This window comes from Inquilinus sp. YAF38 (genome assembly GCF_052113205.1).
In the GTDB taxonomy this organism is placed as follows: domain Bacteria; phylum Pseudomonadota; class Alphaproteobacteria; order DSM-16000; family Inquilinaceae; genus Inquilinus.
In genome coordinates this window covers 1-112,079 of the sequence record NZ_JBFRCU010000006.1, presented here as the reverse complement: position 1 = coordinate 112,079, position 112,079 = coordinate 1, and the positions used below count along the sequence as shown (strand labels likewise).

Here is a 112,079-nt window from a genome sequence, read left to right as displayed (position 1 = left end):
AGGTCGACGCCGGGATCGAGGACCAGCACCTCGGCCTCCGCCTCGACCGGCCGGCTGCCCTGGGTGTCGAGCGTCGCGCCGATGCTGAGGCGCAGCCGGGCGCCGGTGCCGGCGGCGAAGCAGGCCTCCGTGGCCGGGCGGTCGGCGATGCCAGCGATCAGCACGTCCTCCGCATCCCGCGCCAGCATCGCCCGCAGCAGGTCGGCCCGGTCGCCGACGCCGCCGCCGGTCGGGTTGTCGCCGGAATCGGCCAGGATCACCGGCCGGGTCGCCGAGCCGACGGCCCAGCCGACGCAGTCTTCGACGGTACCGGTGCGGCTGCCGAAGACGAAATCGTCGCGCGCCTCCCAATAGGCCTGGGCCAGGCGCGTGCCCTCGCGCTCCATCGCCGCCGGGTCGGTGCCGGTGATGATGATCGCGGCGGTCGACCGCGGCTCGTCGGCCCAGACATAGCCGACCATCATCGAGGCATCGAGGATGCCGTCGACGGCGTCGACCGCGGGCAGCTGCGCATAGAGCGACTTCGCCGGCTCGTCCACCGTGCTGGTGCGCTCGCCCGGCCACAGCACCGGCACCGGCACCCAGAGCAGCAGCGGCGCCACGCCCTCGGTCAGGCGGCGCAGCAGCATGGTGCAGGCCCGGCGCTTGGTCTCCTCCACATCGATATGCGGCGCGGTGCGGTAGGTCGAGAACATGTCGAGCGCGTCGATGATGCGCTGGCTGACATTGCCGTGCAGGTCGTAGCTGGCACTGATCGGGCAGTCCGGCCCGACCGCGGCGCGGGCGGCGGTGATCCAGTCGCCCTCCGCATCCTCCATGCCCTCGACGCTCATGGCGCCATGCATGGCCAGGTACAGGCCGTCGATCGGGCCGAGCGCCTTCAGCCGGTCGAGGAACTCGGCCTTGAATGCCTCATAGGTGGCGCGGGCGACGGGACCGCCGGGAATGGCGCGGGCGTGCAGCGTCGGCAGGAAGACGGCGTCGTAGTCGCGCAACATCGCGAAGGACGGGTCGGCGAGGAGGGCGTCGCCGCGCAGCACCCGGAAATCCGCCTCGGTCGCCAGGACCGGGCTGTAAGTGCTGCATTCGGTGTGGATGCCGCCCACCGCAATGCGAAGGGGGGCTATGCGGGGAGATGCCATGTCTTCAGTCTTCTTCGGCGCGGGTCAGGAAGCGGTGGGCGGCGATGCTGGCGGCGCCGCGGGCCCACAAAGCGCGGGTGGCGTGGTGGAAGCGGATGGTGGTGGAGGCGGCGAGGCGCGGCAGGACATTGGCCTCGATCGCCTGCTGGGTGACGGTGCGGAACAGCGGCCCCATCGCGCCCTCGGCATCGACGACCAGCACGAATTCGGGGTCGTTGACCTGGATCACATGGGCGATCGCCAGGCCCAGCGCGCCGCCGGCCCGGTGCAGAATGCCAATCGCCTCGGCATCACCCTGTGCCGCCAGCGCCTCGACCTCCGCCGTGGTCGTGACGTCGAGGCCCAGGGCCCGCGCCTGGGCCAGGATCGCCTGGCGCGGCGCCACGGTGTCGAGGCAGCCGCGCTTGCCGCAGCGGCAGGGCAGCCCGCCCGGCTCGATCGTGCAATGCGCGATCTCGCCGGCGCCGCCGCCATGGCCGCGGTAGAGCGTGCCGTCGACATAATGGGCGCAGCCGATGCTGTCGCCGAAGGTGACGGTGGCGAAGGTGCGGTAGTCGCGCGCCAGCCCGTACAGCCGTTCGCCGGTGGCGACGGCGTTGGCGTCGTTCTCCAGGAAGGTCGGCACGCCGGTCGCCTGCTCCACCACCGCCGCCACCGGCAGGTCGATCCAGCCGAGATTGGCGGAGTGCAGGCAGCGGTCCTGGTCGTGGTTGACCAGGCCGGACAGGGCGACGCCGATGCCGCGCAGCCGGTCGGCCGGGATGCCGGCCCCGCGCAGGAGATGCGGGATCGAGTCGCGGATGGTGCCCGCGATCGCCTGCGGATCGTTCGACCAGGGGGCCGTGCGCTGGCCCAGCACCGCGCCCTGGAAGTCGGTCAGCACCATCGTCACCGGCTCCTCCACGATCGAGGCGCCGATGAAGTAGCCATGGGCCGGGTTCAGCCGCAGCAGGATCGACGGCCGGCCCTGGCGCGGCGGCGAGGCCACCTCGCTCTCCTCCAGCGCGCCGTCCTGGATCAGCTCGCGGCTCAGCCCCGTGATCGCCGCCTTGCTGAGCCCGGTCCGGAGCGCGAGCTCGGACCGGCTGAGCGGCCCGTGGTCGGACACGGCTTCGAGCAGCAAGCGTTTCGACGGGTTGGCCATTCGCCTCGGCATCCGGTGGGTTGGACTTGACAGTTAGTTCACAGATTGAATTTAATCAAGCCGAAGGCTTCACTGATCGAACAAAATCGCCGGGACATCCGGATCGATTCCACCAATGGGAGACGGACATGACCCTCGTGATCGACCGGCGCGGCGCGCTGGCCCTGGGCGGGTCGCTGGGACTGGCGGCGCTGCTGCGCGGCCGCGTCGCCTTCGCCGCCGATGCCTCGCAGATCGTGATCCTGCAGAGCGAGGCGCCGCGCAGCATGGACCCTGCGGACCAGACCGCGACCTACACCTCGGCGATCCTGGAGCCGATGTATGAGGGCTTGACCGGCTACAACGACAAGATGGAGCTGGTGCCGGTCCTGGCCACCAAATGGGAGGCCGACGCCACCGGCACCAACTGGACCTTCACCCTGCGCCAGGGCGTCAAGTTCCATGACGGCGAGCCGTGCAACGCCGATGCCGTGATCGCCAGCTTCGCCCGGCACATGGACGAGAAGCGCGGCCTGGCCGCCAGCGGCCGCTTCCGCGCCATCCTGGCCGAGGTCAAGGCGGTGGACGCCGACACCCTGCGCTTCACCCTGAAGCGCCCCTACCCCGCCTTCCTCAAGCTGATGGCCGTGGCCTCGGCCTCGATCGTCAGCCCGAAGGCCGACAAGGCCGGCACGCTGGGCCGCGCCGCGGTCGGCACCGGACCCTACAAGCTGGCCGAGTACAAGTCGGGCGAATATGTGCTGTCCGAGGCCAATGCCGATTATTGGGGCGACAAGGCGCCGACCAAGACGCTGAAGTGGATCTGGACCCAGGAAGCGGCGGTCATGAACATGGCGGTGCAGACCGGCGACGCGGATGTCGTCGTGCCGCTGCCGCCGGTGTTCGCCGCGCCGATCAAGGCCAACCCCGAGCTGACCCTGATCCAGGGCAACCCGACCTCGGTGTTCTGGGTGTCGCTGAACGTCAAGCTGGCGCCGCTGGACGACGTCCGGGTCCGCCAGGCGCTGAACCTGGCCACCGACCGGGCCGGGCTGGTCAGCAACCTGCTGTACGGCTTCGGCCTGCCGGCGACCTCGCCGCTGTCGCCCGCCGTGTTCGGCTATGACCCGACGGTCGAGGGCTACGGCCTCGACGTCGCCAAGGCCAAGGCGCTGCTCGCGGAGGCCGGCCATGCCGACGGCATCACCATCAATGTCGCGGTGCAGGAGCCGGAGGCAAACATCGCCGAGATCCTGCAGGGCATGTGGGCCCAGGCCGGGATCACCCTGAACATCCAGCGGATGGAAAGCGGCGTGTGGACCGCCGCCGCCTTCGGCACGCCGGAGGAGAAGGCGGCCCAGGGCGTGCATAGCGTCATCGCCTCCTGGTCGACCGGCACCTTCGACGCCGACCTGCAGCTGAAGCCGCTGTACCACACCGACAGCTGGTCGCCGAAGAGTGCCAATCTCGGCTTCTACAGCAACGCCGAGCTGGACGAGATCCTGAACAAGGCCGGGTCGTCGACCGACGATGCCGAGCGCAAGACGCTCTACGCCAAGGCGCAGCGCATCATCGTCCAGGATGCGGCGCATGTGCTGCTGTACTACCCGAACGACCTCGCTGCGGCGCGGGCCGACGTCAAGAACCTGTGGCTGCAGCCCGGCGGCGAGGTGATCCCGGAACGGGCGACGAAAGCCTGATGATCACGACGGCTGAAATCAGCCCGCCGTTGCCGGCTTCTTATCCTCCCCCTCCCCTTGCGGGAGGGGGTAGGGGGAGGGGTTCGGCGCCGTTGGCCCCCGTGTCGGAAGACCGTCGCAACCGGCGGCGATCCTGGACGGCCCCGCGCCGGCCCTCTTCGATCGACACCCCCTCCCCCTGCCCCCTCCCGCGAGGGGAGGGGGAGAGTGGAAAAGACGAGTCGGAACGAGCGGCGAAGCTTCGAGAAGGTCCCTTCCCGCGGGAGAGGCAACGCGCTGCTTGCGGAGCCGTGCCCGCATGAAAGCCTATCTCACCCGCAAGCTGATCGCGCTGCCGCTGATCCTGCTCGGCGTCTCGTTCCTGATCTTCGGCGCGGTGCGCATGCTGCCCGGCGATCCGGCGCGGATCATGGCCGGGCCGCAGGCGACGCAGGACGCGGTCGACGGCATGCGCGCCCGGCTCGGCCTAGACCAGCCGTTCCTGCTGCAATACGGGCTGTTCCTGAGCCGCGCCGCGCAGGGCGATTTCGGCGAGTCGATCAAGTCGAAGAAGCCGGTGATCGACGAGGTCGGCGAGCGCTTCCCCTACACCCTGTCGCTGGCCGTGGTCAGCTACGCCGCCGCCATCCTGATCGGGGTCGCGGCCGGCATGCTGGCGGCGGTGTACCGCAACGCCTGGCCCGACCAGGCGGTGATGATCGCGGCCATCGGCGGCGCCTCGGTGGCCAATTTCTGGCTGGCGCTGATGATGATGAACCTGTTCGCGGTGCAGCTGCGCTGGCTGCCGCTGCTGGGCGCCGGCGGCTGGCTGAACTACGTCATGCCGGCCGTCGCCCTCGGCCTGCTGCCGGCGGCGCTGATCGCCCGCATGACCCGGTCGAGCATGCTGGAGGTGATCGGCCAGGACTATATCCGCACCGCCCGCGCCAAGGGGCTGGGACCGCGGGTGATCTACCGCAAGCACGCGCTGCGCAACGCGCTGATCCCGATCGTCACCATCGTCGGGCTGAACTTCGGCGGCCTGCTGGGCGGCGCCGTGGTCACCGAATCCGTGTTCAACTGGCCCGGCATCGGCCGCCTGCTGGTCGACGCCGTGCGCTATCGCGACTATCCGATCATCCAGGGCGTGACGCTGCTGACCGTGACATCGGTGGTGGTGGTGAACTTCCTGGCCGACCTGCTGATCGCCGCGATCAACCCCCGCATCCGCTTCGACTAAGGCCATTGCCCGTGACCAGCCTCGCCGACAGCGACGACCTTCCAGCCGCCCCCTCGCGGGCCAAGCGCCTGGGCCGCATCCTGCGCCGGCACCGCAGCCTGACGATCGGCGGCGCCATGGTGCTGCTGCTGGTGCTGGCCGGGCTGCTGGCGCCGCTTCTCGCGACGCACGACCCGACGCAGCAATCGCTGGCCATGGCCTTGCGCCCGCCCTCGGCCGAGCATTTCTTCGGCACCGACCAGTATGGCCGCGACCTGTATTCCCGGATCGTCTACGGCGCCCGGCTGTCGCTGCTGGAGATCGTGCTGGGCGTCGGCATCGCGCTCGTCGTCGGCATCCCGCTGGGCCTGCTGGCCGGCTATTCCGGCGGCCGGGTCGACCAGGCGATCATCTGGGTGATGGACATCCTGTTCGCCTTCCCGGGCATCGTGCTGTCGATCCTGATCGTCAGCATCCTCGGCACCAGCCTGGTCAACCTGATGATCGGCATCGCCATCTTCTCGATCCCGGTCTATGGCCGGCTGTCGCGCAACCTGGCGCTGGGGTTGAAGCAGGTGGAGTACACCGAGGCGGCGCGGGCCTTGGGCGCCGGGCTGTGGCGCATCCTGTTCCAGCACATCCTGCGCAACGCGCTGGGGCCGATCATCGTGCAGGCGACGCTGACGGCGGGCACCGTGGTGCTGACCGCCGCGAGCCTGTCCTTCCTCGGCCTCGGCGCCCAGCCGCCGACGCCGGAATGGGGCGCGATGATGAGCGACGGCCGCAACTTCCTGGGCGTGAACATCTGGCTGTCGCTGTTCCCGGGCCTGGCCATCACCTTCTCGGTGCTGGGCTTCAACCTGTTCGGCGACGGGCTTCGCGACCTGCTGGATCCAAGACGCTAGACGACCGCGAGCGCCGTCACGGCGACCAATGCCGCGGCCATGGCCAGGTTGATGATGCGCGCGGCCACCGGGTCGTGCAGCCAACGCGACAGCGACACGCCGGCCAGCAGCCAGCAGAAGTGGATCAGCACGACCATGCCGCTGAGCACGGTGGTCTTCACCACCGCGTCGAGGCCGGGGTCCGCGGCGAATATGGCGGCGATCGCGACATAGGCCTTGGGATTGGCGATGGCCAGCCCGAGCCCGCCGAGAAAGCCCGGTGCGGTCGCGGACCCGCCCCGGCCGCCGAGCGGCGGGGCCGTGGCGATCTTGACGGCGAGATACAGGATGTAGGCGGCCGACAGCACGCCCAACACCAGGGCGCCATCCGGAATCGACGTCACCAGCGCCACCACCCCGGCCGCCACCGCCAGCAGCACCGCGACCGTGCCGGTGATCAGCCCCCCGGCATAGGGCAGCGACCGGCGGATGCCGAAGGAGGCGCCGACGGCGGTGAGGCTGATCGTCGACGGGCCGGGGCTGCCCATGACGACGGCGGAGGCCAGGAGCAGCGCCGCCAGCGGCCGCCACAGCTCCGGAACGGCAAGAAAGGTGTCCATGCCGCGACGCTAGCGGCCGGCGCGGGGCCGGTCTTGCACGCCGGTGCTGCCGCCCCTCAGCCGTCGAGCCGGACCGCCCGCAGCCGCAGCGCGTTGGCGATCACCGAGACCGAGCTGAGCGCCATGGCCGCGGCCGCGATCTCCGGGCTCAGCAGCAGGCCCAGGAATGGGTACAGCACGCCGGCCGCCACCGGCACGCCGATCGCGTTGTAGACGAAGGCGAAGAACAGGTTCTGGCGGATGTTGCGCATGGTCGCGGCGCTGAGCGACCGGGCCCGGGCGATGGCCGCCAGATCGCCCTTCACCAGCGTCACATGCGCGCTCTGGATCGCCACGTCGGTGCCGGTGCCCATGGCGATGCCGACATCCGCCTCGGCCAAAGCTGGCGCATCATTCACCCCATCGCCGGCCATGGCCACGACGTGGCCCTCGCCCTTCAGCCGGCGGATGACCGCGCCCTTGTCCTCCGGCAGCACCTCGGCCTCGACCTCGTCGATGCCGAGCCGGCCGGCCACCGCCGCGGCGGTGGTGCGGTTGTCGCCGGTCAGCATGACGACGCGCAGCCCGGCCGCGCGCAACGCCGCGATGGCGGCGGGCGTGGTCTCCTTCACCGGGTCCGCCACGGCGATCAGCCCGGCGGCCGCGCCGTCCACGACCAGATGCATGACGGTGGCGCCGTCGCGCCGCAGCGCCTCGGCCTGCTCCGCCAGCGAACCGGCCGCGATACCGAGTTCATCCAGCAGGGCGGCGTTGCCGAGCGCGACCTCCCGCCCCTCGACCCGCGCGGCGACGCCCTTGCCGGTCACCGAGCGGAAATCTTTGGTCGCCGGCACCTCCAGCTTGCGCTCCGCCGCGCCGGCCAGGATCGCGGCGGCCAGCGGATGCTCGCTGCCGCGCTCCAGCCCCGCGGCCAGGCGAAGCAATTCGGCCTCGTCCTGCCCGGGCGCGGCGACGATCCGGACCATCCGCGGCTTGCCTTCGGTCAGGGTGCCGGTCTTGTCGACCACCAGCGTGTCGACCTTCTCCAACCGCTCCAGCGCCTCGGCGTCCTTGATCAGCACGCCCAGCCGGGCGCCGCGGCCGACCCCGACCATGATCGACATCGGCGTGGCCAGGCCGAGGGCACAGGGGCAGGCGATGATCAGCACCGAGACCGCGGCGACCAGCCCATAGGCCAGCGCCGGCGACGGCCCCCAGGCCGCCCAGGCGGCGAAGGCCAGCACCGCGATGGCCACCACCAGCGGCACGAACCAGCCGGAGACGCGGTCCGCCAGGCGCTGGATCGGCGCCCGGCTGCGCTGGGCCTGGCCGACCATCTCGACGATGCGGGCCAGCACCGTCTCGCTGCCGACCCGCTCGGCCCGCAGGACGAAGCCGCCGGTGCCGTTGATGGTGCCGCCGACGACCTTGTCGCCCGGCGCTTTCTCGACCGGGATCGGCTCGCCGGTGATCATGCTTTCGTCGACCGAACTGCGGCCCTCCTCGACCGCGCCGTCGACCGGCACCTTGTCGCCGGGCCGGACGCGCAGCCGGTCGCCGGCATGGACGTGCTCGAGCGGGACCTCCTCGTCCGCCCCGTCGTCGCGCACGCGGCGGGCCAGCTTCGGCGCCAGGTCGAGCAGGGCGCGGATGGCGCCGCCGGTGCGCTCGCGCGCCCGCAGCTCCAGCACCTGGCCCAGCAGCACCAGCACGGTGATCACCGCTGCCGGCTCGAAATACACGGCCACGGTGCCGTCCATGCCGCGGAAGCCGTCCGGGAACAGGCCGGGGACCAGCGCCGCGACCACGCTGTAGAGCCAGGCGGCGCCGGTGCCGAGCGCGATCAGCGTGAACATGTTCAGGCTGCGCCGGACCACCGACTGCCAGCCGCGGACCAGGAACGGCCAGCCGGCCCAGAGCACCACCGGCGTGGCCAGCACCAGCTGGACCCAGACCGCGGTGTGGGCGCCGATGACGTGGGCGAGATCGATGCCGAGCAGATGGCCGCCCATCTCCAGCAGGACGATCGGGATGGTCAGGGCGAGGCTAATCCAGAACCGCCGCCGCATATCGGCCAACTCCGGGTTCGGACCGGCCTCGGCCGTCACCCGCTCCGGCTCCAGCGCCATGCCGCAGATCGGGCAGCTGCCCGGCCCCTCCTGCCGGATCTCCGGATGCATCGGGCAGGTGTAGATGGTGCCGGCCGGGGCTGCGGCGGGCGGCACGATCTCGCTCGGCTCATGGGTGTAGCGGTCCGGCTCGGCCCGGAACTTCGCCAGGCAGCCGGCGCTGCAGAAATGATACTGGCGGCCGCGATGTTCGGCGTGATGCGGCGTCGCGACCGGATCGACCGCCATGCCGCAGACCGGATCCTTCACCGTGGCCCCGTGATGGTGATGCGCCGAATGGTCGTGGTGGGCGTGAGCCATGTCCTGCTTCCTCTGCTCCGTCCCAGCGAGATGGGGATTCCAGCAGATGGAAGGTCAATGGCCCGGGATCGGCATAGGGTTCGACGCCGACAATCACTCGAAATTATGTTATACAAATTCGAATTGACATCGATTGATGTGTATATATGGTCGGTGGCGTTCGCAATGTGAGTGGATTTATCGTAAATCCTCCACGCTGCAACGACAAAATGCAGAACCCGCCGACCCGCACCCGGATCGACCATGGCCCCGACACCCGACATCCTCCCCGTTTCGCCCGTCGCCCGCCTGCCGCAGAAGCCGGCGGAGCAGGACGCCGCGATCCAGGCCGTGCTCGACGGCGCCGCCTTTGCCGGCGCCCGCGGCTGGGTGCCGGCCACCAGCGGCAACTTCTCCGCCCGGATCGACGGCGACGAGATCGCCATCACCGCCACCGGCACCGACAAGGCCCGGCTGACCCGCGACGACATCATCACCGTGTCGTTGGACGACCCGGCGCATCCGCGCGCCTCGGCCGAGGCGCCCCTGCATGTCGATTTGTACCGGGCATTCGCGGAGATCGGCGCGATCTACCACGTGCACAGCCCGGCGGCGACGCTGCTGTCGCTGGTCGATGTCGCCAAGGGCGCGGTGCGGATCCAAGGCTTCGAGCTGCAGAAGGCGCTGGCGGGCGTGAAGACACATGAGGTCGCGCTCGACATCCCGGTCTTCGCCAATTCCCAGGACATGGCGCTGCTGGGCCCGCAGGTGCTGGCGCGGCTGGGCGGCGCCCCCGCCATCCCCGGCTACCTCCTGGCCGGCCACGGGCTTTACGCCTGGGGCCGCACCCCGGCCGAGGCGCGGCGCCATCTCGAGGCGCTGGAGGTCCTGCTGGGATTCGAATTCGAGCGACGGAGGCTGCAGCCATGACCCGGCTCTATGTCTATGACGAGACCAATCCCGCGGCGCTGCTGGTCGACACCGAGGACGGCGCCGCGATCGCGCGAGAGCTGAACGGCATCGGCGTCCGGTTCGAGCGCTGGGAAGCCAGCGCGCCACTGCCGGCCGAGGCCGACCAGGACGCGGTGATCGCGGCCTACAAGCCGGAGATCGACAAGCTGAAGGCCGAATGCGGCTACAGATCGGTCGACGTGGTGCGGATGCAGCCGGACCACCCGCAGCGCGAAGCCTTCCGCGAGAAGTTCCTGGACGAGCACACCCACAGCGAGGACGAGGTCCGGTTCTTCGTCGAGGGCTCCGGCGCCTTCTACCTGCGCAAGGCCGGCCGGGTGTTCAAGGTGGTGTGTACCAAGGACGACCTGATCAGCGTGCCGGCCGGCACCACCCATTGGTTCGACATGGGCCCGGCGCCGCGCTTCACTGCCATCCGCCTGTTCGAGAACAGCGACGGCTGGATCGCCAACTTCACCGGCGACGCCATCGCCCGCCGCTTCCCGCTCTACGCCGGCTGACCAACGACCGGCCGGCCCAGCGCCGGCCCGTCCACCCAGGATCCCTGCCATGACCTCACCGCACGACCGCGGCAGCCTGTCTGCATTCCCGTTCGGCCGCCGCCGTTTCCTGGCCGGGGCCTCCGCCGGTGCGCTCGGGCTCGGCCTCTCCGGCACGCCGCTCGGCCGCGCCTTCGCCCAGGCGAAGCGCTTCGACGGGCAGAGCCTGAACCTGATGATCATCCAGCCGCATGTGGTGGCCGGGCGCTACCTAGCCGAGGCCTGGGAAAAGCTGACCGGCGGCAAGGTCAACGTCACCGCCGTGCCCTATGACCAGCTGCAGGCCAAGGCGACGCTGGACGTGCAGTCCGGCACCAACAATTTCGACGTGATCGACTACTGGTACACCGGGGTCGGCGCGCTGGCGAATGACGGCATCATCGTCGACGTCACCGAGCGGATCGAGCGCGACAAGGCCGAGATCCAGCCGGACGACTATCTGCGCTCGATCTACGACCCCTACACCCTGGCCGACGGCAAGCGCTGGGGCCTGCCTTATGACGGCGACAGCCACCTGCTGTTCTACAACACCGAGATCTTCGGCCGGCACGGGCTGAAGGCGCCGACCACCTGGGACGAGTATCTGGAACGGTCGAAGGCGATCACCGAGGCCGAGAAGGCCAACGGTATCTATGGCGCCGCGGTGCTGGGCGGCAAGGCGCCGATCATCATCGGCGCGTCCTACACCAACCGCCTGGCCGGATTCGGCGGCCGCTACCTGAAGGAGGACGGTTCCTCCGCCCTGGACGAATCCGCGGCGGTCGAGGCGGCCAAGGCGCTGAAGGACGCCGCGCCCTCGGCCCTGCCGACGCCCTTGGAGACCCGGTTCGAGGAAGGCCTGCCGGCCTTCCTGTCGGGCAAGGTGGCGATGATCGAGTTCTGGAGCGACCTCGGCGTCTACGCCCAGGACCCGAAAGGCTCGAAGATCGTCGACAAATGGGACGCGGTGCGGATCCCGGTCGGCGGTTCGAACAAGACCAGCCGGCTGGCGCTCAACTCCGGCTTCGCCTTCGCCATCTCCTCGGGCTCCGAGAAGCAGGACCATGCCTGGGAGTTCATCAAGTTCGCCACCAGCGCCAAGACCGGCCTCGGGCTGTTGCTGACCACGGGCAGCGGCATCGACCCGGACCGGACCTCGACGCTGAACGCGCCGGAGTACAAGGCCTTCGCGCCGAAGGTGCAGACCGCGCTGGCCGGGGCGCTGGAGAACGGCCTGCCCTGGCCGAACGGTCCGGAATCGCCGCAGCTGATGCAGGTGCTGGCCGATGAGCTGGCGCTGATCCTGGCCGACCAGAAGGCGCCGGAGGAGGCGATCGCGGCGGCGCATGAGCAGTGGACCTCGATCATCGGTTCGTGATGGCCCTGACGGAGAGCATCGACACGGCACAAGCGGAAGCGCCGGCGCGGCGCCGGCGGTGGCGGCTGGGCAATGCCTCCCTGGCCGCGCCGCTGGTGGTGACGCTGGTGCTGACGACGCTGTATCCGCTGGTGGCGCTGGTCGCCCTCTCCCTCAGCAAGAGCACGCTGGGCAAGCCGCTGCGCGACTGGGCCGGCATCGCCAATTTCGCCCGGGTGCTGGGCGACCCGGCCTTCCTGGCCTCGCTGTGGCGCAGCGCCGCCTTCGCCCTGCCGATGGCGGCCGTCGAGCTGGTGCTGGGCCTGGCGCTGGCCCTGCTGTTCCACCGGCTGGTCCGCGCCAGCCGGGTGTTCACCAGCCTGATGCTCCTGCCGCTGATGACCCCGCCGGTGATGGTCGGCGTCGCCTGGAAGCTGATCTTCGCCGCCGATGGCGGCCTGCTGAACGGCTGGCTGCGCGCCGCCGGGCTGACCGACGCGCCGATGAGCTTCCTCGGCTCCTCCAGCTGGGCCGCGGCCGCCATCGTCGTCGCCGACGCCTGGCAGTGGACGCCCTTCGTCGCCCTGCTCTGCTTCGCCGCGATCAAGAGCCTGTCGGAGGAGGTGATGGAGGCGGCGCGGCTGGACGGCGCCACGGCCTGGCAGCGCTTCCGCCACATCACCCTGCCGCTGCTGGTGCCGACCCTGGCCGCCGTGTTCCTGCTGCGCCTGGTGATGGCGTTCAAGCTGTTCGACCTGGTCTATGTCCTGACCTTCGGCGGCCCCGGCTTCGACACCACCACCACCGGCTTCCAGATCTGGCGCCTGGCCTTCGAGCAGTTCGATGTCGGCCGCGCCGCCGCGGCGACGCTGGTCTTCGTCGGCTTCGTCAGCCTGGTGATCTGGCCGGCCTCGCGCACGGCCAAGCGGCTGGAGGCGCGGTACACATGACCTTCGTCGCCCATTCCGCGCGGCCGCAGGCGCCGCATCGCTGGTCCTGGATCGACCTGGTCGCCGTGCTGGTCGCCGCCGCCTTCCTGCTGCCGCTGGCCTATCTGCTCTCGGTCTCGTTCAAGTCGCCGGACCAGGTGCTGTCCGGCACCTTCCTGCCGGAGGCGCCGACGCTGGCCAACTGGCCGGCCGCGTTCGGCGCCACGGCGCTGACCCGCTTCATCGTCAATTCGGTGCTGACCGCGGTGCTGGGCGGCCTCGTCACCATCCTGATCGCCCTCCCCGCCGCTTATGCCTGCCTGCGCCTGGACAAGGCGGGGGAGCGGCTGATCTCGATCGCCTTCGGCAGCTTCGTGGCGCCGCCAATCGTGGCCGCGATCCCGTTCTTCTTCCTGCTGAAGGCGGCCGGCCTGCTGAACAGCGTGATCGGGCTGGCCTTGGTCTACGGCCTGACCAACGTGCCGGTGGCGCTGTGGCTGCTGATCCCGTTCCTGCGGCGCATCCCGCGCGAGATCGAGGATGCGGCGGCGATCGACGGCGCCGGGCCGCTGCTGACCCTGATCCGGGTAATCGCGCCGCTGGTCGCCCCGGGCATCGCGGCGACGGCGATCATCGTCATCATCCTCGGCTACAACGAGTTCCTGTTCGCCTCGGTCTTCACCTTCGCCGACGAGACCCGGACGCTGACCGTCGGCATCTCGCTGTTCCAGGGCGACCGGCTGGTGAATTTCGGTCAGATGGCCGCGGCCTCGCTGGCCGGGATCGCGCCGATCTATCTCATCGCCCTCCTGGCCCAGCGCTGGCTGGTGGCGGGGCTGACCGAGGGGAGCGTGAAGTGACCGTCCAGCCGCTCGACGTCCCGGCCGCCCGCGCCTATCTCGCCGCCCATCCGGACCTGGCCGCGATCCTCGGCGGCGATCCGGAGGGCTGGGACCTGCGCGAGGCCAGCGACGGCTTCCTCAACGTGGTGTTCCTGGTCCGCGGCCCGGCCGGCGGCCTGTGCCTGAAGCAGGCGCTGCCCTGGGTGCGCCATGCCGGCGAGAGCTGGCCGCTGCCGGACAACCGCGCCTTCTTCGAGCAATCCTATCTCGCCATCGTCGGCCCGCTGACCGAAGGCGTCTTGCCGAAGCTCCACCACTACGATCCCGGGCGCCAGATCCTGGCGATGGAGCTGCTGACGCCGCATGAGACGCTGCGCTATGCCCTGATCGAGGGCCGGCGCTTCCCCCGCGTCTCGGCCGATATCGGCGCCTTCGTCGCCCGCGCCTGCCACCGCACCTCGCCCTTCCACCAGCCGCTGGAGCGGGTGCGGGAATGGCAGGCCCGCTTCGCCGCCGGGGTCGAGCTGCAGCGCATCACCCTCGACCTGATCTTCCAGGATCCCTATCGCGACAACCCGCGCAGTTCCTGGACCAGCCCGCAGCTGGACGACCTGGCGCGCGGCTTCCGCGAGGACGTCGAGCTCAAGCGCGCGGCCGGCCGCCTGGCCCAGCGCTTCCTGACCACGGGCCAGGCGCTGATCCATTGCGACCTGCACACTGCGGCGATCATGGTGACCGAGACGGACACCATGGTGATCGACCCGGAATTCGCGCTGTACGGCCCGATCGGCTTCGACCTCGGCGCCTATCTCGCCAATATCCTGATCAGCCACCTGGCCCAGCCCGGCCACGCCACGCCGGCGGACGACCGCACCGACATGGCCGAGTGGCTCTTGGATCAGCCGGCGCTGCTGTGGGACAGCTTCAGCCGCACCTTCCGCCAGTTGTGGGAGAGCGAGGGCGGCGGCGACGCCTGGCACGACGACCTGTTCCCGAAGCCCGGTTCGGCCGCCCTGCTGCGCGGCGACTATGAAGCGCTGGAGGCGGAGATCTTCGCCGACATGGTCGGCTTCGCCGCGCTGAAGATGATCCGCCGGGTGTTCAGCTACGCCCATGTCGCCGACTTCCTGCGCATCGTCGACCCCGACCGCCGCGCCGCCTGCGAGCGCCGCGCCGTGCTGCTGGCCCGCCGCATGCTGACGGAGCCCGAGCGTTTCCGCACGCCAGACGATATTGTCGCCGCCACCCGCGCGGCCTGAGAGACCGAGATGACCCTGACCTTCCAGACCCACCCGATCGACCTGATCCTGCTCGACATCGAGGGCACGATCAGCTCGCAGCGCTATGTGCTGGACGTGCTGTACCCCTTCTCGCGGGAGCGGATCCCGGTCTTCGTCGCGAAGCACCCCGACCATCCGGTGGTGCAGCGCGCGCTGCGCGAGACGGTGGAGCGGATCGAACCCGGCCAGGACCCGGTCGCCGCGCTGATCGCCTGGCAGGATGCCGATCAGAAGGTGCCGCCCTTGAAGCTGCTGCAGGGGCTGGTCTGGGAGGAGGGCTACAAGGAAGGCGCCTTCAAGGGCCACATCTACGACGACGCCCATGCGGCGCTGGAGGGCTGGCACAAGGCCGGCGTGCCGATGCACATCTTCTCCTCCGGCTCGGTCAAGGCGCAGGTCGAGTTCTTCCAGAACTCCAACCGCGGCGACCTGCGGCCCTATTTCGGCCGGCACTACGACACCGACATCGGCGCCAAGGTGGTGCCCGACTCCTATCTGGCGATCGCCGCGGATCTTGGCGCCGCGCCCGACCGCATCCTGTTCCTGACCGACAATCCGCGCGAGGTCGCGGCGGCGCGTCAGGCAGGCGTCCATGTCGTCCAGGTGATCCGAGACCCGTCGGTGAAGCCGAACGACGCCGGCGCGCCGCTCGTGGCCGAGTTCGACCAGCTGCGCGACCTGGTGGCGTTCGGCTGATACCGGCGGGTCGACCCATCCATCGTCATTGCGACCCCGGCCTTGAGCCGGGGGAAGCAATCCAGGGCCGCTCGCATCGGCCCCTGGATTGCTTCGTCGGCTTCGCCTCCTCGCAATGACGGATCAAGGCTTGCGGCCGGACAGGCTGCGGAACGTCACCGACCACCGGGTCGCGTCCATCTCCGGGATGCTGTGTTCCCAGCCGTGCCGGGCCTCACCGGACAGGTGGTAGGCCGAGCGCGGCGCCAGCGGCACGGACCTGCGGTCGAAGCCGCCCTCCGGCCGGCGGCGGCGGAAGCGCAGGGTCGCGGCGGCGCCGAGCGATATGCCGATGACATGCTCGAACACCGGCCGGTCGCGGTGCCAGCCGATGCCGGCGCCGGGGTCGTAGCGGATCAAGAGCGCCTGGGCGAGGGTGGCCGGGCCCAGCCCGGCGAAGCGGGCGGCCTTCTCGCGCAGCGGCAGCAGCCAGTCCGGGACCGGCTCCGCCGGCCGGAAGCTGCCGTCCTCGAAATCGTAGCGCCAGCCGAAGGTGGCGGTCAGGCGCCGGCCTTCCCAGCCCTGGTAGCGGAACGGCGACAGCTCCGCCGCGTCGATCGCCGAAGTCAAATGCCGCTCCTCCTCCGGCGTGACGATGCCCTCGACGGTCGACAGGCCGGCGAGCGGCGGCGGGCCGAACAGGTCGGGCTGCACGGCTGGACTCCATGATTGATGCCAACCATATGGGATCCGCCCACAACCCGGCAAAGCCGGCGCCATCCCCCTCACCCGAAATCGCTGCGCGATTTCGACCTCTCCGGGGGGAGAGGTATAGGGGCCGGAGCTTGCTTTTCCCTCTCCTTGGGGAGAGGGAGGGGCCCGTCGCGTTGGCGACGGGAGGGTGAGGGGGGACTACCCCTCCACCGTGCCGATCACCGCCAGGCAGTCCCCCGCTTTCACCAGCCCTGGGAAATGCCGGGCCGCCAGGATGCCGTCCAGTGCCGCCCGGTATTCCGCCGGGGCCTGGCCGGTGCGGTCGACCGGGTGGATGCGGGCGATGATGTCGCCCTTCCGCACCGGGTCGCCGAGGTCGACGCAGGTCTCGGTCATGCCGTCCTGCTCGGCGAAGCGGAAGCAGTCGGCGGAGGGCATGTCGAGCCAGCGGCTGGGCACGCGCTCGACCTCGCCCTGCAGGATGCCGGCATGGCGCAGCAGGTTGCGCACGCCGCGTTTGGCGATCCCCGCCGTGCGCGCCGTGGCGGTGCCGCCGCCGCCGAGCTCGGTGGTGACGAAGACCTTGCCCGCCGCCTCGGCCGCGGTGTCGTACATGCCGACCGCGTCGATCTCCAGCATCCGCATCGACCAGGGGGCGGAGAACGCCTCCACCGCCGCGAAGCAGCGCGCCTCCTGGTCCTTGTCGGGCAGGATGTGGGCGGCGGCGAAGGGCACGAAGTCCAGAGTCCGGCCGCCGGAGTGGAAGTCCAGCACGATGTCGGCCAGCGGCAGCAGGTGGCGCTGGAAGTAGTCGGCGATCTTCTGCGTCGGCGTGCCGTCCGGCCGGCCCGGGAAGCTGCGGTTCAGGTTGCCCTTGTCGATCGGCGAGGTGCGGGTGCCGGCGCGGAAGGCGGGATAGTTCATCGCCGGGACGATGATCACCCGGCCGCGGACCGACGCCGGGTCCAGCGTCCGCGCCAGGTCGAACAGGGCGATCGGCCCCTCATATTCGTCGCCGTGATTGGCGCCGGTGAGGAGCGCGGTCGGCCCCTCCCCGTTCTTCACCACCGCAATCGGGATCATCACCGAGCCCCAGGCGGAATCGTCCCGGCTGTAGGGCAGGCGCAGCGTGCCGTGCTGCACCCCGTCGCGGTCGAAATCGACGGAAGGGACGATCGGCGAGGGCGGCAAGTCGCTCATGGTTTCACGAAGAGCTGGCGCGGCACGTCGGCCAGGATCTCGACGCCGCTGTCGGTGATGGCGATGCTCTCGGTGATCTCCAGCCCCATCTCCTCCAGCCACAGCCCGGTCATGAAGTGGAAGGTCATGCCGGGCTCCAGCACCGTGCGGTCGCCGGGGCGCAGGCTCATGGTGCGCTCGCCCCAGTCGGGCGGGTAGCTGAGGCCGATCGGGTAGCCGGTGCGGTTGTCCTTGATGATCCCGTATTTCTTCAGCACCGCGAAGAAGGCGTTGGCGATGTCCTCGCAGGTGTTGCCGGGCCGCGCCGCGCCCAGGCCCGCCTCCATCCCCTCCAGCACCGCCTTCTCGGCATCGAGGAAGGCCTGGGTCGGCTTGCCCAGGAACACGGTGCGCGACAGCGGGCAGTGGTAGCGCTTGTAGCAGCCGGCGATCTCGAAGAAGGTGCCCTCCCCCGACCGCATCGGCTTGTCGTCCCAGGTCAGGTGCGGGGCCGAGGCGTCGGCGCCCGAGGGCAGCAGCGGCACGATCGCCGGGTAGTCGCCGCCGAAGCCTTCGACGCCGCGGATGCCGGCATCGTAGATCTCGGCCACCAGGTCGTTCTTGCGCAGGCCGGGCTCGACCTTCTCGACGATCCGCTTGTGCATCGCCTCGACGATACGGGCGGCCTTGCGCATGTAGTCCAGCTCCTGCGGGCTCTTCACCGCGCGCTGCCAGTTCACCAGCGCGGTGGCGTCGGCGAAGCGGGCATTGGGCAAATGGCGCTGCAGCGAGGCGAAGGCGGCGGCGGAGAACCAGTAATTGTCCATCTCGACGCCGATCGACAGCCGGCCCCAGCCGCGCGAGTCGATGATCTCGGCCAGCCGGTCCATCGGGTGCCGCTCGGTCGACTGCACGTAATGGTCGGGATAGCCGATGATGTTGTCATGGGCGAGATAGGCGGTGCGCTTGGCGCCGTTGGCGTCCTGGCCACGGCCGTACCAGATCGGCTCGCCCTCCGGCGGCACCAGCACGCCCTGGTGGACATAGAAGGACCAGCCGTCATAGCCGGTCAGCCAGGCCATGTTCGACGGGTCGCTGATCCACAGCAGGTCGATGCCCTTGCGGGCCATGGCGGCACGGGTCTTGGCGAGCCGCGCGGCATATTCCTCGCGGCTGAAGTTGAGCTCTACGGACATGCTGTGCCTCTCAGCTTTCGAATGGGGTGCCGACCCCGGCGGCGGCGACACGGCCGCGGGCCAGGGTGGCGATAGCGGTGTCCTGGACGCCGGTGCCGGTCAGGTCCGCGACGGTGATGGCGGCGGCGGAGGGCCGGCCCGCTGCTTTGCCCGCAATGACCGCGCCGAGCTCGGGGAAGACGGCGTCGGCGGCGACGGTGCCCGCGGCGATGGCGTGGTGCAGCTCGCCCAGCCGGCGCGTCTGGGCCAAGCTGTCGGCGACGTAGAGATCCGCCTTGGCGAGGATCGCCGGGTCCAGCTCGTTCTTGTGCTCGGCGTCCGACCCCATGGCAGTGACGTGCTGGCCGGGCGCCAGCCATTCGGCGCGCAGGATCGGCTCGGCCGCCGGGGTGGTGGTGACGATGATGTCGGCGCCGTCGATCGCGGCCCGAGGCGCCGCCTCGGCATGGACGGCGAGGCCCAGCTCGTCCGACAGTCTTGCCGCGAGCGCCTGCGCCCGGTCCGGGTCGCGGGCCCAGATCCGCGCCTCGACGATCGGCCGCACCAGGGTCAGGGCCTTGAGCTGAAGCCGGGCCTGCACCCCGGCGCCGAAGATCGCCGCCACCCATGAGTCCGGCCGCGAGAGATGTTTCGCGGCCACCGCCCCGGCCGCGGCGGTGCGGACATCGGTCAGATAGCCATTGTCCAGGAACACGGCGTCGACCAGCCCGGTCCTGGCGTTGAACAGCACCATCAGCCCGTTGGTGCTGGGCAGGCCCAGCTTCCGGTTGTCGAAGAAGCCGGGGCTGATCTTGATGGCGAAGCCGTCCAGCCCCGGCACATAGGCGGTCTTGACGTCGACCTCGCCGCGATGCTCGGGGATGTCGAGGCGCAGGATCGGCGGCATCACCACATCCTTGGTGGCCAGCGCCAGGAACGCGTCCTCGACGCAGGCGACGGCGTCGCGGTCGAGCGGGACGGCGCGGCGTAGCTCCGCCTCCGTCACGATGGTCATGCGGGGCACGATGTCTCCTCCCAGGCGCCGCTGACGATCCGCCGGTGCAGCGCCATGTCGATGTTGCGGCCCGAGACCACGAGTACGGTCGGGCCGGATACGGTGAGCTTGCCGGCCAGCAGCGCGCCGATGCCGACCGCCCCGCCGCCCTCGACGATCTCCTGCTCCGCCGCATAGGCGTGGTCGATCGCGGCGGCGATCTCGGCCTCGGTCAGCAGCACCGCCTCGTCCAGCAGGTCACGGGCCAAAGCGAAGGTGAGGCGGTTATCGAGGCCGATGCCGCCGCCGAGCGAATCCGCCAGCGTCGGCAGTTCCTCGACCGCGACCGGCCGGCCGGCGGCGAGGCTGTCGCGCATCGCCGGGCCGCGGGCCATCGACACGCCGACCATGCGGGCCTGCGGCCGCAGCCCCTTGACCGCGGCGGCGATGCCGCCGAACAGGCCGCCGCCGGACAGCGGCACCACCACCTGCGCCACATCGGGCAGGTCGGCGACGATCTCGAGGCCGATGGTGCCCTGGCCGGAGATCACGTCGGCATGGTCGAAGGGCGGGATGGCGGTGAAGCCCTCCTCCGCCACCAGCCGGTCGACCTCTTCCTGCGCGTCGTCTTGGGACCGGCCGACGATGCGGATCTCGGCGCCGAGCGCGCGGATCGCGGCGACCTTGTTCTCCGGCACCAGAGCGGACATGCAGACGACGCAGCGCAGGCCCTGGCGGGCGGCGGCATGGGCCAGGCCGCGGCCATGATTGCCGGTCGAGGCCGCGGCGATGCCGACCTGTCGCGCCTCGGGCGGCAGGGACAGCACGGCGTTGGTCGCGCCGCGCAGCTTGAAGCTGCCGGTGGTCTGCCGGGTCTCCAGCTTGAGGAACACCGGCGCCCCGGCGCGCTCGGACAGCGAGGCGGAACGGACCAGCGGCGTCCGCACCACCTCACCGGCGATGCGATCGGCGGCGGCGCGGATGGTGTCGAGGGTGACGGCGGTCATCGGCCTGGACCTTTAAAGCGCCGGCACTCCCTTTTTAGTCCCCCCTCCCCTTGCGGGAGGGGGGCAGGGAGAGGGGTCTGCGCGCGTCCGCGCGCGAATGCGATGGGCCTTGGAGTTCCGATAGGACACGGCCGGTTCTGGCGGAGGGACCCCCCTCCCCCTACCCCCCWCCCGCGAGGGGAGGGGGGACTCGAACGAGAGACGTCGGCAGCTTTGCTACGCCCTTCCCCTTTCCTGTCATGCCCGGGCTTGACCCGGGCATCCAGGGAATGCCGATGCCGCTCTGGGTGGCCCCTGGATTGCCGGGTCAAGCCCGGCAATGACATTGAAAAAAGCGGATAGGCGATCATCGCGGCCTCACAGCGCCATCAGCCGGCCGAGCTCCGGCCGGGGGCGGTCGTCGCCGCACAGGCGCAGCGCCATCCAGGCGGTGGCGAGGTTGCTGGTCACGACCGGCTTGCCGATCCGGCGCTCGATCTCCGCCACCACCCCGGCGGCGCGCAAGGCGGTGCAGGAGATGAACAGCGCCTCGGCGTCCGGCGCCATCGCCGCCTCGGCCGCTTCCACGATCGACGACAGGCTGATCCGCGCCATCTCGCGGTCGTCGTCCAGGCCGAGGCAGGTAAAGCGGGCGATGTCGTGGCCGTGGCCGGTGAAGTAGTCCGCCATCGGCCGGCTGGTCTCGACCGTATAGGGCGTCAGCACCGCGATCCGGCGGGCGCCGAGCGCATCGAGGGCGCGGCGCGCGGCCAGCGGCGGGGTCACCACGGTGACGCCCGGCTTGGCCTCGCGGATCGCCTCCTCGACCGCGTCGTCGCCCATCACCACCGAGGCCGAGGTGCAGGAATAGCAGACCAGGTCCAGCCCCTCCCCCGGCAGGATCAGCCCGGCGCCCTCGCTGAGGCGCGGCTGCATCCGGCGCAGGTTCTCCGGGGTGGTCGGGTTGGCATAGGCGATGCGGGCGACGTAGACGCCGATCCGATCACTCGCGACCATGCGGTGGAAATCCGGCTCGCTGGTGTGGTCGGTCGCCAGGATGACCAAGCCGACCCGCTTCGGCAGGGGGCGGTCGTCGAAGCTAAGCGGCAGGGTGGACCGTTCGATCTCAATCATGGTCGGCTCCGGCTCAGCGCAGCGGCCGGAAGCGGCGCTCCAGGAAGCGGAGGCCGACCACGGCGATCAGGCTGATGACGAGGAAGAAGGCGCCGACCAGCGTCATCGGCTCCAGGTAGCGGTAGTTGAAATTGGCGACGCTGCGGGCCTGGTTCATCAACTCCAGGACCGTGATGGCGGAGAGCAGCGGCGTCTCCTTGAACATGGCGATGAAGTAGTTGGCCAGCGCCGGCAACATCGGCGGAATCGCCTGCGGCAGGATCACATGGCGCCAGCTCTGCCCCGCCGTCAGGTTGCAGGCCTTCGCCGCCTCCCACTGGCCGCGCGGGGTGTTGTCGATGCCGGCGCGGTACACTTCCGCCGTGTAGGTGGCGTAGTGCAGGCCGAGGCCGATCACCCCGGCGGTCAGGGGCGACAGCGTCAGGCCGAGATCCGGCATGATGTAGAACAGGAAATACAGCTGCACCAGCAGCGGCGTGCCGCGAATGAACTCGATCAGGAAGCCCACGGTGCGGGCCAGCCAGCGCCGGCGGGTCCGGCGCAGCAAAGCGAGGCCGAGGCCCAGCACCACCGCCAGGGCGTAGCCGAGGATGGTGGCCAGGATGGTGATCTTCACGCCCTGGATCAGGGTCGGGAGGATCTCGACGACGAAGGCCCAGTCCCAATCCATGGCTCAGCTCCGCACGCCGTCGAGGCCGCGGGCCAGGCGGCGCTCCAGCGCCCGCACCCCGGCCGAGATCAGCAGCGCCAGCGCGAAATAGATCAGCAGGATGGTGAGGAAGGGGAAGGCGGTGCTGCCGGTCTGGGCCCGCACGATCTGCGCCTGGAAGGTCAGGTCGGTCAGCGAGATCAGCGACACCACGGCGGTGGCCTTCAACAGCTCGATGGCGTTGTTGCCGAAGGTCGGCAGCATCAGCACGAAGGCCTGGGGCAGGATGACGTGCCACAGGCTCTGCCGCCGGGTCAGGTTCAGGGCGACGCAGGCCTCGCGCTGCTCGCGCCCGATCGACTGCACGGCGCCGCGCACCACCTCCGCCCCATAGGCCCCGACATTGAGGCCGAGGGCCAGCACACCGGCCAGCAGCGGGCTGAGCTCGAACCCGGCCAGCGGCAGCACGAAATAGATCCAGAACAGCTGCACGAAGATCGAGGTGCCGCGGAAGAACTCGACATAGGTCGTGGCGATGGTGCGCAGCAGCCAGCTGGACGACAGCCGCCCCAGCCCGGCCAGGAAGGCAACCACCAGCGCCAGGGCGCAGCCCAGCACGGTCAGCTCGATCGTCACCCAGGCGCCCTGCAGGATCAGCCCGAGATAGCCTTCCCACTGGTTCATGCGGCGGCTCGTCGTGGCGGGGTCATCGTGCGGATGTCATTCCATTTCTGACCGTCATCCCCGCGAAAGCGGGGATCTCGCGACCGGACGAGCGGACAGAGATTCCCGCTTTCGCGGGAATGACGGACAAGGGTGGCTGTCAGTTCGGGCCGCCGCACATCGCGTCGCGGTTGGTCTCGAGCGCGGCCTTGGCCGAGAAGCCATAGGGCTCGACGATCTTGGCGAACTCGCCGGACTGCTTCAGCGCCGCCAGCTCCTTGTCGAAGGCGTCGCGCAGCGCCGTGTCCTGCTTGCGGAAGGCGGCGCCGTCGCAATAGACCGGCGCGTTCTTCACCGGCCCGATCATCTCGATATTCGGGTCGGACGCCTTCTTCAGCAGATCCTGGATCGACAGGATCGGCAGCGAATAGACGTCGATGCGGCCGTCCTGCAGCATCTTGATGCCGCTCTGACCGTCCGGCACCACGATCACCCGGTCGCGCGGCACCCCGGCCTCGAGCGCCAGCCGCTCCTCGGTGCCGCCGCCCGGCGCGCCGATCTTGGCGTCCGCATTGGCGGCGATGTCGGCATAGCTCTGGAAGTTCTTCGGGTTGCCCTTCGCCACCGCGAAGGCCTCGCCGTCGCACAGGATCGGCTGGGAATAGGCCACGGCGCGGCAGCGCTCCGGCTTCATGAACAGGCCGGCGGTGACCGCGTCGAAGCGGCGGGCCTGCAGGCCAGGGATCATGGCGCCGTATTCCGAGATCGAGGCGACGACATCGGGCACGCCCATGCGCTTGAACACCTCGCGCGCCACGTCCGGCCCGGCGCCGGAAACCTTGCCGTCCGCCGCCACCGCGGTAAAGGGCGGCTCGTTGGCGATGGCGATGCGGGCGAAGCCCTGCTCCTTCAAATTCTCCAGCGTGTCGGCCGTGGCCGGCTGCGCGAAGGCCGCCAGGGCGGCGGCCGATGCGGCGGCCAGGATCAGACGCGCGCAAAATCCGGTCTTGTTCATGTTTGCCTCTCCTGTTCTGCGTTTGGGGGCCGCTGCGGTCAGATCCGTTGGCCGGCGGCGATGATCTTCTTGAGGAAGGTCTGGGTCCGCTCCTCGCGCGGGTGCCGGAAGATCTCGTCCGGCGGCCCCTCCTCGACGATCCGGCCGCGGTCGAAGAACAGGACCCGGTCGGCGAAGTCGTGGGCGAAGCTCATCTCGTGGGTGACCAGCAGCATGGTCATGTCGGTCTCGGCGGCCAGGCGGCGCATGACGTTCAGCACCTCCTCGACCAGCTCGGGGTCGAGCGCCGAGGTGACCTCGTCGAACAGCATGATCTTCGGCTTCAGCGCCAAGGCGCGGGCGATCGCCACGCGCTGCTTCTGGCCGCCGGACAGCTGCGCTGGCATCGCCTTGGCCTTCTCCGCCATGCCGACCAGCTCGAGCAGCTCCATCGCCCGGGCCTCGGCGGTCTTGCGGTCGGCGCCGGCGGTCAGGATCGGCGCCAGGGTCACGTTGTCCAGCACGCATTTGTGCGGGAACAGGTTGAACAGCTGGAACACCATGCCGATCTTGGCGCGCATCTTGTGCAGATGGCGGTCATCGGCCGCCACCAGCCCGCCGTTCCGCGGCATGTGGAACAGTTGCTCGCCTTCGATCCGGATATGGCCGCCGTTGATCTCCTCCAGCGTCATCAGGATGCGCAGGATGGTGGTCTTCCCGGAGCCGGACGGCCCGATCAGGGCCAGCTTCTCGCCCGGCTTCACGGTGAAATTCAGGTCGTTCAGGACGGTCAGCGGCCCGAAGCGCTTGGTGACGCCCTCGACGCTGATGCACGGGTCGGATGCGGAGTTCGCCAAGTCGCTCTCCCTGTTGCGGCGACGGGCCTCTGTTGCTGCCAACGATGGAAGGGAGACAAAATCATGTCAAATGGAAAAATAAATCAGTACAATCTCATCTGCCGTGATGATTCCTTAGGCAGTGGCTTGCCGGTTGCTACATCGCCAGCAGCACCGGCTCCGGCTCGCCCTGCAGCAGGCTGACGACGATCTTCAGCCCGTCGCGCAGCTGCTCGGGCGTGGTCGAGCCGACCGAGATCCGCACCGCCGGCTGCCGGTCCATGCCGCCCTCGCTGGCGCCCCCGATCGCGAACGAGGCGCCGGGCGCGATCGCCACGCCCTGCAGCCGGGCATGCGACACGAACTCCTCCTCCGACCGCCCCTCGCCCAGCGGCAGCCAGACATGCAGCCCCTCCGGATGGGCCTTGTGCGGGATGCCGGCCAGCAGCTCAGCGGCGATCGCCTGGCGGCCGCGAATCGCCTCGACCTGCCAGCGCACCAGCTCCGACGCCGTGCCGTTCTCGACCCAGCGCGCGGCCAGCTCGGCGATCAGCCCGGTCGCCATCCAGCTGGTCACCAGGCTGCGGTTGGCCACGCCCGGCCCCAGCCGGTCCGGCACCACCAGATAGCCGGCGCGCAGCCCCGGCATCACGCATTTGGTGAAGGTGGTGACGTACAGCGTGCGCTCCGGCGCCAGGGCGGCCAGCGGCGGCAGCCGCTCGCTCAACAGCGGCGCCAGCACGTCGTTCTCGATGATCTGCAGGCCGTGGCGGCGCGCCACCTCGACGATCCCGGCCCGCCGCGCCGCGCCCATTAGGCTGGCGGTGGCGTTGATCGGGTTCGGCATCACGAACAGGGCGCGGACGTCGCCCTCGCTGCAGGCCTCGTCCAGCGCCTCGGGGATCACGCCCTCGGCATCGATCGCCACGCCGCGCAGCCGCAGGCCGAGATAGGCGGCCAGCGGCACCAGCGTGTGGTGGCCGACCGCCTCGGTCACCACGGTGGACCCCGGCGGGGCCGCGGCCATCAGGGCGATGGTCATGCCGGCGGTGGCGCCGTTGGTCAGGTGGATGGCGCCGGGCGTGGCCTCAACCCCGCACTGCTCGCGCAGCCAGCCCTGCGCCACACGGCGGTGGCGGGCGAACAGCGTGTTCGGGCGGAAGGACAGCACGGCGGAATGCGGCAGATCGTCCGCCAGCGCATGCAGCGCCGCCTTCATCGCGTCGATGTGACGGGTCTCGCACACCACCGGCTTCAGGATCGAGAGATCGATCACCTCGCTCAGCCGCTCGGGGATGTAGGGCGGCACGGGCTCGCGCTGCGGCGCGCGGATGAAGGTGCCGCGCCCGGTCTCGCCGGAGATCAGGCCGCGGCGGATCAGCTCCTCATAGGCCCGACTGACGGTCTGCACCGACAGCTCCAGCGTCTCGGCCATGTGCCGGTGCGTCGCCAGCCGCTCGCCTGGCTGCAGCCGGCCATCCGAGATCGCCCGCGCGATCTGGTCGGCCAGGGAGAGATAGGCGGGCCGCCGCAGGGCGGCGGGGTCGGGTTGCCACATTGTCATGATTGGACTGTGATCCAAGATCAGTTCAATTGACAACCCGATTTACACAACGGCATGGTTTCCGCCATGTCCTCCGTCAAGCTCGACCCGATCGACCTGCGCATCCTGGCCGAGATCCAGCGCGACGGGCGCATCACCAAGCTGGCCCTGGCCGAGAAGGTCGGGCTGTCGCCGACGCCGTGCTGGACCCGGCTGCACCGGCTTCAGCGCGAGGGCGTGATCTCCGGCTACCACGCCCGGCTGGCGCTGCGCCGGATCGCGCCCTTCGCCATGGTGTTCGTCGAGATCACGCTGGGTGCCCACCGCCAGGCCGATTTCGACCGGTTCGAGCGGGCGGTGAAGGCGGTGCCGGAGGTGGTGGCCTGCTGGTCGCTGGGCGGCGGCATCGACTATCTGCTGAAGGTGGTGGCGCGCGACATCGACGGCTATCAGCGGCTGATCGACCGGCTGCTGGAGGAGGAGATCGGCATCGACCGGTACTTCACCTACATCGTCACGCGAACGGTGAAGGACGACGTGACGGTGCCGGTGGAGGTGCTGGCGGGAGCGGACGGGACGTAGGCGGAGAGACTCTCTCGCCTGCGCATCGCTCCAAGAGACTTGGTCTCCCGCCGCCCCTGCAAACAGCCTCCTTCTCCCCTGCTCTCCCCCTACCCTGGCGGCATCGCCCTTGACGGAGGCTCAGCCGATGACCGCCCTCGCCACCCGGCCCAGCCAGCATGACGCGCTGGGCCGCCTGACCGATCGCCGGCTGCTGCGCGAGCTGGCCTATGTCGACGGCCGCTGGACCGCCGCCGCCAATGGCGCGGTGTTCGAGGTCGTCGACCCCGCCACCGGTACCACCGTCGCCCGCGTCGCCCGGCTGGGCGCGGCCGAGGCGGATCGTGCCATCGCCGCCGCCGAGGCCGCCTTCCCGGCCTGGCGGGCGCTGCTGCCGCAGGAGCGAGCGGCGAAGCTGCGCAACTGGTTCGACCGAATCCTTGCGGCCAAGGAGGACCTGGCCCTGCTGATGACACTGGAGCAGGGCAAGCCGCTGGCGGAATCGCGCGGCGAGATCGACTACGGCGCCGGCTTCGTCGAATGGTTCGCCGAGGAGGCCAAGCGCCTGAACGTCGAATCCGTCACCAGCCATCTGCCCGGCGCCGAGATGATGGTGCGGCGCGAGCCGCTGGGCGTCATCGGCATCGCCACGCCGTGGAACTTCCCCTGCGCCATGCTGACCCGCAAGGCCGCGGCCGCCCTGGCCGCCGGCTGCACCGTGGTGGCGCATCCGTCGTCGCAGACACCGCTGTCGGCCCTGGCGCTGGCCGAGCTGGCGGAGCGTGCCGGCATCCCCGCCGGGGTCCTGAACATCGTCACCGGTGACCCGGAGCCGATCGTCGGCCGGATCTGCGCCGACAAGCGGGTGCGGGCGGTCAGCTTCACCGGGTCGACGGAGATCGGCCGGCTGATCGCCGAGCGCTGCGCCCCGACGATCAAGCGCTTGCAGCTGGAACTCGGCGGCCATGCGCCGCTGATCGTCTTCGCCGATGCCGATCTGGACCGCGCCGTGTCGATCGCGATCGACGCCAAATTCGCGACCTCGGGCCAGGACTGCCTGGCCGCCAACCGGATCTATGTCGAGCGGCCGGTCTATGCCGCCTTCTGCACGGCCTTCGCCAAGCGGGTGGCGGCGCTGAAGGTCGGCAACGGCCTCGATGCCGGGACCGAGATCGGGCCGTTGATGCATGGCCGCGCGGTGGCCAAGGCGGCGGAGCATGTCCAGGACGCCGTGGCGCGCGGGGCCCGCTGCCTGGCCGGCGGCGATGTCCATTCCGCCGGGCCGCTGTTCTTCGCCCCGACCGTGCTGGCCGATGTGCCGGACGACGCCGCGATCATGCGCGAGGAGACCTTCGCCCCGGTCGCCGCCGTCACCGCCTTCGATGCCGAGGACGAGGTGATCGCCCGCGCCAACGACACCGAATACGGGCTGGTGGCCTATGTCGTCACCCGCGACGGCGGCCGCATGCTGCGGTTGGGCCGCTCCCTCGACTACGGCATGGTCGCGGTCAACCGGGTCAAGATCACCGGCGCCCCGATCCCGTTCGGCGGCACCAAGCAGTCCGGCCTCGGCCGCGAAGGCTCGCGCCACGGCATCGAGGCCTTCACCGAGCTCAAATATCTGTGTCTGGACGCCGCCTGAGCGCCCGCCCCTCGTTCAAGGAGAACCCCGATGGCCCTTCGCGGCAACGAACTCGACGCCTGGGATCGCGATCACTTCTTCCACCCGTCGACCCATATGGCGGCCCATGCGCGGGGTGAGACGCCGAACCGGATCATCACCGGCGGCGAGGGCGTGTACATCACCGACCGCGACGGCAAGCGCAGCCTGGATGCCTTTGCCGGCCTCTATTGCGTCAATGTCGGCTACGGCCGCCGCGAGATCGCCGACGCGATCGCCGCCCAGGCGCATGAGCTGGCCTATTACCACGCCTATGTCGGCCACGGCAGCGAGCCGTCGATCCGCCTGGCCAAGATGATCATCGACCGCGCACCGGCCGGCATGTCGCGGGTGTTCTTCGGCCTCGGCGGGTCCGACGCCAACGAGACCAATGTCAAGCTGGTCTGGTACATCAACAACATCCTGGGCCGGACCAAGAAGAAGAAGATCATCTCGCGCTGGCGCGGCTATCACGGCTCCGGCCTGATGACCGGCAGCCTCACCGGGCTCGAGCTGTTCCACAAGGCCTTCGACCTGCCGCTGGCCCAGGTGCTGCACACCGACGCGCCCTATTACTACCGCCGTGAGGACCGGTCGCTGAGCGAGGAGCAGTTCTCCCAAGCCTGCGCGGACCGGCTGGAGGAGCTGATCCTGGCCGAGGGGCCGGAGACGGTGGCCGCGTTCATCGGCGAGCCGATCCTGGGCACCGGCGGGCTGGTGCCGCCGCCAGCCGGCTATTGGGAGAAGATCCAGGCTGTCCTGGCCAAATACGACGTGCTGCTGATCGCCGACGAGGTCATCACCGGCTTCGGCCGGTTGGGGTCGATGTTCGGGTCCGACCACTACGGCATCAAGCCGGACCTGATCACCATCGCCAAGGGCCTGACCTCGGCCTATGCCCCGCTGTCCGGCGTGATCGTGTCGGAGAAGGTGTGGAAGATCCTGGAGAAGGGGTCCGATACGCTCGGCGCCATCGGCCATGGCTGGACCTATTCCTCGCACCCGCTGTGCACCGCCGCGGCGATCGCCAACCTGGAGCTGGTCGACAGCCTGGGGCTGGTCGAGAACGCGAAGGAGACCGGGGCCTATTTCAAGCAGGCGCTGACCGACGCCCTGGCCGGCCATCGCATCGTCGGCGAGGTGCGCGGCGAGGGCCTCGCGGCAGCGGTCGAGTTCGTGGCCGACAAGGACGACCGGGTGTATTTCGACCCGGCGCTGAAGGTCGGCCCGCGGATCTACGCGGCGACGCTGGCCCGCGGCGTGATCACCCGCGCTTTGCCGCAGGGCGATATCCTGGGCTTCGCCCCGCCGCTGTGCCTGACCCGCGACGAGGCCGACATCGTGGTCAAGGCCGTGACCGGCGCCGTCGAGTCGGTGGCGAGGGAGCTGTGAGCGACGCCATGATCGCCGAAACCATCCCCCCCACCATGCGCGCCGTGGTCCTGACCGGCCATGGCGGGCCCGACAAGCTGGTCCATCGCGACGACGTGCCGGTGCCGAAGCCGGCGGCCGGCGAGGTGCTGATCGAGGTCGCGGCCTGCGGCATGAACAACACCGATGTCTGGGTCCGCGAAGGCGCCTACGGCACCGAGGCGGACCCGGAGGCGGTGTCGAGCTGGCGCGGCCGCGGCGACCGGTCGACCCTGACCTTCCCGCGCATCCAGGGCACCGACACGGTCGGCCGCATCGTCGCGGTCGGCACCGGCGTGCCGGCAGCGCGGATCGGCGAGCGGGTGATGGTCGATTTCAGCATCTACAACCGCGACGACGACAGCCTGGCCGACATCGACTACATGGGCCATGGCCGCGACGGCGGCTATGCCGAGTACATGGCGCTGCCGGCCGACCACGCCCATCGCGTCGACACGCCGATGAGCGATGTCGAGCTGGCCACCTTCTGCTGCGCCTACCTGACCGGCGAGCACATGCTGGACCGTGCCCGGGTGGCGGCGGGCGAGCGCGTGCTGGTCACCGGCGCCTCGGGCGGCGTCGGCTCCGGCATCGTCCAGCTGTGCCGCGCCCGCGGTGCCATCCCCTATGCCGTGGTCGGACGCGGCAAGGAGGCGGCGGTGCTGGCGATCGGCGCCGAGGCGGTGGTCACCCGCGACGCCGGCGACCTGGTCTCGGCGGTCGAACGCGCCACCAAGGGCCGGCCGATCGACGTCGTCGCCGACCTGGTCGGCGGGGCGATGTTCAACGACCTGCTGCGCATCCTGCGGCCGGAGGGGCGCTACACCACCGCCGGCGCCATCGCCGGGCCGGTGGTGCAGTTGGACCTGCGGACCATGTACCTGAAGCACCTGGAGCTGCACGGCTCGTCCCAGGGCACCCGCGGCGCCTTCCGCCGGCTGGTGCGCTACATCGAGGAGGGCAAGCTGAAGCCGCTGGTCGGCGGCGTCTACCGCCTGTCCGACTTCCACCGCGCCCAGGCCGACTTCATGGCCAAGGGCTTCGTCGGCAAGCTGGTGGTGGTGCCGGATTCGAAGTGGACAGGCGAGCGAGAGGCTTAAGTACTCAGAGCTCCCTATATAATTGTCATGCCCGGGTTTGACGAGGGCATCCAGAGACTGTCGACATCTTCTGGATTGCCGGGCCAAGCCCGGCAATGACAATAAAAGTTGAGCTCTGCCCTCTTGCCTGTCCCTATCACACCCGCACCACGTGCAGGTCGCGCGGCAGGGTGGACAGGATCTCCGGCCCGTCCTCGCGCAGGATCACGATCTCCTCGAGCCGGATGCCGAAGCGGCCGGGGATGTAGATGCCGGGCTCGATCGAGAACACCATGCCCTCCTCCAGCACCGTCTCGGAGGTGGCGGTGATGTAGGGCGGCTCGTGGCCGTCGATGCCCATGCCGTGGCCGGTGCGGTGAACGAAGTAGTCGCCATAGCCGGCATCGGCGATGACGCGCCGGGCGGCCGCGTCGACCTCCTTGGCCGGCACGCCGGGCCTCGCGGCCTTCAGCGCCGCCTGCACCGCCTTCTCGACGATGGTGTGGATCTGGCCGTAGCCCTCCGGCGGGCGGCCGATCGCGACCATGCGGGTGATGTCGCTGGGGAAGCCGTCCTTGCGGCCGCCGATGTCGACGACCACGGCGTCGCCCTCCTCCAGCCGGCGCCCGCCGGTCTGGTGGTGCGGGAAGGCGCCGTTGCCGCCGCCGCCGACGATCCAGAACTGCGGCGACGCGCCCTCCGAGCTGAAGTGGTCCTTGATCACCGCCGCCAGCTCCAGCTCGGTCATGCCCGGCCGGGCCGCGGCGAAGGCCGCCTGAATGGCGCGGTCGGCGATGCCGGCATTCATCTTCAGCTTGGCGAATTCGGCGGCATCCTTGCGCATGCGCAGGGCGCCGATGGTGCCGTCGGTGAAGCTGTGCCGCGCGCCGGGCAGCACGCCGAGCAGCAGCAACGCGAAGTCGGCCCGCATGGTCTCGTCCAGCACCACATGCCCGGCCTGGGCCGCGCCGACATCGGCGAGGGCAGCGGCCAGCGCTGCGTCCGGCCCGACGGCATCGTCCCAGGTGTGGAAGGCGATCGCCGTTTCCTCGCGCGAACCCTCGGCGTTCAGCACCGGCATCAGGAAGGCCTCGCGCTCCGGCCCGATCAGCAGCAGGCAGGGCCGCTCGTCGGCATGCGGGTGGAAGCCGGCCGCCCATTGCATGTGCGAGCCGGGCCCGAGCGCGACGAGGTCGACGCCCGCCTCCCGCATCTTGCCACGCAGCGCCGCCAGCCTCTTGCCCAAATCGACCGCCATCCTGTCCTCCCGACTCGCGGCGTCCCGCCGCCACCGATCACTACCCTAGGTCGCCTCGACCCGGAACTCCTCGCGGTGGATCGCCGTGCGCAGCACGCCGTCCGCTCCGACCACGCCGCGATACATGCCCTCGCAGTTGAAGGGCAGCGAGACATTGCCCTGGCCGTCGACCGCGATCAGCCCGCCAGAGCCGCCGGCCGGGGCGAGCAGCGCCTGCACCACATCCTCGGCCGCCTGCTCCAGCCCCTGGCCGGCCCAGCGCATGCGGGCGTCGATCTCGTGGCCGGCCGCGTAGCGGATGAAGATCTCGCCATGGCCGGTGCCGGAGACGGCGCAGGTGGCGTTGTCGGCCCAGGTGCCGGCGCCGATCACCGGGCTGTCGCCGACCCGGCCCGGCGTCTTGCCGGTCATGCCGCCGGTCGAGGTGGCGGCGGCGAGATTGCCGGCGGCGTCGCAGGCCACGGCGCCGACCGTGCCGTGCCTGCGCGCCGGGTCGCCATCGTCCGGCAGGGCCTGGCGGCGGCGCTCCAGCTCGTCCTGCAGCGCCTGCCAGCGCCGCTCGGTGCGGAACCAGGACGGGTCCATATGCTCCAGCCCGGCCTCGCGGCAGAAGCGGCGCGCCCCCTCCCCGGCCAGCAGCACATGCTCGGTCCGCTCCATCACCGCGCGGGCGGCGAGGATCGGGTGGCGCGGGCCGCAGATGCCGGCGACGGCGCCGGCGCGGCGGTCACGCCCGTCCATCACCGACGCATCCATCTCATTCTCGCCGGCGCTGGTGAAGACGGCGCCGCGGCCGGCGTTGAACAGCGGGTCCTCTTCCAACGCCATCACAGCGGCGGTGACGGCGTCGAGCGCCGAGCCGCCGGCCGCCAGGACGAGATGGCCGTTGCGGAGCGCGGTGCGCAGGCCCCGGTGATAGGCCTCCTCCTGCTCCGGCGACAGCGAGTCGCGGCGGATGGTGCCGGCGCCGCCATGGATCGCCAGGACGGCGCGGGATGGGTCGGTCATGGAAGCCTCGAGGGTCAGCGGAGGAAAGCGGTCATCGCGGACACCGCGTTCATCCAGCGGATGGCGTCGGCGACGCTGCCGGCCGGCAGGGCGATGGTGACGCCGTCGCGCCGTTCGGCCGGCGGCAGGGTGGCGGCGAGGTCGGCCAGGGCCGGGCCGCCCATCYCCAGCTCCAGCGTGTACGGCCCCTCGATGCGGAAGGGCGGCATCGCGCCGGCGCGGCGGACGGCGCGGGCAGCACCCTCGCGCAGGGCGGCGCGGGCGGCGGGCAGCGGCAGCGACCGGGCGGCGCGGTTGCCCAGGGCCTGCTTGGTCTGGACGAACTCGGCCTCGGGGAAATGCTCGCGCAGCTCGGCGACGCAGCGGTCATCGCCTGAGACCAGCGCCACCGGCACGCCCAGGCTGCCGGCATAGGCGCCGTAGATCCCCGCTTCGCCCAGCGGCTGGCCGTTCAGCCGCACGGCGCGGAAGGCGAAGCCGCTGGTGGTGTGGGCCAGCACGCCCCGCTCCGACGCACGGGCGTGATAGCCCAGGCAGAACACGGCGGCATGGCCGGCATCGAGCCCGCAGAACATGTTGAGCGGCTTCGGCTTGCCCTGGATCAGCTCCGCCGCCGGGTGCAGCAGCTCCGGCAGCAGGTTGGTCATCGGGCCGTGGGCGTCATTGACCAGGATCTCGGTCGCACCGCCCTCCAGCGCGCCCTCGATCGCGGCATTGACCTCCTCGGTCATCAGCCGGCGGGCGCGTTCGTACTCGCCATTGCCCGGCTCGCCCTGCTGCGGCGTGATCACCCCGGCCACGCCCTCGATGTCCGACGAAATGTAGATCTTCATTTGCGTTCCTCCGCTTCCAGCCAGTCCGCCAGCGACGGCCGGCTGTGTCCGTTACGTCCGATCGCAGGCCCGGCGGCGCAGAGCGCGTTCAGCACCGCCTCCTGCGTCGCCTCGGCGGCGGCCTGGAACAGCCGGTCGATGCGCGCTTCGTTCAGCACCCGGATCGGGACCAGGTCGCGCTTCTGGTCGTGCTCCACCGGATCGGCGGTGGAGAAGCCGAGCGCGATGTCGCCGCTGCCATGGCCCCAGAAGGCGCCGAGCCGCGCCAGGCCGGCGCCGCAGCGTTTGGTGACGCGGTGCAGCTGGCGATGCTCCAGCGGCGCGTCGGTCGCCAGGATCACGATCACCGAGCCCTTCTCGGGTGCCGGTTCGGAGGGTGGCGCCGGACGTCGGCCGTCGGGCAGCACCAGGTCGCCGGCCCGGCCGAAATTGGCCAGCACCAGCACGCCGAGATGGAAATGGTCGCGGTCGAACTTGACCCGGCGGGAGGCGGTGCCGATGCCGCCCTTGAAGCCGAAGCTGCTCATCCCGGTGCCGGCGCCGACCGAGCCCTCGCCGACCTTGCCGTCGCTGGCCGCGGCGACCGCTTCCAGCGCATCGATCTCGGTCACCGCCAGGGCCTGGATGTCGGACAGGAAGCCGTCATTGCACTCCAGCACGACCGGATTCACGGTGCCGGTTTCGCGGCCGATGTCCGGGTTGGCCTCGATCGCGGCGCGGACCAGCGCCGTGGCGCAGGTGCCGACGGCGAAGGTGTTGGTCAGCAGGATCGGCGTCTCGACCGTCCCCAGCTCCGCCACCTGCATCAGGCCGGTGCTCTTGCCGAAGCCGTTGATCACCTCGACCGCGGCGCGCGCCTTGCTGCGGAACAGGTTGCCGGCATGCGGCAGGATGGCGGTGACGCCGGTCAGCACCTCGCCGACATGCAGCGTCAGATGGCCGACCAGCACACCGGGCACATCGGTGATGGCGTTGAGCGGCCCGGTCGGCAGCGTGCCGCAGACCAGGCCGAAATCGCGGGCGAGACGGGCCGTCACCGATGCCTCCCTTACGTCTTCAGCTTCGGGTCCAGCGCGTCGCGCAGGCCGTCGCCGAGCAGGTTCAAGGCCAGCACCGTGACGAAGATGGCGATGCCTGGGAAGAGGGTGATGTGGTCGGCGACGCCGAGATAGCTGCGGCTGAGCGAGATGACCGACTTGCCGGAGCCGCTCTCGCCCACCGCCACCGTCTCGCCCGGCGCGATGGCGAAGCCGAGGTCCTCGACCGCGGTCACCGGGCCGGCAGCCCGTCGACCTCGATCAGCGGCGCCGCCTGGCTCATGCCGGCAGGCCGATCAGGCGGTCGAAAGCGCCGCGCACCCGCCGCCAAACCGGCCCTGGCCGGCCGGGGCCGACCGCGGCGCCGTCCAGCCGCAYGATCGGCGCCAGCTCCTTGGTCGTGCTGGTGATCCAGATCTCGTCGGCGGCCCGCAGCTCGGCCTCCAGCACGTCGCGCTGCTCGATCGCGAAGCCCAGCTCTTCGGTGAGGCTGATGGCAATGCGGCGGTTGATGCCGTCGAGGATGCGATGGTCGGCGGCGGGCGTCGCCACCCGCTCGTCCTTGACGACGAAGACGTTGCTGGCGGCGCATTCGCTGACCAGCCCGTCGCGCAGCATCACCGTTTCCAGCACCCCGGCCTCGGCTGCCTGCTGGGCGGCGAGGACGGAGGGCAAGAGGGCGATCGACTTGATGTCGCAGCGTAGCCAGCGGATGTCGGGGGCCGAGACCAGGGCGAAGCCATCCGCCTGCTGTGCCCGGCTCAGGCGCTTCAGCGGGCCGGCGAAGGCGAGGATGCTGGCATGGGACGCGGCCGGGAAGGCATGGCTGCGCTGGGCCGGGGCGCCGCGGGTGACCTGCATGTAGATGGTCCCGGCCGGGCGCGGCGCAGTCTCGGCCAGCTGCCGGAACACCGTGGCGAGACCGGCGCGGTCGAGGCCGGGCTCGATCCGGACCGCGGCGAGGCTGCGGGCCAGCCGGTCGAGATGGGCGTCGAGCTCGAAGATCCGGCCGTCATAGACCGCCACCACCTCGTAGACGCCGTCGGCGAACAGGTAGCCGCGGTCGAGCGGCGAGACCTGAACCTGGTCGAGGGGGAGATAGGAACCGTTCCAGTAGGCGAGGGTCATTGTCGGCGTTCCTGGGCTGGGGGACGGGTGCGTCGTCGACCAGGAGGAAGGGCATAATCCGTTCGGCCCGCCGCATGTAGAGATTTTTCAGAAATTGGGTCACTGACGGACCGGACGTTTCCGAAATCGTCATCGCGAGGAGTTCGGGCTCGCGATGACGTGAGCTCACCATCCGGGATCAGAACTCCATCAGCACGCTCTTGTGGCGCAGATTGGCCTCGACCGCCTGGCGCCCGAGATCCTTGCCGATGCCGGAGCGCTTGTAGCCGCCGGTCGGCAGGATGAAGTCCGCCGTGCGGCCGTAGCGGTTGACCCAGACGGTGCCGGCCTGCAGCCGGCGCACCGCCCGCATCGCCCGGCCGAGATCCGCCGTGTGCACGCCGGCGGCGAGGCCGTAATCCGGGTGGTCGGCCAGCGCCAGCCCCTCCTCCTCGTCGTCGAAGGCCTGGACCGTCAGCACCGGGCCGAAGATCTCCTCGCGCACCGCCGGCATGTCGGGGGTGACGTCGGTCAGGATCGTCGGCTCGTAGAAGGCGCCGTCCTGGATCGAGGCCATTCGCCGGCCGCCGATCACGGCCCGGGCGCCGGCGGCGAGGGAGCGGCGGACGATGCCGTCGATCCGGTCGGCCTGCGGCGTCGAGATGATCGGCGAGAAGCTGGTGTCCCCGCGCCAGGTCGGGCCCGGCCGCACCTCGGCGAACAGCACCATGAGCCGTTCCACCATCTCGTCCCTGAGCCGGCGCTGCACGATCAGGCGCGAGCCGGCGACGCAGACCTGGCCGGCATTGCCGAGGATCGCGGCGGCGACCTGGCGGGCCGTGCGGTCGGCGCTCGGCGTGTCGGCGAAGACCAGCTGCGGGCTCTTGCCGCCGAGCTCCAGCGTCACCGGCTTGACCCCGCTGGCGGCGCTGGCCGCCATGATCGCGGCGCCGGTGCGGGTCGAGCCGGTGAAGGAGATCTTGCCGACCAGCGGGTGGCGGCACAGCGCGTCGCCGGTGACGGCGCCGGTGCCCTGGACCACGTTGAAGATGCCCGGCGGCACACCGGCCTCGACCGCCAGCTGCGCCAGCAGCACGGTGGAGAACGGCGTCAGCTCCGACGGCTTGAGCACGATGGCGTTGCCGGCGGCCAGCGCGGGTCCGGCCTTCCACGACGCCATGCTGAGCGGGAAGTTCCAGGGCGTGATCGCGGCGACGACGCCATAGGGTTCGGAGATCACCAGGCCGAGGCTGTCGCTGCGGGTCGCCGCGACCTCGCCGCCCAGCTTGTCGGCATATTCGGCGAAGAAGCGGAAGCCCTCCGCCGTGCTGGCCACGTCGACGGCCAGGGCCTGGGCGATCGGCCGGGTAGAGCCGAGCGCCTCGAGCCTCCCCAGCTCTTGCGCCCGGGCGTCGATCAGGTCGGCGAAGCGGCGCAGCACCCGGGCGCGTTCGCGCGGCGCGCAGCTGGCCCAGTCGGTCCGGCGCTGCGCTTYGGCCGCGCCGGTCACCGCCCGGTCGACGAGGTCGGCGGAGGCAATGGGGAGGTCGGCATAGAGCGCGCTGTCGGAAGGGCGGCGGACGCCGATCGTCTCGCCCTCCCCCACGACGACGCGCCCGTCGATGAAATGGCCGGGGGGGATGGCGACTGCGGCGGGATCGAAGTCGAGCATGGTCAGTATCCCGCGGCCCAGCGGGCGAGGTCGGCCGCGCTTTCGGCACCGTCGAACATGGCGACGATGCGCTCGCCCAGCAGCGGCCCGAACTTGAACATCTGGCCGTCGCAATGGGTCACCACGAGGCCGCGCCCGGCGGTGTCGAGCCGGAAGCGGCGCGACGGGTCGAGGACGTAGTAGCCGACCTGGATCCGGGTCGGGCGATAGTCCGCTGCATCCCGGAGATAGGGCCGGAACGGCGCCAGGATCGCCTCGCTTTCGCTGGCGAGGTCCGAACCGAAGCCGTCGACCTCCGGCCGGGCGCGTCGCCGATGCGGGCCGTGGCCGAGCTTGAGACCGGCGCCGCGGCGGTCCGGCAGGGTGTAGCCGCCATGGTCGCCGAGGGTGACGATGGCCGGCGCGTCCCGCCAGGACTGGGCGAAGCGGGCCGGCGGCTCGACATAGCACAGGCCCTGCCGCCAGGTGGACGCATCGCCGTAGCGCTCCGGCATCAGCGCCGGCAGCCAGGCGCCGGCGGCGACCACCAGGATGTCGCCCTCGACCGTACTGCCATCGGCCCGGACGGCGACGCCGCGCTCCTGGTCGACCCGGGCGATGCGGCAGCCGCCTTCGACCACGGCCCCGTGATCCGCCACCCAGCGCGCCAGATCGGTGACGATGCGGCCGGCGAAGAGCGGCCCGCCGGGGAAGGCGACGACGCCCCAGGCGCCCTCGGGCAGTTGCAGATGCGGGCACAGCCGCTCGACGCCATCGCGGTCCAGCACCTCGTGCGCGACACCCAGCTCGCGGAAGACCTCCAGCGTCTGGGCGGCGTAGTCGCCGGCCTCCAGCGAGATCGCGACCGCGCCGGTGTTCTCGAACTGCTCGCTGCCGATGTCGTCCCAGACCCGCGACCACGCCTCGAAGGCCGGCGCCACCATGCGGGTGTAGCCGGCGGCCGCGCCGTAATGGTAGCGGATCATCCGGTGCTGGTCGTAGGAGGCGCCGTGCGGGTTCGGCACCTCGCCTTGCTCCAGCAGGTGCACCTCGTGCCCGCGCTTAAGCGCCGCCCGCGCCACGGACAGACCGACGATACCGGCACCGATGATGACGACACGAGCCATAGGATACGCCCTGTTCTTCCGGTGAAGATGCCTGCGAGGGCAATCGGGTGAAGGAACGGAACCCACAACTGTCATGCCCGGGCTTGACCCGGGCATCCAGAGGATGTCGACATCTCCTGGATTGCCGGGTCAAGCCCGGCAATGACAGAAAATGGGTGGTCTGTTCTTAACCCGATCGTCCCTACTGTCTGCCACCGAGGCTAGCCCGGCCGGTGCGGCAGATGCTGCCATGGATGCGCGCCGCTTTGGTGCATCCGCATGGTGCGCAGCCGGCTTTTCGGGCGATCGTGCCAGGATGGGCGGAGCAAGCTGAGGGCAAATGGCCCGACCAGAGACAGCGGTGATGACCCAGGACTCCCCTCCCCCGACCTTGCGCCCGATGACGGAGCAGGACCTGCCCGCGCTGCACGCTTTGACCGTGGAGGCCGGCTGGGCGCACCGGCCGGAGGATTGGCGCTTCGTCTACGAGGTCGGCGAGGGCGTGGTGGCCTGCGACGGCGCCGGCCGGGTGATCGGGTCGGCCCTGTGGTGGCCGTTCGGCCCGGATTTCGGCACGGTCGGCATGATCATCGTCTCGCCGCGGCTGCAGGCGAAGGGCACCGGGCGGCGCCTGATGCAGTGGCTGTTCGATCAGGCCGGCGACCGCGTGCTGCAGCTCAACGCCACCCCGGCGGGGTTGCGGCTGTACCGGTCCGAAGGGTTTCGGGAGATCGGCCGGATCCATCAGCACCAGGGGCCGGTGCAGCCGGTGCCGGCCGTGGCCGCGGCCGGGCGGGTGCGGCCGATGGCGGCCGAGGACTGGCCGCTGATCCATGCTCTCGACCGGCAGGCCTATGGCGCGGAACGCTTGGCCGCGCTGGACGGTCTCGCCATCCGTTCGGTCGGCTATGCCTATGAGGCGAATGGGGAAGTTGCGGGCTTCAGCTTGTGCCGCCCCTTCGGCCGCGGCCATGTCGTCGGCCCGATCGTCGCGCCGGACGAGGATGCGGCTGTCGCCCTGCTGCAGCCGCATCTGGACGAGCATGCCGGCCGTTTCCTGCGGGTGGACACGCCGGATGACGGCGCCTTCGCCGACCGGCTCGCCGCCGCCGGCTTGGCGCGGGTTGACACGGTCGTGACCATGCGGCGCGGCGACCGGCCGGCGCCGGCGGCTTCCGCGCGGATCTTCGGGCTGGTCAATCAGGCCCTGGGCTGACCATGGCCGATCCGCGAGCGACGCTGCTGTACAAATCCGACCCGGTCCGCGGCGCGGTCTGGGACCGGGTGTTCCGGGACGAGGCGCCGGACATCGCGCTCGAAGTCTGGTCGCCGGACGCGCCGCCGTCGGACGCCGCCTATCTGGTGGCCTGGATGCCGCCGGACGATATGACGCGGTCGGTGCCGAAGCTGGAGGTGCTGTTCGGCCTCGGCGCCGGGGTGGACCATCTGGCCCTGGACCGACTGCCGCCGCGGGTCCAGCTCGTGCGCATGGTCGATGCGGACCTCACCCGGTCGATGGTCGAATACGTGCTGTACGCCGTGCTGGCGCTGCACCGGGACATCCCGGCCTATCTCGCCGACCAGCGCGAGGGCCGCTGGGTCCCGCGCCCGGTGCGGCGCAGCGGCGACCGCACGGTCGGGGTGTTGGGTCTGGGCGTGCTCGGACGGGCCGCGGCCGAGGCGCTATGCGACCTGGGCTTTGCCGTGCGCGGCTGGAGCGCGTCGGAGAAATCGATCCCGGGCATCACCGGATTCGCCGGGCCGGACGCGCTGCCGGAGTTCCTGGGCACCTGCGAGGTCCTGATCTGCCTGCTGCCGCTGACCGATGCGACGCGGGGCCTTCTGAACGCGGCGGCGTTCTCCGCCCTGCCGGCCGGGGCCGGACTGGTCAATGTCGGCCGCGGCGGGCATGTGGTCGAGGCCGACCTGCTGGCCGCGCTGGAGAGCGGGCAGGTCTCGGCCGCGATGCTCGACGTGCTGGGGACCGAGCCGCCGGCGCCCGACCATCCGCTGCTGCGGCATCCCCATGTGATGCTGACCCCGCATGTCGCCACCGCCACCCATCCGGACTCCGCCGCCCGCCAGGTGATCCGCGCCATCCGCCGACATCGGGACGGGCTGCCGATGGAGAACGTCGTCGACCGCCGGCAGGCGTACTGAGTGCTGGCACCGGCGGTGCCCCCCTCACCCTCCCGCCGCCTTCGGCGTCGGGTCCCTCCCTCTCCCCGAGGGAGAGGGAATTTACCTCTCCCTCGGGGAGAGGTCGAAATCGCAACGCGATTTCGGGTGAGGGGGTGGCACCGGCCCATCCGTCGGGCTCACGCAAACAGGCTCATCAGCGGCTGTTCGGTCTTTCGGACCGGAGTCTTGATCACGATGTAGCTGAAATACTTCGAGATCCCGACCGGGCGCTCCAGCAGCCCTTCCATCACCTCCTGGTAATGCGACAGGCTGCGGGTGACGAACTTCACCAGATAATCGTAGCCGCCGCTGACCAGGTGGCATTCCATCACCTCGTCCAGACCGCGCATCGCCGCCTCGAAGCGGGTGAAATAGGGCATGGTCTGGTCGGCCAGCGTGATCTCGGTGAAGACGGTGACGGTCTCGCCCAGCTTCGCCAGGTTGAGATGGGCGCCGTAGCCGGCGATGTAGCCCGCCTGCTCCAGCCGCTTGACCCGCAGCAGGCAGGGGCTGGTGGACAGCCCGACCGCATCCGCCAGGTTGACATTGGTCATCCGGCCCTGGCGCTGCAGCTGCACCAGGATCCGCATGTCGATCTGATCGAGCCTGTTGCCTGTTGGGTGCACGACCTGCTCCTTGACGATCCTACTCGGCGGCGACGCCGGTCTTGCCCTGCCGCAAGGCGTTGGCCTTGTGCAGCGTCCGCACCGGGTCGCCGAAATGCCGGTCCAGCTCCTTCAGCGCCGCTTCGGCATCGTCGCCACCGACCAGGTCGGCCAGCAGCTTGTGCTCGTCGATCAGCGCCTTGTTGCCGCGATAGCCGCCCATCAACTTGTGCAGGCACAGCATGGTCTCGGCCTGCAGCGTGGCGTAGCCGCGGGACAGCCGGTGGCTGCCGGCGGTGTCGACCATCTCGCGGTGGAACTCGAGGTCCAGCTCGGCGGTGCGCGACCAGTCCTCGCGCCGGACGGAGGCCTCCATCTGCTTGACGACGGCCTTCAGCTTCTTCGCCAGCGCGGTCCGGTCCGGCAGGGCCATGACCCGCCGCAGGGCGACGAGCTCGAGCGACCGGCGCACGAAGTAGATGTCCTGCAGGTCCTCGTCGGTCAGCTCCGGCACGAACACGCCGCGATGCGGCTCGCTGCGCAGCAGCCCTTCCTGGATCAGCCGCTGCAGCGCCTCGCGAACCGGCCCGCGGCTGACGCCGAAACTGGCCGCCAGCTCCATCTCGTTCAGCTGGGCGCCGAGCGGGAAGCTGCCGTCGAGGATCGAGGCGCGGATCTGGCCGCTGACCTGGCCGGACAGGGTGGTCCGCGTCAGCCGTTTCACCTTCCCGTCAGTGCCGTTCGCCTGTGCCATACGCTGCCCCGCCTTCGGTGATATCCCGCTCAATGCAGGACGTCCTGCAGCCGATAGTAAGCGCCCACCAGGGGCAGGAACCAGGGGGGGCCGAAATGGCCGGGCACCGCCGGCCAGTCGAGGTCGCGGAAGACGTTCGCCTCCGGCCGGCCGCTCATCACCTCGGCCATCACCGCGCCCATATGCGTGGCCATCTGGGTGCCGTGGCCGCTGTAGCCCATCGAATAGTAGAGGCCGTCATGCACGCCGGCCCGGGGCAGCCGGTCGGCGGTCATGTCGACGATGCCGCCCCAGCAATAGTCGATGCGCACCTCGCCGAGCTGCGGAAACACCCCGCGCAACGTCTTCTGCAGCACCTTGCCGCTCTTGGCGTCGGACAGCGGGCTGGAGATGGCGAAGCGCGCGCGCCCGCCGAACAGCAGCCGGTTGTCGCCGAGGATGCGGAAATAGGTGCCGACATTCTTCGAATCCGTCGCCATCCGGCGCGTCGGCATCAACTCGTCCACCAGCGCCTGGGAGAGCGGCTCGGTGACGATCACGAAGCTGCCGATCGGGATGACGCGGCGCCGGAACCAGGCGAAGGGGCCGACGCGGGACGGACCGGTGGCCAGCAGCACCTGCGATGCCTTGAGCTTGCCGCGGGCGGTGACCACCTCATGGGCATGGCCGTTCCGCCGTTCCAGCGCGGACACCGGCGCGTCCTCGAAGATCACCGCGCCACGTGCTGCCGCGGCCTCGGCCAGCCCTTTGGAGAACCGGCCCATATGCATGCCGGCGCTCTTCCGATAGAGCAGCCCGCCGTGGAACCGGTCGGAGCCGATCTCGGCCCGCAGGTCGCCGGCCGCGATCAGGGCGGTGTCGGCATCGACCTCGCGCGCCAGCACCTCCTGCGCCCGCTGCAGCTTGTCGAAATGCTCCGGCTTGGCGGCGAGCTTGATCTTGCCGGTGCGCCGGAAATCGCAGTCGATCCCCTCCTCCCGCACCAGCCGCTCGACCGTGTCGACCGCGGAATCATAGGCGCGGTACAGCAGCCGGGCCCGGTCAAGGCCGTGCCGGGCCGCGACGCCTTGGAAATCGACCGCGAGGCCGTTGTTGCACTGGCCGCCGTTCCGGCCGGACGCGCCGGCGCCGACCCGCCCCGCGTCCAGCACCGCCACCCGGGCGCCGCGCTTTGCCAGCGCCAGCGCCGCCGACAGCCCGGTGAATCCGGCGCCGATCACGGCGACATCCACCTTGCCCTCGACCGGGCCGGCGGCGGCGCCCTGGAACGGCGTCATGGAATCCATCCAATAGGAAGCCAGCTTCATGATCGATCCTGGATCGCGCGCTTCGTCAGCGCCCGTCGCGGCGGCGACCCATTAGCTTGATCACGTCACTCGTAGGATTGTCAACAATCATAACGAGAGATGAGACAGCAGTCGTCTCAGCATGGCGACGCCCGAGGCCAGCTCGGCCCGGGTGATGAACTCGTCCGGCTTGTGCGCCCGGTCGATGTCGCCCGGCCCGCAGACGATCGCGGGCACGCCGGCCTGCTGGTACAGGCCCGCCTCGGTGCCGAAGCTGACCGCGGCCTGCCGCTTCTGCCCCGAGATCGCCTCGGCCAGCGCCGCCAACGGATGGTCGTCGGCAAGGTCGAGCGCCGGGTAGAGGGCGAGGGTCTCGCTGTCGACGGCGACCGACCGCCCTTCGGCCTGCAGCGCCGCGACCCGGTCCGCGGCGAAGCGCGCGATCGGCTGCCACAGAGCGGCCGGATCGATGCCCGGAATGGCGCGGGCCTCGAGGTCGAAGACGCATTCGGCCGGCACGATGTTGACCCCGGTGCCGCCGGACACGATGCCGACCTGCAGCGTCGAGACCGGTGGCGCGACTCGGTCGTCGAACGGGCCCTCCGCCTCGATCCGCCGGGCCTCGTCCCGCACCGCGAGCATCAACTCCGCCGCCAGGTGGATGGCGTTGTCGGCCAGATCGGGGCGGGAGGAATGGCCGGCGCGGCCGCGCACGCGGACCCGCTGGGCGATCTTGCCCTTGTGCCGCAGCACCGGGCGCAGCCCGGTCGGCTCACCGACGATGCAGCCCGACGGCGGGGCGCACAGAAGCGGCAGCCGGTCGATCAGGTGGCGCACGCCGACGCAGCCGACCTCCTCGTCATAGGACAGGGCGATGTGCACCGGCCGGGGCAGCCGGGCCGCGACCAAGGCCGGCACGGAGGCCAGCACGCAGGCCACGAAGCCTTTCATGTCGACCGACCCGCGGCCGAACAGGCGGTCACCGTCCTGGCGCAGGGCGAAGGGATGGCCGGTCCAGCCCTCCGGCGCGGCCGGCACCACGTCGAGATGCGCCGACAGGATCATGCCGGGCACTTCCGCCGGACCGATGGTGGCGAACAGGTTGGACCGGTCGCCCTCCGGCCCGGGCAGCACCGTGGCCGTCACGCCATGCTCCGCGAGGTACGAACGGACATAGTCGACGATCGCCCCGTTCGGCGTGCGGCAGACGGACGGAATCGCCACCAGATCCGCCAGAATTTCCTCGACCGGTTTCATCCCGCGCCTCCTCCCGATTGCGCCGTCATCCTGCCCCGCCACGCCGAAGCGGTCGCGCCGAAGGACGGCGCGGGATCGGCATGTCGTGCCATCCGGCTGGCCGCAAACGGCATGATCGCCCCGGCGATGCGGCATGCAGGGGGCTGGCCGTGCGGCCCGCCCCTTCTAGGATGGCCCGATCGCGGATCCCATGAAAGCGACCGGACATGGCCCTGAGACCGAAATACGTCACCTTCGACTGCTACGGCACCCTGATCTATTTCGAGATGGCCCCCGTGGCCCGGCGGATCTATGCCGACCGGGTCGACGCGTCACGGCTGGACGCGTTCTGCGCCGATTTCTCGGCCTATCGCCTGGACGAGGCGCTGGGCGCCTGGAAGCCCTATTACGAGGTCGTGCGCAACGCGCTGGAGCGCAGCTGCAAGCTGTGGCAGGTGCCGTTCCGGGAAGAGGATGCCGACGCCGTCTACGCCGCCATCCCGACCTGGGGCCCACACCCGGATGTGCCGGAGGCACTGGCCAGGGTCGCCAGCCGCATCCCGCTGGTGATCCTGTCGAATTCCATGACCGACCTGATCCCGCACAGCGTGGCCAGGCTCGGCGCCCCGTTCCACGCCGCCTACACGGCGCAGGAGGCGCAGGCTTACAAGCCAAGGATGCAGGCCTTCGAATACATGTTCGACCAGCTCGGCTGCGGACCGGAGGACGTGCTGCACTGCTCCTCCAGCTTCCGCTACGACCTGATGACCGCGCACGACCTGCGCATCACCAACAAGGTGTTCGTCAACCGCGGGCATGAGCCGTCCAACCCCTATTACGGCTATCACGAGATCAAGGACATCCGCGGCCTGCCCGGCCTGCTCGGGCTATAGTCCGGCCCGGTGGCGGCATCGTCTTCATTAAGATTGTTGACAATCCTACGATGACCGCCATCATATCGGACGGGAACCTGGGCATCGCGGCATCAGCGGCTGCGAGGGGCGACGCGGAACACCGCGCGTCCGGGATGCCCCGGCATCAGAACAACCAGGGGAGCTCGGGATCGGTGATCCCGCACAACAGAGGGACGGCGGCATGACGAAGATCAGCGATTTCGAAGCGATGCGCCCCGCCGAGCGCCGGCGGGTCCTGGATGCGCTGCGCGGCGGCGCCACAAGGCGCGAGGTGCTGGGCATGCTGGGGATGGCCGGCATGGGCCTGGCCGCCGGCGGGTCGGTGCTCACCCACGCCAGCCGGGCACTGGCCGACACGCCGAAGCGCGGCGGCAGCATCCGCGTCGCCGGCTACACCAGCTCGACCGCCGACACGCTCGACCCGGCCAAGCAGACGGCGTCGACCGATTATGTCCGCTGCAACCTGTTCTACAACAAGCTGACCCGGATCGACGAAGCCGGCGAGCCGCAGCCGGAGCTGGCGGAGACGATCGAGAACGACAAGGCCACGGTCTGGACCTTCAAGCTGCGGAAGGGCGTCACCTTCCACGACGGCAAGGCCCTGACGGCGGAGGACGTGGTCTACTCGCTGAAGCGCCATCTCGACCCGGAGGTCGGCAGCAAGGCCAAGGCCCTTGCCTCGGCGATGGAGGAGATCAGCGCGACCGGGCCGAACGAGGTCCGCATCAAACTGTCTGGACCCAACGCCGATTTCCCGGTGATCCTGGGCACCGCCCATTTCCACATCGTCAAGGACGGCACCAAGGACTTCACCACCGCTGTCGGCACCGGCCCGTTCAAGTGCCAGGAGTTCACGCCGGGCGTGCGCTCGGTCGCGGTGCGCAACGACAGCTACTGGCGTGATGGGCCCTATCTCGACCAGATCGAGTTCTTCGGCTTGGCCGATGAGAGCGCCCGGGTCAACGCGCTTCTGTCCGGCGACGTCCATCTGGCCTCGACCATCAATCCGCGCTCGGTCAAGCAGTTGCAGGACACTGGCGCCTTCGGCGTCCTGAACACCAGCGCCGGCAACTACACCAACCTGATCATGCGCCTCGACGCCACGCCGGGTAGCAGCCCGGACTTCGTCCTGGGCATGAAGAGCCTGATCAACCGCGAGCAGATCCAGTCCGCGATCTATCGCGGCTATGCCGAGATCGCCAACGACCATCCGATCCCGTCCTCGAACCGGTTCTACGCCAAGGACATTCCGCAACGCCCCTTCGACCCGGACCAGGCCAAGTTCCACTTCCAGAAGGCGGGGGTGCTGGGTTCGACCATCCCGGTCGTCGCCTCGCCCGCCGCCGACAATTCGGTGGAGATGGCGGTACTGCTGCAGCAGGAGGCGCAGAAGATCGGGCTGACGCTGGACGTGCAGCGGGTGCCGTCGGACGGGTTCTGGTCGAATTACTGGATGAAGTCGCCGGTCGGCTTCGGCAACATCAACCCGCGGCCGACCGCCGACCTGTTGCTGACGCTGTTCTACAAGTCGGATGCGGCCTGGAACGAATCCGGCTGGAAGGATGAGAAATTCGACCAGTTGCTGGTCGCCGCCCGGGCCGAGACCGACGAGGCCAAGCGCCGGCAGATGTATCACGACCTGCAGGTGATGGTGCGCGACGGGTCCGGGGTGGCGATCCCGACCTTCATCAGCAACCTCGACGCCTACACCAGCAATCTGAAAGGCCTGAAGCCGATGCCGACCGGCGCCCTGATGGGCTACGGCTTCGGCGAGTATGTCTGGCTGGACAGCTAGGCGGATGAACGGCCAGATCGCGAAGCTGGTCGGGGGGCGGCTGGTCGTCGCGGCGTTGACCCTGGTCTTCGTCGCCGTGGTGGTCTTCGTCGCCACCCAGCTGCTGCCGGGCGACGTGGCGCAGGCGATCCTGGGCCAGAGCGCGACGCCGGAGGCGGTGGCCGGGCTGCGCACCGCGCTGGGCCTGGACCAGCCGGCGGCGCAGCGCTTCCTCGCCTGGCTCGGCGGGATGCTGACCGGCGATCCGGGCGTGTCGCTGGTCAGCCGCCAGCCGATCGGCCCGCTGATCGGCACCCGCCTCGCCAGCTCGCTGCTGCTGGCCGCCATCGTCGCCGCCGTCGCCGTGCCGCTGGCGCTGGCGATCGGCATCACCTCGGCGGTCTGGCGCGGCTCGCTCTACGACCGGGTGGTGGCCACCGCCACCATCTCGGTCGTGGCGGTGCCGGAGTTCCTGGTCGCCACCATCGCGGTGCTGATCTTCGCGGTGCATCTGCACTGGCTGCCGGCGCTGTCCTTCGTCCCGGCCCACGCCACGCCTCTGCAATTCCTGCGCGCGGTGGCCATGCCGGTGCTGAGCCTGACCTTCGTGGTGGTGGCGCAGATGGCGCGGATGACCCGGGCCGCGGTGATCGAGACGCTGCGGTCGCCCTATGTCGAGATGGCGGCGCTGAAGGGCGCCAGCCCGGCGCGCATCGTGCTGCGCCACGCCTTGCCGAACGCGGTCGGCGCCATCGCCAACGCGGTGGCGCTCAGCCTGTCCTACCTGCTGGGCGGCGTGATCATCGTCGAGACCATCTTCAACTATCCGGGCATCGCCAAGCTGATGGTCGACAGCGTCGCCATGCGCGACATGCCGGTGGTGCAGTCCTGCGCCATGGTGTTCTGCGCGGTCTATCTGCTGTTGGTCACCGCGGCCGACATCGCCGCGATCCTGTCCAACCCGAAACTGCGCCACCGATGACCCAGCCCGCACTCGACGACATCGAGCTGCCCCGGCGCCGGCCGCGCCGGCTGCGCCTGTCCGCGTCCGGCGTGATCGGCGCCGCGATCGTGCTGGTCTGCGTCACGGTCGCGGCCTTCGGCTGGGCCTTCGCCCCCTACGATGCCGGGGCGGTGATCGATTACGAGGTGTTCAAGCCGGTCAGCGCCGCCTTCCCGCTGGGCACCGACTATCTCGGCCGCGACATGCTGAGCCGCATCCTGCTCGGCGCCCGCTACACCGTTGGCATCGCCGGCCTTGCCACCCTGCTGGCCTGCGGCGCCGGGGTGTGCCTGGGCCTGTTCGCCGCCGCGGTCGGCGGCTGGGCCGACGCGCTCTTGAGCCGGACGCTCGACGCCCTGACCTCGATCCCGAGCAAGATGCTGGCGCTGGTGCTGGTGGCGGGCCTCGGCTCCTCCACCCCGATCCTGGTGTTGACCCTGGCCTTCATCTATCTGCCGGGCTGCTTCCGGATCACCCGGGCGCTCGGCGTCAACATCGCGGCGGAGGATTTCGTCCTGGCCGCCCGCGCCCGCGGCGAGCGCACCGGCTACATCATGCTGCAGGAGGTGCTGCCGAACATGGTCGGGCCGATCCTGGCGGATTTCGGCCTGCGCTTCGTCTTCGTCGTGCTGCTGCTGAGCAGCCTGAGCTTCCTCGGTCTTGGGGTACAGCCGCCGAATGCCGATTGGGGGTCGCTGGTGCGCGAGAACATCTCGGGGCTGAGCGAGGGCGCGCCGGCCGTGATCATGCCGGCCATCGCCATCGCGGTGCTGACCATCGGCGTCAACCTGCTGATCGACAGCCTGCCCGGCCGTCGCCGCGAGGGGCATTGAGATGAGCGCGACCGTCCAGGTCTCCGGCCTGCGCGTCACCGCCCGCACCGAGGAGGGCGGCGAGGCCGTGATCGTCGACGACGTCGGCTTCACCATTCGCCAGGGCGAGGTGCTGGCGCTGATCGGCGAATCCGGCTCGGGCAAGACCACGATCGCCCTGGCGACGATGGGCTATTGCCGCGGCGGCTGCCGCATCGTCGCCGGCTCGGTCAATGTCTTCGGGCGCGAGATCCTGGCGCTCGACCGCAAGTCCCTGCGCGGCCTGCGCGGCCGGCAGATCGCCTATATCGCCCAGAGCGCGGCGGCCGCCTTCAACCCGTCGCGCAGCATCATGGCGCAGGTGATCGAGAGCGCGCTGATCCACGGCACCATGACCGCCGAGGCCGCGCGGCAGAAGGCGCGGCAGCTGTTCCGCGAGCTGGCCCTGCCCGACCCCGACCATATCGGCGACCGCTACCCGCACCAGGTCTCGGGCGGCCAGCTGCAGCGGCTGATGGCGGCGATGGCGCTGATCAACGACCCCGAGCTGGTGATCTTCGACGAGCCGACCACGGCGCTGGACGTCACCACCCAGATCGAGGTGCTGCGCGCCTTCAAGGCGGTGGTGCGGACCCGGAAGACGACCGGCATCTACGTCTCGCACGACCTCGCCGTGGTCGCCCAGATCGCCGACCGGATCGCGGTGCTGCGCCACGGCCGGCTGCAGGAAACCGGCCCGACCGAGCGCCTGGTGACCGCGCCCGAGGACGGCTACACCCGCCAGCTGATCGCCGCCGCCACCCCGGCGCGGCGGACCATCAGTGAGGCGGCGGCGCCGGCCGATTCCGTGCCGCTGCTGCGGGTCGAAGGGCTGCTCGCCGGCTTCGGCGCGGCCCGGCCCGGCGCACTGCCGCCAGTCATCGCGCTGCAGGACATCGGCCTGTCGATCCGGCGCGGCCGCACGCTCGGCGTGATCGGCGAATCCGGCAGCGGCAAGAGCACGCTGGCCCGCGTCGTGGCCGGGCTGCTGCCGGCGGCGCGCGGCCGCATCCTGCTGGACGGCCAGGCCCTGCCGGCCACGCTGGGCGGCCGCAGCCGCGACCAGCTGCGCCGCATCCAGATCGTGTTCCAGAACGCCGACACCGCGCTGAACCCGGCCCGGACCGTGGCGCAGATCATTGCCCGGCCGCTGGCCTTCTATCACGGCCAGGGCGACCGCCAGCGCCGGCAGCGGCTGCACCGGCTGCTCGACCTGGTGCGCCTGCCGGCGGCGGTGGCCGACCGGCTGCCGGGCGAGCTGTCGGGCGGGCAGAAGCAGCGCGTCAACCTGGCCCGGGCGCTGGCCGCCGACCCCGAGCTGATCCTGTGCGACGAGGTCACCTCCGCCCTCGACACCGTGGTCGGCGAGGCGGTGCTGGACCTGCTGACCGAGTTGCAGCGCGAGCTCGGCGTCGCCCTGATGTTCATCAGCCACGACCTCGGCGTGGTCCGCTCGATCAGCCATGAGGTGCTGGTGCTGCGCCACGGCCGCACCGTCGAGGCCGGGCCGACCGAGCAGGTGCTGCGCGCACCGCAGGCGGCCTATACCAAGCTGCTGCTGGCGTCGGTGCCCGAGCTGCGCACCGGCTGGCTGGACGAGCAAATGCGGGCGGTCTCCGCCGCCTGAGGCGGCGGACGACGACCTTTCCTCTCGGCACGGTGAATGCTGCGCTGCCAGAGCAGGCGCTTCTCCCAGGATCGCGGCCATGTCCGGCCCTTCCACCAGACATAAACCGGCTTATCCATGCCGCATATGCGAAATAATCATTCGTTGACAGAAGATATCAGATAACTAACATCCGACCTGTTAGCGCATCTTTGCCAGCAAGACCTCCCGCAACGAACCGGTGAGCAGCATGGCCAGACTCTCCTTCGGTGATCGCGGCATCGTCATCGCCATGGACCACGCCCGCACGCTCGGCGTGGTGCCGGGGCTTGAGGACCCGGGCGCCGTGCTGGATCGCGTCATCGCAGCCGGCGCCGATGGCATCATGACCTCCTACGGCGTGATCAAGCACTACCGCGACAAGCTGCTGGGCCGGCTGCCGGTCTATCTGCGGCTGGATGGCGGCCCCAGCAGCTACCGCGAGGACTGGCTGCGCTACACCGAATGGAGCCTGCTGCACACGGTGGAGGATGCCCGCCGGCTGGGCGTCGACGGCGTCTGCGTCATGGGCTTCATGGGGGGCGCGGTCGAGATGCGGACCTACGACATCGTCGCCCGGGTGGTCGGCGACTGCGCCACCGACGGGCTGCCGGTGATGGTCGAGGCGCTGCCCTGCCCGGCCGAGCGGATCCCCAACCCGCTCGATGCCGGCGCCATGGCTTCGGCCTCGCGCATCGCCTTCGAGCTCGGCGCCGACATCGTCAAGACCTACTACACCGGCTCGGCCGACAGCTTCCGCCGGGTGACCTCGACCTGCCCCGCCCCGGTGCTGATCGCCGGCGGGGTGAAGATGGAGACGGTGCGGGACGCGCTGGCGGTGGTGCACGGCTCGGTCCAGGCCGGCGGGCGCGGCGTGGTCTTCGGCCGCAACATCTGGCAGGCGCCGGACCCGGCGGCGGTGGTGCGCGCGCTGGCGGCGATCATCCATCGCGGCCAGGGCGTCGACGAGGCGATGGCCGCCGGCGGCCTGGCCGGCTGACGACACGCATTGCGGGGCCAGAGATGGCGACGCGCTTCGATCCGCCCTTCCTGATCGGCATCGATGTCGGCACCCGGTCGGTCCGCGCCATCGCCTTCGATGCGCGCGGCCGCCGGGCGGCCCAGGCGGCGCGGCCGACCCCGGCGCGGATGCAGGCGGGCGGCCGTGGTGAATACGACCCCGACGCCCTGTTCGCCGCGGTCACCGACTGCCTGGCCGAGGTGGCGCGGTCGCTGGCCGGCAAGCCGGTCGCCGGCCTCGCGGTCGGCAGCGTCGGCGAGAGCTGCGTCCTGGTCGACGACAGCGGCCGGTCGCTGGCGCCGTCGCTGGTCTGGTTCGACCGGCGCACCGAGGCGGCGGCGCGGGAGCTGGCCGAGACGATCGGCCCGGACCGCATCTTCCAGATCACCGGCCTCGCCCTCGACCCGACCCTGACCCTGTGCAAGCTGGCCTGGATGCGGGCGCATTGGCCGGAGGCGATGGGCCGCGCCCGGAGGGTGCTGGCCATCGCCGACTGGATCGCCTTCCGCCTGACCGGCGTGGCCGCGACCGAGCCGACCCTGGCCTCGCGCACCCTGTATTTCGACATCCATGAGCGCCGCTGGTCGGAGGAGCTGCTGGGCCTCGCCGGGCTCGACCCCGCCTTGCTGCCGCCGATCCTGGCCGCCGGCGCCGCGATCGGCCCGGTGCGGCCGGAGGTGCTGGCGGCAACCGGCCTGGCCGGGCGGCCGGTGGTCGCGACCGGCGGCCACGACCATCTCTGCGGCTCCTACGCCGCCGGGATCACCCGGCCGGGCATGCTGCTGGACAGCCTGGGCACGGCCGAAGCGGTGCTGCTGGCGACGGCCTTCCCGCTGCTCGACCCGGCGGTGATGCGGCGCGGCTTCATCCAGGGCGCGATCGGGACCCAGCTGTCCTATCTCGGCGGCGGCATCAACAGCTCGGGCGGGGCGGTCGAATGGTTCCGCTCGCTGACCGGACAGGCCGAGCATGAGGCGCTGATCGCGGAGGCCCGCGCGGTCGAGCCGGGCAGCCAGGGCGTGGTGTTCCTGCCGCATCTGGTCTACAGCCCGCCGCCCGACCCGGACACCAGCGCGCGCGGGGCCTTCATCGGCCTGACCGCCCATGCCGATCGCGGCGCGCTGTACCGGGCGGTGCTGGAGGGGCTGGCGATGCAGGCACGGCTGATGGTCGACGCCATGGCGGCGCTGCCGGGGATCACGCCGCCGACCGAGATCCGGGCGATCGGCGGCAGCTCGCGCAACGCCCTGTTCCTCGAGATCAAGGCCAATGTCTATGGCCGCCCGATCACGGTGGTGGACGAGCCCGAGGCCACGGCGCTGGGCGCGGCGCTGCTGGGTGGCATCGCCGCCGGGCTGTGGCCCGATCTGGACGCCGCCCTCGCCGCGATCGACCAGCGGCACCACACGGTGGCGCCGGATCCGGCACTCGCCGAACGCTACGATGCGCTGCACCGCTCGGTGTTCGAGCGGCTGCATGCGACGCTGACCCCGCTCAACCACGCCCTGGCCGGCTTCGACCGCAAGGCCGAACTGGTCCCGGCCTGACCCCGCGCCAAGACCAAGAAAGCAATCAACCAGACAGATGGAGGAAACGATGGAACGGAGACTGCTTCTATCCCTCATGGGCGCCTCGGCCGCGCTCGCCGGCACCGCCGCGGCGGTCACCTCGGCCAAGGCCCAGGGCAAGAGCTTCAGGATCGCCCTGGTCCCCGGCCTGACGACCGACGCCTTCTACATCACCATGCGCCGCGGCGCCGAGGCCGCGTGCAAGGCGATCGGGGCCGAGCTGGTGTTCCAGGGGGCGCCCGAGTTCAACCCGGTGCTGCAGGTGCCGGTGCTGGACGCGGTGATCGCGCGCAAGCCCGACGCCCTGCTGGTCGCCCCGACCGACAAGACCCAGCTGATCGAGCCGCTGCGCAAGGCGGCCGATGCCGGGGTGCCGGTCTTCACCGTCGACACCTTCATCGGCACCGGCGTGTATCAGGCCGGGGACGGCAATGCCGACTTCCCGCTGTCCTACATCGCCTCGGACAACATCCTGGGCGGCCGCATCGCGGCGCGGGCGCTGGCCAAGTCGATCGGCGGCAAGGGCAAGGTCTACGTCTCCAACGTCAAGCCCGGCATCTCCACCACCGACCAGCGCGAGGAGGGCTTCAAGGACGAGATCAAGGCCCATGCCGGCATCGAGGTGCTGGAGACCCAGTTCAACGACGACGACGCCAACAAGGCGGCGTCGCAGCTGCAGGCGGTGCTGGCCCGCAACCCGGACCTGGCGGGCGTGTTCGGCGCCAACCTGTTCTCCGCCCTCGGCGCCGCCAACGGCGTCAAGCAGGCGGGCAAGGCGGGCGCGCTCAAGGTCGCGGCCTTCGACGCGCCGCAATCGATCGTCGAGGATCTGAAGAACGGCACGGTCGACATCGCCATCGCCCAGCACCCGGCGGAGATCGGCTGGTTCGGCGTGATCAGCGCCTTCGCCCATCTGACCGAGCAGTCGGTGCCGACCGCGATCGGCACCGGCTTCACGGTGATGGACAAGACCAATGTCGACGACCCGAAGGTGGCACGGTTCCTCTACACCGGCTGATCCGCCGCGTGACGAGCCGCCAGGCCGCCGTCCCGGGCGGCCTGGCCTTTTCCGACCAGGAGCCGGGTGCCGATGTCGATCTCCTCGATCCCCTCCCCTGCCACCAGCAGCGGCCGGGCCTTCCTGCTCCGGGTGGCGGAGCTGCGGGCCTGGCTGTTCCTGATTCTCCTGGTCGTGTTCTTCGAGGCCTGGGCCCGGATCGTCTACGACACGACCTTCATCCTGAACCCGTACAACCTGCAGTCGATCGGGGTCTTCGCGGTGGCGCCGCTGCTGCTGGCGCTGGGGCAGACCTTCATCATCATCTCGGCCGGCATCGACCTGTCGGTCGGCTTCACCATGGGGCTGGCCTCGGTGGTCGCGGCCCATGCCGCCAATCTCGGGCCGGTGATCGGCCTCGGCCCGGTGCCGGCGATGCTGCTGGGCCTCCTCGCCGGCGTGGCCGTGGCCTTCGTGCCGGGGCTGGTGAATGGCTGGCTGATCGCGCATCTCAAGGTGCCGCCCTTCATCGGCACGCTGGGCATGTACGGCGTCGCCCGCGGCGCCGCCTTCCTGATCGCCGGCGGCACCACGGTGCCGGTGGTCAACAGCTGGTTCGCCACCATCGGCAACGGCCGGGTCGCCGGCATCCCGACCGTGGTGCTGATCACCGTGATCGCCGCCCTGGCGATGCATTACCTGCTGTCGCAGACCCGCTTCGGCCAGCACACCTATGCCATCGGCGCCAACCGCAACGCGGCGCTGCGCGCCGGGATCGACGTGCGGCGCCACGCCATCCGGCTGTACCTGCTGGCCGCGGTCTGCGCCGGGCTGGCGGGATCGCTGTACGCCGCCCGCTTCAACGCCGGCGCGGCCCAGGCGGGCGAGCCGCTGCTGCTCGATTCGATCGCCGCCGTGGTGATCGGCGGCGCCAGCCTGTTCGGCGGGTCGGGCACGATCGGCGGCACCATCGCCGGCGCCCTGGTCATCGCCGTGATCCAGTACGGGCTGGTGTTCATCGACGTCGAGCCGTTCTGGCAGTTCGTGGCCGTGGGTGTCGTCATCATCATCTCGGTGCTGGTCGACCAGAGCCAGCGCCGGCTCGCGCAAGGACGCCGGGATGACTGAGCCACTGCTGTCGGTCCGCGGCCTGTCCAAGCGCTTCGGCGGGGTCCAGGCGCTGAGCGGGGTGTCGCTCGACCTCGCGGCCGGCGAGGTGCTGGCGCTGGCGGGTGACAACGGGGCCGGCAAGTCGACGCTGATCAAGGCGATCTCCGGCGTCCATCGCCATGACGAGGGCGAGATCGTGCTGGCCGGCGAGCCGGTCGCCTTCGCCACGCCGCAGGACGCGCGGGCCCGCGGCATCGAGACGATCTACCAGGACCTGGCGCTGGCCGACAACCTGTCGATCGGCGCCAACATCTTCCTCGGCCGTGAGCCGAAGCGGCGGCTGTTCGGCTTCCTGCCGGTGCTGGACCGCCGCCACATGGCCGAGGCGGCGCGGGCGACCATGGCGCGGCTGGACTTCCATGTCGAACGGCTGGAGGCGCCGGTCGCGACCTTCTCCGGCGGCCAGCGCCAGGCGGTGGCGATCGGCCGGGCGATCTACTGGAACGCCCGGATCCTGATCATGGACGAGCCGACCGCGGCGCTGGGCGTGCCGGAGCAGCGCAAGGTGCTGGCCCTGGTCCAGGCGCTGAAGGCGCAGGGCAAGGGCGTGGTCTTCATCTCGCACAATCTCGGCGACATCTTCGCGGTGGCGGACCGGATCGTGGTGCTGCGCCGCGGCATCAAGGCCGGCGAGCGCCGGACCGCCGAGACGGATGCGGATGAGGTGGTGCGCCTCATGGTCGGCGGCTGACCCCTCACGGTCCATCCAGATCGGCGACGATGTCGAAATGGGCGACCATCAGGGCGCGGGCGCGGTCGGGGTCGCGGGCACGCACCGCCTCGGCCAGCTCGATGTGGCAGCGCAGGGCGCGCTGGGTGGTGGCGAGGTCGCGCTTCAGCTTGGCGTTGCGCATGGTCTCGCGCGTCGAGGCCTCGAGCGCCTGCAGCAGATGGGCCAGCAGGCGCTGGCCGGCGATGGCGGCGAGGCGGCGGTGGAACAGCAGGTCGGCCTCGACCCAGGGATCGATGGTGCGGATCTCCGACGCCATCTGCTCGACCGCCTCGATCAGCCCGGCGACGTCCTCGGCGTCGGCGCGGGCGGCGGCCAGGCCGGCGATCTCGATCTCGACCGCCCGGCGCAGGGCGGAGAACTCGGCCGGGGCGATGCCGTAGGCGCGGGCCAGAGTGGCGAAGAGGTCGCCGACGGCGCCGCCCGACAGCGGCTGCACCACGGTCGTCCGGCCGTGGCGGATGGCGACGACGCCCTGCACCGCCAGCCGCGCCATGGCCTCGCGCACCACCGGCTTGGACACGGCGAAGCGCTCGGCCAGCGCCGCTTCGGGCGCCAGCGGCTCGCCCGGGTTCAGCCGGCCGGCGGCGATGTCGTCGAGGATGCCGTCGACGACCGAGGCGGCGAGGCGGTCGAGGCTGCGCCCCATCTCAGCCGGGTCCCGGTCCGCTGTGCCGCATGTCTCTTCCCCCGATCGTGATCGCTGCGCAGAGCATACACCGGCCGCGCCCGGCTTGGACCAAAGGACAACGGACCTAGCATCCCCGGGCCGCCATACTCACCCGAACGGGCGGGTTCCGGAGAACGGGCCGCCGGAGACGGAGGGAGCCTGAAGATGCGTGCACCGACGATCGCGGCGGCGGCCGGCCTGCTGCTGGCGCTCGGACTGGCAGGGCCCGCCGCGGCCCAGGCCGGGCTGACCACCCGCCCGACCACGCTGGAGACGCTGAAGCTGTCCTCCGGCCTGGCCTTCCCCGAGAAGCCTTATGAGCTGGAGGCCGGCAAATACTATCGCTGGAGCATCGAGGCCGACGGCACCGCCGAGCTGGGCATCGCCGCGCCGGAGTTCTTCCGCAACATCTGGATCAACGAGGTGGTGGTCAACAAGATCGAGATCCGGCCGCTGGGGCTGGATTCGATCGAGTTCGACGACGCCGGCAAGGCCACCATCACCTTCGTGCCGATCCGCCCCGGCACCTTCACCTTCCTGGCCCCGGAAACCGAGGGCGAGAGCATGCGCGGGACGTTCGTGGTGAAGTAGGGGCGTGGTGAAGTAGCCGCTAGGTCTCCTCGTCGCTCTCGCTGCTGTCCGACTCCCAATCGGGGTCGTCCAGCGGCGGGCTCAGCGGCCCGAGGCGGTAGAAGCCGTCGATGATCCGGCTGGTGTCGAATTCCAGCTCGGCACCCCGGCCGTCCCGGTAGGACCGGATCCAGGCCGCGAAGAAGGGGCCGGGCCGGTCGACCACATACTCGCCGGCATTCGGGTCGAAGAAGCGCAGCGTCCCGTCCCCGTCGCGACGCAGCGAGATGACGTGCCCCGGCCGCTCCGCCTCACCCGGCCGCGTCACCGCGAGGAAGACGATCACGGTTCCGCCCGGCGGCAGCAGGTCGTCATCCCGGCACGCCTGCGCCAGGGCCGTGGCCGCCGGAACCTGGTCGGCATCACCCGGCGGATGCAGGATCCCCGCGAGCCTGTCGCCCGACAGACGCTCGGCCCCGAATTCCGCCAGCATCGCCTGCAGCGGATCGTCATAGTCGGCGGAGCGCAGCCCCTTGAGCTTGCCGAGAGCGCCGTCGAACACGAATTGCGCGTTCCGATCGTGGATGTCGCCTTCGCGCTGCTCGACCTCGGCGGCGGCCTGCCCGGCATCCAGGCCCGGCGCCGCGAATTGGAGCGCGGCCCATTTCATCGAGATCCCGACGCAGTAGCCGATGCGGTTCTGCCGGTCGAGCGCCTGCTGGGTGATGCCGAATCCTTCCTGGTCGAAGGCCTGCACGGTCAGCTTGCCGGTCGATCGCCGCTGCTTGAACTTCCCGACCTTGCGGCCGTGGTCGCGCAGGCCGGCGAAGACGTGCCGTGGCGCCGCCGGTGCCTCGCTGCCGCCGGGAACCGGCTCCGTCGTGCTCCCGAGGCGCGAAAGCTCGTCATTCGCCGGCGGGGGCAGCGATCGAAGCACTCCCAGCGCGACCAGATAGTCGATCACCACGGCGTGGTTGTCGGACGGGCCGGATTTCATAGCGTCACTCTCACATCATGCCCCGCCCGTTTCTCCCACGCGCCGGGAAAACCGTCGCGGGCATCTTGGCGACGGCGGTAACACTCGGCGGTCATGGATGCGGAAGCCGCGCGCAGCCCCTCCCCCCTGCCCCCWCCCGCGAGGGGAGGGGGAGAGTGGATGGCTGGTGATTGCTTCGTAGGTTGGGTTCGCGGCACGCGAACCCAACAATGGCGCGACGGCGGGATGTTGGGTTCGCGATGCGAACCCAACCTACGCGGTCGGGTCGCAGACGCTTAGCTGCTGTCCGGATTCGGCGGTTCCGGCATGGGCCGGCCGGTGTCGGCCTCGCCCGACTCCGCGGACCAGTCGTCCTTGGTCTCGCGGTCGGCCGCCTCGGTCTCCCGCGGCGGGACGGGCGTCATCTCGCAGCCCTCGTCCCAGCTCTGCGGCAGCCGGACCGGCGGGTGGCCGATCTTGCGGCAGACCTCCCGCACCAATTCTTCCGCCGACAGCGTGTCCAACTGCGCGTCGAGCATCTCGTCCTCGACCAGCGACTCCCACGCCATCGCCCGCATGCATTCGGCGTCGATTCCGCGCTCGGGCTGCGCCGTCGCCTCGCCGACCATTTGCGCCGCGCGCTCGCGCCGCTGCCGGCGGCGGGCTTCCTCGCCCGAGGCTTTGCGTTCGTCCCGCCGGGTCATGAAACCGTTGCGGATCCGGTCGGTCAGGGCGACCGTCAGCCGCACCGAGCGCGTCAGCCGCGCCTGGATCAGGCCGAAAGCCGGCGGCGGCGCCTTCGGGTCGTGATGCGCCCGCTCCTGCTGCCGCTCGGTCAGCCGCTTGCAGCGCATGTCGATCTCCGCCGCCTCGCGCAGCGTGGTCAGCGCCCAGCCCGTCCAATGCATGTCAGGGTCGGTCGGCCGGATCGGTTCGGATTTCGCCTCATCCATAGAACATAGCATGAACGAGACTCGCGCGTTAACGCAATAGCACATCGCGTTCACACTGCAGCCGCGCCGCTTTGCCCCGGCGTCTTGGTCGCAAGGACGACGGACAGCGGGGGCCCGGACGGGATAGCATCCGGCGGAACCCTTGCCGCGACACCGGATGACCAGGACCCTGTCCCCGCCCCTGACCGACCTGACCCCCGCCCTGGGCGGGGCGGAGGCGAACCCGATCCGCATCGGTTTCGCCGACAAGAACCCGCTGGTGCTGCGCGGGCTGCAGTCGCTGTTCGGCGAGGACCGGCGGTTCGAGCTGGTGGTCTCGGCCAGCGACGGCGAGCGCTTCCTCGACGCCGTCACGCGGTTCGAGTTCGATGTCGGCATCATCGGCTGGGTGATGGTCAATGGCGACGGCCGCGCCGTGCTGGAGGCGCTGAAGGCGCTGGCGCTTGCCGGGAGGGCGCTTCCCCGCATCGTCGTCTACACCGGCGCCGATCTGGGCGTGGCGCGGATGGCGATGCGGCTGGGCGCCGCCGGCTTCCTGTCGAAATCCGAGCCGCCGGAGCGGCTGCTGGACGTGGTGGCCGAGGTGGCGCGCGGCCGGATGATGTTCCCCTTCCTCGACCTCGGCCGGGCCGCGGCGGCCGACCCGCTGGCCTGCCTGACCGGCCGCGAGCGCGAGCTCTTGGAGCGGCTGGCCGAGGGGCTGAGCAACGAAGGGCTGGCCCGCTGCTTCGGCCTGTCGCCGAACACGGTCAAGTTCCACCTGCGCAACCTGTACGAGAAGCTGGGCGCCGCCAACCGGGCGCAGGCGGTGGCGGTGCTGCTGGGTCGGGATCGGGGGTAGGTCTGTCGACATCTCTGGTAGTGCCTCTCCCGCTTGCGGGAGAGGTCGGGCGTCCGCAGGACGACCGGGTGAGGGCCGGTCCCGGCCTCGACAAAATCCCCTCACCCGCCAGCGCTTCGCGCTGTCGACCTCTCCCGCAAGCGGGAGAGGCAATCTGTTGGTCTCCCGGCTGCGCCAACGCAACCCCCCGCAAATATTCCGCCCGGCGTCCTACGAACGTAGGACGACCCGGGCGGGCGGGGCGTGGTTGGCTGTCATCGGAAGGGCTTCCTCGCAACGGCTTCCGAGACGCCATCATGCAGATGCTCGACGCCAGAGATCCGATCCGCCTCGCCGCCCCGCCGGCCGATCCCGACGACCCCGGGCTGGAGATCGAGCTGCAGCCGGTGCTGCGCAGCGCCGTCCCGGGGCCCGAGCCGTTCAACGCGCTGGTGCTGGTGCGCGGCATCCTGCCCGCCGGCGCGGCGGAGACCGGCGGGAGCTTCGCCGTGCGGACCAATTTCACCCTGGCCGGCTTCGACCCGATGTCGCCGGCGCCGTTCAAGCATTCCTCGACCGCGGCGCTGCGCCAGCCGGGCGCGCCCGAAGTGGAGATCGACGCCATCGACCATGGCTATTTCGACGATTCCGGCCGCTGGGTGCTGCTGGTCCGCGGCGACAGCCTGCGCCAGCACGGCGCGGTCGAGCTGACCAGCTGGGTGATGTGCCGCGAGCCGCCCCCGGCCCGGCGGCTGGATGACCGCCTGGCGTTCCGCAGCTACCGCTCCTTCGTCCCGCCGCGGCCGCCGCAGCAGGCGGATGCCTGGAGCCAGGCGATGAGCCGGATCGTCCGCCGCCCGGACATCGGCCACGCGGCGGCGTGAGGCGGGGTGCGTAGAAGTCTGGCGTCCGGCCCTCCCCCTCACCCTCCCGCCGCCAACGCGGCGGGCCCCTCCCTCTCCCCGAGGAGAGGGAAACAGGAGCCGCGGCCCTGCACCTCTCCCTGGGGCTATCGGATTCACACATCTCCGAGCGCTGCTAAATTGCCTCTCCCGCTTGCGGGAGAGGTCGGGCTCGCGCAGCGAGACCGGGTGAGGGCGGCTCGGCCGCGACCAGTGGCTGTGTTTCAGGATCGGGCGGGTCATGCGCTCGGTCCTGACAAAGCTGTGCTTTCGGCGAGGCCGCTATCCCCTCACCCGGACATCCTTCGGATGTCCGACCTCTCCCGCAAGCGGGAGAGGCAATCTGTTCGTACGTCCGCCGTCGACATTGTCGATCGATGTGCGTTGCAGCAGCTCACCGCGCCGGGCGCTCGAGCTGCGCCTCGATCGCGGTCTTGTCGAGCACCGACCAGACCTGGACGATCTTCCCGCCCTGGAACTCGTAGAACACGTTCTCGCTGAACGAGACCGTGCGGCCGTTGACGTCGAGGCCGAGGAACCGGCCCTTGGGCGAGCAGGTGAAGTCCAGCCGGGCGGCGACCAAAGGCGGGTCGCAGGCCAGCAGCCCGATGACGAAGCGCAGGTCCGGGATGTCGCGGAAATCCTGCTCCAGCATGGCGCGATAGCCGGCCAGGCCGAAGGGGCGGCCGTTGTGGCGCGCCGCTTCGTCGACGAAATCGCCCAGCCGCGCCCAGTCCTGCCGGTTCAGGCAGTCGATATAGGCGCGGTAGCGGGTGGGGAGGTCGGTCACGGTCATATCTCCTGCGCCGGAGTCAGCTTCATCACCAGCTGGATGTGGTTCCCCTCGGGGTCGGCCAGCCAGGCGGCGCGCACCGTGCCGATGAAATCATGCGGCGGCGAGACCAGGCGCGCGCCGCGGGCGACCAGTGCCGTGGCGGCCGCGTCGACATCCTCGGTCCACAGCGCGATCTCGCCGCGCGGCGGGCCTGCCGGCCCGGAGGGTCCGGATTCGAGCGGCAGGCCGTGCATCGCCTGCGCCGCCGCGATCGAGGCGAAGCCGAGGACGAAGGCGCCGAGCCGCAGCTCGACATGCACCGGCGGCCCCTCGCGCGGCGTCCGGAAGGTCTCGGCAAATCCGAAGGCCTCGCGGTAGAAGGCGGCGAGGCCTTCCACGTCGCGGACATAGAGATTGACCATCGCGTCCCGGGCGGGGATGGGGCTCATGGCGATCACCTCGGCACTGGCTGCGCCTTGCATTCTCCACAATCCGCCGCAAGGGTTGAAGGGGTCGGTTCGGGGAGGGGGAATGGCGAGCAGCATCCGGGCGGTGCGCCGCGAGGACGAGCGCGCGGAGCGCCGGCGCCTGGCCTATGAGAAGGCGGCGCAGAAGCAGGCGGAGCAGGAGGCCGCGGCCTCCGCCGCCGAGGAATACGACCGGCTGATCGAGGCCCTGACCGGCGCCCACCGGGTCCAGCTGCCGCGCCGCGATTGGCACGACCTCGCCGCGGCGGCGCCGCCGGCCGAGCCCGAGCGGAGTGCTGTGCAGGAGGCGGCGGCGCGGCGGCAGCAGGAGGCCTACAAGCCCGGCTGGTTCRCCCGCACCTTCGGCGGGGCCAAGCGGCGCCAGGTCGAGCTGACCGCAGCGGTGGAGGATGCGCGGGTGCGCGACGAGGCGGAGTTCCAGGCGCGGCGGCAGCAGGCCGAGGCGCGCCGGGACGAGATCGATTTCGCCCGGCGGCTGGTGGCGCGCGACCCGGCGGCGGTGGCGGAGGCGCTGGGCCGCTTCACCCGGCTGGGCGACCTGCCCTTCTCGGTCGAGGGGCTGGACCTCGTCTTCGTCGCGGGCGGGCGGATCGTCGCCATGATCGACGGGCTGGACCTGGAGGATCTGCCGGACCGGTCGGTGACGCTGCTGCAATCGGGCAAGGCCTCGGTCAAGCCGCTGGCGCCGGGCCGGATGCTGGAGCTGCACCGCGACACCATCTGCTCGGCCGCGGTGCGGGTGGCGGCGGAATGCCTGGCCGCCCTGCCGGTCGAGGAGATCGAGGTGGTGATGCAGGCCGACCTGCTGGACCGCGGCTCGGGCCATATCGGCGTCACGCCGGTGCTCTATCTCCGGGCGACGGCGCAAGCGCTGGCCACCGTCAACCTGCCGCAGACCGACGCCGCCGCCCTGGTCGAGCGCCTGGGCGGCCATCTCGACTGGAGCCGGAAGGACGGGTTCCGGCCGATCAGCCTGGCGGAGGTGGATGTGCCGGAGACGGAGAGGGGATGAAGGGCACCACGAGGGGAAGAGATATAGAAGACATGCTATGCGTTGAAATCGCCAATTTTAGCGCGGAGTCCCGGCAACGATCGCCTGGCAAGAGAATATATATCCTCAATTCCGTAAAGAGGATCATCTCCTCTGTCTGCTCTAGCAGCTAACTCCAAAAGCACAAGCCAATTTATTAAAGCCTGATCTCCTTTTAGGACGTCAAAATCCGGCATTATTATATCTTCATGTAAATGTCTTACAACCTTATTTAGCAAATTGGCATAATTTGAATTCCCACTTTTTGTTGGTATATTTGCAGCAACCCCCGCTATCAGATCAGCGATCTGTATTCCGGGATGAGAATCGGAAGACGTAAAAGCAATCGGCTTTGACATATTCCAAGTTATATTCCGTTCCTTGTTAAACAAATCAGTCGATACCCTGTCAGGCCGATTGATCATAGCATCAAAGAAGCCCACTATCGATAAGAGAGGTTTAGAATCATCGCAGACCACTTCTAATATATCGTGTCTTTCTCCCCAAGCCGTTAGGTGACTAAAAACGGCCGATGACGTTAGATCCAATATCCATTTCCCTGAATCTCCAATACCCATCAAATCTCTAGCCTCATGAACTATCGTTACGTTATATCCCCTAGCAAATCGGATTATGGTGTTGAGAAGATCATCATTTTCTAAATTTATGTCATGGCTGAAGAATGTTGGAGCATCTGATGGGTCAAGAGAGCGCATAAATTTCTCGAATTCCGCTATGAGATCGACCATAGGCGCATCAATCAGTTGCATGTAAAGATACATTGCAACGAAGCGGTGCATGTTATTTTTATAGAAAATATAATTATTATTCTGAAGTACGGGTTCATAAATATACTCAAATAGTTTACACATTATACTTAATCTTTTCTCATATATAGTCACAATATATCTACCTTCGATTCTTGCCAAAATGTGCTCCAAAAAATCTCGTCCACGATTGGTTTTTAACAATTTCGAAGATTTAAGTTCTTTCATCTGTATTGGAAATCTACCTCTAGCCTCGGCAACTAAAGCTTCTGCCTCGGCGAGTTCCAAATCGTGAGAAGCATAAGCAAAAAACGGCTGCTCCTTATTTAGCATGTCGTTTCCGGTAAACCCGGATTCGTCACACGAAATAAGTCTGGGAAGAATGAGTTTCATTTATATAATGCTTTCTCAATTTCATGAACCATCAACATCTTCTCTATCCTTAGAAGCTGAAATCAGCTGCTCAAACAAATCCAACTGCAGAGCTTCCGTATTTTTTGGCTTCCTCCATCTAACATAAAACAGAAATGTTGGCTCCAATATGTAGAGCGTATCTTCTGATGGTCTCCACTCGAGAAGTTCGAATTCTCTTTTTTGTTGAAACTTCTTTAGAGCACCGAGTGTAGAATTTATAGATGCGGCAGGCGGAAATTCAACACTAGGAAGATCAAGCCTATCTAGTCGAGATGCCAATTCAGATCGTCTCAGAGAGAACGAAATAGGATCAAGTGTAAAGCAGGCTAAAACAAGCTCATATGTTTTGTACTTTCTGGATTTCTCACGTGGTCCGGTTATAAGAGTCCGGTAGAATGTCTCAAATGATTTATAATTTATACCCGCTACCGCGTGACAACAACTTTCTATATGCTTTTTATCAATAAAAATTTTTGATTTCTTTATTTCGGCAATGCTATATAAGTTTTTTTCGGTAAACAAAGACTGACAGATCTGTTGCACCACAATCGGCAATCCCGCGGCTTCGGTCGCAACAAAATCGTGGTATGCCTCGCGCACCGCCACCCCAATATGATTGAATCCAAGATGACATATTTTCTTTAAGTCTGATTTTTCCCAATGACCAATATCTATATGAGCTATTCTTCCTACCAAGTCCTTATTGTTGGAAGCAATATCTATTGCATTGTGAGAAGTTTCTAGCACTATAACTGAAACTTCACTATCAACAAATTGTTTCCATTTTTGAAACAAAATTTTCTTTTCAAAATCATCTAGATAGTGAAAATCTTCTATCACTAGAACATAGTTTGTGTTTCTCAGAATCGGAATTAAAATATCCGGCCCCGGCTCGGACAATATTTTTAATCTGGTTTCTTCTTCATTTTTCGTACTCGATAAAATTGCCTTAGTCTTAGCTGTAGCCTGCGCAAGCCACGCCCAATTTAATTTGGCAGAAACTTCCACTTCACCGCCTATGCTTCCGCCAGAAGCTCGCTTAGTGGACTGAACTCGATCAAAATCGACTTTTTCTAATGCCTCTTTCCAAATTGTATCGCAGGTCTTGCTGTTATGGCACGCGACTATGAGAGGTATCTCATTTCGATTTTTTAATACCTCTCGATAAAGTGTGGTCTTTCCTGTTTTTGACGGCCCGGTAACCAAGCACAATTGTCCTTTTGCATTCAATGCATCCTTGAGCCTTTTCTCAAGGGCTCCATTTTTTCTTTCCACATACGTTACGGATGGTAAGCCATTGACCTTGAAAACGTCGAATACGGTTTCCGACATATCGAACCTCTAATTGGCAAGAGCTTCTTTCCAAAACCGGACAGGCGATGACAACCTAGGAAGCTAGCCTTTTACGGAGTTTCCGACAGCACGGAAAGGCCATAGGAGCTATTGGCTTCGGAAACTGATCAATCTCATCCCACCCATCCGGGCAGGTCCCGCCCCACCCGTAAGATCGCGCCGGCCCACCCGGGTGGGCGTTCCGGTCCGCTGTCCTCTCCCTGATCCTGATCGTCCTGGGGAGCGACAGACTCCCTGCCCCGCACCCGGCCCCGGCCGGAGCGCGGATATCGGGTGGAGATGCGCATGACCGGTGCAGCGATTGCCGAGGACGGCTTCATCTACGCGCTGCGCCGCGTTACCGAAGCCGCCGCCCGCGCCGCCTTCGACTGGATCGGACGCGGCCGCAAGGACGAGGGCGACGCCGCCGCGGTCGACGCCATGCGCACCGTCCTCAACCATCTCGACATAGACGGCCGCATCGTCATCGGCGAGGGCGAGAAGGACGAGGCGCCGCAGCTGTTCAAGGGCGAACGGCTGGGCCTGGGCGCCGAGAGCAGCCTGGCGGTCGACATCGCGGTCGACCCCGTCGACGGCACCAGCCACCTGGCCAACGGCCAGACCAACGCGCTGGCGGCAGTCGCCATGACGCCGCAGGGCGCGATGTTCGACCCCGGCCCCGCCTTCTACATGGAGAAGTTCGCCGGCCCGCCGGCGGTGAAGGGCCGGATCGACCCGCTGGCGCCGACCCGCGACAAGCTGCGGGTGCTGGCCGAGGCGCTGGGCAAGCCCGTCTCCGAACTGTCGATCTATGTGCTGGAGAAGCCGCGCCACCGCCGGCTGGTGGAGGAGATCCACGCCGCCGGCGCCCGCGTCGCCCTGTACCCCGCCGGCGACGTGGCCGGCGCCATCGTCGCCGCCATGCCGGGCGGCGGGGTGGACGCGCTGATGGGCACCGGCGGCACGCCCGAAGGGGTGCTGGCGGCMTGCGCCATCCGGGCGCTGGGGGGAGAGTTCCTGGGCCGCATCGACCCGCAGCTGGAGCATGAGCGCGCCGCCGTGGCCCAGGCCGGCCTCGACACCCGCCGCTGGTGGGGGGTGGAGGAGCTGGTGCGCAGCGACAAGGTGTGGTTCGCCGCCACCGGCATCACCACCGGCCTGCTGTTCGAGGGCGTGTCGCGGCGGGGGGCGAGCACCCGCACCCAGTCGCTGATGCTGACGGCGCCGGACCGGCGGTGGCAGGTGCTGACGACGTATGTGGAGACGCCGGAGGTGCGGCGGTGAGCGCGCACCTGCCCCGCCGGGCTCGGATTGCCTCTCCCGCTTGCGGGAGAGGTCGGGCTCGCGCAGCGAGACCGGGTGAGGGCCGGCCCAGGCCTCGACAAAGAACCCTCACCCGGAGCCGCTTCGCGTCTCCGACCTCTCCCGCAAGCGGGAGAGGCACCCGACGGCACCGGGGCGGCGCATGAGCACTCCGGCCCCACCACCCATCCCCACCCCTCCGCCCACAGCCGCGACGACACCCAGGGCGGAGGCAGCCCCCTCCCTCAATCCTCCCCCCGAGGGAGGGGGCGAGCCGCAGGCCGCCGGGCGGAGCTGGCCCAATCCTTCCGAGCCGCGCCCGAGGCTCGCCGATCACGACCCGAGATGGGAGACCAGAATGTCCAAGCCCTCCTTCGACCGGCCCATCATCCTCGGGATCGTCGGTGACAGCGCGGCCGGCAAGACCACCCTGTCGCGCGGCATCGCCGAGATCCTGGGGCCGCAGCGCTGCACCCTGATCTGCACCGACGACTATCACCGCTACGACCGGCGCGAGCGGGCGAGCAACGGGGTCTCGGCCCTCGACCCCGCCGGCAACTATGTCGACATCCTGGAGCAGCACCTGCACCTGCTGCGCCAGGGCCAGCCGATCCTGAAACCGATCTACAACCACGACCAGGGCACGCTGGACCGGCCGGAATACATCGAGCCGAAGGAGTTCGTGGTCGCGGAAGGACTGCTGGGCTACGCCACAAGGGCGATGCGCGACTGCTACGACGTCAAGATCTACCTCGACCCCGAGGAGGAGCTGCGGGTGCGCTGGAAGGTGCACCGCGACACCAGCAAGCGCGGCTACACCGCCGAGCAGGTGCTGGAATCGCTGAAGAAGCGGGAATTCGACAGCCCGACCTTCATCCGGCCGCAGCGGCTGTTCGCCGACATCGTCATCCGCTTCCAGCGGCCGCCGGGCGCCAACTCCCAGGCCGGGGCGCCGGAGACCGACCACCGGCTGGACGTCGCCCATATCCTGCGCCCGACCCTGCCGCACCCGAATTTCTCGCGGCTGATCGAGGCGGTGGGCGACGGCAGCGTCGGCTTCGAGCTGACCCGCGACGAGGGCAAGCCGGTCGACGTGCTGGACATCCGCGGCTCGATCTCCGACCGCCGGGCCGAGCGGGTGGAGGAGTATCTCTGGGAGCACATCCCCGAGGCCAGCCACCTGCGCGACAGCCTCGGCCGCTATGACGGCGCCCTCGGCCGCAGCATCAGCCACCCCCTCGCCCTTACCCAGCTCCTGGTCGCCTTCCACATGGTCAAGGCCGCCCAGGGCGTGCACGCGGTGTGACCCGATACCCTCCCCCCTCTTCTCCACCGTCATTGCGAGGAGGCGAAGCCGACGAAGCAATCCATGCCTCCGCTCTTGCTGCCCGATGGATTGCTTCCCCCGGCTCAAGGCCGGGGTCGCAATGACGGTGAAAGCCCGGAAACCGAGCCCTGCCCCGACCGTCCCTAGGAGGACCCCGATGGCCCGCATCACKCTGCGACAGCTTCTGGACCACGCCGCCGAGCATGGCTACGGCGTGCCCGCCTTCAACATCAACAACATGGAGCAGATCCTGGCGATCATGGCAGCGGCGCAGAAGGCCGACGCGCCGGTGATCCTGCAGGCCAGCCGCGGCGCCCGGTCCTATGCCGGCGACCTGATGCTGGCGAAGATGGTGGAGGCGGCGGAGGCGATGCATCCCGCCATCCCGATCTGCCTGCACCAGGACCATGGCAATGACGACGGCACCTGCCTGTCCGCCATCCAGCACGGCTTCACCAGCGTGATGATGGACGGGTCGCTGGAGGCCGACGCCAAGACCCCGGCCAGCTACGACTACAATGTCGGGATCACCCGCCGGGTGGCGGCCACGGCGCATGCCGTCGGCGTCTCGGTGGAGGGCGAGCTCGGCGTGCTCGGCAGCCTGGAGACCGGGCAGGGCGAGGCCGAGGATGGGCATGGCGCGGAAGGGGCGCTGGGCCACGACCAGCTGCTGACCGACCCGGACCAGGCGGTGGCCTTCGTCCGCGAGACCCGGGTCGACGCCCTGGCCATCGCCATGGGCACTTCGCACGGCGCGTACAAGTTCTCGCGCCGGCCGGATGGCGAGATCCTGGCCATGCATGTGGTCCAGGCGATCCATCAGCGGCTGCCCGAGATCCACCTGGTGATGCACGGCTCGTCCTCCGTCCCCGAGGCGCTGCAGGAGCAGTTCAACCGCTTCGGCGGCGAGATGCCGAAGACCTGGGGCGTGCCGGTCGAGGAGATCCAGCGCGGCATCCGCCACGGCGTGCGCAAGGTCAATATCGACACCGATTGCCGCCTGGCCATGGCCGCCGAGATCCGCCGCGTCGCGGTGGAGAAGCGCGGCGAGTTCGATCCGCGCAAGTTCCTGCAGCCGTCGATGGCGGCGCTGGAGGCGCTGTGCCGCGAGCGCTACGAGCAGTTCGGCACGGCCGGCCAGGCCTCGAAGATCACCCCCCTGCCCCTGCCCGAGATGGCCAAGCGCTACCGGTCCGGTGCGCTGGACCCGCGCATCGCGGTCGGCGCCGCAGCCTGAGCACAGAGGAGAGCGCCATGAGCACGAATGTCACGACACTCGACACCAAGAGCGGCACCGTCACCGGCAAGGACCGCTACAAGGCCGGGGTGATGGAATACCGGAAGATGGGCTATTGGGAGCCCGACTACCAGCCGAAGGACACCGACGTCCTGGCGCTGTTCCGGATCACGCCGCAGGACAATGTCGACCCGATCGAGGCGGCGGCGGCGGTGGCGGGCGAGAGCTCGACCGCCACCTGGACCGTGGTCTGGACCGACCGGCTGACCGCCTGCGAGAAGTACCGGGCCAAGGCCTATCGGGTCGACCCGGTGCCGAACCAGCCGGGCCAGTACTTCGCCTATATCGCCTATGACCTGGACCTGTTCGAGCCGGGGTCGATCGCCAACCTGACCGCGTCGATCATCGGCAACGTCTTCGGCTTCAAGCCCTTGAAGGCGCTGCGGCTGGAGGACATGCGGCTGCCGGTCGCCTATGTGAAGACCTTCGACGGGCCGCCGACCGGGATCGTGGTCGAGCGCGAGCGGCTGGACAAGTTCGGCCGGCCGCTGCTGGGCGCCACGGTGAAGCCGAAGCTGGGCCTGTCGGGCCGCAACTACGGCCGGGTGGTGTATGAGGCGCTGAAGGGCGGGCTCGACTTCACCAAGGATGACGAGAACATCAACTCGCAGCCCTTCATGCATTGGCGCGACCGGTTCCTGTACTGCATGGAGGCGGTCAACCGGGCCCAGGCGCTGACCGGCGAGGTCAAGGGCACCTATCTCAACGTCACCGCCGGGACCATGGAGGACATGTACGAGCGGGCGGAGTTCGCCAAGTCGCTCGGCAGCGTCATCGTCATGATCGACCTGGTGATCGGCTACACCGCGATCCAGTCGATGTCGAAATGGGCGCGGCGCAACGACATGATCCTGCACCTGCACCGCGCCGGCCACGGCACCTACACGCGGCAGAAGTCGCATGGCGTGTCGTTCCGGGTGATCGCCAAGTGGATGCGCCTCGCCGGGGTCGACCACATCCATGCCGGCACCGTGGTCGGCAAGCTGGAGGGCGACCCGAACACGACGCGAGGCTTCTACGACATCCTGCGCGAGGACCATGTGCCGGCGACGCTGGAGAACGGCGTGTTCTTCGACCAGGACTGGGCGTCCCTGCGCAAGGTGATGCCGGTGGCGTCCGGCGGCATCCATGCCGGGCAGATGCACCAGCTGCTGGACTATCTGGGCGAGGACACGGTGCTGCAGTTCGGCGGCGGCACCATCGGCCACCCGATGGGCATCCAGGCCGGCGCCCAGGCCAACCGGGTCGCGCTGGAGGCCATGATCCTGGCCCGCAACGAGGGCCGCGACACCAAGGTGGAGGGGCCGCAGATCCTGGTCGACGCCGCCCGGCACTGCCAGCCGCTGCGCCAGGCCCTGGACGTCTGGAAGGACGTCACCTTCGACTACGCCTCGACCGACACGCCGGACTTCGTCCCGGCCGTCACCGCCGCCAGCTGAGGAGGCCGCCACCATGCGCATCACCCAGGGATGCTTCTCGTTCCTGCCCGACCTGACCGACCGGCAGATCACCGACCAGGTGCAGTACTGCATCGACAATGGCTGGGCGGTGAACATCGAGTTCACCGACGACCCGCACCCCCGCAACACCTATTGGGAGATGTGGGACCTGCCGATGTTCGACATCCGCGACGCCGCCGCGGTGATGATCGAGCTGAACTCGTGCCGCAAGGCCTATGGCGACCGCTACATCCGCATCTCCGGCTTCGACGCCACGCCGGGATGGGAGTCGCTGCGGATCTCCTTCCTGGTGAACCGCCCGACGGAGGAGGCGCGCTACCACCTCGAGCGCCAGGAGGTGGAGGGCCGGAGCATCCGGTATACGACAAGGCTGCTGCCGTCGGCTGCCAGCTAGGCCCGCTCCTTTTCCCGCTGTCTCTTTCTGTCATGCCCGGGCTTGACCCGGGCATCCAGAGGCTGTCGACGCCCACTGGATTGCCGGGTCAAGCCCGGCAATGACAGAAGGGGGAATGCGGGTCAGCGACTTCAAGAAACCCCAAGAGGCCCGCCATGACCGAAGCCGCCCTGGCCCTGCCGCCGGCCGATACCCGCATCGACCTCGCCCAGGAATTCGCCGAGACCCGGATCGACGAGGTGTTCGAGGCGCTGGACCGGGACCTGGTCGGCCTCGTCCCGGTGAAGACCCGGATCCGCGAGATCGCCGCCCTGCTGCTGGTCGAGCGCATCCGCCGCCGGCTCGGCCTCGGTGCCGAGGCGCCGACCCTGCATATGAGCTTCACCGGCAACCCCGGCACCGGCAAGACCACCGTGGCCATGCGGATGGCCGACATCCTGCACCGGCTCGGCTATGYCCGGCGCGGGCACCTGGTCTCGGTCACCCGCGACGACCTGGTCGGCCAGTACATCGGCCACACCGCGCCGAAGACCAAGGAGATCCTGAAGCGGGCGATGGGCGGCGTGCTGTTCATCGACGAGGCCTATTACCTGTACCGGCCGGAGAACGAGCGCGACTACGGCCAGGAGGCGATCGAGATCCTGCTGCAGGTGATGGAGAACCAGCGCGAGGATCTGGTGGTGATCGTCGCCGGCTATGGCGACCGGATGGAGAAATTCTTCAGCAGCAACCCCGGCTTCCGCTCGCGCATCGCCCATCATGTCGAGTTCCCGGACTTCGCCGAAGAAGAGCTGATCACGATCGGCGAGGGCATGCTGGCGCGGCAGAACTACCGCTTCAGCCCGGAGGCGCTGGCCGCGTTCCGCGACTATGTCGCCCGCCGCATCCGGCTGCCGCATTTCGCCAATGGTCGGTCGATCCGCAACGCGCTGGACCGCGCCCGGCTGCGCCAGGCCAACCGGCTGGTGCGCGAGATGCCGCCCGAGCTGACGGTCGAGGATTTCGTCACCCTGGCCGAGGCCGACATCCGGGCCAGCCGCGTGTTCTCGGCCGAGCCGCCGGACATGGAGGCCAAGCTGTGAAGACCGTCATCGCCCCGTCGATCCTGTCCGCCGACTTCGCCCGGCTGGGCGAGGAGGTGCGTGCCATCGTGGCGGCCGGCGCCGACTGGATCCATATCGATGTGATGGACGGGCATTTCGTGCCCAACCTGACGATCGGGCCGGATGTGGTGAAGGCGCTGCGGCCGCACAGCGACCGGGTGTTCGACGTGCATCTGATGATCGCCCCGGCCGACCCGTATCTCGACGCCTTCGCCAAGGCCGGCGCCGACGTCATCACCGTGCATGCCGAGGCCGGGCCGCATCTCGACCGGTCGCTGCAGCACATCCGGTCGCTCGGCAAGCAGGCCGGCGTGGCGCTGTGCCCGGCGACGCCGGCGGAGGCGGTGGCGCATGTGCTGGAGCGGCTGGACCTGATCCTGGTGATGACGGTCAATCCCGGCTTCGGCGGCCAAGCCTTCATCCCGGCGATGGCCGGGAAGATCCGCCGGATCCGCGCCATGATCGGCGACCGGCCGATCCGCCTGGAGGTCGATGGCGGGGTGACGCCGGAGACGGCCGCGGTGGTGGCCGCGGCCGGGGCGGACACGCTGGTCGCGGGCTCGGCCGTGTTCCGTGGCGGCCCGGCGGCCTATGAGGCGAACATCGCCGCCATCCGGGAGGGCGCCCGATGACCGCGTCCATCCCTCGCCGCCCGACCGTCACGACAACGCGGTTGCATTTTTTTGAGAGTTGTTTCCTACTGGCGTCGGCGGTATCCGCGCCAGTACTCGCCCAGACTCATCTTGGAATTCAGAAGTATTTTTCCTTTTTTGTTGGCGCATTTGAACAAAAGGATTGTCGCGATGTCGGACTATTCCACCACTCAGATCATGATGACCCTGGCGGCGCTGGCCTCGGACGGGGCCGATCCGCGGCCTTCGGGGGAGTCCCACGACCAGCAGATCGCTCGCATCAGCCAGGGCATCGCCGCCCAGCTGGCCGAGACCAGCTTGGCCACACAGGGCCAATGGAGCCTGAGCTGGGTCGGGCTGACCAAGGACGGCGCCAACCTGGCCTATATCGCGCAGGGGCCGAACGACGGCAACGGCTCGGTCTACGCGCTGGTGCTGCGCGGCACCGTGATGGACGACCTGATCGACCAGCTGGAGGACCTGCAGGTCGGGCAGATGCAGGACTTCCCCTTCGGCGGCATACCGTGGGGGCCGCTGCCCAAAATTTCCAAGGGCGCGATGGAGGCGTTCACGGAAATCACCGCGCATGCCGGCCTGCTGACGCAGCTGGCGAAGCTGAAGCCCCACACGCTCTACGTCGTCGGCCACAGCCTGGGCGGGGCGATGGCAACCACGGTCGCGCTGTTCCTGCAGCAGCTGCGGCCCGCGCTGTCGATCAGCAACGTCCTGCCCTACACCTTCGCCGCCCCGACGGCAGGCGACGCCGCCTTCGCCGCCTGGTTCGACAAGCAGTTCCCGAATGCCGTCTGCATCTACAACAAATACGACCTGGTGCCGAACGCCTGGGCGACGCTGGCATCGCTCCCCTGGGACTACGAGACCGCTCCCTTCTATCCGACCAGCTCGCCGTGGCCCGGGCCGACTGCCGAGCCGCTGAACGAAGTGGGCATCCTGATCACCACGGTGGCGCTCTGGACCAGCGGCAACACCTATGTCCAGCCGGCCCGGCAACCGCCGCTGAACACGGAGTCGCTGCAGGTCCTGAAAAGCTATACCGCCCCCCCAGACAAACCGGTGCAGCAGTTCCTGGAGCAGGTCGGGTACCAGCATTGGAGCGACACTTATCTGCGGCTGCTGGGGCTGCCGGACGCCCAGCTCCCGGCGCCCGCCGTCCCCGCCGTCGCCTCGGTCAGCCCGACCAGCGGCAACTGGGGCACCTCGGTGACGATCCTGCCGCTGTCAGGCTCGACCTTCACCTCCGACTGCGTGGTGGATTTCGGCGGCTTCGCGGCGGCGTCGCAGACCGTGGCCTCCGGCGGGACCAGCATCACCGCCGTGTCGCCCCTCGGCTTCGGCACGGTCGACATCCGGGTGACCAACATGTTCGGCACCTCGGCGGCCGGTTCGGGCGACAAGTTCACCTTCACCCTCTAGGGTCCGCGCCCGCCCGCGGGGAGGGCCGGCCATGAGCCCGGCCCTTTCCCGCGCTCGCCTTCCCCACGCCGTCGTGTTCGACCTGGACGGCACCCTGGTCGACAGCGTCGCCGATGTCGCCGCCGCCCTGGCCGGGGTGCTGCGCGAGGCCGGGATCCACCCGCTGTCGGAGGACGAGGTTCGCGGCCTGATGGGCCATGGCGCGCCCGGGCTGCTGCGCGGGGCGCTGCGGCTGCGGCGCTGCGATGCGACCGAGGCGGCGTGGATGACCCGGCGCTTCCTCGACCGCTACGCCGCCGCGCCGGCGGCGCACAGCACGGCCTATCCCGGCGCGGTCGAGACGGTGGCGGCGCTGGCCGCCGCCGGCATCCCGATCGGGATCTGCACCAACAAGGCGGCCTGGACCGCGCGGGCGGTGCTGCGGGCGCTGGGCTTCGCGCCGCATGTCGGGGCGCTGGTCGGCGGCGACAGCGGCCACGGCATGAAGCCCGACCCGGCGCCGCTGCTGGCCTGCATCGCGGAGCTCGGCGCCACGCCGGAGGATACGGTCTATGTCGGCGACCACCATGTCGACATCACCACGGCCCGGGCGGCCGGGGTGCGGGTGCTGGCGGTGCCGTTCGGATACGGCGACGTCGCCATGCTGGAGCCGGACGGAATCCTCGCCGATTACGCCGCGCTGCCGGAGATGCTCGGCCTCGTCGAGGCCGGGTAGCCGTGGCGCTCCAGGCGATCCTGTTCGATGTCGACGGCACCCTCGCCGAGACCGAGGAGGTGCACCGCCGATCCTTCAACGCCGCCTTCCGCGCCGCCGGCCTGCCCTGGCACTGGGATCGGGAGCTGTATCGCGAGCTGCTGGCCGTGACCGGCGGCAAGGAGCGGATCGGGCGGTTCCTGGCCGGGCTGGCCGACCCGCCCCATTGCGACGTGCCGGCGCTGCACCGGGCCAAGACCGAGCGCTACACCGCGCTGGTGGCCGCAGGCGCCGTGGCCCTGCGCCCCGGCGTCGCCCGGCTGCTGGCCGAGGCGCGGGACCAGGGCGTGCGCCTGGCGATCGCCACCACCACGACTCCGGCCAATGTCGCGGCGCTGCTGGCGGCGGCGCTGGGGCCGGAAGGGCCGGCGCTGTTCGAGGTGATGGTCGCGGGCGACGCGGTGCCGTGCAAGAAGCCGGCGCCGGACGTGTACCAGGCGGTGCTGGAGGCGATGGCGCTGGACCCGGCCGGCTGCATCACGATCGAGGATTCGCGCAACGGCGTGCTGTCCGCCCGCCGCGCCGGCCTGCCGGTGCTGGCGACGCCGGGCCTGTACACCGGCGACGACGACCTGCGCCATGCGCTGGCGGTGCTGTCCGATTTAGGTGAGCCGGACGCGCCCTATCGGCACCTGGGCGGCGCCGGTTCCGGCGAAGGCTGGGTGACGGTCGAGGCGCTGGAGCGGTGGGTGGCGGAGAGCGGCGGGATGTTGGGTTCGCCAACGCGAACCCAACCTACGGCACGTCGATTTGGGTAGGTTGGGTTCGCGTCAGCGAACCCAACAGGGGCCTACTTCCCGATCTCCTCCTGGATCGTCCGCGACAACGAGAACAGGCGGCGTTCCAGGATGAAGGGCTGGTCGCAGATCGCCGGCAGCAGGCGTTCCCGCTCGTCGAAGACGCGCTGGTCCCAGCCCAGCTGGGTCTCCAGCTGCTGCCGTTTCTGCACCACCGCCATGTCGGTCGAGGTCGAGTCGACGCCGTCCAGCGTCTGGGTCGTGTCCTCGATCCGCTGCGCCAGCGCCGCTTGGCGGGCGTTGAAGCGGCGGATGCCGCGGATGATGGTGGCGCGCTCGCCGTTGATGCTCTCGAACAGCCCGGCGAACAGCTCGCTCAGCGCCGTCTTGCGGTCGCCCTCATAGCCGGCGGCGAAGCGGCGGATCTCGGCCGTCGCCTCGTCGACCGTGACGCGGCGCGGCGCCACCCGCACGACCACCGCCGCCACCACCGAATCGTCGCGCCAGGACGGGCCGTTGGCCGTGGGGTCGTCGCCCGGCCACATCGCGCCGATCGACAGCTCCGGCTGCAGCACCTGGACGCAGGGCCAGTCGTCCTTCGTGGTGTCCTGCGCCCAGCCTGAGGCGGGCGCCACGGCCACAAGGGCGGAGAGTAGCCATGTCGCGGTAAGAGGGGCGAAGCGGACCATGACGGCCTCCTTTCAGCCGGCGCCGGGACCGCGGACGCGGGCGACGAGGCCGCGCGCCGGGTCATAGGCCAAGATCGCCCCGCCGAGGAACACCACGGCGAAGGCAAGGACGAGCAGCAGCGACCGGGTGTCGACCTGGCCGTAGAGGGCGAAGCGCACCAGTTCGACCGCATAGGTGAAGGGGTTCAGGCCGCAGATGTCGCGCAGCAGCGGGCTCGCCTCCTCCACCTTCCACAGCGGGTAGAGGGCCGAGGAGGCGAAGAACATCGGGAAGATCACGAAGTTCATCACCCCGGCGAAATTCTCGAGCTGGCGGATCGCCGAGGACAGCAGCAGGCCGAGCGCGCCCAGCATCAGCCCGGACAACACCAGCGCCGGCAGCACGGTGAGATAGCCCATCGGCGGCGGCTCGATGCCCCAGAACCGGGCGATCAGCAGGAAGACATAGACCTGCGGCAGCGACAGCAAGGTGCCGGCCAGCAGCCGCGCGGCCAGCAGGAACCAGCGCGGCATCGGGCTGGTCAGCAGCACGCGCATGCTGCCCATCTCGCGGTCATAGACCATCGACAGCGAGCTCTGCATCCCGTTGAACAGCTGGATCATCGCGATCAGCCCGGGGACGATGTACTCGTCGTAGAGGATGTAGGTCTCGTAGGGCGGGATGATCGAGACGCCGAGCACCGAGCGGAAGCCGGCGGCGAAGATGAACAGCCAGACCAGCGGCCGCACCAAGGCGGAGAGAAAGCGGGTGCGCTGGTGCACGAAACGCAGCCCCTCGCGCCACAGGATGCCCAGCAGGCAGCGCCAGGCGCCACCGAGGGTGACGAGGGGCCGGTGGGCGTCGATCGTCGTCATGCCGCCTCCGTCAGCTGGCGGAAGGCGTCCTGCAGGCCGCCGGCGCCGAGATCGGAGATGATCGCCGCCGCCGGGCCCTGCCGCAGGATGCGGCCGCGGTGCAGGATGATGGTGGGGTCGGCCGCCTCGACCTCGTCGATCAGATGGGTGGCCCAGACCACGGTCAGGCCGCGGTCGCGCACCAGGCCGCGGACATCGGCCAGGATCGCGGCGCGGCTGCGGATGTCGAGCCCGACCGTCGCCTCGTCGCACAGCAGCAGGCGCGGCTCATGCAGCAAGGCGCGGGCGATCTCGATCCGCCGCATCTCGCCGCCGGAGAAGCCGCGGATCTTGCGGTCGGCCTCCTTGGCCAGCCCGACCCGATCCAGCTCCGCCGCGATGCGGGACCGGGCGACGGCGCCCGGCATGCCGTGCAGCGCCGCGTGGTAGCGCAGATTCTGCCGGGCCGACAGGTCGGGGTCGAGCGCGCGCTGCTGGAACACCACGCCCATCAGCGCCAGCGCCCGCCCCGGCTCCTGCGCCAGGTCGCGGCCGAACACCCGGATGTGGCCCGACTGGGCGCCATAGAGGCGGGTGACCAGCGAGAACAGCGTGGTCTTGCCGGCGCCGTTCTGGCCGAGCAGCACGGTGAAGGTGCCGGGCCGCACCGCGATCTCGATCTCCGCCAGGATCTCGCGCCCGGCGATCTTGTGCGACAGGCCGGTGACGGTGAGGGCGTCAGCGGGGGACATGAGTGCCGACATGACAATTCATCCCCAATACCGTCATTGCGAGCGCAGCGAAGCAATCCAGGGCCGTTTCGCATGGCCCCTGGATTGCTTCGTCGGCTTCGCCTCCTCGCAATGACGGCAAGGGGATCAGCGTTTTGAGATCCCGGAAACGACGGAGGCAAGGCGGGGGTTCGATCCGCCACCCGATGCAGGCTCCTGCGGCAATACCCCCTCCCCCTACCCCCTCCCGCGAGGGGAGGGGGAGAATGATTGGGCGGGCCGGCGAGAGCGTTGCCATCTAGCGGATCGCCACGCCCCAGGGCAATTCGCCCACGGGGATCGACTTGATCACCTTGCGCGCAGCCACATCGATCACCGAGATGTCGTTCGAGGCGCCGTTGGTCGACACCAGGTACTTGCCGTCCGGGGTGAAGGCGAGCTGCCAGACCCGCTGGCCGACCAGGAGATAGTCTGTCACCTCATAGGTCGCAGTGTCGATCACGGCGACACGGTTGGCCGGGCCGAGGGCGACGAAGGCGGTCTTGCCGTCCGCGGTGATGCGCACGCCGACCGGCTGGATCGTCTCCTTGCGCACGCCCTGGACGGCGAAGCCGATCTTCTTCAGCACCTGCCGCGTCGCGCTGTCGATGACGCTGACCGTGCCGCCGATCTCGGCCGAGACCCAGACCTGGCTGCCATCCGGCGTGAACTGGGCGAAGCGCGGCCGGGTGTCGACCAGCACGTTGTCGGTCACCTGCAGCGTCGCGGTGTCGATGAAATGCGCCATGTTGGTGGTCTCGGAGGTGTTGACCAGCCACTTGCCGTCCGGGCTAACGCCCATCCCCTCCGGCTCCACCCCCACCGGGATCTCGGTCTCCATCGCCCGCTGCTCGAGGTCGAGCACCGTGACCATGTTGTCGTCCTCATTGGCGACGTAGAGGCGCTTCCCGTCCGGCGCCAGCACGAACAGCTCCGGATCCGGGCCGCTGGGCAGGGTGCCGAGCGGCTTCAGCGTGTCCGTGTCGATCATCTCGATGTGATCGTCGTCGCTGGTGCAGACGTACAGCACCTTGCCGTCATTCCCGAGGGTGATGCCGCGCGGCCGCTGGCCGACCTTGATGGTCTGGGTCACCGCCATGGTGTCGAGATCGACCACGCTGACGGTGTTGCCCTTCTCGTTCGAGACATAGGCGGTGAAGGCCAGCGCCGGGCCCGCGGCGAGGAGCGGCGCCGCGGCCATGGCCAAGAACACAAGCCTGTTCATGCGCAGCCTCCTACGGGTCGGGGTTCAGCCGGCATGACGATTCCGGCTCGTCATAGCCGAGCGTGTCGAGCGGCGTGCGCTGGTGCAGGAAGCCCTCCTGCGGCGACACCGAGACCAGCATCATCGGCGAGGCCAGCAGGATCGGCTGGCGCAGTTGCTGGTCCCAGCGGCGGAAGGTCAGCGGCACGCCCTTGAAGGCGCCGAGCTGGAAGGCGTCGGACACCAGATAGTCGTGGATCGCGGCGGGATCGGCCTTGCCGCTGCGGGTCACCGCCTCGCCCAGGGCGCGGACCGCGACCCATGCGGCGTAGTCGCGCTCCAGCATCCAGCGGCCGGCTTCCTTCTGGAAGCGGCGCTGCAGCTGGGTGCCGCCCCACTGCTCCTGGCTGCGGTGCCAGGCGGTCGGCACCAGCCCCTGGGTGCCGACCACCGGCCGCGCATCCCAGCTGCGATAGGGCAGGTACTCGCCGAACACCTCGCTCTCATCGGCCACGACCATGACGTCGTAGTCCGGCAGGCGCTGGGTCAGCTGGGTCATCTGCCGCTGCACCTGCTGCTCGCCGGTGTCGGAGCGGCGGGAACCGGCCTGGAACTCGTATGTGCGCTCCTCGACGATCTCGGCGCCGTAGCGCTTGGCGGCGCGGCGGATGGCGTCGGCGAAGGCCTTGTCGTCGTCCAGCGTGCCGGAGACCAGGACCCAGCGGGTCCAGCGCTTGAACGCCAGGTACTGGGCCAGCGCATCCGCCTCCATCGCCCGGCTGGGGATGGAGTGGAAGACGTTGGCGCGGCAGTCGGCGACGCGCAGCCGGTCGTCCCGGGCGCGGGCGTCGAGGATCACCGCATCCTTCATCTCCGGCAGGTCGGCCAGTTGCAGCAGCCGGTCGGCCGGCAGGTCGGCGACGATCAGCCTGGTGCCCTTGCCGGCCAGGGCCGCGGCGGCGCCGGCCAGGTCGCCGCCGGCCGGGACCACGGTCTCGTCCAGCGTGTAGTCCTGGCCGAGGAAACGGCCGGTGGTCTGGTTGTCGGTGATGGCGAGGCGGGCGCCGGCCAGCCCCTTGTCCTTGGCCACCGGCTCGACAAGCGACAGCGGCTCCGGCTCCGGGATCGCCTCGCTGAGCCAGCCGATGGTCACCGACAGCTTGGCTGCCTGCTGCTGTGCCGCGGCCGGCACGGCGAGCAGGGCGGCGAGGCCGAGCGTGGCGAGGCCCCGAAGCATGGTCAGCTCGCGCCCGCCTCCTTCAGATAAGCGATGACGGCGAGCCGGTCCTCTTCCTTCGGCAGGCCGGGGAAGACCATCTTGGTGCCGGGCACCAGGGCTTTGGGATTGCTGAGATATTTGTCGAGAGTCGCCTCGTCCCAGGTCAGATGGGCGTTCTTCATCGCGTCGGAATACCGGAAGCCGTCGATGGCGCCGGAAGCCCGGCCGATCAGGCCGTGCAGCGACGGGCCGAGCTTGTTGGTGCCGGCATCGAGCGAATGGCAGGCCTGGCATTTGGCAAAGACCTGCTTGCCCTTGGCGGCGTCGCCCGCGGCGTCCTGGGCCTGGGCCGCCATCGGCAAAGCGAGCGCGGCGACTGCCGCGACCAGCGCAAAACCTCGCATCTCGGACGTCCTCCTGCTGAGCCGGACGGGCCGGCGTTCCGCTTCGGCGCGGCGTGGGCCGGGGCCTGCCGCACCTGCCCGCTCGACGGGCGGGATTGGCCCCGACTGTATGAACCGCCCCCGGCCCCGACAAGGCGAGAAGCGGGGTCTGAGACCAAAGTCCAATTCAGCTCGGGAGGAAAGCCCGGCCTGATGGCGCAGCACTTGTGACGCCATGCTCGGCCCTCCTCTTCCCCATGGATGTCATTCCCGCGAAAGCGGGAATCTCTTTCCGCTGGATTGGGACGAGATCCCCGCTTTCGCGGGGATGACGGAAAGGGGGAGCGGATCTTCAACGGGGAGAATTCGCCTGCCCTCGTCTCGCCGCAAGCAGAACCTGGACCGACCGGGGGCGCTGAGCCGCCGGCACGTGCTCGGCGGCGCCCTGGCGCTGGGCCTGCTGAGCGGCGCGGCTGCGGCGGCCCAAGACATGGACCCGCCGCTGCCGGTGACCGAGGTTGCGCCCGGAGTCTTCGTCTTTCACGGCGCATACGAGGAGGCGACGGCCGCCAATCTCGGCGGCATCGCCAATCTCGGCTTCGTCGTCGGCGGCGCGGCCGTGGCGGTGATCGACACCGGCGGCAGCGCGGCCGAGGGACGGCGCCTGCTGGCAGCGGCGCGGCAGCGCACCGCCCTGCCCGTGCGCTGGGCCATCGACACCCATTTCCACCCCGACCACGCGCTGGGCAACGCCGCCTTTGCCGGGCCGGACACCACCATCGTCGGCCATGCCAATATGCCGCGCGGCCTGGCCGCCCGGGCCGACACCTATCTCGCCGGGGTGCGCCGGGAGTTGGGCGACGCCGCAGCCGGCACCGAGATCGTGCCGCCGACGCTGCTGGTGCGCGACCGGCTGTCGCTCGACCTCGGCGGCCGGACGCTCGAGCTCAAGGCCTGGCCCGCGGCCCACACCGATGCCGACCTGACCGTGCTGGACACCGCCACCGGCACGTTCTTCGCTGGCGACCTGGTGTTCCTGGAGCGGGTGCCGGCGATCGACGGGTCGCTGCGCGGCTGGATCGACGCCATCGCGGGGCTGCGGCGCGAAGCCGGGATCCGGCAGGTGGTTCCGGGCCACGGTCCCGTCTCGGCCCGCTGGCCGGATGCGCTGGACGACGAGGAGCGCTATCTTGCCCTGATCCTGGCCGAGACCCGCACGGCGCTCGCCGACGGGCGCAGCCTCGACCAGGCGGTGGCCACGGTCGCCCGTTCCGAGCGCGGCCGCTGGCTGCTGTTCGACGACTACAACGACCGCAACGTCGCCACCGCCTATACCGAGCTGGAATGGGAATAGGCAAAAGATGGCGAGGGGGAGGACACGATGCCGAAACACGCCGCAGCCCTGATCCTGGTCGCCCTGCTGGCCCTGGCCGGCCCCGCGCGGGCCGCAGATGAGGACCCCTGGCCCGACCTGAAGACCGCGATCTTCGGCGACAAGGCGGTCGCCGACGGCAGCGCCTTCATGCGGGTGGAGGCACCGCAGCGGGCCTATGACGCCGCGGTGGTGCCGGTCACGGTCCGCTTCGACGGCGGGCACATGCCCGGCCGGATCCGCGCCGTCACCCTGGTGGTGGACAAGAACCCGGCCCCGGTCGCTGCCGTGTTCCGGCTGGGCGACGGCATCGCCGACCCGACCATCGGCACCCGGGTGCGGGTGAACGAATATACCAGCATCCACGCCGTGGCCGAGACCGAGGACGGATCGCTGTTCATGGCCGCCACTTTCGTCAAGGCGGCCGGTGGCTGCTCCGCCCCCGTGACCAAGACGCCGGATCAGGCCGAGGCTCATCTCGGCGAGATGCGGACCAAGAACCTGGACGCGGCGCAGATCGGCGAGCCGAGCCGGGTCGAGCTCCTGATCCGGCATCCGAACTATTCCGGCATGCAGATGGACCAAATCAAGCGCACCTACGTCCCGGCGCGGTTCATCGAGAGCATCGAAGTCAGCTATGACGGCACCAAGTTGCTGCAGGTCGAAGGCAACATCTCGCTGAGCGAGAACCCGATGGTGGAGTTCAGCTTCACCCCGACCGAGACCGGCCGGCTGAGCGCCACCGCCACGGATTCGGACGGCGCCGTGTTCACGGAAGCCTGGCCGGTGCCGGCGACGATGTGAGGCGGGAGGCCGCTGCTGAGAACCCGTCCGGGAATGGGCAAGCCGATCAGCCAGTTGCTGGAAGCCTCCTTGCTGTCATTGCCGGGCTTGACCCGGCAATCCAGAGGCTCTCGACAGACTCTGGATGCCCGGGTCAAGCCCGGGCATGACAACGGAGGGAGGGGGGCATTCCCCGGGACACCAAGTCCCGGACAGTCCCTAAAAGCAGCGGAAGTCAGCCTCGATCTGGGCCAGGCGCAGCGTGTCGACCATGGTTTTCAGCATCGTCATCTCACGGAAGATGCCGGCCTGGTCGCCGGTGGCGAACTGCATGCGCAGCACGGTCTCGGCCTTCTCATAGGCGTCGTAGGGCATGATCGAGGAGACCGCATCGATGCTGCAGGAGCAGCGCTGCAGCATTTCCTGCGTCTCGCCGTTGCTGGCCATGCAGCCGATCACGTAGTCGGCCACCACCGGGGTCGGATAGTCGTTCGCGCGCGCCGGGCCTGGCGTGGCGAGCAGCGCCGGGGCAAGGAGGGCAAGCACCGCACAGCCCTTCATGGCGATCGCTCCGCAGTCGCGTCGGGTGGCCAGCAGAGCAAAGCGACGGGGGCGGGTCAATTCGTTCCAAGGAACGAGGAAGAGCTGGCGGGCCGCTCCATCCAACCTCCCCCTCCCTTTGCGGGTTGCCGGATTCACACTTCTCAATCGCGCTCGCGTTGGGCSCTGTTCGTTGCCTCTCCCGCTTGCGGGAGAGGTCGGGCTCGCGCAGCGAGACCGGGTGAGGGCGGCTCGGCCGCGACACCAGGGTCAGCGTTTCAGGACCGGGCGGATCATGCGCTCGCTCCTGGCGAAGCGGCACTTTCGGTGAGGCCGCCATCCCCTCACCCGGACATCCTTCGGATGTCCGACCTCTCCCGCAAGCGGGAGAGGCAATGGCCTCGCAAACCCGCCATCTGTGTCGCCGATCGATGTGCAAATGCCGTGGCTCTCGGGGGAGGGGGAGAGCGGAAGGCAACGGCCTGCACTTCCGGGTCCACCGACAAGGCCGGCGCCCGATGACCGGCGCGGTCCCGGCGGCGCTGGTGGCCAGCCTGCTGACCACGATCTCCGGCTATACCGGCTATGCCGTGCCGGGCGACCCGCCGGTGGTGCTGATGCTGCCGCATGCGGCGCTGGAGGCGATGGCCTGCGCCCATCCCTGCGCCGTGATGGGCTATGCCGAGCCGGACGGCACCATCGCACTCGACGATTCGCTGCGAATCGGCAACGACCCGGCCAACACCAGCATCCTGGTGCATGAGCTGACCCATTTCCTGCAGCGCGCCGCGGCGGGCGGGGCGCCGGCCGCCGATTGCGACGCCTGGGTCGAGCGCGAGCGCGAGGCCTATGACGTACAATACCATTGGCTGCGCGATACGGCGCCGACGATGCGCGAGTTCTCGATCCGCCTCGTCCGCCTCGGCCCCCACCCGCTGATCCCGCCGTGCCAGCCGGGCCAGCCGATGCCGTGAACGGCACCGCGACGTGACTGGGGCTGGCATCGGGAAGTATTGCTCCAGCGCCCGAACAAGCGGGATCGCCGCTTTCTTTCGCACTGCAAAATTCCGATCGAGGCGCCGGTTTCACTGCCGGGCCGTCCACCACGGCCCCGCCGTCCCTCACACTGCCGGCCATGGCCTGGCATCAATATTTGAAGATTATACCTTGGTCTAACCCAAGTATTCTCTTCGCAGTTGCGAAATTCCGATTTCCTACCAAAGGACAATACGATTTTGTGTGTTTGCAATTGACTGGGATTTGGATGTCTTCGCAAAGTGATGGCGGTCGTCTTCCGAATGAAGCGCCAACCGGCCCGGACACGAGGCCATGACGACCGGGCCCGATGGCTGAACAACGACCGTCGAGGCGGACCTCCGGCATGCCGACGGCATCGCCGCGGGTCACGCATCGCGATCAATGGGAGGATAGCGAATGCCCAGATTGCTGCGGGTTTCCGGGACCGCCTTGGCGCTCGTGCTTGCGCTGGCGGCTGTACCGACGATTGCGTCGGCCAATGACGATCTGCTGAAGCTGGAGAAGGATCCCAACCAGTGGGCCCAGCCGGCGGGCAACTACGCCAACACGCGCTACAGCGCGCTGAAGCAGATCGACACCGCCAATGTGAAGAACCTGCAGGTCGCGTGGACCTTCTCCACCGGCGTGCTGCGCGGCCATGAAGGCGGGCCGCTGGTGATCGGCGACATGATGTATATCCATGCGCCGTTCCCGAACACGGTCTACGCCCTGGATCTGGCCAACAACGGCAAGATCGTCTGGAAATACGAGCCGAAGCAGGACCCGAACGTCATCCCGGTGATGTGTTGCGACACCGTCAACCGCGGCGTCGCCTATGGTGACGGGATGATCTTCCTGCACCAGGCCGACACCACGCTGGTGGCGCTGGATGCCAAGACCGGCAAGGTGGCGTGGAGCGTCAAGGACGGCGATGCGACCAAGGGCGAGACCGGCACCTCGGCCCCGCTGGTGGTCAAGGACAAGGTTCTGATCGGCAATTCCGGCGGCGAGTTCGGCGTCCGCGGCCACATCTCGGCCTACGACATCAAGACCGGCAAGCTGGCCTGGCAGGCCCATTCGATGGGCCCGGATGCCGACACGCTGATGGACCCGGTCAAAACCACCGTCCTCGGCAAGCCGGTGGGCAAGGATTCCGGCATCTCCACCTGGCAGGGCGACCAGTGGAAGATCGGCGGCGGCACCACCTGGGGCTGGATCTCCTATGACCCCAAGGCCAACCTGATCTATTACGGCACAGGCAACCCCAGCACCTGGAACCCGGTGCAGCGGCCCGGCGACAACAAATGGTCGATGACCATCTTCGCCCGCGACGCCGACACCGGCATGGCGAAATGGGTCTATCAGATGACGCCCCATGACGAATGGGACTATGACGGCGTCAACGAGATGATCCTGACCGACCAGAAGTTCGGCGGCAAGGATCGCAACCTGCTGGTCCATTTCGACCGCAACGGCTTCGGCTACACGCTGGACCGTCTCACCGGCGAGCTGCTGGTGGCCGAGAAATACGATCCGGCCGTCAACTGGGCCAGCAAGATCGATCTGAAGACCGGCCTGCCGGAGCGCGACAAGAAGTTCTCGACCGAGGCCAATGGCGAGGACACCAACTCGCAGGGCATCTGCCCGGCGGCGCTGGGGTCGAAGGACCAGCAGCCGGCGGCCTTCTCGCCGGACACCGGCCTGTTCTACGTGCCGACCAACCATGTCTGCATGGATTACGAGCCGTACAAGGTGGCCTACACCGCCGGCCAGCCCTATGTCGGCGCGACCTTGAGCATGTATCCGGCGCCGGGCGGCGACCATCTCGGCAACTTCATCGCCTGGGATGCGGAGAAGGGCAAGATCGCGTGGTCGATCCCCGAGCCGTTCTCGGTGTGGAGCGGGGCGCTGGCCACCGCCGGCGGCGTCGTCTTCTACGGCACGCTGGAAGGGTATCTGAAGGCGGTCGACGCCAAGACCGGCAAGGAGCTGTACAGGTTCAAGACCCCCTCCGGCATCATCGGCAACGTCAACACCTTCACCAGCAAGGGCAAGCAGTACGTTGCCGTGCTCTCCGGCGTCGGCGGCTGGGCCGGCATCGGCATGGCGGCTGGACTGACCAATCCGCAGGAAGGACTCGGTGCGGTCGGTGCCTATCAGTCGCTGTCGCAATACACCCAGCTGGGCGGAACGCTGACCGTGTTCGCCCTTCCTAACTGAAGCCTCCCTGTGCGCCTCGGAGGCGGGCCTCGGCCCGTCTCCCCTTTCTTCAGCCCTGTGATTCCGCCGACATGCCATACCATCCGAGAGGATCGAGGATGCCTTTCCGTGCCTTCCTGTTCCGCACCGCCCTCCTGACCGGCGGCCTGATCACGATCGGCGGTTTCGCCGCCGCAGGCTTCGCCCAGGACAAGAGCAGCGACCCGACGGGGCAGCAGCCCGCGGCGAATGCGACCGCGGCGCCGGCCGCACCGGCGGCGGGAGAGGAGGAGAAGCCCTACAAGATCGCCCCGGACGGCACGGTCGACTGGGCGGTCTATAACGGGTTCCGCCGCTACAACGGCATCTGCTACGTCTGCCACGGGCCCGACGGCGAGGGCAGCAGCTTCGCTCCGGCCCTGGTCGATTCGCTGAAGACCCTGTCCTTCGACCAGTTCCTCAACACCGTCGTGAACGGCAAGGAGACGGTGAACACCGCCAGCGACAAGAAGATGCCGGCGCTGGGCACCGATCCGAATGTGATGTGCTACATCAACGACATCTACGCCTATCTCAAGGCCCGGTCCGACGGCGCCGTGGGGCGCGGCCGGCCGGCCAAGTTCGAGAAGAAGTCCAAGGATTATGCCGAGGCGGAAAATTCCTGCATGGGGACGCCCGGCTAGGGCGCCCGGCATGATGCCCCTCACACGGTGCGTCGCGGCGCTGGCCTTGCTGGCCGGCGCCGTGCTGCTGTCCGAGCCCGGCCGGGCCGAGCCGGCGCGCCCGGAGGCGATCGACCGCTCGGCACTGAGGGTCTGCGCCGACCCGGCCAACCTACCCTTCTCCGACGACAAGAGCGGCGGCTTCGAGAACAGGATCGCCGAGCTCCTGGCCGAGAAGCTGGGCGTGCCGGTGCGCTACACCTGGTATCCGAACTCGACCGGCTTCCTGCGCATGACGCTGCGTGCCCGGCGCTGCGACCTGGTGATTGGCATCGTCGCCGGCGCCGACCTGGTGCAGAACAGCAATCCCTATTACCGCTCCGGCTATGTGCTGGTGACGCGGCGCGAGGACAAGCTCGACGATCTGAGCAGCCTGGCCGATCCACGATTGAGGTCATTGCATATCGGCATCACCGCCGGCACGCCGCCCGCCAACCTGGCGGCACGCGGCGGGCTGATGGCGCAGGCCCGGCCCTATCCGCTCTATGTCGACAGCCGCTACGACGCGCCGGGCAAGCAGATGATCGAGGACCTGGCGGCGAAGCAGATCGACGTCGCGGTGCTGTGGGGCCCGATCGGCGGCTATTTCGCCAAGGCGCATGGCGACGCGCTGGCGGTGACGCCGCTGGCGAGCGAGTCGAGGGACACAAGGCTCGACTTCTACATCACCATGGGCATGCGGCCGGGCGAGGCCGACTGGAAGAACCGGATCAACGGGCTGATCCGGGACAACCAGGACGCGATCACCGCGATCCTGAAGCAGTACGGCGTGCCGCTGCTGGACGCCCGCGGCCAGCCGATGCTGTGACGCCCGAATGATCCGCCCCCTGCTCCGCGTCGCCGTGCTGGCCGCCTGCCTGGCCGCCGGGCCGGCGCTGGCGCAGGTGGCGGAGCCCGACGGTTACCGCATGGAGAACTTCCGCGCCCCGGTGCCGGCGACGCTGCAGGGCGCCACGGTGGTCGACGCCGCGGCGGTGGAGACGCTGATCCGCAGCGGCCCGGTGGTGGTGATCGACGTGCTGCCGCAGCCGCCGCGGCCGGACAAGCTGCCGCCGGAGACACTGTGGCGCCCGCCGGAGCGCCGCGACATCCCCGGCAGCGCCTGGCTGGCCAACACCGGCTTCGGCGCCCTGTCGACGGAGATGGAGGCATATTTCCGCGACGCCCTGGCGGCGCTGACCCTTGGCGACCATGCCCGGCCGCTGGTGTTCTACTGCGATGCCGATTGCTGGATGTCCTGGAACGCCGCCCGCCGCGCGGTGGCCGAGGGCTACACCGCCGTGCACTGGTTCCCCGGCGGGGTGAAAGACTGGACCGCCGCCGGCCACCCCACCCTGCCGAACGCGCCGCTGCCGGTGAAGTAGGGTCGGTCCCCTCCCACAATCCCATTCGTCATCCCCGCGAAAGCGGGGATCTCGTCACATTTCGACCGGATAGAGATTCCCGCTTTCGCGGGAATGACGACAGGAGGTGGGTGGGCAAAGCCGCTTCACCGGCGTTTCGCCATTCGAGGATGTAGTCAGGCGCGATCCGCCTCGCCATCCTCCTCCCCCGCCGGCACCGCCAGCCCTGGGTCGAAGCGGAGCAGGGCGTCGACGATGGCGTCGATCCGGGGGTCGGCGGGGTTGCGCGGATGCGGCAGGTCGACGCCGCGCTGCAGCGACACCCGGCCGGCGCCCTCGGCCAGCACCACCACCCGGTCGGCCAATGTCACCGCCTCGCGCAGGTCGTGGGTGACCAGGAGCACGGTCGGCCGGCGGCGGCGCCAGTATTCCGCCAGCAGGGCCCGCATCCGGCCGGCCATGGCGTGATCGAGCGAGACCAGCGGCTCGTCCAGCAGCAGCAGATCGGGCTCGACCAGCAGCGCCCGGGCCAAAGCGGCGCGGCGCTGCATGCCGCCGGAGAGCTGGCCGGGCCAGGCGTCCTCGCGGCCCGCCAACTCGACCGCCGCCAGCAATTCGCGGGCCGCGGGCTCGGCGGCGCGGCCGGCGACCAGCAGCAGGTTGTCGAGCAGGCCGAGCCAGGGCACCAGCCGCGGGTCCTGGAACACGGCGGCGCGACGGCGCGGCGGCCCGTCGGGCCAGTCGATCCGGCCCTGATAGCCGGAATCGAGCCCGCCGATGATGCGCAACAGCGTGGTCTTGCCGCGGCCGGAGGGGCCGACCAGGGCCACGAACTGGCCGGCCCCGATCGACAGGTCGACGCCGTCCAGCACGTCGCGCGGCACCGGGGCGGCGAAGCGCCGGCGGATGCCCTGCAGCGCCAGGCCGATCACGGCGCCCGCCAGCGGCCGGCGGCGCGGTCCAGCGGCTGCAGGATCAGGGCCTCGATCGCCAGAATCACGGCGATGAACACCAGCGTATAGGCGAGGATCCCGGCAATGTCGAAGAAGTTGAAGAAGCTGCGGATCTGGAAGCCGACGCCGTTCGGCCGGCCCAGCAGTTCGACCACCAGCACGATCTTCCAGGTCAGGGCCAGGCCGGACCGGGCGGCGGCCATCAGGCTGGGCGCCAGCTGCGGCAGCACGATCCGGCGCAGCACCCGGCCGCGCGGCACGTCGAACAGCTGCGCCATCTCCATCAACGGCCGGTCGAGCGCCCGGGCGCCCTCGCGGGTGATCGCCACCACCAGCGGCGCCTTGTTGACCGCGACCGCGAGCACCGCCGCCCATTCGTTCAGCCCGAACCAGACATAGCAGAGCACGATGGTGACCAGCGCCGGCATGTTCAGCGCGATCACCAGCCAGCCGTCGAACAGCTCGTCCAGCAGCCGGCTGCGGCCGAGGGCGATGCCGATGGCGGTGCCGAGCAGCATCGCGACGGTGAAGGCGGCCAGCACCCGGGCCAGGGTGATGGCGACGTTGCGCAGCAGGTCGCCCTCGACCAGGTGCTGCCAGGCCGAGGCCGCGACCTCGGCCGGCGGCGGCAGCACGGCGCTGTCGGCCAGGAGGGCCGCGACCTGCCAGATCGCGGCCAGGATCGCCAGGGAGAGCAGCCAGCGCCAGCGCCGCAGGTTCGGCGCGGCCGCCGGTGCCCCGGCGTCAACCGCCATAGCCGGGCCAGAAGGTGCCGGGCGGCAGCGCCGTCAGCCCGCCGACCGCGGCCGGGGTGATCCCGGCCATCAGCCGCAGCGCGGCGGCAGCCGCCGTCGCGTCGGCCGGGCTCGGGGGCGCCGGGATGCCGGCGCGGTAGCCGTCGCGCAGGGCGGCGAAGACGGTATCGTCCTCGGCCTTCATCTCGGGCCGCAGCTTCTGCCACAGCGCGTCGTCGGTCTTCATCGCGGCCTTGGCGGCGAAGGAAGCGTCGAGGAAGCCGCGTGCGAGATCCGGGTTCTGCGCCGCCCAGCCATCGCGGAACACCCAGCCGAGCAGCGGCGGCGGACGGTCGAGCCCGAGCTCCGGCAGGATCTTCGCGATCTCCACCACCGGTCGGAAGCCCTTCGCGGCCAGGCGGGCGGCGAACTGCCAGAAATTGAGCACGGCGTCGAGGTCGCCGCGCAACGCCAGCTGGTTGAGCAGCGGCGGCGCGGCGAAATTGACGGTGGCGGCGCGCGGCAGGTCGATGCCGGCCTTGCGGGCATAGGCCTGGATCAGCACCCAGCTCTTGTCGTCCTCGCCGCCAGCGACGCCCAGGCGCTTGCCGGGCAGGTGCTGGATGGTGCGGATGCCGGTCGCGGGGTCGGCCATCAGCGCGCCGACGGTCAGCGAGAACGGCACGAAGGTGACGTCGCGCCCGGCTTGGCGCTGCCGTGCCACCCAGATCCAGTCGGTGACGATCAGGTCGACTGCGCCGGACTGGAAGGCGACCGCGGTCGCGTCCTTGTCGGCCAGGACCAGCGGCTCGAGCGTGAAGCCGTGACGGCGGTCGAGCCCGTCGCCGATCACCGCCAGCTCCCAGTTCACCGTGCCGAACTGCAGCGTGCCGACGCGCACCCGCGGCAGGTCCTGAGCATGAAGGGCGGCCGGTGCGGCCAGCATCGCACCCCCGATGAGGAAACCGCGACGGCCGATCGGGGGCGGCATGAGAGACACCATGACTGAAGCCATTCCCAAAGCTGTCATGCCCGTCCTCGGACTTGATCCGAGGATTGATCCGGGCATCCAGAGACTGTCGACACCCTCTGGATTGCCGGGTCAAGCCCGGCAATGACAAGTGGGGGGCATGCCCCCGTCAGCCGCGATTGAGCACACCGGCATGATGGCGGATGTGGTCGGCAACGAAGCTGGATATGAAGTAGTAGCTATGGTCGTAGCCGGCGTGGCGCCGCAGGGTGAGCGGCTGCCCGGCGRCCTTGCACGCGGCCTCGAGCAGGTGCGGGTGCAGCTCCCGTTCGAGGAACTGGTCCGCCTCGCCCTGGTCGATCAGCAGGTCGGGGCAGCGCGCCCCGGCCTCGACCAGCGCCGTCGCGTCCCACTGTGCCCAGCTGGACTGGTCCGGCCCGAGATAGCGCGAGAACGCCTTCTGCCCCCAGGGACATTGCGACGGCGCCGCGATCGGCGCGAAGGCCGACACCGAGCGGTAGAGCCCGGGGTTGCGCAGCGCCGCCACCAGCGCCCCGTGCCCGCCCATCGAATGCCCGAAGATCCCCATCGCCGAACGCCGCGCCGGGAAGTGCCTGCCGATCACCTCCGGCAGCTCCTGCGTCACATAGGCGTGCATCCGGTAGCCGTCGCGCCACGGCGCCTCGGTCGCGTCGAGATAGAACCCGGCGCCGAGCCCGAAATCCCAGCTCTCATCGTCGCCCGGATGGCGCCGGTCGCGCGGGCTGGTGTCCGGCGCCACCAGCATCAGCCCGAACTCCGCCGCATGCTGCAGCGCCCCGGCCTTGATGATGAAGGTCTCCTCGGTGCAGGTCAGGCCGGCGAGGTAGGTCAGCACCGGCACCGGACGCTCCTGCGCCTGCGGCGGCACAAAGACGGCAAAGCGCATCTCGCCGCCGATCTCCGCCGAGGCGTGGCTGTAGAACCCGACCTCGCCCGCGAAGGCCCGGTGCTTGCTCCTGGTGACCAGCTCCACCATCAGAATTCCACGACCGTGCGGATCGACTTGCCCTCATGCATCAGCTCGAAGCCCTCGTTGATCCGTTCCAACGGCAGCTTGTGCGTGATCATCGGGTCGATCTCGATCTTGCCCGACATGTACCAGTCGACGATCTTCGGCACGTCGGTCCGGCCCCGGGCGCCGCCGAAGGCCGTGCCCTTCCACACCCGCCCGGTCACCAGCTGGAACGGACGGGTCGAGATCTCCTGCCCYGCCCCGGCCACGCCGATCACGATGCTCTGGCCCCAGCCGCGATGCGAGGCTTCCAGCGCCGTCCGCATCACCTTGGTGTTGCCGGTGCAGTCGAAGGTGTAGTCCGCGCCGCCGATCTGGTCCGCGCCGCGCTTGGTCAGATTCACCAGATACGGCACCAGGTCGCCCTCGACCTCGCTGGGGTTGACGAAATGGGTCATGCCGAAGCGCTCGCCCCATTCCTTCTTGTTGTTGTTCAGGTCGACGCCGATGATCATGTCGGCCCCGGCCAGCCGCAGCCCCTGGATCACGTTCAGCCCGATGCCGCCGAGCCCGAACACGATCGCGGTCGCGCCGATCTCGACCTTCGCCGTGTTGATCACGGCACCGATGCCGGTGGTCACGCCGCAGCCGATGTAGCAGATCTTGTCGAACGGCGCGTCCGGGTTGACCTTGGCCAGCGCGATCTCCGGCAGCACCGTGAAGTTCGAGAAGGTCGAGCAGCCCATGTAGTGGAAGATCTTCTCCTTCCCGATGGAGAACCGGCTGGTGCCGTCCGGCATCAGCCCCTGGCCCTGGGTCGACCGGATCGCCGTGCACAGGTTGGTCTTGCGCGACAGGCAGGACGGGCACTGCCGGCATTCCGGCGTGTACAGCGGGATCACATGGTCGCCCTTCTGCAGGCTGGTCACGCCCAGGCCCACATCGACCACCACCCCCGCACCCTCATGCCCCAGGATCGACGGGAACAGCCCCTCAGGATCCGCCCCCGACAGCGTGAACTCGTCCGTGTGGCAGATCCCCGTCGCCTTGATCTCGACCAGCACCTCGCCGAACTTCGGACCCTCCAGGTCCACTTCCAGGACCTCCAGAGGCTTCCCTGCAGCCACGGCTACGGCGGCACGCGTCTTCATCGGCTTCCTCCTGTCTGTCGCGCCGTCCGGTGCGGGCGCGTGCCCGGGTCGCGCCACGGCCGTTCGAACCGGCGCCGGAACCTCGGGAAAACGGTACCGGCAAAGAAACACCGGCCGGAATAGGACTTTGGCACAACGGAGAAGCGGCCCAATAATTGGACCTAGGATCAGTGGTCCCCGCCAGAGGGGCCCGATAAGCTTCTCGGGAGGAAGCGATGTCCCAAGCCAGCATGACCAGGGAGAAGACGGCCGTCGTCAACCCAAGCGGCATCCGTCGGGGAATGAGCATGAAAGCGTCGACGGAGGACGCGGTCGAGGAACTGCTGGCGGCGATCGCCCAGGACCGGATGGAGATGGTCCTGCTGTTCTGCTCGCCCACCTACGACCTGCCGGCGGTGCTGGCCGAGATCGGCCGCCGTGCGCCGGAGGTGCGGGTGCTGGGCTGCACCACCGCCGGCGAGATCACCCCGGCCGGCTACCGCCAGGGCACGATCACCGGCCTGAGCCTGTCCGCCGACCATTTCGCGACCTCGGTCCTGCTGATCGAGCCGATGAGCTTCGAGATCGCCGACGGCGCCGCCATCACCAAGACGCTGCTGGCCGAGCATGAAGCCCGGCACCAGCACCGCTTCGACCCGTCGCGCAGCTTTGCCCTGCTGATCAATGACGGGCTGTCGATGCATGAGGAGATCATCGTCAGCGCGCTGGGCGATGCGCTGGGCGAGATCCCGCTGGTCGGCGGCTCGGCCGGCGACAACCTGGCGTTCCGCGAGACCGCGATCTTCCTCGACGGCCGGGTGCACTCCAGCGCTTCGCTGCTGGTGCTGGTGTCGACCGACCTGGCTTTCCGGGTGTTCGAGCGGCAGCATTTCCACGCGCTGGACCAGAAGATGGTGGTGACCCGGGCCGATCCGGCCCGGCGGGTGGTGATGGAGATCAACGCCGAGCCGGCGGCCGAGGAATACGCCCGGCTGATCGGGCTGGAGCCGGCCGAGCTGACGCCGCTGGTCTTCGCCTCGCACCCGCTGGTGGTCAAGGCCGGCGGCCGCCACTATGTCCGCGCCATCCAGCGGGTCGACGACGCCGGCTGCCTGCATTTCTTCTGCGCCATCGACGAGGGCATCATCCTGAGCGTCGCAAAGAGCGGCGATCTGGTCGCGAATCTGGCCTCGCTGTTCGACGAATTGCGTGCGGAATTGGGCAGCATCGACGCCGTGATCGGCTTCGACTGCGTGCTGCGCTATGTCGAGATGGAACAGCGCCAGATGCTGACCGAAGCCTCGAAGATCATGGCCCAGAACAACGTCGTCGGCTTCAACACCTATGGCGAGCAGTTCGGCATGATGCATGTCAGCCAGACCTTCACCGGGATCGCCTTCGGGCCGGGCTGAGCATGGGGCGGGAGGTCGCGCAGCAGGATCGGACGGAGGTCGGCCAGGAGGCCGAGCTGCGGCGCCAGGTCGCCAAGCTGTCGGAGATCAACCGGGCCCTGATGCAGCGGGTCGAGCACAGCCTCGACATGCAGGGCAACGCCTACCAGCTATTCCAGACCGCGATCCTGCTGGACCAGAAGGTGCGCGACCGGACGCGCGAGCTGGAGCACGCGCTGAAGGCGGTCGAGCAGTCGAACCTCGAGCTGAGCGAGGCGATCGTCACCAGCCGCACGGCGCAGAACCGGCTGCAGGACGCGATCGACAGCATCTCCGAAGGCTTCGCCATCTTCGACCCGGACGACCGGCTGGTGCTGTTCAACCGCCGCTTCCTCGATTTCTGGCCGCGGCTGACCGACAGCATCCGGCCCGGATTGTCGCTGGGCGCGCTGATCCATCTCGGCCTCGACGCCGGCATCATCCAGTCGGACGGGCTGACGCCGGAGGCCTGGATGGCCGAGCGCCGGCTGCAGCGGGCCTCGACCCGCGATGGCGGCGCCCAGCGCTGGGTCTACGCCCTGGCCGACGGGCGCTGGGTCCAGGTCAACGACCGGCGGTCGACCGAGGGCGGCATCGCCTCGATCTACACCGACATCACCGACGTCAAGGACGCCGAGCGGCAGGAGCGCGAGAAGGCGCTGGCCGAGCGCTCGGCCCATCTGCAGGCGACGCTGGAGAGCATGTCGATCGGCGTCGCCGTGTTCGACCGCGACCAGCATCTGGTCACCGCCAACCGGCGCTACGGCGAGCTGCTGGAGCTGCCGGCCGAGCTGCGCCGGGCCGGTGCGTCCTACCGCCGGTTCCAGGAGTTCAACGACGCCCGCGGCGCCCCGGCGCTGGGCACCGCCTCGCCGATCGGCCCGGGCTCGGCCCGTGGCGCACCCCGAGGGTCGGGCCCGCCGTCCGAGGTGGCGTTGAACGGCCGCTGGTTCGAGGTCAAGGGCGACCCGATGCCGGATGGCGGCTTCGTCACCTCCTATGTCGAGATCACCGAGCGCAAGATGGCGGAGGAGGCGCTACTGGACAGCGAGCAGCGGATCCGGCTGTTCGCCAATGCGGTGCCGACCATGATCTCCTATGTCGACCGTGACCAGCGCTATCGCTTCGTCAACCGCGCCTACCGCGCCACCTATGCGCCGAACGGCACCCCGATCCTGGGCCAGACGCTGCGCGCGGTGCTGGGCGAGGCCGAATACAGCCCGCGCCAGCCTTTCATCGAGCGGGCCCTGGCCGGCGCCACCGTCACCTTCGACCTGCCGCTGCCGGGATCGGACACCGAGCCGCGCTTCGGCTTCGCCACCTATGTGCCGCACCGCAGCCACCGCGACGAGGTGGTCGGCTTCTTCACCCTGATCCAGGACATCACCGAGCGCCGGCGGGCCGAGCGCATCCTGGAGGCGGCGAATGAGGAGCTGGAGCGGCGGGTGCATGAGCGCACCGCCACCCTGTCCCGGCTGAACGAGGCGCTGTCGGCGGAGGTGGAGAAGCGCCGCCGCATCGCCCGCGAGCTGCGCGTCGCCAAGACCGAGGCGGAGCGGGCCAATATCAGCAAGACCAAGTTCCTGGCCGACGCCAGCCACGACCTGCTGCAGCCGCTGAACGCCGCCCGGCTGTTCGTCGCCACGCTGGAGGACACGACCCTGCCGGCCGAGGGCGAGGCTCTGCTGGGCAAGATCGACCATGCGCTGGAGAACGTCGAGGAGCTGCTGAACATCCTGCTCGACATCTCCAAGCTGGATGCCGGCCGGGTCGGCGCCAACCTGCAGAGCGTGGCGCTGCCGCCGCTGATGGAGGCGCTGCACGATGAGATCGCGCCGTTGGCCCAGCGCAAGGGGCTGGCCTTCACCCTGCTGCCCTGTTCGCTGACCGTCTGCTCCGACCCGCAGCTGCTGCGCCGCCTGCTGCAGAACTTCCTGACCAACGCCGTGCGCTACACCCATGCCGGACGGATCCTGTTCGGCGCCCGGCGCCGCGGCGACAAGGTCGAGCTGCAGGTGATCGACACCGGCATCGGCATCCCGCAGGAGCGGCTGGACGAGATCTTCGAGGAGTTCCGTCGGCTGGACGGGCCGGAGGGCCAGGCTGAAGCCGGGCAGAAGGGCTACGGCCTGGGCCTGTCGATCGTGCGCCGCATCAGCCGGCTGCTCGGCACCGAGATCAAGGTGCGCTCGATCGTCGGCCGCGGCTCGGCCTTCTCGGTGCTGCTGCCGCTGACCGACCCGGCGCAGATCTGCACACCGCCGCGCCCGGCCGCGGCCGCCGTGCTGCCGGGCGCGGTCGACCGGGTGCGGGTGCTGGTGATCGACAACGACCCCGCCATCCTGGACGGCATGACCCGGCTGCTGCGCAGCTGGGGCTGCCGCGTCGCCGCCGCCGCCGGCCGGGCCGGAGCGGAGGCGCGGATCGGGGCGGAGGGCTTCCGGCCGGACATCGTCCTGGCCGATTATCACCTCGACGCCGGGCAGCGCGGCACCGAGCTGATCATCGCCCTGCGCCACGCCCTGAACGAGGAGATCCCGGCCGCGGTGATCACCGCCGACCGCAGCCCGGAGGTGCAATCGATGGTGCAGGCGCTGTCCGGGGTCAGCCTGCTGACCAAGCCGATCAAGCCCGCCCGGCTGCGCGCCCTCATTGCATCGGCGCGGCGGTGAGTCGTAAGAGCCTTGCGTTCGCCTCTCCCGTTTGGCGAGACCATCTCAGCATTCCAAACATCGTCATTGCGACCCCGGCCTTGAGCCGGGGGAAGCAATCCAGGGGCCGCACGAGCTGGCCTCTGGATTGCTTCGTCGGCTTCGCCTCCTCGCAATGACGGCGAGGGATGGGCGTTGTGAATAGGTCTCGCTTGGCAGAAGAGGCAGGAACCGATCTGGCTTACACCAATCCCACTCTCTAGCCGCTCCGGCGCCGCCCCAGCTTGCGGGCCTTGGCGCGGGCCGAGCACATTTCAGCATAGCCCGGCGCGGTCATCGGATAGCTCGCCGGCAGCCCCCACCGGTCACGGTATTCGTCCGGCGTCAGGTCGTACGCCGCCTTGAGATAGCGCTTCATCGACCGGAACCGCCGGCCGTCCTCCAGGCAGATGATGTAGTCGGGCGTGACCGAGAGGTTGACGGGGACCGCGGGACGGCGGCCGGTCTCGGGCGGCGGCTCCGGCGCCTTGTCCGAGGTCGAGATCTGCTCCAGCACGCCGTGCAGTTCGGCGATCAGCTTCGGCAACTCCTGGCTGTCCACCGAATTGCGGGCGAGATAGGCCAGGACGATATCGACCGTCCAGGAGAGCGCATTGCCCTCGCCCCGCTCCGCCGCGGCCCGCGCGTCGGCCATCGGCTCGATCGTGGCCTGGACGGCAGGCTCGTCGCCGCGCCGCGTCGGACCAGCGGTCGGAGCAGCCCCGGCAAGCCGCAGCGAAGCCGGGTTGCCCACCGTTCCGGGCGTCCCCGTGGCATGGCCCGACCTTCGATCGGCGACCTGCAAAGCCGCGGCATGTGCGATCGCATCAACGACAGGATGGTCAGGGGCTTCGGATTTCGACAGCAAGATCGACGCCTCGCAACAATTGGACTCTGAATTCGGAGAAGATTGCGCGGAATGGTTGCAGACATTTGTCCTATCATTTCCGAAAGAGTCTGCGCGAGCGAGATTTGTAACTGGACGTTGCTGGCGTCGAGATATCTAAGAACATAAGCCTATGGCCCGAGGAGGTCCCGGCCTCGCTTATACGGGCTGCCAGGAATCTCGGTTTAAGGAATAAAATCCTTATTGTTTACGAAGGTTTCATCTCGGCTGCGCTCTGGAAGCGCCCTCTGTCCGGCACTATCAACCACCGGCGCAGCACGTCCGGCGCCTCGCTCTCCGGCCAGCCTCAATGATCGAACGGCTTCGGGCCCGCCCAGCCGAGAACGCCGATCACCGGCGGCTCGACCGTCGTGATGAGCCAGCGACCCAACCCCATCCAGGATATCGCCCTGAAGCTGGCAGTGAGCCTGCCCGTCTCCTGCCACCAGGCCATCAGGGCGTCCGGAGCCTCCCATTGCTTGGGCTGATACTGGAACGGCAGGCCTTGCGTATTCAACGCCGCCAGCTTCATGAACAGATCCTCGTTTTCCCAGGCCGGCCCCTCGCCGGAAAATGGGATCTCCGAGGGCACTCCGGACACAATCGCGCCGCCAAGGATGATGCAGTTGTTCGAGAGGCGGACAACATGGCACGGCAGCGCCTCGCCGGGCCGGCCACGCTGAACGGCGAAGGGAAGCCTTCGTCCCGGATAGGTCATGACGCCCGGGAGCGGCCGAGCATCAAAGGGCGCGGCGGTACTTCTGGAACAGGATCACCGCCTGGGTGCGGCTGGAGACGCCGAGCTTCTGCAGCAGGCTGGAGACGTGCGCCTTGACCGTGGTGATCTGGACGTCGATGGCGTAGGCGATCTGCTTGTTCAGCAGGCCTTCGGCCATCAGCTCCAGCACCTTGCGCTGCTGGTTGGTCAGGAGCTCGAACCGGCAGCGCACCGCCTCGTCCAGCGGCTCATCCTCTTCCAACTCGCCCGGCCCGATCACGTCGAGCCCCTCGGACGGGGTATAGCTGCCGCCGTCGAGGATGGTGGAGATGGCGGAGACGATGGCGTCGCGCGACAGCGACTTCGGAATGTAGCCGACGGCGCCGGCGTCGAAGCATTCGCGCATCACGAAGCTGTCGGCCAGGGCCGAGATCACCGCCACCGGCACATCCGGCCGCCGGGTGCGCAGCGAGCGCACGCCCTTGACCCCGTTCATCCCCGGCATGCGCAGGTCGAGCAAGATCAGGTCGATGTCCATGACCGAGGCGATGCGCTCGACCGCCTCGCCGAAGGTGCCGCTCTCGAGCACATCGACCTGGTCGTCGAGCGACTTCAGCGTGCCGACGAGAGCCTCGCGGAACATCGGGTGATCGTCAGCGACTAGGACCGTGCGCATCGGCGACATCCTTTGTCTCGGCGGCAAGTGTGGAATTGAACGCCGCGGGAGTCGGCGGGTCAAGCGATAAGGTCCCGCCTTGGCCTTTGGTCTCAGAAACCGATGCCGCCATTGATCTGCAGGATCTCGCCGGCCAGGAAGGAGGCGCGATCGGAGGCCAGATAGAGCACCGCCTCGGCCACATCCTCCGGCGTGCCCTCGCGGCGCAGCGGCGTGCGCTCGACCACTGCGGTGCGGCCCTGCGGCGTGTTGAAGACGTCGTGGAAGCGGGTGCCGATCAGCCCCGGGGCGACGCCGTTCACCCGGATGCCGAGCGGCCCGACCTCTTTGGCCAGGCTGCGGGTGAAGGTCGCGACCGCACCCTTGGTGGCGGCGTAATGCGAGGCGCCGGGGCCGCCGCCGTCGAATGCCGCCAGCGATGCCATGGTGACGATGGCGCCGGTGCGGCGCGGCTCCATCGAGCGCAGTGCCGCCTGGCAGCACAGGAAGGTGCTGGTCAGGTTGACCGCGATCGCCTGGTTCCAGAGATCAAGCGAGGTGTCGACGCAGCGACTGCGCTGCAGCAGGCCGCCGGCATTGGCGAACAGCACGTCGAGCGGCCCGAGCTCGCGCTCGGTGCGGGCGAAGACCTCGGTCACCGCCTCCGGCCGGGTCAGGTCGGCCGGCAGGGCCAGCACCTTGGTGCCCAGTTCCGCCGACAGCGCCGCCGCCTCGTCCCGGCTGGTGGCATAGGTGAAGGCGACCCTGGCGCCGGCCTTGGCGAAGGCCCGGGTGGCGGCGGCGCCGATGCCCGAGGCGCCGCCGGTGACGAGCACGACCTTGTCCTGGAAGCTCATGGGTATTCCTTTCGGTGGGCAGCTCGGAGGCCGGGATGGGGCGCTTCCATCCCTGTACCGTCATTGCGAGGAGGCGAAGCCGACGAAGCAATCCAGGGCCGCTCGCATCGGCCCTGGATTGCTTCCCCCGGCTCAAGGCCGGGGTCGCAATGACGGCCTTTTCCATGGGATCGCCGGGGTTACGCCATCGTGGCGAGCATCGCCGGGGTCACCCGGTGGCGCAGCGGCTCGCCAGCCAGGAAGCGGCGGATCTCGTCGACCGTGGTCGCCCCCTGGCGCTTGTGTGAATCCGCGCTGTGGCCGGCGGCGTGCGGCGACAGCACGACATTCGACAGGCTGCGGAACGGGCTGTCGGCCGGCAGGGGCTCCTGGTCGAAGACGTCGAGCGCGGCGATGAAGCGGCCGGTGCGCAGGGCGGCGAGCAGTGCCGCCTCGTCGATCAGCGACGGGCGGGCGGTGTTGATGAACAGGCAGCCGTCGCGCAGCCGGGCGAGCTGCGCCGCGCCGATCATGTGCCGCGTCTCCGGCAGCGCCGGGGCATGCAGCGAGACGATGTCGCAGCCGGCCAGCAGCTCGTCGAGACCGGCGCGTTCGACCCCGAGCTCGGCCGCTTTCTCCGCCGTCAGATACGGGTCGGAGACCAGCACGCGGCAGCCGAAGGCCCGGAACAGGCCGATCACCAGCCGGCCGACATAGCCCGCGCCGACGATGCCGACTGTCTGCGCGCCCAAGAGCCGGCCGAGATGGCGCTGGCGCAGGTCGAGCCAGCCCTCGCCGGCCTTCATCCCGGCATCGTGCCGGTGCGGCTCGCGCAGGATCGACAGGGTCTGGGCGATCACGAACTCGGCCACCGATTCCGCGATGTTGACCGCGGCATGGGAGACCTGGAGGCGGCCGCTTTCGATCGCCGCGGGCGGCACCAGGCGGCGGACGCTGCCGGCGGAATGGGCGACCAGCGCCAGGTCCGGCCGCGCCGCCAGCACCTCGTCGCCGATCGGCGGCGTGCCCCAGCCGGTCAGCGCCGCCACGGCGCCGTCCAGCAGCCGGGGCAGGTTCTCCGCGGTCAGCTCGCCCGGCCCCGGCGCCCGCACCGTGGCGGCGGCGGCCAGCGCCTCCTCCGCCGCGGGCGGAATCATCTGCGCCCGCATCTCCGGCGTCAGCAGCAGGGCCACCACCGGCCTGGATCCTGTCGACATGACGATCCGCCCCCTCTCATACCAAGCATTGTGAAGAACGACCCGTCATCCCGTGCGCAGCGCAGCATGCAATGATGCGCTGCAGACACGGGATCTCGGTGGGATCGTGCCGAGATCCCGTGTCTGCGCAGCGGCACTTCGCGCCGCAGCGCGCACGGGATGACGAGTCAATGGTTTCGATCATTGGTTCGATGGCTCTGGGGCCGGTCAGCTCCGGCTTGGCTGCAGCATGATTTCGGCGACATGGGCGCGCGGCGGCAGCGCCATGACGAACAGGCAGGCGGCGGCGACATCCTCCGGCTGCAGCGCCTTCCGGCGCGCCTCCGCCGGCACCGGCACCGGGCGCTTGTCGAGCAGCGGCGTGTCGGTCATGCCGGGCAGGATCACGGTCAGGCGCAGGCCGTTGTCGCGCTCCTCCTCCATCACCCCATGCGACAGGGCCATCACGCCCGCCTTGGTCGCCTGGTAGGCGGCGCCGGAGCGGTCGGGCCTGCGCGCCGCGACCGAGGCGATGTGGATGATCAGCCCCTGGCCGCGGCCGCGCATGCCCGGCACCACGGCACGGGTCAGGTTGAAGGCGGCGGTGAGGTTGGACTCGACCATGCCGGCCCAGCTGTCCGGCGTCAGCTCGCTGAAGGCCCGGCGCGGGATGTTGATGCCGACCGAGTTGACGGCGATGTCGATTGCCTCGACGTGCGGCGCCAGCGCCGCATCGAGCGTCGCCGCATCGGCGGCGTCCACGGCGATCATCACCGCGGGCCGGTCCGGGGCGATGCCGCAGATCTCCGCCGCCACCGCGCCCAGCCGCGCCCGGTCGCGGCCGAGCAGGAGCAGCGAGCCCCCGTGCCCCGCGGCGGCCAGCGCCGTCGCCCGGCCCATGCCGCTGCCGGCGCCGGCGACCAGGATCGTCCGACCGGAAAGCACACCCGCCATCGTCACACTCCCTGCTTGGGCGGCGCCGTCGAGGCCCGCACGATCAGCTGGGGCATGGCGCTGACATGCGCCTCCTGCCCCTCATCGGTACCTTCGAGCACCCGGATCAGCGCCCCGACCGCGGCCTCCGCCATCTGCGCCAGGGGCTGGCGCACTGTGGTCAGCGCCGGATGCACCACGGCGGCCAGGTCAATGTCGTCGAAGCCGACGATCGAGATGTCGCCGGGAATCGCGGCGCCGAGGTCGCGGGCGCCGGCATAGGCGCCCATCGCGTACATGTCGTTCACCGCGACCACCGCGGTCGGCGGGTCGTCGCGGCTGAGCAGCTCGCGGATGCCGATGCGGCCGAGCTCCGGCCCCTCGGTGTCGCCGTAGCCGCCGATGCCGGCGCCCTGCCAGACCAGATCCGGGTCGAGCGCCAGCCCGGCCTTGGCCATCGCGGCCTTGAGCCCGTCGAGGCGGCCCACGCGGCTGCTGGTCTTGATCGGCCCCGACAGGAAACCGATGCGGCGGTGGCCGAGGCCGACCAGATGCTGGCCAGCCAGCCGGGCGCCGAGCTCGTTGTCGACGCTGACGCTGCAGGCCACCACCTCCTCCGCGCCATGGCCCTTGCGGTCGAAGGCGGCGACCACCAAGCCGCGCCTGGTCAGATGGGCGATGTGGTCGAAGGACAGCGGCGAGGAGCTGAAAATGACCCCGCGCACGCCGGAGGACAGCAGCGTCTCGGCATAGCGGGCCTCGAGCTGCGGGTCGCGCTCGGCGTTGCAGAACAGCACCTTGTAGCCGAGCGCGGTGGCCGCCCGTTCGACCTTGTGCGCCAGCGCCCCCCAGAACGGGTTGGCCACCGAGGGCACGATCAGCCCGATGGTGCGGTTGCGGCCGGATTTGAACTGCTGGGCCAGCGCGTTCGGGGTGTAGCCGAGATCCTCGATCGCCCGCAGCACCCGCGCCTTGGTCTCGGCCTGCATGCGCCCATGCCGGCCGTTCAGCACGTTCGACACCGTGCTGGCCGAGACCCCTGCCGCCCGCGCCACGTCGAGAATGCTCGCCACGATCCCCCGGACCTTCAGTACAACGTTTTATCACGAATAGCGCCGGCCTGCCGCCACTGTCAAATGGCGGATTGCGGGAGTAGGCCCCAACTGCGAAAATCCTCCGTGTTGACTTGTCCGGCGAAGTTGGTGTTACGTTGCACCAACCGAGCATCAATGAGCCGGTCATAGCGAAGGGCGCGGCAAGCGCACCACCGCCCATAGGGGGAGGACCCGAGATGTCCAGGACACTCGATTCCAGGAGATTTGGCCGACGCGACGCCTTGCTGCACGGAGCCGGGCTGATGGGAGGACTGGCTCTGGCCGGCCTCACACCCCGCGCCTTCGCCCAGGATGCGGCCCGCATCCGCTTCGGCGGCTATGTCGAATCGCAGGAGCAGCTGAAGCAGACGCTGGCGACGCTGAAGGCCTATACCGACAGCCATCCGGGGGTCGAGATCGTCCCGGAATTCACCAGCTTCAGCGCCTTCACCGACAAGCTGGCGACCGAGGCCGCGGGCGGCAACGCCCCCGACATGTTCAGCGTCAATGTCGACCTCTTGGGCGAATACGCCCGGCGCGGCGTGCTGGCGCCGCTGAACGGCTACATCCCGAAGCCGCTGGACCTGTCCGACTATGTCGACGGGGCGATCAAGGCCGGCACCCTGAACGGCCAGCTCTACGCCATCCCGAACGACTGCATCGCCCCGGCGATCACCGTGAAGACCGCGGTGTTCGAGGAGACGGGCGTGCCCCTGCCCGACCAGATGTGGACCTGGGAGCAGCTGGCCGAGACCGCGGTCGCGATCACCAAGGCCAAGGGCAAGCGCTTCTGGGGGCTGGAGGATGCGGGGTCGAACTACATCCCCTGCGACGTGTTCCTGCGCGGCATGGGCAAGTCGATGTTCACGCCGGACCGGCAGTTCGGCTTCGCCCGCGAGGACCTGGCCGAATGGTTCGCCTATTGGGCCCGGCTGCGCGACGCCGGCGGCATCCCGCCCGGCGAGGTGCAGGCCCTGGCCAATGGCGACGACCCGGCCCTGACCGGCATCATCTCCGGCCGCGCGGCGATGTTCGCGTCGCTGACCGACAGCTTCGTCGGGCTGCAGGCGCTGACCGAGGACGACCTGGTGCTGCACATGCTGCCGAACGGCTTCCAGGGCGGCACGCTGGCCCAGCACCACTACACCTATGCCGGCAACTCCACCGGCCTGTGGACCAAGTCGCCGCACAAGGACCGGATCGTCGACGTGATCCGGTTCATGCATTTCGAGCCGGCGGGGATCGAGCTGTACTACCGCGGCAGCGGCATGGTGCCGGCGTCCAAGGCCGGCCGGGCCGCCCTGGCCGATGAAGGCACCGATTCCGACCGCAAGATCATCGCCTATATCGACCTGCTGCAGCAGAACCCGGCGCCGCCGCGCTATCCCGGCATCACCGGGATGTCCGGCATGCTGCGCCGGGCCAATGAGGCGGTGGCGTTCGGCAAGATGAAGCCGCAGGAGGCCGCCGACCAGTTCATCGGCGAAGCCAAGGCGCGGCTGTGAAGCGGCACGGCGTCGGCACTTCGGCGGAGCAGAACGGCGCCGCCTTCCTGTTCCTGGCGCCGTGGATCGTCGGCGCCCTGTGCCTGACGCTGGGGCCGATCCTGGCGTCGCTGTACCTGTCCTTCACCAGCTACGACCTGTTCAACCCGCCGGTCTGGGCCGGGCTGCACAACTACGAGCGGCTGCTGTTCGAGGACCCGCGCTATGTCCAGGCGGTCAAGGTCACCTTCAGCTACGTGTTCCTGTCGGTGCCGCTGAAGCTGGCCTTCGCCCTGGCCGTGGCGGTGATGCTGAACCGCGGCATCGCGTTCCTCGGCATCTATCGCGGCCTGTACTACCTGCCCTCTCTGCTGGGCGGCAGCGTCGCCGTCGCCATCATGTGGCGGCAGATCTTCAGCTATGACGGGCTGATCAACCATGTGCTGCTGTGGTTCGGCATCGACGGGCCGAGCTGGATCTCGAACCCGGACACCGCGCTGTACACCCTGGTCAGCCTGGCGGTGTGGCAGTTCGGGTCGCCGATGATCATCTTCCTGGCGGGCCTCAAGCAGATCCCGCAGGATCTGTACGACGCCGCCGCGGTCGACGGCGCCGGGCCGGTGACGAAGTTCCTGCGCATCACCCTGCCGCTTTTGACCCCGATCATCTTCTTCAATTTCGTGATGCAGATGATCGGCGCGTTCCAGGCCTTCACGCCGTCCTTCATCATCAGCAACGGCACCGGCGGGCCGGCGGATTCGACCCTGTTCTACACCCTGTATCTCTACGAGCAAGGCTTCACCAACTTCCAGATGGGCTACGCCTCGGCCATGGCCTGGATCCTGGTCGGCATCATCGCCACGGCCACGGCGATCGCGTTCCTGTCGGCCCGCTTCTGGGTGCATTACGGGGATGAGCGATGACGGCGGCGCCGGCCGGGGACGAGGCGCGGATGCGCACGGGATCGCAAGGCCTGCCGTTCTGGATGGCCGATGTCCGGCCGAAGCGGATCCTGATCCACCTGGCGCTGATCGCGGGCGCCGTGGTGATGATCTACCCGCTGCTGTGGCTGGCCAGCGCCTCGGTCAAGCCGTCGAACCAGATCTTCTCCGACCCCGGGCTGTGGCCGTCGAAGCTGCGGCTGCAGAACTATGCCGATGGCTGGCGCGGCGCCGCCCTGCCCTTCAGCGTGTTCTTCGGCAACTCCTTCCTGATCTCGGCCCTGGCGGTGATCGGCAACGTCATGGCCTGCAGCCTGGTCGCCTACGCCTTCGCGCGGCTGAACTTCCGGTTCAAGCGCACCCTGTTCGCGCTGATGCTGGCCACCATCATGCTGCCGCTGCACGCCACGCTGATCCCGCAATACATCCTGTTCCACAGCCTGGGCTGGGTGAACACGATCCTGCCGCTGGTGGTGCCGAAGTTCCTGGCGGCCGACGCCTTCTTCGTCTTCCTGATGGTCCAGTTCATCCGCGCCATCCCGCGCGAGCTGGACGAGGCGGCGGCGATCGACGGCGCCGGGCCGTTCCGGATCTACCGGTCGATCATCCTGCCGCTCCTGACCCCCGCTTTGGTCACCACCGCCGTGTTCTCCTTCATCTGGACCTATGAGGATTTCCTGACGCCCTTGGTCTATCTGACCGACATGGCCTCCTATACCGTGCCGCAGGGGCTGCGGCTGTTCATGGCCTCGACCGGCGTCTCGGCCTGGGGCCCGATGCTGGCGATGTCGCTGCTGTCGCTGGTCCCCCTGTTCGTCCTGTTCTTCGTCTTTCAGCGCCGGCTGATCGAGGGGATCGCGACGACGGGCCTGAAATGAAACCCATGGGACCACCGATGCTGATCCGTCACGACACCCTGACCCAGCTGGTCGGGGACATCTTCGCCGCCCAGGGCTGCAGCGCCGCCGAGAGCGAGCGCATCGCCCGCTATCTGGTCGCCGCCAACCTGACCGGGCATGACAGCCACGGCGTCATCCGCGTGCCGCGCTACGTCGGCATGCTGGCCGCCGACGAGGTGCGGCGCGACGTCACCGCCGAGATCGTCACCGACACCCCCGCCTTCGCCCTGGTCGATGGCGGCTACGGCTTCGGCCAGACGGTCGGGCCGCAGGCGGTGCAGCTCGGCATCGCCAAGGCGCTCACCGGCGGCGTCGCGGTGGTCGGGCTGCGCCATGCCGGCCATCTCGGCCGCATCGGCGAATGGGCGGAGATGGCGGCGCAGGCCGGCCTGTGCTCGCTGCACTTCGTCAATGTCGCCGGCAGCGAGCTGGTGGCGCCCTTCGGCGGGGTCGAGCGGCGCTTCTCCACCGCCCCCTTCGCCGCCGGCTTCCTGGTGCCCGGCCGGGCGCCGGTGGTGCTGGACTTCGCCACCTCGCTGGTGGCCGAGGGCAAGGTGCTGGTGGCGGCCAATGGCGGCAAGCCCCTGCCCGAGGGCGCGCTGATCGAGCCGGACGGCACGCTGAGCCAGGATCCCGACACGCTGTACGGCCCGCCGGTCGCAGGCAGCGCCCGCAGCGCCCAGAACGGGCTCGGCGCCATCCGCGCCTTCGGCGAGCACAAGGGGTCGGGCCTGGCCCTGATCTGCGAGCTGGTGGCCGGCGCCCTGACCGGGTCGGGCTGCGCCGGGCCGGGGCCGCGCCGCTTCTGCAACGGCATGCTGTCGATCTACATGGCGCCCGGCCAGTTCGGCTCGGCCGAGGAGCTGGCGGCCGAGACCACGCGCTACATCGACTATTTCAAGGCCTGCCGCCCGGCGGAAGCCGGCGGCGAGGTGCTGCTGCCCGGCGAGCCCGAGGCGCGCCGCCGGGCCGAGCGCATCGCCGGCGGCGTGCCGCTGAGCGACGAGGTCTGGCGCAGCCTGGGCGAGACCGCCCGGGCCGCCAGCCTCGACATCGCCCGCTACCTGCCGGCGGCCTGACACTGCCGGCTTCGCATCCCTGGAGGAATCAGTGTCCGAGCCGATCCTGACCGTGTTCACCAAGCCCTGGACGGGCCCGCTGCCGCAGCTGGCCGACACGGTGGCCGGGCTCGGTCTCCAGGGGGTGGAGCTGCCGGTGCGCCCCGGCTACCAGGTGACGCCGGAGACTGCCGCCACCGGGCTGCCGGCCGCCGCCCGCACCCTGGCGGCGCGCGGCCTCTCGATCCGCAGCATCGCCGGGTCGATCGACGAGGCCACGGTCGCCGCCTGCGGCGAGGCCGGGGTGCCGATGATCCGGATCTGCGTCGCGGTCGACCCGGCCGTGGGCTTCCGCGCCACGGTCGACGATTACCGCCGCCGGTTCGACGCGCTGCTGCCGGCGCTGGAGCGGCACGGCGTGGCGATCGGCATCCAGAACCATTCCGGCACCCAGATCGGCAGCGCCGCTGGCGTGCTGTACCTGATCGAGCGCTACGACCCGAAGCATGTCTGCGCCGTGCTGGACATGGCGCATTGCGGCGTGGCGGGCGAGCCGACGGATCTCGCGGTCGACATCCTGTCCGACAGGCTGCGCCTGGCGAACTTCAAGAGCGCCTATCAGCGCCGGCTGACGGCGCCGGAGGAGGACGCGGCCTACAAGGTGCATTGGACCACGCACCAGCACGCCGCCTATTCCTGGCGCGGCTTCGTGCAGGCCCTGCGCAAGGTCGGCTATTCGGGGGCCTACTGCCTGCCGGCCGAGTACAGCCACCCAAGCGGCAAGGGCCAGCGCATGGGCGACGAGGTGCTGCCGTTCCTGAAGGGCGATATCGCGCATTTGAGGGGGCTGCTGGGGGAGGTGGGGGCTGGATAGATCGAATCGCGTCATTCAGCGCGGCCTATCATCGCCAAGTCCCGCGGCGGCGCATCGCAGGGACGGTCACTGGAGCGGCCGCCCCTCGGATCGTCAGAGACGCCCGTCCGTATCCCATCTTTGCGTCCTCCGGGTCCGGGCCGCTCTCTTTGCGAACTGCGCCCGCCTGCCCGGGGGACGGCCGTCCTACATCCGAGGCCGGACAGTCTCTGGAGACAAGCCCGCCCTGGCTTCTGCAATTGCGGCCCCGCTTCGATTCGTGCCAGGGACAGTCTTGACAGCCCCCTGACGGCTACTCCCTTCGCGGCAGCCATCGCCCATAAGGGGTACATAGACCTTCATTGATTTTGCATAAAAAATCATACAATTATATTCAGAATAGCCCAGCGGGGCCAAACGGTCGCGGTAACCGCATTGGTTCTGCGAGCGAGAATTAGAAGCAGCAAAAAGCCTTCAGTCGAATGAAGAAGGAAGGGAGCATTACCCTCAAATAGAACAAGAGGCGATTATGCATTTCGTTAGAAGTGAGGCGGCATCGCTTCCCGCGGCCATCGAGGCGACAAAACTGGCAATCGATTGCTCCGCTGGGGACCGGACGGTGGACCATCCCGTTCCAGGCCCGACGGTCGCGATCATCGACAGACGTGCCCTGGGCCGGGAAACCCTGACGCAGGCGCTGGCGGGAGCCGATGCCCGCTTTCGGGGCCGGGCGTTCGTCGACATCGGCGAATGGGAGCTGAGCCCGGATCGGGACGGCACGTCGGTGATCCTGCTGGGGTGCGGCGCGGCCGGCCATGATCATCCGCCCCTTGGGGACGACCTTCGGGCCCTGGTCGCCGCGCATCCCGGCATCCCTGTGGTTGTGATGGGCGAAAGCGAGGATCCCCGCCATGTCGCCGAAATCCTGGGGCAGGGAGCCCGCGGCTATATCCCCACCAGCGTCAGCCTGAGCGTCGCGATCGGCGCGCTTGGCCTCGCGATGGCCGGAGGCATCTTCGTCCCCGCCAGTGCCCTCCGGAACTCGGGCCATGAACGGCAGGAGCGCGAGCAAACCGTTCACAGCCTGCTCGGCCTGTCGGAACGGCAGGGCGCAGTCGCCGATGCCGTCGCCCTGGGCAAGCCGAACAAGATCATCGCCTATGAGCTGGACCTGTGTGAGAGCACCGTGAAGGTGCATATCCGGACCATCATGAAGAAGCTGCAGGCCCGGAACCGAACCGAGGTCGCCTTCAAGCTGCACGCAGCAAAGACCCGTGCCGCCTGACATGGAAAAGGCCGCCATGACGGCGGCCTTTCCAGCTTCAAGCGTTCCTTCCCGATCCGTCAACACGGGCAAGAATATTTTATCCGCAATACCGTGTGCCGGGTGACGGCCCGAACACATTCATTTCCTCGGTCGAAGCACAGTATTAATAACATGTTATGAAAGTGACCCAAGTACCTCTTTCGGAGG

At 69.3% G+C, this 112,079-nt stretch carries 108 protein-coding genes (1 of these 108 running past the window's edge); 55 read left to right on the top strand and 53 right to left on the bottom strand.

From position 1 onward, the window contains the following. Positions 1 to 1,142, bottom strand: partial view of a M81 family metallopeptidase gene (locus AB4Z01_RS04485; RefSeq protein ID WP_441690983.1) — the 5' portion only. 334 nt of this gene lie to the left of the window's left edge; 1,142 of the gene's 1,476 nt are visible here — the first part of the coding sequence; the start codon lies at positions 1,140 to 1,142; its stop codon lies beyond the left edge, outside the window. A 4-nt stretch (positions 1,143 to 1,146) separates the two neighbouring features. After that, positions 1,147 to 2,286: an ROK family transcriptional regulator gene (locus AB4Z01_RS04480; protein WP_441690981.1), complete on the bottom strand. Its 1,140-nt coding sequence runs from the start codon at positions 2,284 to 2,286 to the stop codon at positions 1,147 to 1,149. A 128-nt stretch (positions 2,287 to 2,414) separates the two neighbouring features. On the opposite strand from AB4Z01_RS04480, the gene AB4Z01_RS04475 reads away from it, so the two are divergent. The 3 genes from AB4Z01_RS04475 (at position 2,415) to AB4Z01_RS04465 (ending at position 6,068) form a co-directional block, all read left to right on the top strand. Further along, on the top strand, positions 2,415 to 3,965 hold the full coding sequence (locus tag AB4Z01_RS04475; RefSeq protein WP_441690979.1) for an ABC transporter substrate-binding protein: 1,551 nt from the start codon (positions 2,415 to 2,417) through the stop codon (positions 3,963 to 3,965). 298 nt (positions 3,966 to 4,263) lie between these two features. Then, positions 4,264 to 5,184, top strand: a complete 921-nt coding sequence (locus AB4Z01_RS04470) for an ABC transporter permease (protein ID WP_441690977.1) — start codon at positions 4,264 to 4,266, stop codon at positions 5,182 to 5,184. Between the two features lie 11 nt (positions 5,185 to 5,195). Continuing rightward, a complete protein-coding gene (locus AB4Z01_RS04465; protein ID WP_441690975.1) occupies positions 5,196 to 6,068 on the top strand; it encodes an ABC transporter permease in 873 nt (290 codons plus the stop codon). Here AB4Z01_RS04465 and AB4Z01_RS04460 read toward each other — a convergent pair. Together AB4Z01_RS04460 and AB4Z01_RS04455 are read right to left on the bottom strand one after the other, a co-directional pair. Next, positions 6,065 to 6,667, bottom strand: a complete 603-nt coding sequence (locus tag AB4Z01_RS04460) for a LysE family translocator (protein ID WP_441690973.1) — start codon at positions 6,665 to 6,667, stop codon at positions 6,065 to 6,067. The genes AB4Z01_RS04465 and AB4Z01_RS04460 overlap by 4 nt on opposite strands. Before the next feature lie 56 nt (positions 6,668 to 6,723). Next, the gene (locus AB4Z01_RS04455; protein ID WP_441690971.1) at positions 6,724 to 9,075 is read right to left on the bottom strand and encodes a heavy metal translocating P-type ATPase; all 2,352 of its coding nucleotides are present in this window, start codon (positions 9,073 to 9,075) and stop codon (positions 6,724 to 6,726) included. Between the two features lie 243 nt (positions 9,076 to 9,318). Here AB4Z01_RS04455 and mtnB point away from each other — a divergent pair, with 243 nt between their 5' ends. Genes mtnB through mtnC form a run of 7 tightly spaced genes read left to right on the top strand, consistent with a single transcriptional unit; the run spans position 9,319 to position 15,648 of the window. After that, entirely contained in the window at positions 9,319 to 9,984 is a 666-nt protein-coding gene (mtnB, locus tag AB4Z01_RS04450) for a methylthioribulose 1-phosphate dehydratase (RefSeq protein ID WP_441690969.1), read from the top strand. Beyond that, positions 9,981 to 10,526, top strand: a complete 546-nt coding sequence (locus AB4Z01_RS04445; protein WP_441690967.1) for a 1,2-dihydroxy-3-keto-5-methylthiopentene dioxygenase — start codon at positions 9,981 to 9,983, stop codon at positions 10,524 to 10,526. Before mtnB ends, AB4Z01_RS04445 begins: the two co-directional genes overlap by 4 nt. Positions 10,527 to 10,575: 49 nt before the next feature. Next, entirely contained in the window at positions 10,576 to 11,922 is a 1,347-nt protein-coding gene (locus tag AB4Z01_RS04440; RefSeq protein ID WP_441690965.1) for an ABC transporter substrate-binding protein, read from the top strand. Beyond that, the gene (locus tag AB4Z01_RS04435) at positions 11,922 to 12,851 is read left to right on the top strand and encodes a carbohydrate ABC transporter permease (protein ID WP_441691045.1); all 930 of its coding nucleotides are present in this window, start codon (positions 11,922 to 11,924) and stop codon (positions 12,849 to 12,851) included. The genes AB4Z01_RS04440 and AB4Z01_RS04435 overlap by 1 nt, the downstream gene beginning before the upstream one ends. Beyond that, entirely contained in the window at positions 12,848 to 13,690 is an 843-nt protein-coding gene (locus tag AB4Z01_RS04430; RefSeq protein WP_441690963.1) for a carbohydrate ABC transporter permease, read from the top strand. The genes AB4Z01_RS04435 and AB4Z01_RS04430 overlap by 4 nt, the downstream gene beginning before the upstream one ends. Beyond that, the gene (mtnK, locus tag AB4Z01_RS04425) at positions 13,687 to 14,931 is read left to right on the top strand and encodes an S-methyl-5-thioribose kinase (RefSeq protein ID WP_441690961.1); all 1,245 of its coding nucleotides are present in this window, start codon (positions 13,687 to 13,689) and stop codon (positions 14,929 to 14,931) included. Before AB4Z01_RS04430 ends, mtnK begins: the two co-directional genes overlap by 4 nt. 9 nt (positions 14,932 to 14,940) lie before the next feature. Further along, on the top strand, positions 14,941 to 15,648 hold the full coding sequence (gene mtnC, locus AB4Z01_RS04420; RefSeq protein ID WP_441690959.1) for an acireductone synthase: 708 nt from the start codon (positions 14,941 to 14,943) through the stop codon (positions 15,646 to 15,648). A 123-nt stretch (positions 15,649 to 15,771) separates the two neighbouring features. Here the strand turns inward: mtnC and AB4Z01_RS04415 are convergent, their stop codons facing one another. From AB4Z01_RS04415 to ehuR, 11 genes are all read right to left on the bottom strand, one after another. Continuing rightward, the gene (locus AB4Z01_RS04415) at positions 15,772 to 16,341 is read right to left on the bottom strand and encodes an alpha-ketoglutarate-dependent dioxygenase AlkB (protein ID WP_441690957.1); all 570 of its coding nucleotides are present in this window, start codon (positions 16,339 to 16,341) and stop codon (positions 15,772 to 15,774) included. A 198-nt stretch (positions 16,342 to 16,539) separates the two neighbouring features. After that, a complete protein-coding gene (gene doeB, locus AB4Z01_RS04410; protein ID WP_441690955.1) occupies positions 16,540 to 17,541 on the bottom strand; it encodes a N(2)-acetyl-L-2,4-diaminobutanoate deacetylase DoeB in 1,002 nt (333 codons plus the stop codon). Then, positions 17,538 to 18,716 carry an ectoine hydrolase DoeA gene (gene doeA, locus AB4Z01_RS04405; RefSeq protein ID WP_441690953.1) on the bottom strand — a complete coding sequence of 393 codons (1,179 nt, stop codon included), beginning with the start codon at positions 18,714 to 18,716 and terminating at the stop codon, positions 17,538 to 17,540. The genes doeB and doeA overlap by 4 nt, the downstream gene beginning before the upstream one ends. Positions 18,717 to 18,726: 10 nt before the next feature. Next, positions 18,727 to 19,710 carry an ectoine utilization protein EutC gene (gene eutC, locus AB4Z01_RS04400; RefSeq protein ID WP_441691044.1) on the bottom strand — a complete coding sequence of 328 codons (984 nt, stop codon included), beginning with the start codon at positions 19,708 to 19,710 and terminating at the stop codon, positions 18,727 to 18,729. Then, positions 19,707 to 20,696, bottom strand: coding sequence for a hydroxyectoine utilization dehydratase EutB (gene eutB / locus AB4Z01_RS04395; RefSeq protein ID WP_441690951.1), 990 nt, complete (start codon positions 20,694 to 20,696; stop codon positions 19,707 to 19,709). Before eutB ends, eutC begins: the two co-directional genes overlap by 4 nt. A gap of 357 nt (positions 20,697 to 21,053) precedes the next feature. Continuing rightward, entirely contained in the window at positions 21,054 to 21,809 is a 756-nt protein-coding gene (eutA, locus tag AB4Z01_RS04390) for an ectoine utilization protein EutA (RefSeq protein ID WP_441690949.1), read from the bottom strand. Between the two features lie 13 nt (positions 21,810 to 21,822). Next, complete coding sequence (ehuD, locus tag AB4Z01_RS04385; RefSeq protein ID WP_441690947.1) at positions 21,823 to 22,479, bottom strand: ectoine/hydroxyectoine ABC transporter permease subunit EhuD; 657 nt, start codon at positions 22,477 to 22,479, stop codon at positions 21,823 to 21,825. 3 nt (positions 22,480 to 22,482) lie between these two features. Continuing rightward, on the bottom strand, positions 22,483 to 23,142 hold the full coding sequence (ehuC, locus tag AB4Z01_RS04380; RefSeq protein ID WP_441690945.1) for an ectoine/hydroxyectoine ABC transporter permease subunit EhuC: 660 nt from the start codon (positions 23,140 to 23,142) through the stop codon (positions 22,483 to 22,485). Positions 23,143 to 23,281: 139 nt separating this feature from the next. After that, a complete protein-coding gene (gene ehuB, locus AB4Z01_RS04375; protein ID WP_441690943.1) occupies positions 23,282 to 24,136 on the bottom strand; it encodes an ectoine/hydroxyectoine ABC transporter substrate-binding protein EhuB in 855 nt (284 codons plus the stop codon). A 38-nt stretch (positions 24,137 to 24,174) separates the two neighbouring features. After that, positions 24,175 to 24,972: an ectoine/hydroxyectoine ABC transporter ATP-binding protein EhuA gene (gene ehuA, locus AB4Z01_RS04370; protein WP_441690941.1), complete on the bottom strand. Its 798-nt coding sequence runs from the start codon at positions 24,970 to 24,972 to the stop codon at positions 24,175 to 24,177. A 136-nt stretch (positions 24,973 to 25,108) separates the two neighbouring features. Beyond that, entirely contained in the window at positions 25,109 to 26,515 is a 1,407-nt protein-coding gene (gene ehuR / locus AB4Z01_RS04365) for a MocR-like ectoine utilization transcription factor EhuR (RefSeq protein ID WP_441690939.1), read from the bottom strand. Positions 26,516 to 26,581: 66 nt separating this feature from the next. On the opposite strand from ehuR, the gene AB4Z01_RS04360 reads away from it, so the two are divergent. The 4 genes from AB4Z01_RS04360 to AB4Z01_RS04345 all read left to right on the top strand — a co-directional run bounded on the left by AB4Z01_RS04360 (position 26,582) and on the right by AB4Z01_RS04345 (position 31,225). Next, complete coding sequence (locus AB4Z01_RS04360) at positions 26,582 to 27,076, top strand: Lrp/AsnC family transcriptional regulator (protein ID WP_441690937.1); 495 nt, start codon at positions 26,582 to 26,584, stop codon at positions 27,074 to 27,076. Between the two features lie 127 nt (positions 27,077 to 27,203). Next, positions 27,204 to 28,697 (top strand): NAD-dependent succinate-semialdehyde dehydrogenase, encoded by a 1,494-nt coding sequence (locus AB4Z01_RS04355; protein WP_441690935.1) that lies wholly within the window; start codon positions 27,204 to 27,206, stop codon positions 28,695 to 28,697. Positions 28,698 to 28,727: 30 nt separating this feature from the next. Continuing rightward, positions 28,728 to 30,107, top strand: a complete 1,380-nt coding sequence (locus AB4Z01_RS04350) for an aspartate aminotransferase family protein (protein WP_441690933.1) — start codon at positions 28,728 to 28,730, stop codon at positions 30,105 to 30,107. A gap of 8 nt (positions 30,108 to 30,115) precedes the next feature. Continuing rightward, the gene (locus AB4Z01_RS04345) at positions 30,116 to 31,225 is read left to right on the top strand and encodes an alcohol dehydrogenase family protein (RefSeq protein WP_441690931.1); all 1,110 of its coding nucleotides are present in this window, start codon (positions 30,116 to 30,118) and stop codon (positions 31,223 to 31,225) included. Positions 31,226 to 31,361: 136 nt separating this feature from the next. Here AB4Z01_RS04345 and AB4Z01_RS04340 read toward each other — a convergent pair whose 3' ends face one another. The 8 genes from AB4Z01_RS04340 to AB4Z01_RS04305 all read right to left on the bottom strand — a co-directional run bounded on the left by AB4Z01_RS04340 (position 31,362) and on the right by AB4Z01_RS04305 (position 39,225). After that, positions 31,362 to 32,462, bottom strand: a complete 1,101-nt coding sequence (locus AB4Z01_RS04340) for a M24 family metallopeptidase (RefSeq protein WP_441690929.1) — start codon at positions 32,460 to 32,462, stop codon at positions 31,362 to 31,364. Positions 32,463 to 32,507: 45 nt separating this feature from the next. Next, the gene (locus AB4Z01_RS04335) at positions 32,508 to 33,470 is read right to left on the bottom strand and encodes an isoaspartyl peptidase/L-asparaginase family protein (protein WP_441690927.1); all 963 of its coding nucleotides are present in this window, start codon (positions 33,468 to 33,470) and stop codon (positions 32,508 to 32,510) included. A gap of 14 nt (positions 33,471 to 33,484) precedes the next feature. Continuing rightward, positions 33,485 to 34,303, bottom strand: a complete 819-nt coding sequence (locus AB4Z01_RS04330; RefSeq protein ID WP_441690925.1) for a M55 family metallopeptidase — start codon at positions 34,301 to 34,303, stop codon at positions 33,485 to 33,487. Next, positions 34,300 to 35,340, bottom strand: a complete 1,041-nt coding sequence (locus AB4Z01_RS04325; protein WP_441690924.1) for a DmpA family aminopeptidase — start codon at positions 35,338 to 35,340, stop codon at positions 34,300 to 34,302. Before AB4Z01_RS04325 ends, AB4Z01_RS04330 begins: the two co-directional genes overlap by 4 nt. Positions 35,341 to 35,351: 11 nt before the next feature. After that, positions 35,352 to 35,576, bottom strand: coding sequence for a hypothetical protein (locus AB4Z01_RS04320; protein WP_441691047.1), 225 nt, complete (start codon positions 35,574 to 35,576; stop codon positions 35,352 to 35,354). A gap of 43 nt (positions 35,577 to 35,619) precedes the next feature. Next, positions 35,620 to 36,468 carry a D-amino acid aminotransferase gene (locus tag AB4Z01_RS04315; protein WP_441690922.1) on the bottom strand — a complete coding sequence of 283 codons (849 nt, stop codon included), beginning with the start codon at positions 36,466 to 36,468 and terminating at the stop codon, positions 35,620 to 35,622. 178 nt (positions 36,469 to 36,646) lie between these two features. Beyond that, positions 36,647 to 38,119 carry an aldehyde dehydrogenase family protein gene (locus tag AB4Z01_RS04310; protein WP_441690921.1) on the bottom strand — a complete coding sequence of 491 codons (1,473 nt, stop codon included), beginning with the start codon at positions 38,117 to 38,119 and terminating at the stop codon, positions 36,647 to 36,649. A 2-nt stretch (positions 38,120 to 38,121) separates the two neighbouring features. Next, the gene (locus AB4Z01_RS04305) at positions 38,122 to 39,225 is read right to left on the bottom strand and encodes an NAD(P)/FAD-dependent oxidoreductase (protein ID WP_441690919.1); all 1,104 of its coding nucleotides are present in this window, start codon (positions 39,223 to 39,225) and stop codon (positions 38,122 to 38,124) included. A 343-nt stretch (positions 39,226 to 39,568) separates the two neighbouring features. Between AB4Z01_RS04305 and AB4Z01_RS04300 the strand changes: the two genes are divergently transcribed. Further along, on the top strand, positions 39,569 to 40,420 hold the full coding sequence (locus tag AB4Z01_RS04300) for a GNAT family N-acetyltransferase (protein ID WP_441690917.1): 852 nt from the start codon (positions 39,569 to 39,571) through the stop codon (positions 40,418 to 40,420). Between the two features lie 2 nt (positions 40,421 to 40,422). Beyond that, complete coding sequence (locus AB4Z01_RS04295; protein ID WP_441690915.1) at positions 40,423 to 41,364, top strand: 2-hydroxyacid dehydrogenase; 942 nt, start codon at positions 40,423 to 40,425, stop codon at positions 41,362 to 41,364. Positions 41,365 to 41,522: 158 nt separating this feature from the next. Here AB4Z01_RS04295 and AB4Z01_RS04290 read toward each other — a convergent pair whose 3' ends face one another. The 4 genes from AB4Z01_RS04290 to argE all read right to left on the bottom strand — a co-directional run bounded on the left by AB4Z01_RS04290 (position 41,523) and on the right by argE (position 45,287). Continuing rightward, the gene (locus AB4Z01_RS04290) at positions 41,523 to 42,011 is read right to left on the bottom strand and encodes an Lrp/AsnC family transcriptional regulator (protein ID WP_441690913.1); all 489 of its coding nucleotides are present in this window, start codon (positions 42,009 to 42,011) and stop codon (positions 41,523 to 41,525) included. Positions 42,012 to 42,030: 19 nt separating this feature from the next. Continuing rightward, positions 42,031 to 42,744 (bottom strand): GntR family transcriptional regulator, encoded by a 714-nt coding sequence (locus AB4Z01_RS04285; protein ID WP_441690911.1) that lies wholly within the window; start codon positions 42,742 to 42,744, stop codon positions 42,031 to 42,033. Between the two features lie 29 nt (positions 42,745 to 42,773). Next, positions 42,774 to 44,051: an NAD(P)/FAD-dependent oxidoreductase gene (locus tag AB4Z01_RS04280; protein WP_441690909.1), complete on the bottom strand. Its 1,278-nt coding sequence runs from the start codon at positions 44,049 to 44,051 to the stop codon at positions 42,774 to 42,776. Positions 44,052 to 44,138: 87 nt separating this feature from the next. After that, positions 44,139 to 45,287 carry an acetylornithine deacetylase gene (gene argE, locus AB4Z01_RS04275; RefSeq protein ID WP_441690907.1) on the bottom strand — a complete coding sequence of 383 codons (1,149 nt, stop codon included), beginning with the start codon at positions 45,285 to 45,287 and terminating at the stop codon, positions 44,139 to 44,141. 206 nt (positions 45,288 to 45,493) lie between these two features. Here argE and AB4Z01_RS04270 point away from each other — a divergent pair, with 206 nt between their 5' ends. The 10 genes from AB4Z01_RS04270 to AB4Z01_RS04225 all read left to right on the top strand — a co-directional run bounded on the left by AB4Z01_RS04270 (position 45,494) and on the right by AB4Z01_RS04225 (position 56,900). Further along, complete coding sequence (locus AB4Z01_RS04270) at positions 45,494 to 46,159, top strand: haloacid dehalogenase type II (RefSeq protein ID WP_441690906.1); 666 nt, start codon at positions 45,494 to 45,496, stop codon at positions 46,157 to 46,159. Between the two features lie 202 nt (positions 46,160 to 46,361). Then, the gene (locus AB4Z01_RS04265; protein ID WP_441690905.1) at positions 46,362 to 47,975 is read left to right on the top strand and encodes an ABC transporter substrate-binding protein; all 1,614 of its coding nucleotides are present in this window, start codon (positions 46,362 to 46,364) and stop codon (positions 47,973 to 47,975) included. Positions 47,976 to 47,979: 4 nt separating this feature from the next. Beyond that, entirely contained in the window at positions 47,980 to 48,936 is a 957-nt protein-coding gene (locus AB4Z01_RS04260) for an ABC transporter permease (protein ID WP_441690903.1), read from the top strand. Then, positions 48,933 to 49,790: an ABC transporter permease gene (locus AB4Z01_RS04255; RefSeq protein ID WP_441690901.1), complete on the top strand. Its 858-nt coding sequence runs from the start codon at positions 48,933 to 48,935 to the stop codon at positions 49,788 to 49,790. The genes AB4Z01_RS04260 and AB4Z01_RS04255 overlap by 4 nt, the downstream gene beginning before the upstream one ends. Before the next feature lies 1 nt (position 49,791). Beyond that, positions 49,792 to 51,435: an ABC transporter ATP-binding protein gene (locus AB4Z01_RS04250; RefSeq protein WP_441690899.1), complete on the top strand. Its 1,644-nt coding sequence runs from the start codon at positions 49,792 to 49,794 to the stop codon at positions 51,433 to 51,435. 229 nt (positions 51,436 to 51,664) lie between these two features. After that, on the top strand, positions 51,665 to 52,453 hold the full coding sequence (locus tag AB4Z01_RS04245) for a class I fructose-bisphosphate aldolase (RefSeq protein ID WP_441690897.1): 789 nt from the start codon (positions 51,665 to 51,667) through the stop codon (positions 52,451 to 52,453). Between the two features lie 23 nt (positions 52,454 to 52,476). Further along, positions 52,477 to 54,021, top strand: a complete 1,545-nt coding sequence (locus AB4Z01_RS04240) for an FGGY-family carbohydrate kinase (protein ID WP_441690895.1) — start codon at positions 52,477 to 52,479, stop codon at positions 54,019 to 54,021. A 49-nt stretch (positions 54,022 to 54,070) separates the two neighbouring features. Then, positions 54,071 to 55,060, top strand: coding sequence for an ABC transporter substrate-binding protein (locus tag AB4Z01_RS04235; RefSeq protein WP_441690893.1), 990 nt, complete (start codon positions 54,071 to 54,073; stop codon positions 55,058 to 55,060). A gap of 72 nt (positions 55,061 to 55,132) precedes the next feature. Next, the gene (locus AB4Z01_RS04230) at positions 55,133 to 56,167 is read left to right on the top strand and encodes an ABC transporter permease subunit (RefSeq protein WP_441690891.1); all 1,035 of its coding nucleotides are present in this window, start codon (positions 55,133 to 55,135) and stop codon (positions 56,165 to 56,167) included. Then, positions 56,160 to 56,900: an ATP-binding cassette domain-containing protein gene (locus AB4Z01_RS04225; RefSeq protein ID WP_441690889.1), complete on the top strand. Its 741-nt coding sequence runs from the start codon at positions 56,160 to 56,162 to the stop codon at positions 56,898 to 56,900. The genes AB4Z01_RS04230 and AB4Z01_RS04225 overlap by 8 nt, the downstream gene beginning before the upstream one ends. Before the next feature lie 4 nt (positions 56,901 to 56,904). On the opposite strand, the gene AB4Z01_RS04220 is transcribed toward AB4Z01_RS04225, so the two are convergent. Beyond that, complete coding sequence (locus AB4Z01_RS04220; protein WP_441690887.1) at positions 56,905 to 57,588, bottom strand: FadR/GntR family transcriptional regulator; 684 nt, start codon at positions 57,586 to 57,588, stop codon at positions 56,905 to 56,907. A gap of 186 nt (positions 57,589 to 57,774) precedes the next feature. Between AB4Z01_RS04220 and AB4Z01_RS04215 the strand changes: the two genes are divergently transcribed. Then, a complete protein-coding gene (locus AB4Z01_RS04215) occupies positions 57,775 to 58,200 on the top strand; it encodes a hypothetical protein (RefSeq protein WP_441690885.1) in 426 nt (141 codons plus the stop codon). Between the two features lie 19 nt (positions 58,201 to 58,219). Here the strand turns inward: AB4Z01_RS04215 and AB4Z01_RS04210 are convergent, their stop codons facing one another. Both AB4Z01_RS04210 and AB4Z01_RS04205 read right to left on the bottom strand, forming a co-directional pair. After that, the gene (locus tag AB4Z01_RS04210) at positions 58,220 to 59,176 is read right to left on the bottom strand and encodes a YopT-type cysteine protease domain-containing protein (RefSeq protein WP_441690883.1); all 957 of its coding nucleotides are present in this window, start codon (positions 59,174 to 59,176) and stop codon (positions 58,220 to 58,222) included. A 275-nt stretch (positions 59,177 to 59,451) separates the two neighbouring features. Continuing rightward, positions 59,452 to 60,063 carry a hypothetical protein gene (locus AB4Z01_RS04205; RefSeq protein ID WP_441690881.1) on the bottom strand — a complete coding sequence of 204 codons (612 nt, stop codon included), beginning with the start codon at positions 60,061 to 60,063 and terminating at the stop codon, positions 59,452 to 59,454. 202 nt (positions 60,064 to 60,265) lie between these two features. Between AB4Z01_RS04205 and AB4Z01_RS04200 the strand changes: the two genes are divergently transcribed. After that, positions 60,266 to 60,949 carry a LuxR C-terminal-related transcriptional regulator gene (locus tag AB4Z01_RS04200; RefSeq protein ID WP_441690879.1) on the top strand — a complete coding sequence of 228 codons (684 nt, stop codon included), beginning with the start codon at positions 60,266 to 60,268 and terminating at the stop codon, positions 60,947 to 60,949. A gap of 296 nt (positions 60,950 to 61,245) precedes the next feature. Further along, positions 61,246 to 61,812 carry a hypothetical protein gene (locus tag AB4Z01_RS04195; RefSeq protein ID WP_441690877.1) on the top strand — a complete coding sequence of 189 codons (567 nt, stop codon included), beginning with the start codon at positions 61,246 to 61,248 and terminating at the stop codon, positions 61,810 to 61,812. A 412-nt stretch (positions 61,813 to 62,224) separates the two neighbouring features. Here AB4Z01_RS04195 and AB4Z01_RS04190 read toward each other — a convergent pair whose 3' ends face one another. Together AB4Z01_RS04190 and AB4Z01_RS04185 are read right to left on the bottom strand one after the other, a co-directional pair. After that, positions 62,225 to 62,620 (bottom strand): ester cyclase, encoded by a 396-nt coding sequence (locus AB4Z01_RS04190; protein WP_441690875.1) that lies wholly within the window; start codon positions 62,618 to 62,620, stop codon positions 62,225 to 62,227. A 2-nt stretch (positions 62,621 to 62,622) separates the two neighbouring features. Then, positions 62,623 to 63,054: a VOC family protein gene (locus AB4Z01_RS04185; RefSeq protein WP_441690873.1), complete on the bottom strand. Its 432-nt coding sequence runs from the start codon at positions 63,052 to 63,054 to the stop codon at positions 62,623 to 62,625. A gap of 82 nt (positions 63,055 to 63,136) precedes the next feature. Between AB4Z01_RS04185 and AB4Z01_RS04180 the strand changes: the two genes are divergently transcribed. Next, a complete protein-coding gene (locus tag AB4Z01_RS04180; RefSeq protein WP_441690871.1) occupies positions 63,137 to 64,105 on the top strand; it encodes a hypothetical protein in 969 nt (322 codons plus the stop codon). A 35-nt stretch (positions 64,106 to 64,140) separates the two neighbouring features. Here the strand turns inward: AB4Z01_RS04180 and AB4Z01_RS04175 are convergent, their stop codons facing one another. Continuing rightward, the gene (locus AB4Z01_RS04175) at positions 64,141 to 65,283 is read right to left on the bottom strand and encodes a DUF3800 domain-containing protein (protein ID WP_441690869.1); all 1,143 of its coding nucleotides are present in this window, start codon (positions 65,281 to 65,283) and stop codon (positions 64,141 to 64,143) included. 21 nt (positions 65,284 to 65,304) lie between these two features. Further along, positions 65,305 to 66,636, bottom strand: a complete 1,332-nt coding sequence (locus tag AB4Z01_RS04170; protein ID WP_441690867.1) for a hypothetical protein — start codon at positions 66,634 to 66,636, stop codon at positions 65,305 to 65,307. A gap of 306 nt (positions 66,637 to 66,942) precedes the next feature. Between AB4Z01_RS04170 and glpX the strand changes: the two genes are divergently transcribed. The 10 genes from glpX to AB4Z01_RS04120 all read left to right on the top strand — a co-directional run bounded on the left by glpX (position 66,943) and on the right by AB4Z01_RS04120 (position 77,097). Beyond that, the gene (gene glpX / locus AB4Z01_RS04165) at positions 66,943 to 67,920 is read left to right on the top strand and encodes a class II fructose-bisphosphatase (RefSeq protein WP_441690865.1); all 978 of its coding nucleotides are present in this window, start codon (positions 66,943 to 66,945) and stop codon (positions 67,918 to 67,920) included. 376 nt (positions 67,921 to 68,296) lie between these two features. Beyond that, complete coding sequence (locus tag AB4Z01_RS04160; protein ID WP_441690863.1) at positions 68,297 to 69,244, top strand: phosphoribulokinase; 948 nt, start codon at positions 68,297 to 68,299, stop codon at positions 69,242 to 69,244. Between the two features lie 178 nt (positions 69,245 to 69,422). Beyond that, the gene (gene fba, locus AB4Z01_RS04155; protein WP_441690861.1) at positions 69,423 to 70,502 is read left to right on the top strand and encodes a class II fructose-bisphosphate aldolase; all 1,080 of its coding nucleotides are present in this window, start codon (positions 69,423 to 69,425) and stop codon (positions 70,500 to 70,502) included. Positions 70,503 to 70,519: 17 nt separating this feature from the next. Beyond that, positions 70,520 to 72,001 (top strand): form I ribulose bisphosphate carboxylase large subunit, encoded by a 1,482-nt coding sequence (locus tag AB4Z01_RS04150; protein WP_441690859.1) that lies wholly within the window; start codon positions 70,520 to 70,522, stop codon positions 71,999 to 72,001. Between the two features lie 13 nt (positions 72,002 to 72,014). Next, positions 72,015 to 72,416 (top strand): ribulose bisphosphate carboxylase small subunit, encoded by a 402-nt coding sequence (locus AB4Z01_RS04145; RefSeq protein ID WP_441690857.1) that lies wholly within the window; start codon positions 72,015 to 72,017, stop codon positions 72,414 to 72,416. Between the two features lie 155 nt (positions 72,417 to 72,571). Next, positions 72,572 to 73,498, top strand: coding sequence for a CbbX protein (gene cbbX / locus AB4Z01_RS04140; RefSeq protein ID WP_441690855.1), 927 nt, complete (start codon positions 72,572 to 72,574; stop codon positions 73,496 to 73,498). Continuing rightward, positions 73,495 to 74,151: a ribulose-phosphate 3-epimerase gene (rpe, locus tag AB4Z01_RS04135; protein ID WP_441690853.1), complete on the top strand. Its 657-nt coding sequence runs from the start codon at positions 73,495 to 73,497 to the stop codon at positions 74,149 to 74,151. Before cbbX ends, rpe begins: the two co-directional genes overlap by 4 nt. 171 nt (positions 74,152 to 74,322) lie before the next feature. After that, positions 74,323 to 75,585: a lipase family protein gene (locus AB4Z01_RS04130; protein ID WP_441690851.1), complete on the top strand. Its 1,263-nt coding sequence runs from the start codon at positions 74,323 to 74,325 to the stop codon at positions 75,583 to 75,585. A 31-nt stretch (positions 75,586 to 75,616) separates the two neighbouring features. Next, positions 75,617 to 76,300, top strand: a complete 684-nt coding sequence (locus AB4Z01_RS04125; protein ID WP_441690849.1) for an HAD family hydrolase — start codon at positions 75,617 to 75,619, stop codon at positions 76,298 to 76,300. A 2-nt stretch (positions 76,301 to 76,302) separates the two neighbouring features. Beyond that, positions 76,303 to 77,097, top strand: a complete 795-nt coding sequence (locus AB4Z01_RS04120; RefSeq protein WP_441690847.1) for an HAD-IA family hydrolase — start codon at positions 76,303 to 76,305, stop codon at positions 77,095 to 77,097. A 32-nt stretch (positions 77,098 to 77,129) separates the two neighbouring features. Here AB4Z01_RS04120 and AB4Z01_RS04115 read toward each other — a convergent pair whose 3' ends face one another. The 6 genes from AB4Z01_RS04115 to AB4Z01_RS04090 all read right to left on the bottom strand — a co-directional run bounded on the left by AB4Z01_RS04115 (position 77,130) and on the right by AB4Z01_RS04090 (position 82,196). Next, positions 77,130 to 77,765 carry a hypothetical protein gene (locus AB4Z01_RS04115; RefSeq protein ID WP_441690845.1) on the bottom strand — a complete coding sequence of 212 codons (636 nt, stop codon included), beginning with the start codon at positions 77,763 to 77,765 and terminating at the stop codon, positions 77,130 to 77,132. Between the two features lie 12 nt (positions 77,766 to 77,777). Next, complete coding sequence (locus tag AB4Z01_RS04110; protein ID WP_441690843.1) at positions 77,778 to 78,620, bottom strand: ABC transporter permease; 843 nt, start codon at positions 78,618 to 78,620, stop codon at positions 77,778 to 77,780. Beyond that, positions 78,617 to 79,363, bottom strand: coding sequence for an ABC transporter ATP-binding protein (locus tag AB4Z01_RS04105; protein WP_441690841.1), 747 nt, complete (start codon positions 79,361 to 79,363; stop codon positions 78,617 to 78,619). Before AB4Z01_RS04105 ends, AB4Z01_RS04110 begins: the two co-directional genes overlap by 4 nt. A gap of 265 nt (positions 79,364 to 79,628) precedes the next feature. After that, complete coding sequence (locus tag AB4Z01_RS04100) at positions 79,629 to 80,594, bottom strand: YVTN family beta-propeller repeat protein (RefSeq protein WP_441690839.1); 966 nt, start codon at positions 80,592 to 80,594, stop codon at positions 79,629 to 79,631. Positions 80,595 to 80,604: 10 nt separating this feature from the next. Next, positions 80,605 to 81,810 carry an ABC transporter substrate-binding protein gene (locus tag AB4Z01_RS04095; protein ID WP_441690838.1) on the bottom strand — a complete coding sequence of 402 codons (1,206 nt, stop codon included), beginning with the start codon at positions 81,808 to 81,810 and terminating at the stop codon, positions 80,605 to 80,607. A gap of 2 nt (positions 81,811 to 81,812) precedes the next feature. Next, complete coding sequence (locus tag AB4Z01_RS04090; protein WP_441690836.1) at positions 81,813 to 82,196, bottom strand: c-type cytochrome; 384 nt, start codon at positions 82,194 to 82,196, stop codon at positions 81,813 to 81,815. Between the two features lie 409 nt (positions 82,197 to 82,605). On the opposite strand from AB4Z01_RS04090, the gene AB4Z01_RS04085 reads away from it, so the two are divergent. Together AB4Z01_RS04085 and AB4Z01_RS04080 are read left to right on the top strand one after the other, a co-directional pair. Further along, positions 82,606 to 83,529, top strand: coding sequence for a quinoprotein relay system zinc metallohydrolase 2 (locus tag AB4Z01_RS04085; protein ID WP_441690835.1), 924 nt, complete (start codon positions 82,606 to 82,608; stop codon positions 83,527 to 83,529). A gap of 27 nt (positions 83,530 to 83,556) precedes the next feature. Next, positions 83,557 to 84,351 (top strand): quinoprotein dehydrogenase-associated SoxYZ-like carrier, encoded by a 795-nt coding sequence (locus AB4Z01_RS04080; protein ID WP_441690833.1) that lies wholly within the window; start codon positions 83,557 to 83,559, stop codon positions 84,349 to 84,351. Between the two features lie 198 nt (positions 84,352 to 84,549). On the opposite strand, the gene AB4Z01_RS04075 is transcribed toward AB4Z01_RS04080, so the two are convergent. Next, complete coding sequence (locus AB4Z01_RS04075) at positions 84,550 to 84,891, bottom strand: hypothetical protein (RefSeq protein ID WP_380313864.1); 342 nt, start codon at positions 84,889 to 84,891, stop codon at positions 84,550 to 84,552. Positions 84,892 to 85,388: 497 nt separating this feature from the next. Here AB4Z01_RS04075 and AB4Z01_RS04070 point away from each other — a divergent pair, with 497 nt between their 5' ends. The 5 genes from AB4Z01_RS04070 to AB4Z01_RS04050 all read left to right on the top strand — a co-directional run bounded on the left by AB4Z01_RS04070 (position 85,389) and on the right by AB4Z01_RS04050 (position 90,172). Further along, complete coding sequence (locus AB4Z01_RS04070; RefSeq protein ID WP_441690830.1) at positions 85,389 to 85,844, top strand: hypothetical protein; 456 nt, start codon at positions 85,389 to 85,391, stop codon at positions 85,842 to 85,844. A gap of 460 nt (positions 85,845 to 86,304) precedes the next feature. Beyond that, entirely contained in the window at positions 86,305 to 88,107 is a 1,803-nt protein-coding gene (locus AB4Z01_RS04065; protein ID WP_441690828.1) for a methanol/ethanol family PQQ-dependent dehydrogenase, read from the top strand. 98 nt (positions 88,108 to 88,205) lie between these two features. Beyond that, complete coding sequence (locus AB4Z01_RS04060; protein WP_441690826.1) at positions 88,206 to 88,769, top strand: c-type cytochrome, methanol metabolism-related; 564 nt, start codon at positions 88,206 to 88,208, stop codon at positions 88,767 to 88,769. A gap of 10 nt (positions 88,770 to 88,779) precedes the next feature. Continuing rightward, the gene (locus AB4Z01_RS04055) at positions 88,780 to 89,616 is read left to right on the top strand and encodes a substrate-binding domain-containing protein (RefSeq protein ID WP_441690824.1); all 837 of its coding nucleotides are present in this window, start codon (positions 88,780 to 88,782) and stop codon (positions 89,614 to 89,616) included. Positions 89,617 to 89,623: 7 nt separating this feature from the next. Further along, on the top strand, positions 89,624 to 90,172 hold the full coding sequence (locus tag AB4Z01_RS04050) for a PQQ-dependent catabolism-associated CXXCW motif protein (RefSeq protein WP_441690822.1): 549 nt from the start codon (positions 89,624 to 89,626) through the stop codon (positions 90,170 to 90,172). A 155-nt stretch (positions 90,173 to 90,327) separates the two neighbouring features. On the opposite strand, the gene AB4Z01_RS04045 is transcribed toward AB4Z01_RS04050, so the two are convergent. The 5 genes from AB4Z01_RS04045 to AB4Z01_RS04025 form a co-directional block, all read right to left on the bottom strand. Next, the gene (locus AB4Z01_RS04045) at positions 90,328 to 91,083 is read right to left on the bottom strand and encodes an ABC transporter ATP-binding protein (protein WP_441690820.1); all 756 of its coding nucleotides are present in this window, start codon (positions 91,081 to 91,083) and stop codon (positions 90,328 to 90,330) included. Then, positions 91,080 to 91,859, bottom strand: coding sequence for an ABC transporter permease (locus tag AB4Z01_RS04040; RefSeq protein WP_441690818.1), 780 nt, complete (start codon positions 91,857 to 91,859; stop codon positions 91,080 to 91,082). Before AB4Z01_RS04040 ends, AB4Z01_RS04045 begins: the two co-directional genes overlap by 4 nt. Next, positions 91,849 to 92,784: an ABC transporter substrate-binding protein gene (locus tag AB4Z01_RS04035; RefSeq protein ID WP_441690816.1), complete on the bottom strand. Its 936-nt coding sequence runs from the start codon at positions 92,782 to 92,784 to the stop codon at positions 91,849 to 91,851. Before AB4Z01_RS04035 ends, AB4Z01_RS04040 begins: the two co-directional genes overlap by 11 nt. A 193-nt stretch (positions 92,785 to 92,977) precedes the next feature. Continuing rightward, positions 92,978 to 93,826, bottom strand: coding sequence for an S-formylglutathione hydrolase (gene fghA, locus AB4Z01_RS04030; RefSeq protein WP_441690814.1), 849 nt, complete (start codon positions 93,824 to 93,826; stop codon positions 92,978 to 92,980). Then, a complete protein-coding gene (locus AB4Z01_RS04025; RefSeq protein WP_441690813.1) occupies positions 93,826 to 94,953 on the bottom strand; it encodes an S-(hydroxymethyl)glutathione dehydrogenase/class III alcohol dehydrogenase in 1,128 nt (375 codons plus the stop codon). The genes fghA and AB4Z01_RS04025 overlap by 1 nt, the downstream gene beginning before the upstream one ends. A gap of 287 nt (positions 94,954 to 95,240) precedes the next feature. Here AB4Z01_RS04025 and AB4Z01_RS04020 point away from each other — a divergent pair, with 287 nt between their 5' ends. Together AB4Z01_RS04020 and AB4Z01_RS04015 are read left to right on the top strand one after the other, a co-directional pair. Continuing rightward, the gene (locus AB4Z01_RS04020) at positions 95,241 to 96,344 is read left to right on the top strand and encodes an FIST N-terminal domain-containing protein (protein ID WP_441690811.1); all 1,104 of its coding nucleotides are present in this window, start codon (positions 95,241 to 95,243) and stop codon (positions 96,342 to 96,344) included. A 2-nt stretch (positions 96,345 to 96,346) separates the two neighbouring features. Continuing rightward, on the top strand, positions 96,347 to 99,034 hold the full coding sequence (locus AB4Z01_RS04015; RefSeq protein WP_441690810.1) for a NahK/ErcS family hybrid sensor histidine kinase/response regulator: 2,688 nt from the start codon (positions 96,347 to 96,349) through the stop codon (positions 99,032 to 99,034). A gap of 238 nt (positions 99,035 to 99,272) precedes the next feature. On the opposite strand, the gene AB4Z01_RS04010 is transcribed toward AB4Z01_RS04015, so the two are convergent. The 7 genes from AB4Z01_RS04010 to AB4Z01_RS03980 form a co-directional block, all read right to left on the bottom strand. Then, a complete protein-coding gene (locus tag AB4Z01_RS04010) occupies positions 99,273 to 99,920 on the bottom strand; it encodes a MucR family transcriptional regulator (protein WP_441690808.1) in 648 nt (215 codons plus the stop codon). Between the two features lie 325 nt (positions 99,921 to 100,245). Beyond that, entirely contained in the window at positions 100,246 to 100,656 is a 411-nt protein-coding gene (locus AB4Z01_RS04005) for a hypothetical protein (RefSeq protein ID WP_441690807.1), read from the bottom strand. Positions 100,657 to 100,678: 22 nt separating this feature from the next. After that, positions 100,679 to 101,332 (bottom strand): response regulator transcription factor, encoded by a 654-nt coding sequence (locus AB4Z01_RS04000; protein WP_342240649.1) that lies wholly within the window; start codon positions 101,330 to 101,332, stop codon positions 100,679 to 100,681. Positions 101,333 to 101,424: 92 nt separating this feature from the next. Further along, complete coding sequence (locus tag AB4Z01_RS03995; protein WP_441690804.1) at positions 101,425 to 102,168, bottom strand: SDR family NAD(P)-dependent oxidoreductase; 744 nt, start codon at positions 102,166 to 102,168, stop codon at positions 101,425 to 101,427. Positions 102,169 to 102,347: 179 nt separating this feature from the next. After that, a complete protein-coding gene (locus AB4Z01_RS03990; protein ID WP_441690803.1) occupies positions 102,348 to 103,364 on the bottom strand; it encodes a hydroxyacid dehydrogenase in 1,017 nt (338 codons plus the stop codon). 207 nt (positions 103,365 to 103,571) lie between these two features. After that, the gene (locus tag AB4Z01_RS03985; protein WP_441690801.1) at positions 103,572 to 104,297 is read right to left on the bottom strand and encodes an SDR family oxidoreductase; all 726 of its coding nucleotides are present in this window, start codon (positions 104,295 to 104,297) and stop codon (positions 103,572 to 103,574) included. 2 nt (positions 104,298 to 104,299) lie between these two features. Further along, positions 104,300 to 105,349, bottom strand: coding sequence for a LacI family DNA-binding transcriptional regulator (locus AB4Z01_RS03980; RefSeq protein WP_441690799.1), 1,050 nt, complete (start codon positions 105,347 to 105,349; stop codon positions 104,300 to 104,302). A 284-nt stretch (positions 105,350 to 105,633) separates the two neighbouring features. Here AB4Z01_RS03980 and AB4Z01_RS03975 point away from each other — a divergent pair, with 284 nt between their 5' ends. From AB4Z01_RS03975 to AB4Z01_RS03950, 6 genes are all read left to right on the top strand, one after another. Further along, a complete protein-coding gene (locus AB4Z01_RS03975; protein WP_441690797.1) occupies positions 105,634 to 106,875 on the top strand; it encodes an ABC transporter substrate-binding protein in 1,242 nt (413 codons plus the stop codon). Further along, positions 106,872 to 107,777, top strand: a complete 906-nt coding sequence (locus tag AB4Z01_RS03970; protein ID WP_441690795.1) for a carbohydrate ABC transporter permease — start codon at positions 106,872 to 106,874, stop codon at positions 107,775 to 107,777. Before AB4Z01_RS03975 ends, AB4Z01_RS03970 begins: the two co-directional genes overlap by 4 nt. Continuing rightward, a complete protein-coding gene (locus AB4Z01_RS03965; protein WP_441690794.1) occupies positions 107,774 to 108,673 on the top strand; it encodes a carbohydrate ABC transporter permease in 900 nt (299 codons plus the stop codon). The genes AB4Z01_RS03970 and AB4Z01_RS03965 overlap by 4 nt, the downstream gene beginning before the upstream one ends. A gap of 17 nt (positions 108,674 to 108,690) precedes the next feature. Then, on the top strand, positions 108,691 to 109,773 hold the full coding sequence (locus AB4Z01_RS03960) for an Ldh family oxidoreductase (RefSeq protein ID WP_441690792.1): 1,083 nt from the start codon (positions 108,691 to 108,693) through the stop codon (positions 109,771 to 109,773). Between the two features lie 31 nt (positions 109,774 to 109,804). Further along, entirely contained in the window at positions 109,805 to 110,626 is an 822-nt protein-coding gene (locus AB4Z01_RS03955) for a sugar phosphate isomerase/epimerase family protein (RefSeq protein WP_441690790.1), read from the top strand. Between the two features lie 508 nt (positions 110,627 to 111,134). Further along, positions 111,135 to 111,890 (top strand): LuxR C-terminal-related transcriptional regulator, encoded by a 756-nt coding sequence (locus AB4Z01_RS03950; RefSeq protein WP_441690788.1) that lies wholly within the window; start codon positions 111,135 to 111,137, stop codon positions 111,888 to 111,890. The last annotated feature ends 189 nt before the right edge of the window (positions 111,891 to 112,079 follow it).

Bases quoted from the DNA above. Each gene is read 5' to 3' on its own strand.
- AB4Z01_RS04480 (WP_441690981.1), bottom strand. From the start codon at position 2,286: ATGGCCAACCCGTCGAAACGCTTGCTGCTCGAAGCCGTGTCCGACCAC.
- AB4Z01_RS04475 (WP_441690979.1), top strand. From the start codon at position 2,415: ATGACCCTCGTGATCGACCGGCGCGGCGCGCTGGCCCTGGGCGGGTCG.
- AB4Z01_RS04470 (WP_441690977.1), top strand. From the start codon at position 4,264: ATGAAAGCCTATCTCACCCGCAAGCTGATCGCGCTGCCGCTGATCCTG.
- AB4Z01_RS04460 (WP_441690973.1), bottom strand. From the start codon at position 6,667: ATGGACACCTTTCTTGCCGTTCCGGAGCTGTGGCGGCCGCTGGCGGCG.
- AB4Z01_RS04455 (WP_441690971.1), bottom strand. From the start codon at position 9,075: ATGGCTCACGCCCACCACGACCATTCGGCGCATCACCATCACGGGGCC.
- mtnB (WP_441690969.1), top strand. From the start codon at position 9,319: ATGGCCCCGACACCCGACATCCTCCCCGTTTCGCCCGTCGCCCGCCTG.
- AB4Z01_RS04445 (WP_441690967.1), top strand. From the start codon at position 9,981: ATGACCCGGCTCTATGTCTATGACGAGACCAATCCCGCGGCGCTGCTG.
- AB4Z01_RS04440 (WP_441690965.1), top strand. From the start codon at position 10,576: ATGACCTCACCGCACGACCGCGGCAGCCTGTCTGCATTCCCGTTCGGC.
- AB4Z01_RS04435 (WP_441691045.1), top strand. From the start codon at position 11,922: ATGGCCCTGACGGAGAGCATCGACACGGCACAAGCGGAAGCGCCGGCG.
- AB4Z01_RS04430 (WP_441690963.1), top strand. From the start codon at position 12,848: ATGACCTTCGTCGCCCATTCCGCGCGGCCGCAGGCGCCGCATCGCTGG.
- mtnC (WP_441690959.1), top strand. From the start codon at position 14,941: ATGACCCTGACCTTCCAGACCCACCCGATCGACCTGATCCTGCTCGAC.
- doeB (WP_441690955.1), bottom strand. From the start codon at position 17,541: ATGAGCGACTTGCCGCCCTCGCCGATCGTCCCTTCCGTCGATTTCGAC.
- doeA (WP_441690953.1), bottom strand. From the start codon at position 18,716: ATGTCCGTAGAGCTCAACTTCAGCCGCGAGGAATATGCCGCGCGGCTC.
- eutC (WP_441691044.1), bottom strand. From the start codon at position 19,710: ATGACCATCGTGACGGAGGCGGAGCTACGCCGCGCCGTCCCGCTCGAC.
- eutB (WP_441690951.1), bottom strand. From the start codon at position 20,696: ATGACCGCCGTCACCCTCGACACCATCCGCGCCGCCGCCGATCGCATC.
- eutA (WP_441690949.1), bottom strand. From the start codon at position 21,809: ATGATTGAGATCGAACGGTCCACCCTGCCGCTTAGCTTCGACGACCGC.
- ehuD (WP_441690947.1), bottom strand. From the start codon at position 22,479: ATGGATTGGGACTGGGCCTTCGTCGTCGAGATCCTCCCGACCCTGATC.
- ehuC (WP_441690945.1), bottom strand. From the start codon at position 23,142: ATGAACCAGTGGGAAGGCTATCTCGGGCTGATCCTGCAGGGCGCCTGG.
- ehuB (WP_441690943.1), bottom strand. From the start codon at position 24,136: ATGAACAAGACCGGATTTTGCGCGCGTCTGATCCTGGCCGCCGCATCG.
- ehuR (WP_441690939.1), bottom strand. From the start codon at position 26,515: ATGACAATGTGGCAACCCGACCCCGCCGCCCTGCGGCGGCCCGCCTAT.
- AB4Z01_RS04360 (WP_441690937.1), top strand. From the start codon at position 26,582: ATGTCCTCCGTCAAGCTCGACCCGATCGACCTGCGCATCCTGGCCGAG.
- AB4Z01_RS04355 (WP_441690935.1), top strand. From the start codon at position 27,204: ATGACCGCCCTCGCCACCCGGCCCAGCCAGCATGACGCGCTGGGCCGC.
- AB4Z01_RS04350 (WP_441690933.1), top strand. From the start codon at position 28,728: ATGGCCCTTCGCGGCAACGAACTCGACGCCTGGGATCGCGATCACTTC.
- AB4Z01_RS04345 (WP_441690931.1), top strand. From the start codon at position 30,116: ATGATCGCCGAAACCATCCCCCCCACCATGCGCGCCGTGGTCCTGACC.
- AB4Z01_RS04340 (WP_441690929.1), bottom strand. From the start codon at position 32,462: ATGGCGGTCGATTTGGGCAAGAGGCTGGCGGCGCTGCGTGGCAAGATG.
- AB4Z01_RS04335 (WP_441690927.1), bottom strand. From the start codon at position 33,470: ATGACCGACCCATCCCGCGCCGTCCTGGCGATCCATGGCGGCGCCGGC.
- AB4Z01_RS04305 (WP_441690919.1), bottom strand. From the start codon at position 39,225: ATGGCTCGTGTCGTCATCATCGGTGCCGGTATCGTCGGTCTGTCCGTG.
- AB4Z01_RS04300 (WP_441690917.1), top strand. From the start codon at position 39,569: ATGACCCAGGACTCCCCTCCCCCGACCTTGCGCCCGATGACGGAGCAG.
- AB4Z01_RS04295 (WP_441690915.1), top strand. From the start codon at position 40,423: ATGGCCGATCCGCGAGCGACGCTGCTGTACAAATCCGACCCGGTCCGC.
- AB4Z01_RS04285 (WP_441690911.1), bottom strand. From the start codon at position 42,744: ATGGCACAGGCGAACGGCACTGACGGGAAGGTGAAACGGCTGACGCGG.
- AB4Z01_RS04280 (WP_441690909.1), bottom strand. From the start codon at position 44,051: ATGAAGCTGGCTTCCTATTGGATGGATTCCATGACGCCGTTCCAGGGC.
- argE (WP_441690907.1), bottom strand. From the start codon at position 45,287: ATGAAACCGGTCGAGGAAATTCTGGCGGATCTGGTGGCGATTCCGTCC.
- AB4Z01_RS04270 (WP_441690906.1), top strand. From the start codon at position 45,494: ATGGCCCTGAGACCGAAATACGTCACCTTCGACTGCTACGGCACCCTG.
- AB4Z01_RS04265 (WP_441690905.1), top strand. From the start codon at position 46,362: ATGACGAAGATCAGCGATTTCGAAGCGATGCGCCCCGCCGAGCGCCGG.
- AB4Z01_RS04260 (WP_441690903.1), top strand. From the start codon at position 47,980: ATGAACGGCCAGATCGCGAAGCTGGTCGGGGGGCGGCTGGTCGTCGCG.
- AB4Z01_RS04255 (WP_441690901.1), top strand. From the start codon at position 48,933: ATGACCCAGCCCGCACTCGACGACATCGAGCTGCCCCGGCGCCGGCCG.
- AB4Z01_RS04250 (WP_441690899.1), top strand. From the start codon at position 49,792: ATGAGCGCGACCGTCCAGGTCTCCGGCCTGCGCGTCACCGCCCGCACC.
- AB4Z01_RS04245 (WP_441690897.1), top strand. From the start codon at position 51,665: ATGGCCAGACTCTCCTTCGGTGATCGCGGCATCGTCATCGCCATGGAC.
- AB4Z01_RS04240 (WP_441690895.1), top strand. From the start codon at position 52,477: ATGGCGACGCGCTTCGATCCGCCCTTCCTGATCGGCATCGATGTCGGC.
- AB4Z01_RS04235 (WP_441690893.1), top strand. From the start codon at position 54,071: ATGGAACGGAGACTGCTTCTATCCCTCATGGGCGCCTCGGCCGCGCTC.
- AB4Z01_RS04230 (WP_441690891.1), top strand. From the start codon at position 55,133: ATGTCGATCTCCTCGATCCCCTCCCCTGCCACCAGCAGCGGCCGGGCC.
- AB4Z01_RS04225 (WP_441690889.1), top strand. From the start codon at position 56,160: ATGACTGAGCCACTGCTGTCGGTCCGCGGCCTGTCCAAGCGCTTCGGC.
- AB4Z01_RS04220 (WP_441690887.1), bottom strand. From the start codon at position 57,588: ATGGGGCGCAGCCTCGACCGCCTCGCCGCCTCGGTCGTCGACGGCATC.
- AB4Z01_RS04215 (WP_441690885.1), top strand. From the start codon at position 57,775: ATGCGTGCACCGACGATCGCGGCGGCGGCCGGCCTGCTGCTGGCGCTC.
- AB4Z01_RS04210 (WP_441690883.1), bottom strand. From the start codon at position 59,176: ATGAAATCCGGCCCGTCCGACAACCACGCCGTGGTGATCGACTATCTG.
- AB4Z01_RS04205 (WP_441690881.1), bottom strand. From the start codon at position 60,063: ATGCATTGGACGGGCTGGGCGCTGACCACGCTGCGCGAGGCGGCGGAG.
- AB4Z01_RS04200 (WP_441690879.1), top strand. From the start codon at position 60,266: ATGACCAGGACCCTGTCCCCGCCCCTGACCGACCTGACCCCCGCCCTG.
- AB4Z01_RS04195 (WP_441690877.1), top strand. From the start codon at position 61,246: ATGCAGATGCTCGACGCCAGAGATCCGATCCGCCTCGCCGCCCCGCCG.
- AB4Z01_RS04185 (WP_441690873.1), bottom strand. From the start codon at position 63,054: ATGAGCCCCATCCCCGCCCGGGACGCGATGGTCAATCTCTATGTCCGC.
- AB4Z01_RS04175 (WP_441690869.1), bottom strand. From the start codon at position 65,283: ATGAAACTCATTCTTCCCAGACTTATTTCGTGTGACGAATCCGGGTTT.
- AB4Z01_RS04170 (WP_441690867.1), bottom strand. From the start codon at position 66,636: ATGTCGGAAACCGTATTCGACGTTTTCAAGGTCAATGGCTTACCATCC.
- AB4Z01_RS04160 (WP_441690863.1), top strand. From the start codon at position 68,297: ATGTCCAAGCCCTCCTTCGACCGGCCCATCATCCTCGGGATCGTCGGT.
- AB4Z01_RS04150 (WP_441690859.1), top strand. From the start codon at position 70,520: ATGAGCACGAATGTCACGACACTCGACACCAAGAGCGGCACCGTCACC.
- AB4Z01_RS04145 (WP_441690857.1), top strand. From the start codon at position 72,015: ATGCGCATCACCCAGGGATGCTTCTCGTTCCTGCCCGACCTGACCGAC.
- AB4Z01_RS04130 (WP_441690851.1), top strand. From the start codon at position 74,323: ATGTCGGACTATTCCACCACTCAGATCATGATGACCCTGGCGGCGCTG.
- AB4Z01_RS04125 (WP_441690849.1), top strand. From the start codon at position 75,617: ATGAGCCCGGCCCTTTCCCGCGCTCGCCTTCCCCACGCCGTCGTGTTC.
- AB4Z01_RS04115 (WP_441690845.1), bottom strand. From the start codon at position 77,765: ATGGTCCGCTTCGCCCCTCTTACCGCGACATGGCTACTCTCCGCCCTT.
- AB4Z01_RS04110 (WP_441690843.1), bottom strand. From the start codon at position 78,620: ATGACGACGATCGACGCCCACCGGCCCCTCGTCACCCTCGGTGGCGCC.
- AB4Z01_RS04105 (WP_441690841.1), bottom strand. From the start codon at position 79,363: ATGTCGGCACTCATGTCCCCCGCTGACGCCCTCACCGTCACCGGCCTG.
- AB4Z01_RS04100 (WP_441690839.1), bottom strand. From the start codon at position 80,594: ATGAACAGGCTTGTGTTCTTGGCCATGGCCGCGGCGCCGCTCCTCGCC.
- AB4Z01_RS04095 (WP_441690838.1), bottom strand. From the start codon at position 81,810: ATGCTTCGGGGCCTCGCCACGCTCGGCCTCGCCGCCCTGCTCGCCGTG.
- AB4Z01_RS04090 (WP_441690836.1), bottom strand. From the start codon at position 82,196: ATGCGAGGTTTTGCGCTGGTCGCGGCAGTCGCCGCGCTCGCTTTGCCG.
- AB4Z01_RS04080 (WP_441690833.1), top strand. From the start codon at position 83,557: ATGCCGAAACACGCCGCAGCCCTGATCCTGGTCGCCCTGCTGGCCCTG.
- AB4Z01_RS04075 (WP_380313864.1), bottom strand. From the start codon at position 84,891: ATGAAGGGCTGTGCGGTGCTTGCCCTCCTTGCCCCGGCGCTGCTCGCC.
- AB4Z01_RS04070 (WP_441690830.1), top strand. From the start codon at position 85,389: ATGACCGGCGCGGTCCCGGCGGCGCTGGTGGCCAGCCTGCTGACCACG.
- AB4Z01_RS04065 (WP_441690828.1), top strand. From the start codon at position 86,305: ATGCCCAGATTGCTGCGGGTTTCCGGGACCGCCTTGGCGCTCGTGCTT.
- AB4Z01_RS04060 (WP_441690826.1), top strand. From the start codon at position 88,206: ATGCCTTTCCGTGCCTTCCTGTTCCGCACCGCCCTCCTGACCGGCGGC.
- AB4Z01_RS04055 (WP_441690824.1), top strand. From the start codon at position 88,780: ATGATGCCCCTCACACGGTGCGTCGCGGCGCTGGCCTTGCTGGCCGGC.
- AB4Z01_RS04050 (WP_441690822.1), top strand. From the start codon at position 89,624: ATGATCCGCCCCCTGCTCCGCGTCGCCGTGCTGGCCGCCTGCCTGGCC.
- AB4Z01_RS04040 (WP_441690818.1), bottom strand. From the start codon at position 91,859: ATGGCGGTTGACGCCGGGGCACCGGCGGCCGCGCCGAACCTGCGGCGC.
- AB4Z01_RS04035 (WP_441690816.1), bottom strand. From the start codon at position 92,784: ATGCTGGCCGCACCGGCCGCCCTTCATGCTCAGGACCTGCCGCGGGTG.
- AB4Z01_RS04020 (WP_441690811.1), top strand. From the start codon at position 95,241: ATGAAAGCGTCGACGGAGGACGCGGTCGAGGAACTGCTGGCGGCGATC.
- AB4Z01_RS04015 (WP_441690810.1), top strand. From the start codon at position 96,347: ATGGGGCGGGAGGTCGCGCAGCAGGATCGGACGGAGGTCGGCCAGGAG.
- AB4Z01_RS04005 (WP_441690807.1), bottom strand. From the start codon at position 100,656: ATGACCTATCCGGGACGAAGGCTTCCCTTCGCCGTTCAGCGTGGCCGG.
- AB4Z01_RS04000 (WP_342240649.1), bottom strand. From the start codon at position 101,332: ATGCGCACGGTCCTAGTCGCTGACGATCACCCGATGTTCCGCGAGGCT.
- AB4Z01_RS03995 (WP_441690804.1), bottom strand. From the start codon at position 102,168: ATGAGCTTCCAGGACAAGGTCGTGCTCGTCACCGGCGGCGCCTCGGGC.
- AB4Z01_RS03990 (WP_441690803.1), bottom strand. From the start codon at position 103,364: ATGTCGACAGGATCCAGGCCGGTGGTGGCCCTGCTGCTGACGCCGGAG.
- AB4Z01_RS03985 (WP_441690801.1), bottom strand. From the start codon at position 104,297: ATGGCGGGTGTGCTTTCCGGTCGGACGATCCTGGTCGCCGGCGCCGGC.
- AB4Z01_RS03975 (WP_441690797.1), top strand. From the start codon at position 105,634: ATGGGAGGACTGGCTCTGGCCGGCCTCACACCCCGCGCCTTCGCCCAG.
- AB4Z01_RS03965 (WP_441690794.1), top strand. From the start codon at position 107,774: ATGACGGCGGCGCCGGCCGGGGACGAGGCGCGGATGCGCACGGGATCG.
- AB4Z01_RS03960 (WP_441690792.1), top strand. From the start codon at position 108,691: ATGCTGATCCGTCACGACACCCTGACCCAGCTGGTCGGGGACATCTTC.
- AB4Z01_RS03950 (WP_441690788.1), top strand. From the start codon at position 111,135: ATGCATTTCGTTAGAAGTGAGGCGGCATCGCTTCCCGCGGCCATCGAG.